This window comes from Streptomyces sp. NPDC097595 (genome assembly GCF_044761525.1).
GTDB classification, from domain to species: domain Bacteria; phylum Actinomycetota; class Actinomycetes; order Streptomycetales; family Streptomycetaceae; genus Streptomyces; species Streptomyces drozdowiczii_A.
Genome location: NZ_JBIWCN010000001.1, coordinates 455232 through 565896, shown reverse-complemented (window position 1 = coordinate 565896; position 110665 = coordinate 455232). Strand labels below are relative to the sequence as shown.

The 110665-nt window shown below is 71.6% G+C and carries 109 protein-coding genes and 1 pseudogene; 54 read left to right on the top strand and 56 right to left on the bottom strand.

The genetic code is table 11. The annotated features are described in order from the left end of the window. The first annotated feature begins 294 nt into the window (after nucleotides 1-294). From ACIQZN_RS02510 to ACIQZN_RS02490, 5 genes are all read left to right on the top strand, one after another. On the top strand, nucleotides 295-1878 hold the full coding sequence (locus tag ACIQZN_RS02510; RefSeq protein ID WP_403987277.1) for an ABC transporter substrate-binding protein: 1584 nt from the start codon (nucleotides 295-297) through the stop codon (nucleotides 1876-1878). 14 nt (nucleotides 1879-1892) lie between these two features. After that, the gene (locus tag ACIQZN_RS02505; RefSeq protein ID WP_403987274.1) at nucleotides 1893-2861 is read left to right on the top strand and encodes an ABC transporter permease; all 969 of its coding nucleotides are present in this window, start codon (nucleotides 1893-1895) and stop codon (nucleotides 2859-2861) included. A gap of 2 nt (nucleotides 2862-2863) precedes the next feature. Then, nucleotides 2864-4729 carry a dipeptide/oligopeptide/nickel ABC transporter permease/ATP-binding protein gene (locus tag ACIQZN_RS02500; RefSeq protein WP_403987271.1) on the top strand — a complete coding sequence of 622 codons (1866 nt, stop codon included), beginning with the start codon at nucleotides 2864-2866 and terminating at the stop codon, nucleotides 4727-4729. Then, complete coding sequence (locus tag ACIQZN_RS02495) at nucleotides 4726-5517, top strand: ABC transporter ATP-binding protein (RefSeq protein WP_403987268.1); 792 nt, start codon at nucleotides 4726-4728, stop codon at nucleotides 5515-5517. Before ACIQZN_RS02500 ends, ACIQZN_RS02495 begins: the two co-directional genes overlap by 4 nt. A 161-nt stretch (nucleotides 5518-5678) precedes the next feature. Further along, the gene (locus ACIQZN_RS02490) at nucleotides 5679-6731 is read left to right on the top strand and encodes a 3-oxoacyl-ACP synthase III family protein (protein WP_403987265.1); all 1053 of its coding nucleotides are present in this window, start codon (nucleotides 5679-5681) and stop codon (nucleotides 6729-6731) included. A gap of 21 nt (nucleotides 6732-6752) precedes the next feature. On the opposite strand, the gene ACIQZN_RS02485 is transcribed toward ACIQZN_RS02490, so the two are convergent. Next, nucleotides 6753-7574 (bottom strand): IclR family transcriptional regulator, encoded by an 822-nt coding sequence (locus ACIQZN_RS02485; RefSeq protein WP_403987262.1) that lies wholly within the window; start codon nucleotides 7572-7574, stop codon nucleotides 6753-6755. Nucleotides 7575-7630: 56 nt separating this feature from the next. After that, nucleotides 7631-9250: a bifunctional 3-(3-hydroxy-phenyl)propionate/3-hydroxycinnamic acid hydroxylase gene (locus ACIQZN_RS02480; RefSeq protein WP_403987259.1), complete on the bottom strand. Its 1620-nt coding sequence runs from the start codon at nucleotides 9248-9250 to the stop codon at nucleotides 7631-7633. A 103-nt stretch (nucleotides 9251-9353) separates the two neighbouring features. Here ACIQZN_RS02480 and ACIQZN_RS02475 point away from each other — a divergent pair, with 103 nt between their 5' ends. The 7 genes from ACIQZN_RS02475 to ACIQZN_RS02445 all read left to right on the top strand — a co-directional run bounded on the left by ACIQZN_RS02475 (nucleotide 9354) and on the right by ACIQZN_RS02445 (nucleotide 17758). After that, nucleotides 9354-10313 carry an amidohydrolase family protein gene (locus ACIQZN_RS02475; RefSeq protein WP_403987256.1) on the top strand — a complete coding sequence of 320 codons (960 nt, stop codon included), beginning with the start codon at nucleotides 9354-9356 and terminating at the stop codon, nucleotides 10311-10313. 43 nt (nucleotides 10314-10356) lie between these two features. Further along, on the top strand, nucleotides 10357-11817 hold the full coding sequence (locus tag ACIQZN_RS02470) for an aldehyde dehydrogenase family protein (protein WP_403987253.1): 1461 nt from the start codon (nucleotides 10357-10359) through the stop codon (nucleotides 11815-11817). 103 nt (nucleotides 11818-11920) lie between these two features. Beyond that, nucleotides 11921-12826 carry an alpha/beta fold hydrolase gene (locus tag ACIQZN_RS02465; RefSeq protein ID WP_403987251.1) on the top strand — a complete coding sequence of 302 codons (906 nt, stop codon included), beginning with the start codon at nucleotides 11921-11923 and terminating at the stop codon, nucleotides 12824-12826. 17 nt (nucleotides 12827-12843) lie between these two features. Then, nucleotides 12844-14457, top strand: a complete 1614-nt coding sequence (locus ACIQZN_RS02460; protein WP_403987248.1) for an FAD-dependent monooxygenase — start codon at nucleotides 12844-12846, stop codon at nucleotides 14455-14457. Then, complete coding sequence (locus ACIQZN_RS02455; RefSeq protein WP_403987245.1) at nucleotides 14454-15551, top strand: amidohydrolase family protein; 1098 nt, start codon at nucleotides 14454-14456, stop codon at nucleotides 15549-15551. The genes ACIQZN_RS02460 and ACIQZN_RS02455 overlap by 4 nt, the downstream gene beginning before the upstream one ends. A 75-nt stretch (nucleotides 15552-15626) precedes the next feature. Continuing rightward, nucleotides 15627-16301: a GntR family transcriptional regulator gene (locus tag ACIQZN_RS02450; RefSeq protein WP_403987242.1), complete on the top strand. Its 675-nt coding sequence runs from the start codon at nucleotides 15627-15629 to the stop codon at nucleotides 16299-16301. Between the two features lie 263 nt (nucleotides 16302-16564). Then, on the top strand, nucleotides 16565-17758 hold the full coding sequence (locus ACIQZN_RS02445; RefSeq protein ID WP_403987239.1) for an amidohydrolase family protein: 1194 nt from the start codon (nucleotides 16565-16567) through the stop codon (nucleotides 17756-17758). Between the two features lie 71 nt (nucleotides 17759-17829). Here ACIQZN_RS02445 and ACIQZN_RS02440 read toward each other — a convergent pair whose 3' ends face one another. Further along, entirely contained in the window at nucleotides 17830-20157 is a 2328-nt protein-coding gene (locus ACIQZN_RS02440; RefSeq protein WP_403987236.1) for a transketolase-like TK C-terminal-containing protein, read from the bottom strand. A 276-nt stretch (nucleotides 20158-20433) separates the two neighbouring features. On the opposite strand from ACIQZN_RS02440, the gene ACIQZN_RS02435 reads away from it, so the two are divergent. From ACIQZN_RS02435 to ACIQZN_RS02420, 4 genes are all read left to right on the top strand, one after another. Beyond that, nucleotides 20434-20925 carry an Lrp/AsnC family transcriptional regulator gene (locus tag ACIQZN_RS02435; protein WP_403987233.1) on the top strand — a complete coding sequence of 164 codons (492 nt, stop codon included), beginning with the start codon at nucleotides 20434-20436 and terminating at the stop codon, nucleotides 20923-20925. Between the two features lie 157 nt (nucleotides 20926-21082). After that, nucleotides 21083-21931, top strand: coding sequence for a fumarylacetoacetate hydrolase family protein (locus ACIQZN_RS02430; RefSeq protein ID WP_403987230.1), 849 nt, complete (start codon nucleotides 21083-21085; stop codon nucleotides 21929-21931). 69 nt (nucleotides 21932-22000) lie between these two features. Continuing rightward, nucleotides 22001-22573, top strand: a complete 573-nt coding sequence (locus tag ACIQZN_RS02425) for a VOC family protein (protein WP_403987227.1) — start codon at nucleotides 22001-22003, stop codon at nucleotides 22571-22573. Nucleotides 22574-22607: 34 nt separating this feature from the next. After that, nucleotides 22608-23075, top strand: a complete 468-nt coding sequence (locus ACIQZN_RS02420) for a hypothetical protein (protein WP_403987224.1) — start codon at nucleotides 22608-22610, stop codon at nucleotides 23073-23075. 44 nt (nucleotides 23076-23119) lie between these two features. On the opposite strand, the gene ACIQZN_RS02415 is transcribed toward ACIQZN_RS02420, so the two are convergent. Continuing rightward, the gene (locus ACIQZN_RS02415) at nucleotides 23120-24238 is read right to left on the bottom strand and encodes an FAD-dependent oxidoreductase (protein ID WP_403987221.1); all 1119 of its coding nucleotides are present in this window, start codon (nucleotides 24236-24238) and stop codon (nucleotides 23120-23122) included. Between the two features lie 54 nt (nucleotides 24239-24292). On the opposite strand from ACIQZN_RS02415, the gene ACIQZN_RS02410 reads away from it, so the two are divergent. Next, nucleotides 24293-24985, top strand: coding sequence for a TetR/AcrR family transcriptional regulator (locus tag ACIQZN_RS02410; protein ID WP_403987218.1), 693 nt, complete (start codon nucleotides 24293-24295; stop codon nucleotides 24983-24985). Between the two features lie 151 nt (nucleotides 24986-25136). On the opposite strand, the gene cobF is transcribed toward ACIQZN_RS02410, so the two are convergent. Genes cobF through ACIQZN_RS02395 form a run of 3 tightly spaced genes read right to left on the bottom strand, consistent with a single transcriptional unit; the run spans nucleotide 25137 to nucleotide 27362 of the window. Further along, on the bottom strand, nucleotides 25137-25928 hold the full coding sequence (gene cobF, locus ACIQZN_RS02405; protein ID WP_403987215.1) for a precorrin-6A synthase (deacetylating): 792 nt from the start codon (nucleotides 25926-25928) through the stop codon (nucleotides 25137-25139). A gap of 41 nt (nucleotides 25929-25969) precedes the next feature. Beyond that, a complete protein-coding gene (locus ACIQZN_RS02400; protein WP_403987211.1) occupies nucleotides 25970-26668 on the bottom strand; it encodes a (2Fe-2S)-binding protein in 699 nt (232 codons plus the stop codon). Between the two features lie 34 nt (nucleotides 26669-26702). After that, nucleotides 26703-27362, bottom strand: coding sequence for a deoxynucleoside kinase (locus ACIQZN_RS02395; protein ID WP_403987208.1), 660 nt, complete (start codon nucleotides 27360-27362; stop codon nucleotides 26703-26705). Nucleotides 27363-27992: 630 nt separating this feature from the next. Here ACIQZN_RS02395 and ACIQZN_RS02390 point away from each other — a divergent pair. The 6 genes and pseudogenes from ACIQZN_RS02390 (at nucleotide 27993) to ACIQZN_RS02365 (ending at nucleotide 31495) form a co-directional block, all read left to right on the top strand. After that, a complete protein-coding gene (locus ACIQZN_RS02390) occupies nucleotides 27993-28232 on the top strand; it encodes a hypothetical protein (RefSeq protein WP_403987205.1) in 240 nt (79 codons plus the stop codon). Nucleotides 28233-28276: 44 nt separating this feature from the next. Next, nucleotides 28277-29305, top strand: a complete 1029-nt coding sequence (locus ACIQZN_RS02385; RefSeq protein ID WP_403987202.1) for a hypothetical protein — start codon at nucleotides 28277-28279, stop codon at nucleotides 29303-29305. Further along, on the top strand, nucleotides 29209-29886 hold the full coding sequence (locus tag ACIQZN_RS02380; RefSeq protein ID WP_403987199.1) for a tyrosine-type recombinase/integrase: 678 nt from the start codon (nucleotides 29209-29211) through the stop codon (nucleotides 29884-29886). The genes ACIQZN_RS02385 and ACIQZN_RS02380 overlap by 97 nt, the downstream gene beginning before the upstream one ends. Before the next feature lie 74 nt (nucleotides 29887-29960). Then, complete coding sequence (locus ACIQZN_RS02375; protein ID WP_403987196.1) at nucleotides 29961-30425, top strand: hypothetical protein; 465 nt, start codon at nucleotides 29961-29963, stop codon at nucleotides 30423-30425. A gap of 46 nt (nucleotides 30426-30471) precedes the next feature. Next, a pseudogene (locus tag ACIQZN_RS02370) lies at nucleotides 30472-31158 on the top strand (hypothetical protein); the annotation flags it as partial. 73 nt (nucleotides 31159-31231) lie between these two features. Beyond that, complete coding sequence (locus tag ACIQZN_RS02365) at nucleotides 31232-31495, top strand: hypothetical protein (protein ID WP_403987193.1); 264 nt, start codon at nucleotides 31232-31234, stop codon at nucleotides 31493-31495. Between the two features lie 14 nt (nucleotides 31496-31509). Here ACIQZN_RS02365 and ACIQZN_RS02360 read toward each other — a convergent pair whose 3' ends face one another. From ACIQZN_RS02360 to ACIQZN_RS02340, 5 genes are all read right to left on the bottom strand, one after another. After that, nucleotides 31510-32028: an IS5 family transposase gene (locus ACIQZN_RS02360; protein ID WP_403987190.1), complete on the bottom strand. Its 519-nt coding sequence runs from the start codon at nucleotides 32026-32028 to the stop codon at nucleotides 31510-31512. A 359-nt stretch (nucleotides 32029-32387) separates the two neighbouring features. Beyond that, a complete protein-coding gene (locus ACIQZN_RS02355) occupies nucleotides 32388-32684 on the bottom strand; it encodes a DUF3817 domain-containing protein (protein ID WP_403987187.1) in 297 nt (98 codons plus the stop codon). Nucleotides 32685-32686: 2 nt separating this feature from the next. Continuing rightward, on the bottom strand, nucleotides 32687-33163 hold the full coding sequence (locus tag ACIQZN_RS02350) for a DUF2269 family protein (protein WP_403987185.1): 477 nt from the start codon (nucleotides 33161-33163) through the stop codon (nucleotides 32687-32689). After that, nucleotides 33160-33477 (bottom strand): hypothetical protein, encoded by a 318-nt coding sequence (locus ACIQZN_RS02345; protein WP_403987182.1) that lies wholly within the window; start codon nucleotides 33475-33477, stop codon nucleotides 33160-33162. Before ACIQZN_RS02345 ends, ACIQZN_RS02350 begins: the two co-directional genes overlap by 4 nt. Nucleotides 33478-33540: 63 nt before the next feature. Continuing rightward, nucleotides 33541-34230 (bottom strand): DJ-1/PfpI family protein, encoded by a 690-nt coding sequence (locus ACIQZN_RS02340; protein WP_403987179.1) that lies wholly within the window; start codon nucleotides 34228-34230, stop codon nucleotides 33541-33543. Nucleotides 34231-34429: 199 nt separating this feature from the next. Between ACIQZN_RS02340 and ACIQZN_RS02335 the strand changes: the two genes are divergently transcribed. Then, nucleotides 34430-35368, top strand: coding sequence for a GlxA family transcriptional regulator (locus ACIQZN_RS02335; protein ID WP_403987176.1), 939 nt, complete (start codon nucleotides 34430-34432; stop codon nucleotides 35366-35368). Nucleotides 35369-35529: 161 nt separating this feature from the next. Then, nucleotides 35530-35667 (top strand): hypothetical protein, encoded by a 138-nt coding sequence (locus tag ACIQZN_RS02330; protein ID WP_403987173.1) that lies wholly within the window; start codon nucleotides 35530-35532, stop codon nucleotides 35665-35667. A gap of 189 nt (nucleotides 35668-35856) precedes the next feature. Here the strand turns inward: ACIQZN_RS02330 and ACIQZN_RS02325 are convergent, their stop codons facing one another. Further along, the gene (locus tag ACIQZN_RS02325; protein WP_403987170.1) at nucleotides 35857-36948 is read right to left on the bottom strand and encodes a TIGR02391 family protein; all 1092 of its coding nucleotides are present in this window, start codon (nucleotides 36946-36948) and stop codon (nucleotides 35857-35859) included. Between the two features lie 467 nt (nucleotides 36949-37415). Further along, nucleotides 37416-38381, bottom strand: a complete 966-nt coding sequence (locus ACIQZN_RS02320; protein WP_403987167.1) for a pirin family protein — start codon at nucleotides 38379-38381, stop codon at nucleotides 37416-37418. Between the two features lie 121 nt (nucleotides 38382-38502). Here ACIQZN_RS02320 and ACIQZN_RS02315 point away from each other — a divergent pair, with 121 nt between their 5' ends. Next, nucleotides 38503-38850: a tetratricopeptide repeat protein gene (locus tag ACIQZN_RS02315; protein ID WP_403987164.1), complete on the top strand. Its 348-nt coding sequence runs from the start codon at nucleotides 38503-38505 to the stop codon at nucleotides 38848-38850. Nucleotides 38851-38903: 53 nt separating this feature from the next. Beyond that, on the top strand, nucleotides 38904-39398 hold the full coding sequence (locus ACIQZN_RS02310; RefSeq protein WP_403987161.1) for a GNAT family N-acetyltransferase: 495 nt from the start codon (nucleotides 38904-38906) through the stop codon (nucleotides 39396-39398). A 64-nt stretch (nucleotides 39399-39462) separates the two neighbouring features. On the opposite strand, the gene ACIQZN_RS02305 is transcribed toward ACIQZN_RS02310, so the two are convergent. Both ACIQZN_RS02305 and ACIQZN_RS02300 read right to left on the bottom strand, forming a co-directional pair. Next, entirely contained in the window at nucleotides 39463-40242 is a 780-nt protein-coding gene (locus ACIQZN_RS02305) for a CbtA family protein (RefSeq protein ID WP_403987158.1), read from the bottom strand. 32 nt (nucleotides 40243-40274) lie between these two features. Then, the gene (locus ACIQZN_RS02300; RefSeq protein ID WP_018099889.1) at nucleotides 40275-40490 is read right to left on the bottom strand and encodes a CbtB-domain containing protein; all 216 of its coding nucleotides are present in this window, start codon (nucleotides 40488-40490) and stop codon (nucleotides 40275-40277) included. 261 nt (nucleotides 40491-40751) lie between these two features. Here ACIQZN_RS02300 and ACIQZN_RS02295 point away from each other — a divergent pair, with 261 nt between their 5' ends. Together ACIQZN_RS02295 and ACIQZN_RS02290 are read left to right on the top strand one after the other, a co-directional pair. Then, on the top strand, nucleotides 40752-41354 hold the full coding sequence (locus tag ACIQZN_RS02295) for a histidine phosphatase family protein (RefSeq protein ID WP_403987154.1): 603 nt from the start codon (nucleotides 40752-40754) through the stop codon (nucleotides 41352-41354). Between the two features lie 172 nt (nucleotides 41355-41526). After that, a complete protein-coding gene (locus ACIQZN_RS02290; protein ID WP_403987151.1) occupies nucleotides 41527-42405 on the top strand; it encodes a family 16 glycosylhydrolase in 879 nt (292 codons plus the stop codon). Nucleotides 42406-42473: 68 nt separating this feature from the next. Here the strand turns inward: ACIQZN_RS02290 and ACIQZN_RS02285 are convergent, their stop codons facing one another. Next, nucleotides 42474-43910, bottom strand: coding sequence for a dihydrolipoyl dehydrogenase family protein (locus tag ACIQZN_RS02285; protein WP_403987148.1), 1437 nt, complete (start codon nucleotides 43908-43910; stop codon nucleotides 42474-42476). A gap of 119 nt (nucleotides 43911-44029) precedes the next feature. Here ACIQZN_RS02285 and trxA point away from each other — a divergent pair, with 119 nt between their 5' ends. Continuing rightward, nucleotides 44030-44416 carry a thioredoxin gene (gene trxA, locus ACIQZN_RS02280; protein WP_403987145.1) on the top strand — a complete coding sequence of 129 codons (387 nt, stop codon included), beginning with the start codon at nucleotides 44030-44032 and terminating at the stop codon, nucleotides 44414-44416. A 33-nt stretch (nucleotides 44417-44449) separates the two neighbouring features. Here trxA and ACIQZN_RS02275 read toward each other — a convergent pair whose 3' ends face one another. Then, nucleotides 44450-44785, bottom strand: a complete 336-nt coding sequence (locus ACIQZN_RS02275; protein WP_403987142.1) for a hypothetical protein — start codon at nucleotides 44783-44785, stop codon at nucleotides 44450-44452. Between the two features lie 44 nt (nucleotides 44786-44829). Continuing rightward, a complete protein-coding gene (locus ACIQZN_RS02270; RefSeq protein WP_403987139.1) occupies nucleotides 44830-45852 on the bottom strand; it encodes a LacI family DNA-binding transcriptional regulator in 1023 nt (340 codons plus the stop codon). 76 nt (nucleotides 45853-45928) lie between these two features. Here ACIQZN_RS02270 and ACIQZN_RS02265 point away from each other — a divergent pair, with 76 nt between their 5' ends. Further along, a complete protein-coding gene (locus ACIQZN_RS02265; protein WP_403987136.1) occupies nucleotides 45929-46393 on the top strand; it encodes a type II toxin-antitoxin system PemK/MazF family toxin in 465 nt (154 codons plus the stop codon). Between the two features lie 46 nt (nucleotides 46394-46439). On the opposite strand, the gene ACIQZN_RS02260 is transcribed toward ACIQZN_RS02265, so the two are convergent. Then, entirely contained in the window at nucleotides 46440-47267 is an 828-nt protein-coding gene (locus ACIQZN_RS02260; protein WP_403987133.1) for a TIGR02452 family protein, read from the bottom strand. 147 nt (nucleotides 47268-47414) lie between these two features. Between ACIQZN_RS02260 and egtA the strand changes: the two genes are divergently transcribed. The 4 genes from egtA to egtD are packed head-to-tail and all read left to right on the top strand — an operon-like array spanning nucleotide 47415 to nucleotide 51776. Then, complete coding sequence (gene egtA / locus ACIQZN_RS02255) at nucleotides 47415-48731, top strand: ergothioneine biosynthesis glutamate--cysteine ligase EgtA (protein WP_403987130.1); 1317 nt, start codon at nucleotides 47415-47417, stop codon at nucleotides 48729-48731. After that, nucleotides 48728-50062, top strand: coding sequence for an ergothioneine biosynthesis protein EgtB (gene egtB, locus ACIQZN_RS02250; RefSeq protein ID WP_403987128.1), 1335 nt, complete (start codon nucleotides 48728-48730; stop codon nucleotides 50060-50062). Before egtA ends, egtB begins: the two co-directional genes overlap by 4 nt. Next, the gene (egtC, locus tag ACIQZN_RS02245) at nucleotides 50062-50817 is read left to right on the top strand and encodes an ergothioneine biosynthesis protein EgtC (RefSeq protein ID WP_403987125.1); all 756 of its coding nucleotides are present in this window, start codon (nucleotides 50062-50064) and stop codon (nucleotides 50815-50817) included. Before egtB ends, egtC begins: the two co-directional genes overlap by 1 nt. Next, complete coding sequence (gene egtD / locus ACIQZN_RS02240) at nucleotides 50814-51776, top strand: L-histidine N(alpha)-methyltransferase (RefSeq protein WP_403987122.1); 963 nt, start codon at nucleotides 50814-50816, stop codon at nucleotides 51774-51776. The genes egtC and egtD overlap by 4 nt, the downstream gene beginning before the upstream one ends. Before the next feature lie 57 nt (nucleotides 51777-51833). Here the strand turns inward: egtD and ACIQZN_RS02235 are convergent, their stop codons facing one another. After that, complete coding sequence (locus tag ACIQZN_RS02235; RefSeq protein WP_403987119.1) at nucleotides 51834-53090, bottom strand: extracellular solute-binding protein; 1257 nt, start codon at nucleotides 53088-53090, stop codon at nucleotides 51834-51836. Nucleotides 53091-53291: 201 nt separating this feature from the next. On the opposite strand from ACIQZN_RS02235, the gene ACIQZN_RS02230 reads away from it, so the two are divergent. Continuing rightward, nucleotides 53292-53507 carry a dodecin gene (locus ACIQZN_RS02230; protein ID WP_403987116.1) on the top strand — a complete coding sequence of 72 codons (216 nt, stop codon included), beginning with the start codon at nucleotides 53292-53294 and terminating at the stop codon, nucleotides 53505-53507. Between the two features lie 36 nt (nucleotides 53508-53543). On the opposite strand, the gene ACIQZN_RS02225 is transcribed toward ACIQZN_RS02230, so the two are convergent. Continuing rightward, a complete protein-coding gene (locus ACIQZN_RS02225) occupies nucleotides 53544-54029 on the bottom strand; it encodes a hypothetical protein (RefSeq protein ID WP_403987113.1) in 486 nt (161 codons plus the stop codon). Between the two features lie 72 nt (nucleotides 54030-54101). Between ACIQZN_RS02225 and ACIQZN_RS02220 the strand changes: the two genes are divergently transcribed. Beyond that, the gene (locus ACIQZN_RS02220) at nucleotides 54102-56516 is read left to right on the top strand and encodes an ABC transporter (protein WP_403987110.1); all 2415 of its coding nucleotides are present in this window, start codon (nucleotides 54102-54104) and stop codon (nucleotides 56514-56516) included. Nucleotides 56517-56763: 247 nt separating this feature from the next. Then, a complete protein-coding gene (locus ACIQZN_RS02215; RefSeq protein ID WP_403987103.1) occupies nucleotides 56764-58533 on the top strand; it encodes a glycosyl hydrolase family 18 protein in 1770 nt (589 codons plus the stop codon). Nucleotides 58534-58588: 55 nt separating this feature from the next. Here the strand turns inward: ACIQZN_RS02215 and ACIQZN_RS02210 are convergent, their stop codons facing one another. Genes ACIQZN_RS02210 through ACIQZN_RS02200 form a run of 3 tightly spaced genes read right to left on the bottom strand, consistent with a single transcriptional unit; the run spans nucleotide 58589 to nucleotide 61990 of the window. Beyond that, nucleotides 58589-59335, bottom strand: coding sequence for a succinate dehydrogenase/fumarate reductase iron-sulfur subunit (locus ACIQZN_RS02210; protein WP_361021012.1), 747 nt, complete (start codon nucleotides 59333-59335; stop codon nucleotides 58589-58591). Then, on the bottom strand, nucleotides 59332-61281 hold the full coding sequence (locus tag ACIQZN_RS02205; RefSeq protein ID WP_403987099.1) for a fumarate reductase/succinate dehydrogenase flavoprotein subunit: 1950 nt from the start codon (nucleotides 61279-61281) through the stop codon (nucleotides 59332-59334). Before ACIQZN_RS02205 ends, ACIQZN_RS02210 begins: the two co-directional genes overlap by 4 nt. Before the next feature lies 1 nt (nucleotide 61282). Beyond that, nucleotides 61283-61990 (bottom strand): succinate dehydrogenase, encoded by a 708-nt coding sequence (locus tag ACIQZN_RS02200; RefSeq protein ID WP_403987096.1) that lies wholly within the window; start codon nucleotides 61988-61990, stop codon nucleotides 61283-61285. A 94-nt stretch (nucleotides 61991-62084) separates the two neighbouring features. Here ACIQZN_RS02200 and ACIQZN_RS02195 point away from each other — a divergent pair, with 94 nt between their 5' ends. Further along, entirely contained in the window at nucleotides 62085-62987 is a 903-nt protein-coding gene (locus ACIQZN_RS02195; RefSeq protein ID WP_403987093.1) for a LysR family transcriptional regulator, read from the top strand. 22 nt (nucleotides 62988-63009) lie between these two features. Here the strand turns inward: ACIQZN_RS02195 and ACIQZN_RS02190 are convergent, their stop codons facing one another. Then, nucleotides 63010-65184 carry a putative bifunctional diguanylate cyclase/phosphodiesterase gene (locus ACIQZN_RS02190; RefSeq protein ID WP_403987090.1) on the bottom strand — a complete coding sequence of 725 codons (2175 nt, stop codon included), beginning with the start codon at nucleotides 65182-65184 and terminating at the stop codon, nucleotides 63010-63012. Next, a complete protein-coding gene (locus tag ACIQZN_RS02185; protein ID WP_403987087.1) occupies nucleotides 65181-65999 on the bottom strand; it encodes an SAM-dependent methyltransferase in 819 nt (272 codons plus the stop codon). Before ACIQZN_RS02185 ends, ACIQZN_RS02190 begins: the two co-directional genes overlap by 4 nt. Before the next feature lie 1119 nt (nucleotides 66000-67118). Here ACIQZN_RS02185 and ACIQZN_RS02180 point away from each other — a divergent pair. Continuing rightward, nucleotides 67119-67886: a hypothetical protein gene (locus ACIQZN_RS02180; RefSeq protein WP_403987084.1), complete on the top strand. Its 768-nt coding sequence runs from the start codon at nucleotides 67119-67121 to the stop codon at nucleotides 67884-67886. A 164-nt stretch (nucleotides 67887-68050) separates the two neighbouring features. Beyond that, nucleotides 68051-68605, top strand: a complete 555-nt coding sequence (locus ACIQZN_RS02175) for a hypothetical protein (RefSeq protein ID WP_403987081.1) — start codon at nucleotides 68051-68053, stop codon at nucleotides 68603-68605. A gap of 94 nt (nucleotides 68606-68699) precedes the next feature. Here the strand turns inward: ACIQZN_RS02175 and ACIQZN_RS02170 are convergent, their stop codons facing one another. Continuing rightward, on the bottom strand, nucleotides 68700-69350 hold the full coding sequence (locus tag ACIQZN_RS02170; RefSeq protein WP_403987078.1) for a hypothetical protein: 651 nt from the start codon (nucleotides 69348-69350) through the stop codon (nucleotides 68700-68702). 313 nt (nucleotides 69351-69663) lie between these two features. On the opposite strand from ACIQZN_RS02170, the gene ACIQZN_RS02165 reads away from it, so the two are divergent. Beyond that, on the top strand, nucleotides 69664-70323 hold the full coding sequence (locus tag ACIQZN_RS02165; protein WP_403987075.1) for a class F sortase: 660 nt from the start codon (nucleotides 69664-69666) through the stop codon (nucleotides 70321-70323). Between the two features lie 10 nt (nucleotides 70324-70333). Here ACIQZN_RS02165 and ACIQZN_RS02160 read toward each other — a convergent pair whose 3' ends face one another. After that, on the bottom strand, nucleotides 70334-71176 hold the full coding sequence (locus ACIQZN_RS02160) for a polysaccharide deacetylase family protein (RefSeq protein ID WP_403987072.1): 843 nt from the start codon (nucleotides 71174-71176) through the stop codon (nucleotides 70334-70336). A gap of 164 nt (nucleotides 71177-71340) precedes the next feature. Between ACIQZN_RS02160 and ACIQZN_RS02155 the strand changes: the two genes are divergently transcribed. From ACIQZN_RS02155 to ACIQZN_RS02145, 3 genes are all read left to right on the top strand, one after another. Then, a complete protein-coding gene (locus ACIQZN_RS02155; protein ID WP_026171102.1) occupies nucleotides 71341-71802 on the top strand; it encodes a universal stress protein in 462 nt (153 codons plus the stop codon). A gap of 163 nt (nucleotides 71803-71965) precedes the next feature. Next, nucleotides 71966-72520: a sigma-70 family RNA polymerase sigma factor gene (locus tag ACIQZN_RS02150; RefSeq protein ID WP_403987069.1), complete on the top strand. Its 555-nt coding sequence runs from the start codon at nucleotides 71966-71968 to the stop codon at nucleotides 72518-72520. A 134-nt stretch (nucleotides 72521-72654) separates the two neighbouring features. Beyond that, nucleotides 72655-73161, top strand: a complete 507-nt coding sequence (locus ACIQZN_RS02145; protein WP_403987066.1) for a hypothetical protein — start codon at nucleotides 72655-72657, stop codon at nucleotides 73159-73161. Nucleotides 73162-73176: 15 nt separating this feature from the next. Here ACIQZN_RS02145 and ACIQZN_RS02140 read toward each other — a convergent pair. From ACIQZN_RS02140 to ACIQZN_RS02085, 12 genes are all read right to left on the bottom strand, one after another. Further along, nucleotides 73177-74021, bottom strand: a protein-coding gene (locus tag ACIQZN_RS02140; protein WP_403987063.1) for an IS5 family transposase whose coding sequence is annotated in 2 segments (ribosomal slippage) — nucleotides 73177-73688 and nucleotides 73688-74021 — 846 coding nt in all. Because the reading frame shifts where the segments join, the coding sequence is not laid out codon by codon here. A 52-nt stretch (nucleotides 74022-74073) separates the two neighbouring features. Then, nucleotides 74074-74577 carry a DUF6924 domain-containing protein gene (locus tag ACIQZN_RS02135; RefSeq protein ID WP_403987060.1) on the bottom strand — a complete coding sequence of 168 codons (504 nt, stop codon included), beginning with the start codon at nucleotides 74575-74577 and terminating at the stop codon, nucleotides 74074-74076. A gap of 79 nt (nucleotides 74578-74656) precedes the next feature. Continuing rightward, nucleotides 74657-75847 (bottom strand): sensor histidine kinase, encoded by a 1191-nt coding sequence (locus ACIQZN_RS02130; RefSeq protein WP_403987057.1) that lies wholly within the window; start codon nucleotides 75845-75847, stop codon nucleotides 74657-74659. Next, nucleotides 75844-77325, bottom strand: coding sequence for a cation acetate symporter (locus tag ACIQZN_RS02125; RefSeq protein WP_161212748.1), 1482 nt, complete (start codon nucleotides 77323-77325; stop codon nucleotides 75844-75846). The genes ACIQZN_RS02130 and ACIQZN_RS02125 overlap by 4 nt, the downstream gene beginning before the upstream one ends. After that, complete coding sequence (locus ACIQZN_RS02120) at nucleotides 77322-77684, bottom strand: hypothetical protein (protein WP_403987052.1); 363 nt, start codon at nucleotides 77682-77684, stop codon at nucleotides 77322-77324. The genes ACIQZN_RS02125 and ACIQZN_RS02120 overlap by 4 nt, the downstream gene beginning before the upstream one ends. Before the next feature lie 64 nt (nucleotides 77685-77748). After that, nucleotides 77749-78504, bottom strand: coding sequence for a LytR/AlgR family response regulator transcription factor (locus ACIQZN_RS02115; RefSeq protein ID WP_403987049.1), 756 nt, complete (start codon nucleotides 78502-78504; stop codon nucleotides 77749-77751). A gap of 38 nt (nucleotides 78505-78542) precedes the next feature. Further along, complete coding sequence (locus tag ACIQZN_RS02110) at nucleotides 78543-79403, bottom strand: Fpg/Nei family DNA glycosylase (protein ID WP_403987046.1); 861 nt, start codon at nucleotides 79401-79403, stop codon at nucleotides 78543-78545. A gap of 33 nt (nucleotides 79404-79436) precedes the next feature. Next, nucleotides 79437-80294 (bottom strand): amidohydrolase family protein, encoded by an 858-nt coding sequence (locus tag ACIQZN_RS02105; RefSeq protein WP_403987043.1) that lies wholly within the window; start codon nucleotides 80292-80294, stop codon nucleotides 79437-79439. Between the two features lies 1 nt (nucleotide 80295). After that, nucleotides 80296-80607, bottom strand: coding sequence for an L-rhamnose mutarotase (locus ACIQZN_RS02100; RefSeq protein WP_403987040.1), 312 nt, complete (start codon nucleotides 80605-80607; stop codon nucleotides 80296-80298). 1 nt (nucleotide 80608) lies between these two features. Beyond that, entirely contained in the window at nucleotides 80609-81592 is a 984-nt protein-coding gene (locus ACIQZN_RS02095) for an aldo/keto reductase (protein WP_403987392.1), read from the bottom strand. A 117-nt stretch (nucleotides 81593-81709) separates the two neighbouring features. Beyond that, nucleotides 81710-83089, bottom strand: coding sequence for a wax ester/triacylglycerol synthase family O-acyltransferase (locus ACIQZN_RS02090; protein WP_403987037.1), 1380 nt, complete (start codon nucleotides 83087-83089; stop codon nucleotides 81710-81712). Nucleotides 83090-83249: 160 nt separating this feature from the next. Next, nucleotides 83250-85316 (bottom strand): SpoIIE family protein phosphatase, encoded by a 2067-nt coding sequence (locus ACIQZN_RS02085; protein ID WP_403987035.1) that lies wholly within the window; start codon nucleotides 85314-85316, stop codon nucleotides 83250-83252. A 272-nt stretch (nucleotides 85317-85588) separates the two neighbouring features. On the opposite strand from ACIQZN_RS02085, the gene ACIQZN_RS02080 reads away from it, so the two are divergent. Beyond that, complete coding sequence (locus ACIQZN_RS02080; protein WP_403987032.1) at nucleotides 85589-86956, top strand: FAD-dependent oxidoreductase; 1368 nt, start codon at nucleotides 85589-85591, stop codon at nucleotides 86954-86956. A 71-nt stretch (nucleotides 86957-87027) separates the two neighbouring features. On the opposite strand, the gene ACIQZN_RS02075 is transcribed toward ACIQZN_RS02080, so the two are convergent. Together ACIQZN_RS02075 and ACIQZN_RS02070 are read right to left on the bottom strand one after the other, a co-directional pair. Next, complete coding sequence (locus tag ACIQZN_RS02075) at nucleotides 87028-88080, bottom strand: chitinase (protein WP_403987029.1); 1053 nt, start codon at nucleotides 88078-88080, stop codon at nucleotides 87028-87030. A 125-nt stretch (nucleotides 88081-88205) separates the two neighbouring features. After that, on the bottom strand, nucleotides 88206-88808 hold the full coding sequence (locus ACIQZN_RS02070; protein ID WP_403987026.1) for a hypothetical protein: 603 nt from the start codon (nucleotides 88806-88808) through the stop codon (nucleotides 88206-88208). Between the two features lie 178 nt (nucleotides 88809-88986). Here ACIQZN_RS02070 and ACIQZN_RS02065 point away from each other — a divergent pair, with 178 nt between their 5' ends. Next, nucleotides 88987-90420 (top strand): carotenoid oxygenase family protein, encoded by a 1434-nt coding sequence (locus ACIQZN_RS02065; protein WP_403987023.1) that lies wholly within the window; start codon nucleotides 88987-88989, stop codon nucleotides 90418-90420. 13 nt (nucleotides 90421-90433) lie between these two features. On the opposite strand, the gene ACIQZN_RS02060 is transcribed toward ACIQZN_RS02065, so the two are convergent. Beyond that, the gene (locus tag ACIQZN_RS02060) at nucleotides 90434-91570 is read right to left on the bottom strand and encodes a DUF6777 domain-containing protein (protein ID WP_403987020.1); all 1137 of its coding nucleotides are present in this window, start codon (nucleotides 91568-91570) and stop codon (nucleotides 90434-90436) included. 132 nt (nucleotides 91571-91702) lie between these two features. On the opposite strand from ACIQZN_RS02060, the gene ACIQZN_RS02055 reads away from it, so the two are divergent. After that, on the top strand, nucleotides 91703-93106 hold the full coding sequence (locus tag ACIQZN_RS02055) for a lipase maturation factor family protein (RefSeq protein WP_403987017.1): 1404 nt from the start codon (nucleotides 91703-91705) through the stop codon (nucleotides 93104-93106). A 4-nt stretch (nucleotides 93107-93110) separates the two neighbouring features. Here ACIQZN_RS02055 and ACIQZN_RS02050 read toward each other — a convergent pair whose 3' ends face one another. The 11 genes from ACIQZN_RS02050 to ACIQZN_RS02000 all read right to left on the bottom strand — a co-directional run bounded on the left by ACIQZN_RS02050 (nucleotide 93111) and on the right by ACIQZN_RS02000 (nucleotide 103467). Next, nucleotides 93111-94460 (bottom strand): ammonium transporter, encoded by a 1350-nt coding sequence (locus ACIQZN_RS02050; protein ID WP_403987014.1) that lies wholly within the window; start codon nucleotides 94458-94460, stop codon nucleotides 93111-93113. Between the two features lie 40 nt (nucleotides 94461-94500). Next, on the bottom strand, nucleotides 94501-95448 hold the full coding sequence (locus ACIQZN_RS02045; protein WP_403987011.1) for an urease accessory protein UreD: 948 nt from the start codon (nucleotides 95446-95448) through the stop codon (nucleotides 94501-94503). Nucleotide 95449: 1 nt separating this feature from the next. Next, on the bottom strand, nucleotides 95450-96070 hold the full coding sequence (gene ureG, locus ACIQZN_RS02040) for an urease accessory protein UreG (protein ID WP_403987008.1): 621 nt from the start codon (nucleotides 96068-96070) through the stop codon (nucleotides 95450-95452). Nucleotides 96071-96109: 39 nt separating this feature from the next. Beyond that, the gene (locus ACIQZN_RS02035; protein ID WP_403987005.1) at nucleotides 96110-96856 is read right to left on the bottom strand and encodes an urease accessory protein UreF; all 747 of its coding nucleotides are present in this window, start codon (nucleotides 96854-96856) and stop codon (nucleotides 96110-96112) included. Between the two features lie 5 nt (nucleotides 96857-96861). Next, on the bottom strand, nucleotides 96862-98586 hold the full coding sequence (gene ureC / locus ACIQZN_RS02030) for an urease subunit alpha (RefSeq protein ID WP_403987002.1): 1725 nt from the start codon (nucleotides 98584-98586) through the stop codon (nucleotides 96862-96864). Next, a complete protein-coding gene (locus ACIQZN_RS02025) occupies nucleotides 98586-99098 on the bottom strand; it encodes an urease subunit beta (RefSeq protein ID WP_403986999.1) in 513 nt (170 codons plus the stop codon). The genes ureC and ACIQZN_RS02025 overlap by 1 nt, the downstream gene beginning before the upstream one ends. Beyond that, complete coding sequence (locus ACIQZN_RS02020; protein ID WP_403986996.1) at nucleotides 99095-99943, bottom strand: sirohydrochlorin chelatase; 849 nt, start codon at nucleotides 99941-99943, stop codon at nucleotides 99095-99097. The genes ACIQZN_RS02025 and ACIQZN_RS02020 overlap by 4 nt, the downstream gene beginning before the upstream one ends. A 2-nt stretch (nucleotides 99944-99945) precedes the next feature. Then, nucleotides 99946-100251, bottom strand: a complete 306-nt coding sequence (locus tag ACIQZN_RS02015) for an urease subunit gamma (RefSeq protein WP_403986993.1) — start codon at nucleotides 100249-100251, stop codon at nucleotides 99946-99948. Nucleotides 100252-100299: 48 nt separating this feature from the next. After that, nucleotides 100300-101262, bottom strand: a complete 963-nt coding sequence (locus ACIQZN_RS02010; protein WP_403986990.1) for an urea transporter — start codon at nucleotides 101260-101262, stop codon at nucleotides 100300-100302. Nucleotides 101263-101459: 197 nt separating this feature from the next. Further along, nucleotides 101460-101636, bottom strand: coding sequence for a hypothetical protein (locus tag ACIQZN_RS02005; RefSeq protein WP_158071800.1), 177 nt, complete (start codon nucleotides 101634-101636; stop codon nucleotides 101460-101462). Between the two features lie 346 nt (nucleotides 101637-101982). Then, complete coding sequence (locus ACIQZN_RS02000) at nucleotides 101983-103467, bottom strand: SDR family NAD(P)-dependent oxidoreductase (protein WP_403986987.1); 1485 nt, start codon at nucleotides 103465-103467, stop codon at nucleotides 101983-101985. Nucleotides 103468-103676: 209 nt separating this feature from the next. On the opposite strand from ACIQZN_RS02000, the gene ACIQZN_RS01995 reads away from it, so the two are divergent. From ACIQZN_RS01995 to ACIQZN_RS01975, 5 genes are all read left to right on the top strand, one after another. Further along, the gene (locus ACIQZN_RS01995; protein ID WP_403986984.1) at nucleotides 103677-104579 is read left to right on the top strand and encodes an RNA polymerase sigma factor SigF; all 903 of its coding nucleotides are present in this window, start codon (nucleotides 103677-103679) and stop codon (nucleotides 104577-104579) included. Nucleotides 104580-104778: 199 nt separating this feature from the next. After that, on the top strand, nucleotides 104779-106038 hold the full coding sequence (locus ACIQZN_RS01990; RefSeq protein WP_403987389.1) for a PP2C family protein-serine/threonine phosphatase: 1260 nt from the start codon (nucleotides 104779-104781) through the stop codon (nucleotides 106036-106038). Continuing rightward, complete coding sequence (locus ACIQZN_RS01985) at nucleotides 106028-107653, top strand: CHASE3 domain-containing protein (protein WP_403986981.1); 1626 nt, start codon at nucleotides 106028-106030, stop codon at nucleotides 107651-107653. The genes ACIQZN_RS01990 and ACIQZN_RS01985 overlap by 11 nt, the downstream gene beginning before the upstream one ends. Beyond that, nucleotides 107650-108093, top strand: coding sequence for a response regulator (locus ACIQZN_RS01980; RefSeq protein ID WP_403986978.1), 444 nt, complete (start codon nucleotides 107650-107652; stop codon nucleotides 108091-108093). The genes ACIQZN_RS01985 and ACIQZN_RS01980 overlap by 4 nt, the downstream gene beginning before the upstream one ends. Before the next feature lie 99 nt (nucleotides 108094-108192). Continuing rightward, nucleotides 108193-108648 (top strand): ATP-binding protein, encoded by a 456-nt coding sequence (locus ACIQZN_RS01975; protein WP_330314730.1) that lies wholly within the window; start codon nucleotides 108193-108195, stop codon nucleotides 108646-108648. Between the two features lie 61 nt (nucleotides 108649-108709). Here the strand turns inward: ACIQZN_RS01975 and ACIQZN_RS01970 are convergent, their stop codons facing one another. Further along, nucleotides 108710-109885 (bottom strand): PP2C family protein-serine/threonine phosphatase, encoded by a 1176-nt coding sequence (locus ACIQZN_RS01970; protein ID WP_403986974.1) that lies wholly within the window; start codon nucleotides 109883-109885, stop codon nucleotides 108710-108712. Between the two features lie 80 nt (nucleotides 109886-109965). On the opposite strand from ACIQZN_RS01970, the gene ACIQZN_RS01965 reads away from it, so the two are divergent. Next, complete coding sequence (locus ACIQZN_RS01965; protein WP_403986971.1) at nucleotides 109966-110478, top strand: MarR family transcriptional regulator; 513 nt, start codon at nucleotides 109966-109968, stop codon at nucleotides 110476-110478. Nucleotides 110479-110665: the final 187 nt, after the last annotated feature.

Here is a 110665-nt window from a genome sequence, read left to right as displayed (position 1 = left end):
AAATCGAATTCCCGGACGCGGGAACACGCCGTCCGATCCCTTGATCACGGTAGTCCAACGACGCCCACCTGGGCCAAATGGATTCCTTCGGGTTCACTCGTGTGAGTGTCCGTGGCTATTTCTCGTGTCCAGAATTGAGCGCACCCCGGCACATCTTGAGAGTGATTATCCGACTATCTTTTTCGAAACATGCCGCCTGGCACATGCCTCGGCGCCGCCCCCGCCCCGACCCGTACGGGTGAATCAGGACCGGCCGCCCCCATGGCCGCGACCGCGCCCGGCCACCATGACGCCATGCTCCGACGCACCCCGCCGGCCGTCCTGACGGCCGCGCTCACCGCCTCGGCCCTCACGCTGAGCGGCTGCGGCGGCGTCGCCCGCTCCTCGACGACCACCCCCCTGGTGGACCGCGGCACCGTCCGGATCGCCGAGGCCAGCGAGACGCCGAGCTTCGACCCGTACTCCACCTTCGGCGCCTCCCAGGCCCGTTACGCCTACGACTCCCTGGTGAACCCCGACACCGACGGCGGCCTGGTCACCGGCCTGGCCACGTCCTGGCGGGCCACGGCGACCACGGCGGTGTTCACGCTCCGCGCCGGCGTCACCTGCTCCGACGGCACCCCCCTCACCGCCTCGGCCGTCGCCCGGTCGCTGACCTACGCGGCCGACCCGGACAACCAGCTCGCCGGGGCCCGTACGGTCCTGCCGAACGTCCCGTTCACGGCGCGCGCCGACGACCGCACCCGCACGGTGTCGGTGTCCGCCGGCGCCCCCTTTCCGTTCCTGATCCGCACCATCGGCCTGCTGCCGATCGTCTGCCCCGCCGGATTGGACCGGCCCGGCTCGCTCGCCCGCGCCACGCGGGGCACCGGCCCCTATGTGCTGACCCGCTACTCCCCCGGCGGGCCGTACGAGTTCACCCTCCGCGACGGCTACACCTGGGGGCCCGGCGGAGCGACGACCGCCGCGCGCGGCCTCCCCGAGCGCCTCGTGCTCTCGGTGGTGCCCCAGACCTCCACGGCGGCGAACCTCCTGCTGACCGGGGGCGTCGACATCGCGCGGGTGAGCGGGCCCGACCGCGCCCGGCTCATCGGCCACGGCCTGGCCACCGCCGAGGTCGCGACCGTCATCGGGCTGACCTTCTTCAACCAGCGCCCCGGCCGGGTCCTCGCCGACCGGGCGGTGCGCCGGGCCCTGGTCTCCGCCCTCGACCGCCGGGGGCTCGCCAACGTCGCCGTGGGCGGCACCGGCACCCCCGCCCGGGACTTCGGGGCCGAGGGGTCCGTCTGCCACGGAGACCTCGCCGACGCCAGCCTGCCCGGACGGGACGCCGCCGAGGCCCTGCGGGTCGCGGGCTGGACCCGCTCGCCCGGCGGTCCGCTCGCCAAGGACGGCCGGACGCTGCGGTTGCGCCTGATCACCAGCCCCGATCTCGGCCCGACCCTGGCGTCCGTCGCCGAGCTGATGGCCCGGCAGTGGACGGCGCTCGGCGCGAAGGTCGAACTGGTCACCGAGAGCCTGCCCGCCCTGGTCAACGCGATGTACACGACGGCCGACTTCGACGTGGTGGTCGGCAGTACGCCGGGCTTCGCCCTGCCGGCGGGCTTCATCCCCTTCTTCTCCGGCCCCGCCCCCGCCGGGGGCCTGAACTTCGCGGGGGTGGCCAATCCGGAGTACGACGCCTTGGTCGCCCGGGCACTCCGGGAGCCGGACACCACGGGATGCGCCACCTGGAACAGGGCCGCCGCCGCGCTCTTCCACTCGGCCGACGCGCTGCCGATCGCCGAGGGCCAAAGCGGCGTGTACGGCCACCGCACCACGTTCACCACCACGTTCGGCGGGCAGCTCGTCCCCACGAGCATCCGCCTCCACCAGTGATTCCGGGGCCCACCATGACCGTTCCCGCACTGCTGCGGCACCCCTGGACGGTGTTCCTGGGCCGCCGCGGCCTCCGGCTCTTCGTCTCGCTCGGCCTCGTCCTCACCGCGTCGTTCGCGATGATCCGCCTCATCCCCGGCGACCCGGTGCGGGCCGCGCTCGGAGTGGACGCCGCCCCCGACCTGGTCGCCGCCCGGCGGCACGCGCTCGGGCTCGACATGCCGTTCCTGGCCCAGTACCGGCAGTACCTCGGCGGCCTCCTGCACGGCGACCTCGGGACCTCGCTGGTCACCGGGGCGCCGGTCGCGGAGCTGGTCCGGACCCGGCTGCCGGCCACCCTGGAGATCGCCGGACTCGCCTTCCTCACCGCGCTCGCCGTCGCCCTGCCCGGCGGCCTGCTCGCCGCCGTCCGCACCCGCGACGGCCGCCGCCCGCGCACCGAGCTGGCGTTCACCACGGTCACCGCCGGGCTGACCGGCGTGCCCGACTTCGTGCTGGCCGCCGGGCTCACCGCCCTGCTCGCCGTCGGGCTCCAGCTGTTCCCGGTGGCCGGTGCGGCGGGCGTCGCCTCCCTCGTCCTCCCCGTCCTCGCGCTCTCCCTCACCCCCACCGCCGTACTCCTGCGCATCGTCAGGGTCGAGGCGCTCAAAGTGCTGGACGAGGACTATCTGCGTACCGCCCGGAGCAGACGGCTGTCCGCCGCACGCCGCTATCTGCGGCACGCGGCACCCAACATGGCGTCCGCCGCGCTCACCGTCGCCGGGAGCCTGCTGCCCGCCCTCATCGCGGGCACGGTCCTGGTCGAGAAGGTCTTCGCCTGGCCCGGCATCGGCTCCGCGATGGCCCAGTCCGTGGTCGCGCAGGACTATCCGGTGGTCCAGGCGATGGTGCTGGTGCTCGGCACCACCGTGCTGCTCGCCGGTCTCCTGGTCGATGTGCTGCTCGCCCTGATCGACCCCCGCTCGGCGATCCGGGAGATGTGATCATGAGCCTTCCCGCCGGACTCCGGCGCTCCCCCATGGCCTGGGTCACCGGGTTCATGCTGGTGTCGCTCATCGTGCTCGCCGTGGCCGGCCCGCTGTTCTGGGGTGCGGCGGCCGACCGCCCGGACCCCTCGGCCGTGCTCCAGGGGCCTTCGGCCGCGCACCCGGTCGGCACGGACGGCCTCGGCCTGGACCTGCTGGCCCGCATCCTGACGGCCGCCCGGTCCTCGCTGCTGCTCGCGCTGGCGTCGGTGCTGCTCGGCGCGGGCGCGGGCGTGCTGCTCGGGGCCTGCACGGCGGTCGTCGGGCGGCGCGCCCGCCGGCTTGTCGCCGGGCTGATCAACCTGCTGCTCGCGTTCCCGGCGCTCCTGGTCGCGATGTTCCTCGCGGTGGTGTTCGGCGCGGGCACGGCCGGCGCGGTCGTTGCCCTCGCCGCCGCGGGTGTGCCCGGGTTCGCGCGGCTGGCCCAGACCCTCGCGGCGGGCGTGGCGGGCACCGACCACCTGGCCGCCGCCCGGGTCCTCGGGCTGAGCCGGCTCCGGCTGCTGTGGCGCCATGTCCTGCCGAACATCGCCGAGCCGCTGCTCCTGAGCGTCACCACGGCGGCCGGCACCGCCCTGGTCGCGCTCTCCGGGCTGAGCTTCCTCGGGCTCGGCGTCCAGCCGCCGGGCTATGACTGGGGGCAGCTGCTCAGCCAGGGGCTCGACCGGATCTACGCCGAGCCGCTGCCCGCGCTCGCCCCGGGCCTGGCGCTGCTGTACGCGGCGCTGACGTTCCAGCTGCTGGGCGAGGTGCTGGCCGGGGGCGCCGCCCGGCGCGGCCCGGTGGTGCGCATCCCGGGTCAGCGGTCGGCGTCGAGCGGCCCGGCCGAGGAGGGGCAGGTCCTCCAGGTCGACGGCCTCACCGTCGAGCTGCCGACCCCGGCCGGCCCGGTCCGCCCGGTGCGCGGGGTGAGCCTGTCGCTGGGGCGCGGCGAGATCGTCGGGCTGGTCGGCGAGTCGGGTTCGGGCAAGTCCCTGACGGCGCTCGCCGTCGCCGACCTGCTCCCGTACGGCGCCCGGGTCTCCCGGCGTACGCTGCGCCTGCTCGGGACCGACCTCGGCGCGCTGACGCGGAAGGAGCGGGACCGGCATCTCGCGACGGGCCTGTCGGTGATCTTCCAGAACCCCGCATCGGCGCTCAACCCGTCCCTGCGGATCGGCACCCAGCTCACCGAGGCGGTCAGGGCCCATCGCGGGGCGGGCCGCGCCGAGGCCACCGCGCAGGCCGCCGAGGCGCTGCGCCGCGTCGGCCTGTCCCCGTCGTTGCTGCGCTCACGCCCGTACGAACTCTCCGGCGGCCAGCGCCAGCGGGTGATGATCGCCGCCGGGCTGATGGTGCGGCCGGGGCTGATCATCGCGGACGAGCCGACGACCGCGCTCGACGTCACGGTGCAGCGGCAGATCACGCGGCTGCTCGTGGACATCCGGCGGGACACCTCCGCCGCGATCCTGTTCATCAGCCACGATGTCGCGCTGGTCGCCGAGTTCTGCGAACGGGTGCTGGTCATGTACGCGGGCACGCTGGTCGAGGCCCTGCCCGTCGGCCGGCTCGCGGCGGGCGCCCGGCACCCCTACACCCGGGCGCTCGTCGCGTCGGTCCCGGACCTCACCGCCGACCGCGGCCGCCCGCTGCCCACGATCGAGGGCGCCCCGCCCGATCCGGTCGCGCCCTCCGCCGGCTGTGCGTTCGAGGCCCGGTGCCCGAACCGCCGGGACCGCTGCGCCGAGCAGGCTCCGCCGCTGGACGACCTGGGCTCCGGCCACCGGGTCGCCTGCTGGTACCCACTGCCGGTGGCGGTGGCCCCGGAGACGGTGGCCGCGTCATGACGGCCCTTCGGGTGGACGGCCTCACCGTCCGGCGCACCGGCCCGCGTGGCTCCTTCGCGGCCGTGGACGGGGTTTCGCTGGAGATCGCGCCGGGCACGACGCTGGGTCTCGTCGGGGAGTCGGGCTCCGGGAAGTCCACCCTGGCGGGCGCGATCGTCGGCCTGGTGCCGGTGCGGTCCGGCCGGATCCTGGTCGCCGGCGAGGAGGTCCGCACCCGTACCGTCCGCGACCGGCGCCGGCTGGGCCGCCGGGTCCAGGTGGTCCTCCAGGACCCGGACACCGCGCTCGATCCCCGTATGACCGTCCGTCAGGCGCTGGCCGAGGCCGCCACGGTGTTCCGGCGGCTCGACCGGGCGGGGCGCGCGGAGCGTGTCGCCGAACTGCTGGACCTGGTCGGCCTGGACGGCCGGCTCGCGGACCGCCTGCCCCGGCAGCTGTCCGGCGGTCAGCGTCAGCGGGTCGCCCTGGCCCGGGCGCTGGCCGTCGAGCCGGGCCTGCTGATCGCCGACGAGATCACCTCGGCGCTGGACGTCTCGGTGCAGGCGTCCGTCCTGAACACGGTCCGCCGGCTTCAGCAGGGGCTCGGTCTGTCCATGCTGTTCATCGGCCACAATCTGCCGGCGGTCTGCCATGTCTCCGACGCGGTGGCGGTCATGCGACGGGGCCGGATCGTGGAGAGCGCGCCCACCGGGACGCTTCTGCGTGCACCGGCGCACCCGTACACCCGGACGCTGCTGGAATCCGTACCGGTCCTGCGCAATCCCCCGGCCGGTGATAAGAACCGGTGACCGCCGCCGGGGACGAATTTCCGCCATTCCGACGTCAAGCCGCCGCATAATTCACGCTCAAGGATTACCGCGCACTATTCATGCGCGTTCTCCGTGAGACGATGCGGCGGCTTCGGATTGCGACGGGGCCTTTCTCGAACCGCTTTCGAAAGGTACGGAACATGGGAGTTCTCGCGCCCGGTCAGACGCTGCCCCACCAGAGGCCGTCCCATCAGACCGGTGCCGGTCTGTCCGTGCCGTTCGCCGTCGCAGGGACCGGAATGCACCTGCCGCCGGCGGTCGTCACCAATCAGGATTTGACGCGCACCCTGGACACGAGCGACGCGTGGATCACCAGCCGCACCGGTATCCGCGAACGCCGCTGCCTGGCACCGCACTTGGCGACTTCCGACATGTGCGTCGCCGCCGCGCGGCCGGCGTTGGAGGCGGCCGGGGTGGAGCCGGCCGGGCTGGACGCGGTCATCGTCGCCAGTTACACCGGAGACCAGCCGCTGGTGTCGACCGCGTTGATCGTCAAGGACGCCCTCGGCGCCCACCGCGCCCTGTCGCTGGATGTCACCCAGGCCGCCTGCGCCTCGGGCATCCAGGCCGTGCTGCTCGCCGCGCACCTCCTCCAGAACCCCTCCATCGGCACGATCCTGGTCGTCGCGGCCGACTGCGCGTCCAGGATCACCGACCCCGCCGACCGCACGACGCGCGTCTTCTTCGGGGACGCCGCGGCGGCCGTCGTCCTCACCCGCAGCGAGACGCCCGGGGCGGGGCTGCTCTCGTACGACCTGGGCTCCCGGCTCTCGTACGACGTCCAGATCCCCGCCGGGGGCTCCCGGCGGCCGGCGAGCGGCGCCACCGTCGCCGCCGGGGAGCACTACCTGCACATGGACGGGCGTGCCGTGTGGAACACCGCGACGACACGGCTCCCCGCGAGTATCCGCGGCGCCGCGCACCGGGCCGGGGTGCCGCTCGACCAGGTCCGGCACTTCTTCCTGCACCAGGCCAACCTGAACATCCTCAACGAGACCCTGAGCGCCCTCGACGTCCCCCGTGAGCGCGCCGCCGTCACCATCGACCGGCTGGGCAACACCGGTTCGGCGGGCGTGTTCACCGCCCTGCACACCACGGCGTCCGAGGGCGCCCTGCTTCCGGGGGACGTCTATGTGCTGTCCGCCATCGGCGCGGGCTTCCAGTGGGGCAGCCTCTGCCTGCGGCACGCCTGACCGGGCCGCACCCCCGGGCCCCTACGGCCGGTGCGGGTCGACGGCGTGGCCCAGGACTTCGGACATGGCTCGGGTCGAGCGCAGGAGTTCGGCCGCGAGGCGTGCGATGTCCTGCTCCGTGAGGCCCCGCGCGGGCATCACCAGGGTGACGACGAGCGGGAAGGACTCACCGGCGGTGAAAACGGGGGCCGCGACCGAGGTGATGCCGGGGATGACGCCTCCGACGGTGGAGGCCACACCCTCTCGTCGCACTCCGTCCTTGATCCGGTCGACGCGGTCCCGGGTGGCCGCGTCCAGCGCGTCCACTTCGAGTTGTCCGCAGAGCACCGGCTCCGTGAGCTGCTCCGGCAGGTGCGCGAGGAAGGCCCCTCCCATCGCCGAGGTCAGCAGGGGCATGGTGGCACCGACCCGGACGGTGATCGGGAGGGCGTGGGCACCGTACTCCCAGCGCACGACGACCGGGCCGTGGTCGCCCCACACCGACAGGTTGACCGCGTGCGAGGTGCTGTCCCGCAGTCCGGGCAGGTGCTCGCTCACCAGCGCCACCTCGTCCATCCTGCGCAGCGACTCGACGCCGAGCCGCCGCATGGCGGGGCCCATGTCGTACCGGCCGGAACTGGGCGACTGGGCCACGAGGCCGACCCGGGCGAGGCTGACCAGATAGCGGTGGGCCTTGCTGGGCTGCATGCCGCTGGCGGCGGAGATCTGCGTCAGCGTCATCGGGCCCCGCCCCTCCTCAAGGGCCTGCAGGACCGTCATCGCCAGTTCGACGGACTGGATTCCCTGCCGGGCCGGCGGCGCCTCGCCGGGCGGCGCGGAGTCGGAGGGGCGCTGTGTGTTCACCAGGCGATCATAGTGACCGGCCGCCGGCCCGGCTGTGGGCCGTCCTCCCCGCCGCCTCAGGCGTCCGCCCCCGCCTCCCGGGCGGTCACGTCGCCGTGGATCGCGTCCAGGAGCTCGACCGCCAGCCCCGCCACCGCCTCGGAGCCGCGCGCCGTCCCGTACACATAGAAGTCGGGGCGGACCGCGACGGCCGAGCAGCCCAGCTCGGCCAGCCACGCGCGGTAGGTGCCGTCCACGTCCCGGACGACGGCCGCGCCCTCGTGGCCGGCGGCGTGTTCGCCGGGGACGACGACGCGGACCCCGGCCTCGGCCAGGTCGTCGAGCAGCCGGCCGTTCTCCAGGGCGGCCAGGTGTCCTTCGCCGACGAGCAGGTGGAAGCCCGCGCCCACGACCTGGTCGAGGCGGTCGCGGTGGGTGCCGTCGTCCACGACGCCCTGCACCGACAGGTGGCCCCGGCCGGCGGCGGCGCTCCGTGCGAGCAGGCCGTCGGCCAGGTCCGGGAAGCGCATGGGTTCGGGTGCGGCGGACGCGGCGCGGCGTGCGAGCAGCGTGCGGTCGCGTTCGGCGGCGCGCTCGGGGTCGCGCAGGGTCTGGAGGTGCCCCAGCTCGATGCCCTTCTCGGTCACCGCGCGCACATGCGGCTCGCGTTCGGTCTGGTACGTGTCGAGGACGCGGTCCGGCGCGGTGCCCCGGAGTACCAGGTCCAGCTTGAACGCGAGGTTCTGCGCGTCGCGGAAGCCGGAGCACATGCCCTGGCCGAGGAACGGGGGCATCTGGTGGGCGGCGTCGCCCGCGAGCAGGACACGGCCTCGGCGCCACTCGTGGGCGATGAGGGAGCGGAAGGTGTACGTGGCGACGCGGATGAGGTCGGCGTCGTCGGGGCCGAGATGGGCGGCCACTCGCTTCCAGACGCGGCTCGGGTCGCTCTCGGTCCCGAAGTCTCCGGCCGAGTCGAGCATGAAGCTGAACCGGTGGTGCGCGGGGCCTAGCGAGATGATCGAGGTGGGGCCGAGGGGGTCGCCGAGCTGGAGGGCGCGGGGGACCTCGGTGGGGCGGCGGAAGCGGAAGTCGCACACCATCCACGGCTCGGAGAAGCCGTAGTCGTGCAGTCCCACGTCGAGCGCGGACCGCACGAAACTGTTGCCGCCGTCGCAGCCCACCACGTAACGGGCCTCGATCGCCCGGCGTCCCCCGGGGTCCTCGACGGTGACCGTGACCCGGTCCTCGTCCTGCTCCAGGCCGACGACGGAGCTGGAATGCCGCACCTCCACCTGGGGCATGGAGCGGCACACGGCGTCCAGCGCCTCTTCGAGGTCGGGCTGGTACATCATGTTCCACTCCGCCCAGCCGCTGCGGCCGGTCGCCGCGAAGGTCTGCTCGATGAGCAGGTCGCCGCTGCCGTTGCGCCACTCGTACGTGGGCTGTACGCGCACCTTGGGCAGCAAGGTCTCCGCCACGCCGAGAGTCGCCAGGGTGCGCATGGTCTCGTCGTCGAAGCTGGCCGCGCGCGGCAGGTTGTAGAGGCCGGCGTAGCGCTCCAGGACCAGGACCCGGTGGCCCGCCCGGCCGAGCAGGGCGGCGGCGGCCATGCCCACCGGGCCGTACCCCACCACGATCACGTCCACCGCGCCCCCGTCCGGGCCCGGGCTCCCCTCGGCGACATCCGTACCCGTCATCGAGCACCTCCGTTTTACTCGGCCGTTCCCAAGGGTTGACACCGACGGAACGTACGTTTCACCATCGCTGAAGTCAATGCATATAAGTGAAATGAGGCGCGCGATGCGGACCATCGGTCTCGAGGAACACTTCGTCACCCCGGAGTTGGAGGGTTACGGCGCCTCGGCGGCCGCCATCATTCAGCCGGAGAAGTGGCGCGAGGCGTCCCGGCGGCTCCTGGACATCACCGGCGAGCGGCTGGCCGAGATGGACGCGGCGGGCCTGGACATGCAGGTGCTGTCCCTCAACTCCCCGGGAATCCAGGCCGAGAAGGACGCGGGCATCGCGGTCGCCCGGGCGAAGGCGGTGAACGACCTGCTGGCCGGCGTGGTCTCCGACCACCCCGACCGCTTCGCCGGCTTCGCGGCGCTGCCGTTGCAGGACCCGAAGGCGGCCGCCGACGAACTGGAGCGCGCCGTATCCGAGTTGGGCATGCACGGCGCCCTGGTGAACGCGCACACCCAGGGCCGCTACCTCGACCACCCGGAACTGCGCGTCGTCTGGGAGCGCGCCGCGGGCCTGGACGTGCCGCTGTACCTCCACCCGGCCAACGGCGTCGACGTCCCGGATGTCATCCAGGGCCATCCGGAGCTGATCGGCCCGATGTGGAGCTGGGGCTCGGAGACCGCGACGCACTTCCTGCGGTGCGTGTTCGGCGGCGTCTTCGACGACTTCCCGGACGCCAGGATGCTGCTGGGCCACATGGGCGAGGGCCTGCCGTACACGCTGTGGCGGCTGGACTCCCGCTGGGAGTACCACAACCACCACGGTGTCGAGTTGGCCCGGAAGAACCCCTCGGAGTACGTCCGACACAACCTGTACATCACGACGAGCGGCGTGTGTTCGGCCGCGCCGCTGCTGTGCGCGCTGCTGGCCCTGGGCGCGGACCACATCCTCTTCGGCACCGACTACCCCTTCGAGGAGATGAGGGCGGCCACCGAGTTCCTGCGTACCGCCCCGATCAGCGAGGCCGACCGCGCGAAGATCGCCCACGGCAACGCCGAACGGCTCCTCGGCCTCTGAGGCCCCCCTTTTTTTTCTCCCTCCCGAGCAAGGAGTCCCCGACATGGCACAAGAGAACTCCGCACGGCACTGGATCGACGGCGAGTGGGTTGGTTCCGCCCGGACATCCGACAGCGTCAACCCGGCGACGGGCGAGGTGATCGGCACGTACGCGGACGGCGACGCGGAGACGGGGCAGCGGGCCATCGACGCGGCCGGCCGCGCCTTCAAGGAGGGCGACTGGCGGCTCGACCCGATGGTGCGCGCCACCGCTCTCAGCCATCTCGCCGACGCGTACGCCGCACGTATGGACGAGGTCGTCGACACGCTGTGCCTGGAGAACGGCAAGCTCCGCCACGAGGCGGGCTTCGAATCGCACTTCATCCTGCGCGCGCTGCGCTTCGCGGCGGGTCTCGCGCTCCAGCCGCACGGCCGGGTCACCGACACCCAGCCGGGCCGCCAGGCCATGTCCATCCGGCAGCCGGTCGGCGTCGCGGGCATCGTCGTGCCCTGGAACTCCCCCGCCTACCTGTGCATCCGCGCGCTGGCCCCGGCCCTCGCCGCGGGCTGCACCGCCGTGGTGAAGATGCCGGGACAGGCTGCCCGTACCGCCGCCCTGATGAGCGACATCCTCGGCTCCGTAACGGAGTTGCCGAAGGGCGTGGTGAACGTCGTCGTCGAGTCGGGCTCGGAGGTCGCCCGCCTGCTGGTGGACTCCCCGAAGGTGCCCGTCATCAGCTTCACCGGCAGCAGCGCCACCGGACGGCTCATCGCCCAGGGCGCGGCGGCCCGCTTCAAGCGGGTCGGCCTCGAACTCGGCGGCAAGACACCGCACTTGGTCTTCGCCGACGCGGACATCGAGGCCGCGCTCGCCACGGCCGTCGCCTCGTGCACCGTCTTCGCCGGGCAGTTCTGCATGACCGGCAGCCGGGTTCTGGTCCAGCGGGAGATCGCGGACGGGTTCACGGCCGCGCTGGCCGCCCGCCTGGAAGGTGTGCGGCCCGGTCCCGCCGCCGACGCCGGGAGCCAGATCGGCCCCCTGATCGACAAGGCGTCGGTCGCCCGTGTCGACGCCGCCGTGGAGGCGGCCATCGCCGCCGGTGCCAAGCCGGTCGTGCGGGGCGGCCCGAGCACCCGCCCCGAGCTGGCCGGGGGCGCCTTCTACCACCCGACGCTGCTCGCGGTCACCGACTCCTCGCTGCCGATCGTCCAGGAGGAGACCTTCGGGCCCGTGCAGACCGTCCAGGTCTTCGACACCGAGGAGGAGGCGATCGCCCTCGCCAACGACACCGAGTACGGGCTGAGCGCCTGCGTCTGGAGCCGCGACGCCGACCGTCCGATGCGGGTCGCACGGCAGCTCGACGCCGGCCTCGTCTCCATCAACAGCTGGGCGAACCTGACCGTCGAATTCGAGGAAGGCGGCTTCAAGTCCAGTGGCGTGGGGCGGCTCGGCGGCCTGGCGTCCGTGGAGGACTTCCTGGAGTACAAGCAGATCACCCAGGACTACGTGCCGCAGCACCACTGACGGGCTCGGACGGCACCCCTTCCTCTCGCGCACCGTTGCTGTTATTACATATAACGCCTACGCTCCCCGCACGCCGGAACCCACCCCTGGCAGGAGGCCATACATGGCCAAGCAGCGCGACCTTCTGACCTTCGAGGTCGACGGACACACGATCACGGCGCTTCTCGCGGCACCCGCCGAGCCCACCGGCAAGCCCCTGATCGCCGCCCTTCACGGCGGCACGTACACAGCGCGGTACTGGGACGTGGCGGGCTCCCCCGCCGGGTCCTTCCTGGACGTCGCCGTCGCGCACGGCCATACGGTGGTGGCCTTCGACCGCCCCGGCTACGGCGGCAGCACCGCGCTGCCCCCGGATGCCAACACCTTCGTCCGCCATGTGGAGTTGCTCAACGGCGCCCTGACGCAGGCCGTCGAACGGCTCGCGGCCGACAGCGTGTTCCTGGTCGGCCATTCGATCGGCGGGATGATCGCGCTGATGGTCGCCGCCGGCCGGCCGGAGATTCCGCTGATCGGTGTCTCGGCGACCGGCATGGGCGCCGTCATCCCGAGCGGCGGCGCGGCCGAGGCGCTGGGCTCCCTGCCGGCGGACTCGACGGTGGATCTGCCGTACGAGCAGCGGGACCAGGTGATGTTCGGCCCCGAGCACACCTACCGGGCGGAGGGGATACGCCAGGCGCACGAGTCGTACGCGCCTACGCCGGTACGGGAGTTGATCCAGGCACCGAAGTGGCCGAAGGAGCACCTTCCCTCGCTGGCCCCCGAGGTCCGCGTGCCGGTGCACAACGCGCTCGCCGAGTTCGACGCGCTGTGGAGCAGCGGCCCGGAGAACGTCGCGAGGTTCGCGGCGCTCTTCACGGCGGCGCCCTTCGTGGACGCGAGCGTCGCCCGCGGGACGGGCCACTGCATCGACCACCACATCCTCGGCCTCTCGACGCAGCTGCGGCAGCTCGCGTTCGCCGAGGAGTGTGCGCAGTGGGCGGCGCGGCAGAAGAGCGAGAGCGCGAACTGATGCCTTCCGTCTCCCACATGCGAGTGCGGGTCCTCATCGCCGGTGGCGGGCCGGTCGGTCTGGCCGCCGCCGTCGAGTTGGGCCGGCGCGGCATCGACGTCCTGGTGGTCGAGCCGCGCGCCGCCGTGTCCCACGCGCGCCCGCGCTGCAAGACCCTCAATGTGCGCACGATGGAGCACCTGCGCCGCTGGGGCCTGGCCGAGCGGTTGCGCGAGCGTGCCCCACTGCCTCCTTCCTGGTCCCAGGACGTGGTGTTCTGCACCTCGCTGTCCGGCAGGGAGCTGTCGCGGTTCACCGGTGTGCTCGGCCTCGTGCCGGAGGGCGACCGCTTCCCGGAGACCGGCCAGCAGGCCCCGCAGTACGTCCTGGAGGAGGTGCTGCGCGAGGCGGTCGACGAGATCGCCCCGGGGCGGCTCGTCCTGGGCTCGAAGGTCGTCGGCCTGCGCCAGGACGACGAGCTGGTGACCGTGACCGTCGAAGACAGCACCGGCCGGCGCTCCGTCGTCACCGCCGATTACGTGATCGGCTGCGACGGCCCGCGCAGCGTGGTGCGGGACGGGATCGGGGCCCGTTACGTGGGCGGGGAGGCCCTGCGCCCGAACTTCGGCATGGTCTTCGAGAGCCCCGGCCTGTGGGAGCACGTGGCGCACGGCCCCGCGGTGCAGTACTGGGTGATCAACGCGGCGGCCCCGGCGCTGGTCGGGCCGCTGGACCGGACGGACACCTGGTGGGCGATCGGCTTCGGCGTCGACCGGGAGACCGGGGAGCGCGAGGCCCACCGGATCATCGACGGCGTGGCGGGCCGGCCAGTGCGGGCGAAGGTGCTGTCCACCGACCCGTGGACGGCCCGGATGATGACCGTCGACCGGATGCGCCACGGCCGGGTCTTCCTCGCCGGCGACGCCGCGCACCTCAACCCGCCGTTCGGCGGGCACGGGCTCAACACGGGCATCGGGGACGCGGTGGACCTGGGCTGGAAGCTCGCCGCCGTGCTGGACGGCTGGGGCGGGCCCGGCATGCTCGACAGCTACGAGAGCGAACGCCGCCCGGTGCAGGAGCGCGTCATCCGCGAGGCGACCGCCAACATGCGGGTGCTGTCCACCGAGTTGTACGCGGACGACCTCGACGCGGACGACGAGGCGGGCGCGCGGGCCCGGCGGGCGGCGGGCGTCCGGATCCAGGAGTCCAAGAAGGCGGAGTTCCACTCCCTCGACCTGGTGCTCGGTCTCCGTATCGCGGACTCCCCGATCGTCCCCGTAGCGCCGGACGGGCGCTCCGAGTGGACGGGGGCCCGGCTGCCCCATCTGTTCCTGGCGGACGGCCGGTCCCTGTACGACCTGCTCGGTGCCGGCCCGACCCTCCTGGCCCTCGGGGAGGACGTGTCGGTGGCGGCTGTCGAGGAGGCCGCGCGCCTGCGGGGCGTACCGCTCGCCGTGGCCCGGCTGCCGGAGCCGGTGGCCGCCGGATACGCCGCGAAGCTGGGCGCCCGCCTCGTCCTGGTCCGCCCGGACCAGGTGGTGGCCTGGCTGGGCGACGAGGCTCCCGAGGATGCCGTCGCCCTGATCGACACGGTCGGCGGCGGTGCGCCCCGGCCGGTGCACACCTTCCCGGAAAGGAAACATCACGTATGAGCGCTGCCCAGTGGACGAGGCGCAAGGTCCTCAACACCGCGGCGGGTACGGCGGCACTCGCCGGCGCGTCCGCGCTGACGGCCCCCGGCGTCGCCGAGGCACACGGCGGCAGGCCCGGCCCGCACGACAGGCTGCGGATCATCGCCATCGAGGAGGCCATCATCCTCCCGGGCCTCATCACCCAGGGCACGGCCCTGAACGGTGCGATCCCCTTCAAGCCCGAGGTCACCGCCGAGTGGTTCAAGCGGCTGCCGGACGTCACCGAGTACCGGCTCGCCGACATGGATGCCAACGGGGTCACCATGCAGGTGCTGTCCCTCACCCCGCCCGGTGTCCAGATGCAGCCCGACGCGGCCATCGCCGTACGGGACGCGCAGGTCGCCAACGACGCGCTGGCCGCCGTCATCGCCGCACACCCGACCCGGTTCGGCGGGCTGGCCGCGCTGCCCCTCCAGGATCCCCGGGCAGCGGTGCGCGAGGCCCGGCGCGCGATCCGGGACCTGGGAATGGCCGGGTTCCTGGTCAACGGCCACACCAACGGGCACTACTTGGACGAGCCGCAGTTCCGGCCCGTATGGGCGGCGTTGGAGGAACTGGGGGCCGCCCTCTACCTGCACCCGACACCGGCGCCCACCGGCGACTGGGGTCTGCTGAAGGACCGTCCCGAGCTGGTCGGCCCGTTGTACAGCTGGGCGGCGGAGACCGGCGGGCACGCCCTGCGCGTCGTACTCGGCGGGGTCTTCGACGACTTCCCGGGCGCCCGGCTCATCGTGGGCCACATGGGCGAGTTCCTGCCGTACATGATCCCCCGGCTCGATGTGCAGATCCGGAACATCAACACCAAGGTGCCGCTGAAGAGGAAGCCCTCCGACTACCTGACGAGGAACATCGCCGTCACCACGTCGGGTGTGATGGACGACAACATGCTCCAGGCCGCCATCCGGTCGGTGGGCATCGACAACGTGCTCTTCGCCATCGACTACCCCTTCGAAAGGAGTGAGCAGGCCGTCGGCTTCCTGCGCGACGCGAGCCTCTCGCCCGGTCACCGACGGAAGATCGCCTCCGGCAACGCCGAGCGCATCCTGAAGCTCTGATCCCCCGGCCGGTCCGCCCCGGAGCGTAGATATAGTTGATATCAACCGCCGGACGGCCGAAACGAGGGACAGAGCGTGGCGACATCCCGAGGGGCTCTCCAGCCCATCACGTCGCGGTCCGTGGTGGAGCAGGCCACCGAGGAACTGCGCCGCGCGATCCTGGCCGGACAGCTGGCTCCCGGAGGCGAGTACTCGCTGCGCGAGCTGGCGGGGATGCTCGACATCAGTTTCATCCCCATCCGGGAGGCGCTGCGCAGCCTGGAGAGCGAGGGCCTGGTCATCATGCGGCCCGGCCGCAGCGCTGTCGTGGCCCCGCTCGACCTGGACGACCTGCGCGGCATCTACCGGCTGCGGCGTGCTCTGGAACCGGACATCGCGCGGCGTTCGTGCACCCTGCTGAGCGACGAGGACCTGGACCGGCTGGAGTTCCAGGCCACCGATTTCGGCGCCCGCGACCACGGCATGGCCGACATCTACGACGACCATCACGCCTTCCACCTGGCCCTGTTGGCGCCGGCCGCCACTGCCTGGGACATCCGTGTCCTGACCACCCTGTGGCGGGCCGGCGAGCGCTACATCCGTATCGGCTTCGGCAGGCTCGACCCCGACCCGGCCGAGCACGAGCGGCGCGGCCGGGCCCATGCGGACCTCGTCGCCGCCTTCCGTACCCGTGACCCGGGCGCGGTCGGCGACGCGGTCGAGCAGCACCTCGCGCGCAACGAGAAGATCGCTTTCTCCGCCCTGTCCTGAGCCCGGCCGCCGGAAGCGCGCCGGGGCCTCGGCCGGGGGCACCGCGAGGGTTGCTGTTATCACATATAGCGGCTACGGTCGAACCGCTCTCCCGTGAGCGGCCTCACCGGCCGCCACCGTTCAGGCCGCCCGCACATGCCCGTAGGGCCCGGGCCGCCGCCTTTTCGGACCCGTCGCGTCGACTGCCGGCCACGGCCGGCACTCCGCGTCATCCGGGTCACGCACGACGTTCCTTCCGACCCGCCCGGCAGAAAGGCACAACGATGTGTGTCAGCGACACGAACCGACGTGACTTCTTCAAGACGGCAGCGGCGGCCGGCATCGCCGTCGCGGGAGTGCCGGCCCTGGCCGGCCCCGCCTCCGCCCACGCACCGGAACGCACCGGCTTCCTCGGCGAACGGATCGCCCTGACGAATGTCCGGGTCTTCGACGGCGACCAGGTGACCTCGCCCCGCACCGTGGTCATCGACAACGGACGCATCGGCATCACCGCGCTCGGCGCACGCCGGATCGACTGCGGGGGCGCGGTGCTGCTCCCCGGACTGACCGACGCGCACATCCATCTGCGGGATGTCGACACGCTGCGCGCGCTGGCCGGTGCCGGGGTGACCACCGGCCTGGACATGGCCTCCTTCCCGCCGTCGCTGGTCGACTCGCTGCGCGGCCTGCCCGGCCTGACCGACATACGCAGCGCGGGCACGCCCGCGGTCGCGCCCGGGAGCCCGCAGAGCCAGATCCCCACCTTCCCGGCGGACGCGGTCCTGACCGGCCCCGAGCAGGCCGCCCCCTTCGTGCGCAGCCGGATCGCCGAGGGTTCGGACTACATCAAGATCATCATCGACGAGCCGGGGCTCTCGCCGGAGACCATCAAGGCCGTGACCTCGGCCGCACACTCCGCCGGCCGGCTCGTCATGGCGCACGCGACCTCAACGGCCACGGTGGTACGCGCACTTGACGCGAAGGTCGACATGATCCATCACGTGCCCATGGACAGCGCGCTGTCGGCCGCGGTCGCGGCCCGGTACGTCTCGACGGGCACCGTCGCGGTGCCCACCCTGACGATGATGGAGGGCTTCGGGAATCTCGGCATACCCGGCATGGACTACGCGGCCGCCGAGGGCAGCGTCGCCGCGCTGCGCCGGGCGGGGGCGCGGATCCTCGCGGGCACGGACGCGAACCTCACGCCGGGCATTCCGGTGCACCCGCCGTACGGCGCCGCCCTGCACCACGAGTTGGAGCTGCTGGTCCACGCGGGTCTCACCAACCGCGAGGCGCTGCGGGCGGCGACGAAGCTCCCCGCGCAGGCGTTCGGCCTGTGGGACCGCGGCACCATCCGGGTCGGGAACCGCGCCGACCTCGTCCTGGTCGACGGGGACCCGCTGACCGACATCACCGCGACGCGCGCCGTGCGGCGCGTATGGATCGGCGGTGTCGAGTACGCCCCCACCGCCACGTGATCCCCGGCTTCGGCCGGCCGGGCCGAGGGGGGCGGCAACGCGTCGCCCCCGCACGGCCGTTCACCGGTGGGTCACTCCGTCAGGTCCAGGGCCGCGGCGACGATGCCGTCGGCGTCGATGCCGTGGTGGCGGTAGACCTCCTCCAGGGAGCCGGACTGCCCGAAGCGGGTGACGCCCAGCCTGCGCGCGGGCACACCGTGGAGGGCGGACAGGAACGCCAGCGTGTGCGGGTGGCCGTCCAGCACGGTGACCAGGGGCGTGGCCCGCTCGGCGGGGAAGACCTGGTCCAGGATCCAGTCGGGCGCCTCACCGTTGCCCGCGCGGGCGTCCATGGCCCGGTAGAGCAGGCCCGGGCTGACCACGCACACCACGTCGGCCGGGACGCCGAGGCCCCGCAACCGGTCGGCGGCGGCCAGGGCCTCGGGCACCATGGCCCCCATGGCCGCGATGGTCACCGTCGCCCCGCTGTGCCTGCGCAGCGGATACGCGCCGGCCACGACCTGGCGGCGGCGGCGTTCCCGGGCCGCCGGGTCGGCCGGGACCCGGGCGAGGGTCTGGTCGACCGGCCGGGTGGACAGCCGCAGATAGGCGGAGCTCCCGTCGGGCCGGCCGAGGCGGGACAGCGCCGCCAGCAGCGTCCACTCGGTGTCGAGGGCGAAGGCGGGCTCCCAGGTCGTGCAGCCGGGCTGTTCGATGCCGAGGGAGGGCGTGGTGATGGACTGATGGGCCCCGCCCTCGGGCGCCAGGGTGACACCGGAAGGGGTTCCGACCAGGATCGACTGGCCGCCCGCGTAGATGCCGTAGGACCAAGGCTCCAGGGCGCGGTTGACGAAGGGGTCGTACATCACCCCGATGGGCAGCAGCGGTTCGCCCCAGCGGCTCCAGGTGGCGCCCAGCTCACCGAGGAGTCCGACCAGGTTGGTCTCGGCGATGCCCAGTTCGATGTGCTGGCCGGTCGGCCGTTCCCGCCAGTGCAGGATGGTCTCCGCGTCGTCGGCGAACCAGTCGACGCGCTCGGTGGGCGACCAGACGCCGACCTTGTTGACCCAGCCGCCCAGATTGGTCGAGGAGCTGACGTCGGGGCTGACGGTGACCACGCGGCGGGCCGCCTCGGGGGCGGTGCGGGTCAGGTCGAGCAGCGTACGGCCGAGGGCCGCCTGGGTGGTCGCGACGCCCGTCGGGGTCCGGCCCGTGTCGGTGGGCATCGCCGGGGGCGCCGTCTCCCGGATGGGGTCCCGGCGCAGCCGCGCCCCGGTCTCGGCGCACAGGCGGGCGGCCGCCGAGTCCGCGGGGAAGCCCTGCCACGGGTGGTCGGGGTCGGCGCCCACTTCGGCGGCGAGCCGGCGCATCTGGTCCTCCGTCAGCAGGGAGGAGTGGTTCTGCGGGTGCCCCTGGGTGGGCAGGCCGTGGCCTTTCACGGTGTACGCGAAGATGACCGTGGGCCGGTGGTCGTCCACCTCGGCCAGCGCGGCGTCCAGGGCGGACAGGTCGTGGCCGCCGAGGTTGCGGACCGCCTCCATGAGGGTGGCGTCGTCGGTCTCCGCGAGCAGGGCGGCGATCGCCGGGGCCTCGGCGCCGGTGCCGGGCAGCCGCTCGCGCAGTTGCCCGGCCGAGCAGCGCAGCAGCCGCTGGTACTCGGGGTTGGCCATCCCGTCGATGCGGGCCCGGAGCACGGTGCCGCCCGGGCGCTCGAACAGCCGCTCAAGCAGGTTGCCGTACTTGAGGGTGAGGACCTGCCAGCCGGCCGCGGCGAACATGCCGTGCAGTCGGCCGGCCGCCATGTTCGGCACCACGCGGTCGAGGGACTGCCGGTTGAGGTCGACGATCCAGACCAGCTCGCCGAGGTCGGTGACCTGCGGGTCGAGCACCGCCTCCCACACCGCGCCCTCGTCCAGCTCGGCGTCGCCGACCAGCGCGTACTGGCGGCCCTTGAAGCCCTCGCCGGTGCTCCGGTCCGCGTAACGGCGGGCCAGGGCTCCCCAGATCGTCGCCGTGGCGCCGATGCCCACCGAGCCGGTGGAGTAGTCGACGGTGTCGGGGTCCTTGGAGCGGCTCGGGTAGCTCTGGAGGCCGCCGAAGGCGCGCAGCGTGGGCAGGTAGGACGCGTCCAGGTCGCCGAGCAGGTGGTTGATGGCGTGCAGCACCGGCGAGGCGTGCGGTTTGACGGAGACGCGGTCCTCGGGGCGCAGATGGCGGAACCAGAGGGTCGTCATGATCGACACCATCGAGGCGCAGGACGCCTGGTGCCCGCCCACCTTGAGTCCGGACGGGTTGGGGCGCACCCGGTTGGCGTGGTGCACGATCGCGCTGGACAGCCACAGCACGCGGCCCTCGATCCTGTGCAGCACGTCGGGGGTCGCGTCCGAGGTCCGCCGGGGGGCGGTTGGTGCGGTGGTCATGGCGGAAACGGTCTCCTCGCGCTGGGCACGGCCGGAGTGCGCGCGGACGTGCGGTGGCCGTGACGTGGGACGTACCACGGGCGCCTGCGGAGCGCACCGGGTGTGCCCCGGCGCACATCGGCCGGCTCCCGACCGGGTCACGGTCGGCGGCGTGCTGCCAGGGGCGGGATCGTTGCGAGGAGCAGACCACCGGGCCGGGACGACGCACAAGAACCGCCGGGAAAATCACGCAGAATGCCCAATCGCCCGTCCCCCGAACCCAAGAAGGTGTGCATCGTGCCCAGTTCCGAGCGGATCGACCCCACCGACGCCCGCCTGCTGCTGGCCCTCGCCGCTCATCCCCGGGCCACCGCGGTGGCGCTCGCCGAGGCGAGCGGGCTGAGCCGCAACACCGTCCAGGCGCGCCTGGCCGCCCTGGACCGCGACGGCGCCGTGGCGTCCTTCGAGCGGCGCATCGAGCCGGCGGCCCTCGGCTATCCGCTCACCGCGTTCGTCACCACCCAGGTCGCCCAGCGCAGGCTGGACGAGGTCGCGCACGCGCTCGCGGCGATCCCCGAAGTCCTCCAGGTGCACGGGCTCACCGGTGACACCGACCTGCTGGTCCATGTGGCGGCGACGGACGCCGAGGACCTGTACCGGGTGGCCGGCCAGATCCTCGGCATACCGGGGGTGGAACGCACCACCACGTCGCTCGTGATGCGCCAACTGGTCCCCTACCGGCTCGCCCCGCTGCTGCGCCGGACCGTCGCCCGCCGAGTCGCTCCGTGAAGAAGAATGCGGCCTCACACCCTTGCTGTTATCACATATAGCGACCTACTGTGTGACCAGCGCCTCAGCCGCCGATGCCGGCCCGCCGGAGGGCCGGGCGTCGCCCCCACCCCCCGGAAAACCCCCGGAACACCCCCAGGAACACAGGAGCAACTCCGTGCGCATCGCCAACCTTTCCGGCCGTCTGGTCCTCGTCGTGGACGGTCTCGCCGTCGACGTCGAGGAGGCGAGTGGCGGCCGCTTCGCCGCGGACCCCCAGGCCGTCTACGAGCAGTGGGAGGAGTTCCGCCGGTGGGCGGCGCAGGCCGACTTGCCCGAGGGAAGCCCCTTCGAGCCCTCTCTCCTGGGCGCGCCCGTGCCGGCACCGCGGCAGATCGTCGCCGCCGGCCTCAACTACCGTGATCACGCGGCCGAGTCGGGCTTCGCCCTCCCCGAGACCATGCCGCCGGTCTTCACCAAGTTCGCCAGCAGCATCACCGGCCCCGTCACCGAGGTCACCCTTCCGCCGGGCGGCCACACCGACTGGGAGATCGAACTCGTCGTCGTCATCGGCGCCCGCGCCCACCGCGTCTCCGCGGAGTCGGCCTGGGACCACGTGGCCGGGCTGACCGTGGGCCAGGACATCTCGGAGCGCATCACACAACTCGATGGCCCGGCACCGCAGTTCAGCCTGGGCAAGTCCTTCCCGGGCTTCGCCCCCATCGGGCCGTACGTGGTCACGCCCGACGCGCTCGACAACCCGGACGACCTGGGTCTGCGCTGCACCGTGAACGGCGAGGAGGTCCAGAAGAGCCGCACCAGCGACCTGATCTTCTCCGTACCGGAGCTGGTCTCCCGGCTGTCCTCGGTGATCCCCCTGCTGCCCGGCGACATCGTCTTCACCGGCACCCCGGCCGGCGTCGGCCTGGGCCGTGAACCGCAGCGCTGGCTCGCTCCGGGAGACGAGCTGGTCAGCACCATCGAGGGCATCGGCGAGCTCCGCCAGCGCTTCGTCGCGCAGAGCTGAGGCCCCCGGCGACCACGTTCCCGCGAGACCGCACGTGCACACCCCGCAAGTTCGATCGAGGAGGCTCGGATGACCGCCACACCGAAATTCGCCCACGTCGTGTTCCAGACCAGCAACCCCAGCGGGATGCGGGACTGGTACTGCGCCGTTCTCGACGGACACGTGGTGTTCCAGAACGACAGTCTGTGCTTCATCACCTACGACGAGGAGCACCACCGCGTCGCGCTGCTGACTCCCCCGGTTCCGCTGGAGCGCAAGAAGCCCACGACGGCCTCGGCGCACCATGTCGCTTACACCTTCGACCACCTCGACTCCCTGCTCGCCCGCTATGAACTGCTGCGCGACAAGGGGGTGGTGCCGGCGGTGTGCATCGCCCACGGGGTCACCACCTCCATGTATTACCAGGACCCCGACGGCGGTTTCGTCGAGATGCAGATCGACGTCTTCGCCGACCCGGACGAGGCCACCGGTTACATGGAGGGACCGGAGTACGGCGCCGACGCCGTCGGCCCCGCCTTCGACCCGGAGGCCATGCTGGCGGCGCGCCGTTCCGGAGCGGCGGTGGACGAACTGATCCACCGGTCCTGGGCCCTCCGGAGCCCCATGCCCGACCCGATGCTGGTCCTCACGGGGACCGCCTGAGCACGATGCCCGTATCCACGGTCGAGGGGAACCATTGAACCCGTCCAGCCTCCACGCCGACTGCTTCATGTGCGGCCTGGAACAGAGCGAGGAAACCGCCGTCGTCTTCCAGGACCCCCTGTGGTCCGGGGAGTTGGTGCCCGGCTACGACGTGCCCGGCTGGTTCGTCCTGCGGACCCGGCGGCACGCCGAGCGCATCACCGGGCTCGACGACGCCGAGCTGGCGTCGTTCGGCCGCCGTGCGCGCGACCTCGTCGCGGCGGTCACCGAGGCGACCGGTGCGCCCGCGACGTACGTGATGGTCTTCGGCGAGAACCATCCGCACTTCCACGCGCTGATCACCGCCCGCGACGAACAGGTCCCCGCGGACCGCCGCAGCGGCGACATCCTGCGCCTGCGGACGGAGCGCGCCGACCCCGAGGCCGCCGCCCGCCTGGTGCCGGCGGTGCGCAGCGCCTACGAACGCCTCGCGGCCGGCGCCGCGCACCCGCTCCCGGCCTGATCCGGCGCCCGACGGCGTGGCGGCCGGTACCGGCGGCCACGCCGTCAGGCCGGCTGGACCTCGTCGAAGACCGCGAGGGCTTCGGCGGGGTCCGGACTCACGAGCCGCTCCAGACCGTCCGCCGTGATCTTCGCCCACTTGCCGGCCCGCGCCCACATCTGTTCCTCGAAGGCGCGGACGGCCTCGTCCAGGTCGTCGGGGCCCGCAGCGATGGATTCGGCGAGTTCGGCGCCTTCCAGCATCGCGAGGTTCGCACCCGCCCCCAAGGGCGGCATCAGGTGGGCGGCGTCGCCCAGCAGCGTCACCCCCGGGACGTGGGTCCAGGTGTGGGACACGGGCAGGACGTGAAGGGGGCGGTGGACGAAGGCGGTGCCGTGGCGGAGGAGTTCGAGGACGGGGGCGGCCCAGCCGTCGAAGAGCGCCAGCAGGCTCGCCCGCACGGCCTCGACGTCGTCCAGGTCCACTTCCGCGTGCCAGTCCAGCGGCGCGCGGAACTGGGCGTGCACCTTGACGTGGCCGCCGCTGTTGCGCTGGGCGACCAGCGCCCGGTTCACGCCGTACACAGCCATGGAGCCGTCACCGATCAACCGGGCGAGGCCGGGGTGGCGGGTGTCGATGTCGTCGAGGGCGGTCTCGACCGCAGTGACGCCGGTGTAGCGCGGCGTCGCCGGCGAGACCGCCGGACGGGTCCGGGACCAGGCGCCGTCCGCGCCGATCACGAGATCGAATGCCTCCTGCCGCCCGTCCGCGAAATGGACCACCGCACCGTCCGGGGTGCCCGGCTCCACGCGCGTCACGGCGCGCCCCCACTCCACGCCGAGCGGGCCGAGGAGCAGGTCACGGAGTTGCCTGCGGTCGATCTCGGGATGGGCCTGTTCGTCCGGACCGGGCTGCCAGTCGCGCAGAACGGTCCCGTCCGTGTCCAGGATGCGCATGGCCTGCCCCTCGGGGCGGGACAGCGTCCGGAATTCGGCCAGCAGCCCGGCCTTGTCCAGCGCACGCTGGCCCAGCCCTTCGTGCAGATCCAGCGTGCCGCCCGGGGGGCGGGCGTCGGGGGCGGAATCGCGTTCGAGCACGGTGGCGTGGCAGCCGTGGCGATGCAGGACACGGGCGAAGGTGAGTCCGGCCGGGCCGCTCCCGACCACAGCGATACGATGTCTCATGGCGATACAGTGTATTGCCTCCCTACGATGCATCGCAGCAGAACGGTGAGAACCATGAGCGTGTGGGACCGGCCGGAGCCGCCGAATCGCCCCGTGCCACTCGACCGGGAGAGGATCGTGGCCGCCGCCGTCGCGCTCGCCGACGAGGGCGGGCTGGACGGGGTGTCGTTGCGCAAGGTCGCCGCCAGGCTGAACGCGGGCCCGATGCGCCTGTACGGATACATCTCCACCAAGCAGGAGCTGTTCGACCTCATGGTGGACGAGGTGTACGCCGAGATCCTCCCCCCGGAACCGCCCGGCGACTGGCGGGAAGCGCTGCGCACCGTCGCCCGGCGCACCAGGGACGCGGCTCTCCGGCACGAGTGGCTGGCCGACCTGCTCGGCGGCCGCCCGGCCCTGGGCCCGAACGCCCTCGCGGTGGGCGAGGCCACGCTGGCCGCCCTGGCCGGTCTCACCGACATCGACACCGCCCTGCGCGCGGTGGAGACGGTCAACGCCTACACCACCGGGGCGATCAGGCGCGAGACCGCCAACCTACGGGCCGAGCGCGCCACGGGCCTGTCGAAGCACGACTGGCAGCGCGCCTCGGGCCCCCATCTGACGAGAATGCTGGCCACCGGCCGCTACCCCGCGCTGGCCAAGGCCGTGTACGACGGCGCGGACGTGGACACCGGGACATCCTTCGAGACCGGCCTGGACTGGATCCTCGACTCGGTGGCCACCAAGGTCGCACCGCCACCGGCATAGGAAGGCGGAACGAGAGAGCCGACCGCGCCGACGCTACGCCGGTTCCGTCAGCGAGATCCCTCAGCGGGCCGGGCGTCGTCCCGGACCGGGTAAGGCACGAAGGTGCTGCTGTTCCGGTCGATGAGCAGGGGCCGCCGGCCGGCGCCCTGATTCACCGGTCGTCCGTCGGCGTGGTGAAGCGCAGCAGATACGTGTCCATGATCCAGCCATGCCGCTCGCGGGCCTCGGCGCGCAGCTGCCGGATGCGGTCGGAGACCTCGTGGACCGGCCCGGCGACCAGGAGTTCGTCCGGCGTGCCGAGGTAGGCGCCCCAGTAGATCCACACGTCGTCGCCCGCGATCCGGGTGAACGACTCGTGAGCGTCGAGCATGACGACGATGTCGCCGTCGTCGTTCTGGCCGACGTCGGTGAGGCGGCGGGCCGGCGTGATGTGCACCGGGCGGCCCACCTGGTTGAGCGGGATGCGGTGCCGCGCGGTCAGGGTGGCGACGCTCGTGATGCCGGGGATCACCTCGACGCTCACGGAGAGCGCACCGCGGTCCTCGATGTCGCCGAGGATGCCCAGCGTGCTGTCGTACAGGGAAGGGTCGCCCCAGACGAGGAAGGCGCCGGTCTCACCGGCCGCCATCTCCTCGCGCATCGCCTTCTCGAAGACGTCGCCGCGCCGCTCGCGCCAGTCCTGGACGGCCGCCGTGTAATCGGAGCGCCCCATCGGGCGCCGGTCGCGGCTGGGGTCCTCGACCTCGACCACCCGGTACGGGCCCTGCGCGTGGTCCTCGATCATCCGGTGGCGCAGGTCGGTGAGGGACGCCTTGTGGGGGCCCTTGCCGACGATGAAGAAGACATCGGCGCGCCGGATCGCCTTCACGGCCTGGAGGGTCAGCTGGTCGGGGTCGCCCGCCCCGATGCCGATGACGAGGATCGCGCGCTGTTCCGTGCTCATGCGGTCAGTCTTGCAGGGCCCGCTCTCCGGGAACGGACCGGTCACCGGATCAGGCAGCAGTCCCCGCACGTCGAGCCGCCCGGCAACCGGTAGTACAGGCAGCAGCTGCGGCGGCGGAAGGTCAGCCGGGGGCCGGTGATCCGGCCGGTCCCGCGCAGCCGTCCCGTCTCCAGGAGTCCCCGCGTCAGCGCGGTGAGCGGCCCCCGCAGTCCGGGCCGGGACCTCAGCAGCTGCGCCGCCGAGCCGACCAGCGCGGAGGCGGAGTTCCCCGCGAGCAGCCGCGGCGCCACCTTGGCGGGCAGGTGGCTCTCCACGCGCTGGAGGATGGCGTCGGCCTGCGCGGCCACCGCGTCCGCCAGCGACGGGCCGGGGAGCGGTGCGCGGCGCCCACGCGGCCCGGCCAGCCGAAGGGCCGAGCCGTCGCCGGCCCATTCCACGGTGGTCATCGCCGGCACGACCCCGTGGAGGAGGGCGCAGGCGAGGACCGGCGACCACAGGCGTGCCGCGAGTCCGAGGTGGGCGACGGAGACGCCGATGCGGGCTTCGGCGGTGCCGTGGCGTTCGTTGACGGTCGCGGCCAACGCCGCGAACCTTTCCGGTGCGAGACGCCCTTCTCCGGACGCGGGCCCCCGGACCGTGTCAAGGGCGAAGAAGCCACCCAGCCGCGCGACGTCGCGCAGCGCCGCTTCGATCTCGTCCCTCGGTACGTCGTCCGCGGCGCCCTGACCGCCGGCCACCATGCCACCCGCCTTTCGCCGCAGGACCCGACCCGGATCAGAGACGCCGGACCCTCGCGAGGGACAGGGCGTCCACCACCTCCCGCACGACGCGCTCGGCGTCCTCGGGATTGTTCACGACGTCGGTCCGGTTCATGTCGATCACCAGGACGTCGCTCGCGGAGTAGTGCTCGCGTACCCAGTCGTCGTATCCGGACCACAGCGTCCGGTAGTACTCCACGAGACCCTCGTCCTGCTCGAAATCGCGTCCCGGCAGTCCGATGCGGTGCAGCACGGTCCCGAAGTCCGCTCGGAGGTACACCATGAGGTCCGGCGCCTTGCGGTACGGCAGGCCGTCGATCTCACGCATCATCTCGGTGAGCAGCCCCTCGTACACCCGCATCTCCAGGGAACTGATCCTGCCGAGGTCGTGGTTGACCTTGGCGAAGTACCAGTCCTCGTAGATCGACCGGTCGAGGACGTTGTCGTCCTGCAGGTACGCCTCCTTGATCGCGGCGAACCGTGTCTGCAGAAAGTAGAGCTGGAGGAGGAAGGGGTAGCGCTTCGCCGCTATCTCCTCGGGGCCGGCGGTGTAGAAGAGCGGCAGGATCGGATTGTCCTCCACGCTCTCGTAGAAGACCTTGCTTCCCAGCTCCTTGGCGATCAGTTCGGCCACACTCGTCTTGCCGATCCCGATCATGCCGCCGACGCAGATCACTGCCCTACCTCGCTTCTTTCCCGGGCAACGTCAGAAGGCGCGATGCCCGAGACGCGGCACTCACACCACATTGACCTGCCACCGCGGAGTCTCGGAGATGTCGTGACAGGCATCGGTGGAGATCCTGGCGCTCTGCTCGCGGGACGGTCGGAGGGATCATATCGGCGGCCACCGACAACCGGATGCGGGCACCCCCGCCGGTTCCGTCCCAGTTGTGGAGGATCAAGAGCGCGGGCTCCCCGGGCCGCCAGTCCGGCGTCACGGCGGCGAGGGCCGCTCCGTGCAGGAAGGCAGGGCGATGACCACCGACGGGTCGCGCGGTGGCGCCGTCCCAGACGACCGGGATCAGGCGGGTACGGCCGGGGGCGGGGCGGACGTCGCCGACGAGCGGGATACGGGGCAGGGCGGGCAGCGGACGGCCGACGAGCCCGGACAGCAGCGGCGCCAGCATGGACCGTGCCGAACCGGTCGCCGCCCATCCAGTCCTCGCGGGCCCGGGCGATCTCGCCCTGGGTCCTGCCCACGAAGTTCCACCACATATCACGTCTTCAGCGTTTCATCCCAGCTCAGAGGCGTGCCGCACCATCCGTGGTCAGCAAATTGTCAGCAAGCGACCCCGGAGACGGAACGATGGCGAGCAAAACCCTGGCCCGCGGGATGGGCACCTTCTTCAAGGACTGCGAGCACAGCAGCAGCAGGTGGTCGAAGTGCCCCCACGAGTACAAGATCAGGTACCGCAACACGGCCGGCAAACAGGCCGAGGAATCTGGCTTTGCCACCCAGGACCAGGCCATCGAGCGGCTGACCGCCATCTACACCGCGAAGAAGGCTGCTCCGCAGACCTGGGACAGCGGACGCCGGAGGAGCTGATCGACCGCTACGGACTGACCTGCCGTCCCGTCCGTGACCTGCTGGTGGACTATCTGCGGGAACGCCAGCCCGCGCTGGACTACAACAGCTTGAGGTCCCTCTCCTACCACCTCGGCAAGCGCTTCTGGCAGAACATCGAGCAGCATCATCCCGATGCCGACAGCCTCCGCCTCGCCCCGGACGTCATCGGGCAGTGGAAGCAGAGGATTGCCACCAAGGACAAGACCGTCATCGGTCCCGACGGCCGGCGCACGAGCGCGAAGGTCGAGCGGCTCAATCACCGGGACACGCTCACCCAGGTGCGGGCCTTCTACCTCGATATCGCTCAGTGGGCCCTTGAAGAGCCCGGCCGCTGGGGCCCGTGGGTAGCACCGAGCCCGAGCCCGGTGAGGGCTGACGAGTTGGAGCACCGCAAACTACAACGACGACGCAAGGCGAGGATGGACGCCCGCACCCGCGAGCGCCTGCCGGTGCTGCCGATTCTTGTCCGCTCGGTCGGCCAGCGCCGCAGGGACGCTGCCGCGGTGCTGCAAGCCGCCCAGCCCACCAGCCCCGGCGAGGTGTTCGCCGCTGCCGGTCAGCGACTCGTACGCTCCGTGGTTCCACACGGAACGGCCGGCCGGATCTGGGCAGAGAACCCTGACACCGGCAAACGCCGCGACCTGGGGCTTGAGGACGAGCGGGCCTTCTGGACCTGGGCCGCGGTCGAGGTCCTGCGGGCCACCGGCATCCGCATCGAGGAACTACGCGAACTCAGCCACCACAGCCTGGTCCAATACCGGCTGCCCACCACTGGTGAACTCGTCCCCCTCCTTCAGATCGTCCCATCGAAGACGGACACCGAGCGGATGCTGCTGGTCAGTCCCGAGCTCGCCGACGTCCTGAGCGCGATCATCTGCCGAGCCCGAGAAAGCTCCGGGATCCCCTGGTCCGTTCCTACGACCGCCGCGAATGCGAGTGGCAGGAGCCAGCCCCGTTGCTGTTTCAACGACGCATCTCCGGAGAGGACCGCGCATTCACCGACGAGACCGTCCGCACCATGCTGGACCGAGCCCTCATCGCCACGGGCCTGACCGATAGCATCGGCGACCCACTGCGCTACACACCGCACGATTTCCGCCGCCTGTTCATCACCGACGCCATCCTCAACGGACTGCCACCGCACATCGCCCAGATCATTGCAGGCCACCAGGACATCAACGTCACCCTCGGTTACAAGGCCGTCTACCCGGCAGAAGCGATCCAGGCGCATATGGCCTTCCTCGCCCGTCGCCGATCCCTCCGCCCGAGCGAGGAGTACCGCGTCCCCACCGATGATGAATGGCAGGAGTTCCTCGGCCACTTCGAGCGGCGCAAAGTCTCCATCGGCGCGTGCGGCCGCGCCTTCGGCTCCCCCTGCATCCACGAGCATGCCTGCGTCCGCTGCCCGATGCTCTGGCCCGACCCCACCCAGCGCCACCGACTCGCCGAGATCCGCGACAACCTCCTCGCCCGCATCGCCGAGGCCGAGCGCGAGGGCCGACTCGGCGAGGTCGAAGGACTCAAGGTCAGCCTCGCCGGCGCCGAGGATAAGCTCGCCCAGATCGACCGGCGTTCCCAGCAACGAGCCGTCGTCGGTCTCGGCATCCCCACGACCAGGAGCGACAGCCAGTGAGCACCGGTTCAGATCAGAGGGAACCAGAGCGTGATCTGAGCACTTGGCCAATCGAACGTCTCCAGGCGCTCACTGTGGACGCTCACGACTGCTCGCAGCTCGAATCGGTCCGCGTTGTTGCCCAGCAACACGCCTACGACTCAAGCCAGCCCCGCGAAATGCGTCGGCACTGGGCTGAGTTGTCGCTGCTGGCGAACCGACGAATGCTCGGCGAAGGCGCAGAGGGCTCAGCGCGCGAACTCCAGCAGGACTTCATGCTGCGGACGTGGGTGATCGAACACTTGGGTCCCGAGGACGAGAACTCCGACTGGAGTCCAGAGGCATTGGGCGTCGACACGCTCGCCGCCCTGGCGATGTCGCTATCAGAAGCGGCGACCCTCGCCACCAAGTGGCGCGAGCTTCCTATCGAACAGATCCGCGAGCTGCGGCGGCACAAGAACCTGACAGCTCACCTGGAGTGGCTCATCGGCCACCTGCAACCCGGGCCGACGCGCCATCTGCTTCTTCCCTGGATCGAGACACGCCAACTGCTGCCATGACCACGATCTGGCTGAACTTCAATACGCAGAAGTGAAGTTCAGAGAAGGGGTGATGTCCCAGGCGGTCTCCTACCTGTCCTGGCTGGAGTCGGCGCACCACGAGTTCGAGGCGCTCGCGCGGAAGGTGCTGGGTACGGAGGCCGCCAAGTCCGTCGACTGGCGTCGTCCGCGGATGATCTGCATCGCGGCGGGCCTCTCGCACCACGACCGGGTGGTGGTGCAGAGGTTGCCCGAGCGGATCGACCTGGTTCGCTACCGGATCTTCGACGGTGGCCTGCTGGGGCTGCTGCTCGTGGACTCCGGCTCCCCGGGCGCTGCCTCATCTCGCCGGGGCCGGGAGCGGGCACCCGTGCCGGACAGGGTGCCGACGGCTTCGGCGGTCTCTCCGCCTGCGGGTGGGGGAACGGTGCCGGAGTGCCTGCGGCATCTGTACGCGGAGCTGGACGACACGCTCACGGCGTGGGGCGAGGTGGAGGGGGTGGCGCCGCTGCGGCACTACATCGCCTACCGGCGGTTGGTGAACGTCGCCTCGGTGATCTTCCGTCCGAAGCGCGAGGCGATCCTGGTGTACCTCAGACTCGACCCGGACGCGGTCGAGCTGAAGGAGGGCTTCACCCGGGACATGCGCGGCATCGGACACCTCGGGACCGGCGACCTGGAAGTCCGCATCGTCTCGGCAGCCGACTTGGAGAAGGCGGCTCCGCTGATCCGGCGGGCGTTCGAGGCGGCCTGACGCGACAGGAGGGGCGGCTGGTGCATCGGTTAGGACTTGTCCGGCCGATCATGTTGCTGGTTAGGGTGCGAGCGTGGCCAAGACGAGTGTGAGCAACGAGACCAGCAGCATGGTCTGCCTGTGGGTTGAGCCGTGGGGAACTGATCACTGGATGGGGCCGGGCGAAGCGTTCACCGTCGTGACCGAGACTGACCCGGAGCACTCGCCGTTCAACGTGGTTATGCATGATCAGGGCATCACGGTGTGGGTGAATTCGGGCAGCGACGCCGAAGTCTTCGACAAGAACGGCGACCTGGTCCCATGTGGGCATCAGCGGCCGGCGGAGGGCGACCACTGAGGTGTGTTTTGCCGTCAGGTTCGGAGCCAGACGACGATGGCTGCCACGGTTGCGGTGCCGAGGTAGACGTAGCGGCGTTTGTCGTAGCGAGTGGCCACCGTCCGGTGCTGTTTCAGTCGGTTGATCGCACGTTCGACGGTGTTGCGCTTCTTGCAGCGGTCTTCGTCGAATTCGGGTGGCCGCCCGCCGCGAGATCCCTTGCGCAGCCGGGCGGCCTGGCTGTCGGTCTTCTCCGGGATCGTGTGCCGGATGTTGCGGTGCCGCAGGTAGTCGCGGCACGGCCCATTGCTGTAAGCCGTGTCCGCAGCGACGCTGTCGGGCTTCTTGCGGGGCCTACCCGGCCCGGGTCTTGGGACGCGGATCTTTTCCAGGATCGGCTCGAACTGCGTGCAGTCCGCCCGCTGACCTGGTGTGACGGTCAGGGACAGTGGGCGGCAGCGCCCGTCCGCGCTCAGGTGGAGCTTTGTGGTGAACCCACCGCGCGAGCGCCGCAACCGTTCCCACTCAGCATCACTCAGATCGCCCCGCCCCATGCCCACACCAACGACGTGGTCCGGGAGTGGTCACATGATCGGCAGGACAAGTCCTAGCCCTCACCGCAAGGCGGCCCGGCTACCCCCACGCTATGTGCGGGGGAAGCCGGGCCTTCTACGTCTGGCATCTTTCGAGCCGTGCGAGCCTACTGTTTCGCACGCGACAACACGAACGACTTCGTCAGGTCCGCATCCTGGCGCTCACCGACTCGATCGCGTTGGTCGTGCAGACGATGCGGCAGATCTCGGTGCCGAACCGACGGAAGGGGTGAACTCCCCCAGGCGTTCTCCCAGAGCCTGGCAATCGTGGGCCGAGTGGCGGCGGGTCCAGACCTGCCAGTCATCGGTGGCACACCGGTTCATGAGGGGATGACTTTTTCCGGCTGAACGCCGACCGTATCGACGCGGTCCAGCTGCCGCAGCGCGAGCAGCCCGCCGATGCCCGGAACGATGGCCAGGACCTTGGTGGCGGCCGGGGCCTGGTTGAGGCGCCAGGTCGCGATCACCACGAACAGGTAGGCGCAGCCGTGCGCGGGGCCCGTCAACGAGGAGACGGGCTTGAGATGGACGGTGAACAAGTTGGCGAGCAGCACGATCAAGGAGACCAGTTCGGCGCGTGCCGCGACGCTCAGGTGGCGCGGAGACCGGACGGGCATGGTCAGACCCCCGTGGTGGAGCCGGGACGGATGATCATCAGTACGGTGACTGTGGCCCAGAGCAGGTTGAAGATGCCCGTGGCCATCGCGAGTCGGCCCGGTGTCCAGGGTGTCGCTGCTGGTGGCGACGACGCGGTGCTCGTTGTCTCGGTCAGCGCGCGGTCCTGCCCGGGCAGGATCAGCAGGGCCAGGACGCCGGCGGCGGCGGCAGTCAGCGGGATGGAGGTGATCAGCCAGGTGTCGCCCAGGACGTCGAGACTGCTGGCGGTGGCGAAGCCGAAGAGGGGAACGGCGATGCCGATTCCCGTGTAGACGCGGCAGATACGGTGCAGCATCCGCAGGGTCGCGCGGGCGTCGGCATCGCCGGAGTCCCCGAGGGCGCGGCGCAGCGTGGCGGGGAACATGCTTGCGGCGACGGTGACCGGCCCGACGGCGACGATGGCCGCCAGCACGTGCAGGGACAGCAGGAGCTTGGTCATGCTTGCTGCTCCATGAGGGCCTGGCGCTCGCCGGTGACCTTCGAAGCCGGGAGGCGGCCGGCCTTGGATGTGCCCCGGATGGTGTCGCCGTCGACCGTCATGTCAAACGCCAGGTTTAGCCGCATGGGTTTGGTGACGGCCTGCTTCCAGGTAAGCCGGTCGCCGTCGAGGTTGACGTCGCCGAGCGGCACGTCCTCGCCGACGCCTCGGGCGACGCCGGTCAGGGTGCCGTCCTGCTCACGGAGTTCGACCACGGCCTTGATCTTGCCTATGGGGGTGGAGATGGACAGGTTCCAGGTGCCTTCGACGGACATGCTGAGGTTCTTCCTGACTTTGCATGGGAATGGTGAGCGGTCGGCCCGCGACCAGCCGGCTGCCTAGAAGGAGGTGGGCGTAGGGCCCTGGGCGCGCCAGACGGTGCCGCGCCGCTCGTGGGAGAAGAGTTCTTCGATGGCGTGGGCGACGCGGGGGCCGACCTCGCGCTCCAAGAGGTACAGGCCCAGGTCGAGCCCGGAGGTGACGCCGGCGCCGGTGATCAGGTCGCCGTCATCCACGATCCGGGCGCGGACCGCGTGGGCGCCCGTGGCGTCCAGCATGTCCAGGCCCATGTGGTGGGTGGTGGCGTGCCGTCCCTCCAGTAGGCCGGCCATGGCCAGGACCAGCGAGCCACCGCAGACCGTTGCGACCGTGATGTCCGGGTCCTGCATGGCCAGCTTGAGGAGCGCGGGGAGCCCGGTTGTCAGTGTGCGACCCAGCAGTACCGGGATGAGTTCGTCCTGCTTCCATGCACCGGCGCCCACTTCCTGTTCCGGGACCTCGCCGGGTTCGCCCACGCGACCGGAGGCGCCGGGGATCAGGAGCATGTCCGCACGCTCCAGGTCGAGAGGCCCCGCAGCGCGCAGCGTCAGCCCCCCGGTGCCGCTGACCACCTCCCGGGGGCCCTCCATGGAGACCAGCTCAACGGTCACTGCGCCGCCCGACGCCGTGCCGCCGGCGTACAACACCTCGTAGGGGGCGACGACATCGAGCGGGTCGAAACCATCGAACAGGACGACCTGGACGTGCATGGGTGTTCCTTCGGAAGCGTGTTCTCTCAGTGCGGACGCATCAAAGCCAACCTCCTGCAGAGCCGGGCGCATAGTGGCATTAATGACAGCTTTCAACGGGAAAGTGCCACTGGCTTCGAGAGCCTGGGATTTGCTATGACATGGGAGTATGCAGAAAACAGGCCGATTCCATTGAGCGGTGAGGAGGTGGGTTCCGGCCATGCACACCGTCGCTGTTCTCGCGCTCGACCATGTGATCTCCTTCGATCTGTCCACGCCGATCGAGGTCTTCTCGCGGACTCGCCTGCCCGACGGGCGCCCCGGTTACCAGATCCGTGTGTGCGCCGAGCGCGAGGAGGTCGACGCCGGCGCCTTCGCAGTGCGCGCCCCCTGGGACCTGGAGGGCCTCCAGGACGCCGACACGATCATCGTGCCGGGTGTCACCGACCCCACGGCCCCGCTGTCCCCCGCCGTCCATGAAGCCTTGCGGGCCGCCGCCGACAACGGGACCCGGATCGCCTCCATCTGTACGGGCGCCTTCCCCCTGGCCTCCACAGGCCTCCTCGACGGACTGGGCGGCACGACCCACTGGAGCGCAGCGGGGCTTCTGGCCGCCCTGTACCCGGATGTCGATGTCGACCCGAACGTCCTCTACATCGACAACGGTCAGTTCCTCACCTCGGCCGGCGCGGCTGCGGGCATGGACCTGTGCCTGCACATGATCCGCCGTGACTACGGCTCAGCGGTCGCCGCCGACGCCGCCCGCCTGTCGGTGATGCCGCTCGAACGCGAGGGTGGCCAGGCGCAGTTCATCGTCCACGACCACACGCCCGCACCACAGGGCTCCGAACTGGAGGCACTGCTTACCTGGCTGAGAGAAAACCTGGCCCGCGACCTCACACTGGCCGACATCGCCGCGCAGTCCGGTACCAGCACGCGGACCCTGATCCGGCGCTTCCGCGACCAGACCGGCACCACCCCCCTGCAATGGCTCCATCGGGCCCGCATCCGCCAAGCCCAGCACCTGCTGGAAACCACAGAACACTCCGTGGAACGCATCGGCGACCAGGTCGGCTTCGGGTCGCCCACCACGTTCCGCGACCGCTTCAAACGCACCACCGGCGTCAGTCCGCAGACCTACCGGCGCACCTTCAGCTGAATCAGTGACGCAAATCCGTTGCCTACCCGAAAGGCACAGAACTCGCAAAAGGATCCTGCGAGGTGGCGCAGGCCACATTTTCGTGGCAGCAACTGTCCCTGGAACTGGCTTCAACTCCGGGCAGACCTGCTGGCGCAGGCTTGAACGCTGGCAGGAGGAGGGTGTCGTCGAACCGCTTCATCGGATACTGCTCCCAGACCCTCGCCCTGATCGACGCCGTCCCGTCCGCCGCCGGCCGCATCGGCCACCCCGCAAACGCCCCGAGGCCCTACTCGGAGAGCCTGAACAGCCTGCCCTGATCTCGGGGCCAGCTCTGCCACTCTGCCGGAACAGCGGGTCCGTACGTCCATGCTCTGCGCCCAGAACCGTACGGACCCAGTCCCGGCCGCAACCGATGCCGCTCGCCGGTCAAGCCGGTGTGGTGATGCCTGAACAGCTCGCTTCCCGGCTCGTTGCCACCGCAGCCACAAGCTCGTTCGAAGGCTGCTTCATGAGTCGCTCCCTGCCGACTTCTGTTCAGCCTGGTCGAGGCGTCGCATCAAGAAACTGGCGAAGGCGAGCATCTCGACTGCTTCTGCGGGGTCCTCGTCGAAGTGCTCGCCATGGGCATGTACATTCCGCAAGGCAGCCACCGCGCCAGTGAACAGCTCGCGGAATCCTTCCCGCTCGCTACGGAGAGAGCCAGCACTGGTCGAACGCGTCACCTGAAGTGCGGGCGAGTCACCTCCGAATGCCTGTCCCATGAGTTTTTTGCCGGACTCGGCAGTCCCAGTGAGACTCTGCACTCGATGCTCAACCGTTCGAAATGCCTGCATGACGGCCTGACCGAGATGGCCGTCCCGGTACAGCTTTGCGCTGGCCGTGGCGACGGCTGGGTGAAGCTCACAGTTCAGAGAGAACGTGCTGAGCGCCGCCCTGTCAGTCGGCGCAGGCGGTGAGTCCGGCGCGGTATCGATGACCAGCGCGTCAGGAGGAGCCAGAAGTGCGGAGCGAATACGCCAGTAAGCGCCAATGTCCGGGACTGCGCGGAACGGACGGATGCGGCGATCGGCATGCAGCGTCCACGCCGAGGGGTCCTCCGGCGGAAAACTCGACCCGGTAACACCCGGCTCGAATCGCGCGATCAGGAAGGCCAAGCGCAGTTCCTGTGCCGCCATGCTGGGGGGCAGGCCGAAGTCGGACGCGACCTCGGCGGAAGTCAGGGCGGGGCGTTCCCTGCCCGGTCCAGCCGGCCAGAGCTTCTCCGTTTCGGCGAGTCGGCGGATAAGCGATATGAAGAGCTGGACGAGGTCGGCAGAGCCAGGAGAGCGAGCAGCGCCCGCTATGGTCAAGGGCAGCATCGCGTCGTCGCTGGGCTCTCGCCGAAACACATCAGGGAAACCCTGCATCAGTCCCGCCGGCATGTTCTGCAGAGCGGCGACAGCATCCATGCCACTCTGATCAAGTCGCCGGTCGACGTACGCGAACGGCGGCCACTCAAAGGTCAAGCTGAAGTGTTCCCAGACCACTGAGAGCAGTTCCTGCTGGGCTTCATCGGCCGGTGCGGGCAGGTTCTGTACACCTGCGACATGTATTTTCACCACGTCTCATTGTCACGTTCTGAAATCTGGCGCGTCAGTCCTTTTGGCAGGGCGACCAATGCGACTCGACGTGGGAATCGCACCAGTCTGCAGTGATGCCCTCGTCGCGAGCAGCCCTCACCACCAACACCAGATCGCACACAACCACTCGGCGTGGACGTCGCGGACAGCGGTGGGAAGTACGTAGACGTGCCGGGCCAGGAAGAGCGCCGTGGGACCCGTGCCGTGGTTCAAGCGTCATCCCAGAGGCCCCAGACCAACGAGCGCAGCCACCTGATGCCTAATCAGGAAAGTCAGCATTGAGTCAGCATCCGTCCTGGCACACAAGGAAACGTACTGACAGAAATGAGAACGTCGCGCCTGGACGGATGCCCTCTCCAGGGCTGTCGCGGTCGACTTGCGCGCCCTGCTCCCCAGAGGCCGCCGCGAAATGACCTCGACAACCGTCAGAAGCGAAAAGCCGCAGCTCAACGTACCCGCCCCCGCGGCTTCAGCGCCACGTCCGGCAGCGCGGGCGCCGGGATCGGCGGGCCGTCGTAACCATGGACCGTGCCGAACCGGTCGCCGGACATCCAGTCCTCGCGGGCGCGAGCGATCTCGTCCTGGGTCCTGCCCACGAAGTTCCACCACATGATCAGCTCCTCCTCGAACGGCTCGCCGCCCAGGAGCATGAGGCCCGCGTCGGACTCCGCGCGGAGTGGGAGGTCCGTGCGGCCGCAGCCGAGGTAGAGCATGGAGCCGGGGAGGACCGGGACGCCGTCGACCTCGGCCTCGCCGGACATCGAGAGCACGGCGTACTCGAAGTCGGGGTCCAGGGGGAGGCGGGCCCGCGCGCCCCGGGTCAGGGAGAGGTCGGCGCCGACGATCGGGGTGTACGCGGTGCCGGGCGAGGTGGCGCCGTCGAGGTCGCCCAGGATCACCGTGGCCGTGAGGCCGGGCGCGGTGACCGTGGGCAGGTCGCTGTGGTGCTGGAAGTGGGGCTCGGTGAAGCGGTGCGCGTCCGGGAGCGCCACCCAGAGCTGGGCGCCGTGGAGCAGGGCGGCGTGCTGCTTGGGGCTCTCCTCGGAGTGGCTGATCGCCCGGCCGGAGGTCATCAGGCCCAGTTCGCGCGGGCGGACCGTCTGGAGGCTGCCGAGGCTGTCGCGGTGCAGGACTTCGCCCTCGTGCAGCCAGCTGACGGTCTGGAGGCCCATGTGCGGGTGCGGCGGCACCTGCATCCCGGGTTCGTCGGCGATGTCGTCGGGGCCGTAGTGGTCCACGAAGGCCCAGGCGCCGACCATCCGGCGGCCCAGGTTGGGCAGCAGCCTGCGGACCTCGGTGGACTCGCCGAGCCGCACCTTGCGCGGCGCGAGCAGTTCACGTACGGGCTCCGCGACGACGAAACCCCGGCCCCCGCAGACAGAGGGGACGGCCTGGCGATCGAGATTGCTCATGGCGCTCAACCTATTCCGCTGCGGGTGGGGGCGGGTGGTGCCCACGCCGGATAATTAGTGGAATGTTAAACGACCTGTCGGTGTTGTGCGGACCGGACGACCACCGGAGCGAGGAGACGACATGAGCGACAGCTACTTCGAGTTCGGCACCGCCGCCGAGCGCTGGGAGCGCGCGGGGTTCTTCTTCGACGCGAAGGAGTACACGACCGCGGCCCGCATCCTGAACGGCCTCGTCGCGGAGGTCCCCGAGCAGGTCGCGCCCCGGCTGCTGCTGGCGCGCGCCTACTACCACTCGGCGAGCCTCGGGCGGGCCGAGACGGAGCTCCGGGCGGTTCTGGAGCGCGACCCGGTGGAGCACTACGCCCGCCTGATGCTCGGCCGGACCCTGGAGCGCCAGGGGCGGCAGGCCGAGGCGGACACGCAGCTGCGCCTCGCCGCCGCGCTGTCCGGCGACCTCGGGGCCGCGTAGACGTGCGTATTTCAGGTGCCCGAACCTACGGCCGCGTGATACTCCACAGGACCATGACCGACCTTGAAACGCCGCGTTTGGTCCTGCACCCGATGACCCCCGCCGAAGCCGAGCGCGTCGCCGCCGGTTCGCCGCCGGCCGGGGCGCGCTGGGCTCCCGGCTACCCCTCCCCCGGCGAGCGGGGGGCCGCCGCGCGCTACCTCGCGACCTGCCTGGGCACCGGTGATCCCAGCCCGTTCTGCTCGTACGAGATACGGCTCCGCGCCGACGGCCTGGTCGTCGGCGGCATCGGCTTCCACGGCGCGCCGGACGACCGGGGCGGTGTCACGGTCGGATACGGGCTGGTGGAGTCGGTGCGCGGACAGGGTTACGCCTCCGAGGCGCTTCGGGCGCTGCTCCGGTTCGCCCGGGAACAGGGCGTCGCCCGGGTACGCGGGGACGCCGACGCCGACAACATCCCCTCGCAGCGCGTCATGACGGCGGCCGGGATGCGCCTCGTGGGTGAGGACGCGTCACTGAAGTACTACCTGGCCGAGTGGACGGCGTAGAAACGGGCGGAGCCCGCCGGTGAGGACCCGGCGGGCTCCGCCCGTTGCGCGCGTACGGCGGCCGTCAGCCCACGGCGGCGGCGGTCCGGTCCGCCCGGCCGTCCGCGACCGCGTCGGCGCTCGGCACCAGCAGGCGTTCGGTGAGGTGGCCGAAGAGCAGACCGAACGTGGTCCACAGCGTGGCCTGCACCGCGAGCGTCGCCAGCCGGAACTGCCACAGCAGCGTGGCCGGGAAGTCCGCTCCGACCTCGTTGATCGACGGCAGGAACACGTAGGCGAGGCCGATCAGCAGCAGATAGCCGGCCCCGGCCGCGACCGTCGCGTTCCAGTTGCCCAGGCGGGGGGCAAGCCGCTTGCCGACAATGACGGCGGCGACCGCGAGCAGCACGCTGAGGGCGACCATCAGGAAGAACAGCGCGGTGCGTTTGCCGATGGTGTCGGGGTTGCCGACGGCCGGCGGGTTGGCCGGGTACTTCAGGAACGGCACGATGTACACGCTCACCAGCGCGGCGCCCGCGATCAGCGCGGCCGTGGCCCTCGGCCCGAACCGGCCCATCCGGCCCAGCGCGTAACAGAAGACGAGCGCGGCGATGCCGCCGACCGCGACGCCGAAGACGAGTACACCGGTGGCCAGGCCCGCGGTGGACTGCATGCTGCGGCTGACGAGTTCCTCGCCGGCGCCGTGGTCGTGGCCGTGGGCGCTGTGGGCAGCTTCTTCGAGCGCGATGGCCGCGTCCACGCGGGATTCGCCGAGGAAGTAGGCGACGACCAGTGCGAGCGCGCCCGCGACCAGGCCGGCCAGCATGCCGCGGACCAACAGGGCTCTGACGGATATGGAGTTCATGTGGGATTCCCCTGGATCAGCCGGTAGGACGTTCAGTGGCAGGGGAAACCGAGGAGGTGGCGCCCGTCGTGGACCCACTCGTGGACGCCTTCGCCCGAGATGACGGCCGTGGCGCCCTGCTCGGCGCCGACGAAGTAGAGCAGGACCAGCATGAGGATGCCGAAGAAGACCGCCCAGGGGGCGATGGCCTTCAAGGAGATGGGGGTGATGGCGGATGCGCCGGTGGCAGGGGCAGCAGTCTGCGCCATGGCAGAACCTCCTGTGGGAACACGCGTCCCGATCGTGGTGCCTGAGACGAAGGTGCTGGGTCTGACTTCCCGCGTGCGCGGGTACACAGTGGCGCGACCGTGCCGGATTCTCACCGGACTTCCGTCACACCCTCGTCATGTCGCCGCGACCATACCCCCTGGGCACCGGGCACCGCCATGCCCCTTACAAGCCGTCCACGGGGCCCGGATGCCATGGTGTGCTTGGCCGTGGGGGCGATGTTCCGGGAGTTGAGGGTGGTCATGACGGTACGGGTGATGTTGATCTCACCAGCGATGAACGCGGCGCTGCGCGAGGCCCGGTTCGCCGGTGACGCCGCGCTCGACGCGTCGGGCGTGCGGGCCGCCCGGTTGGCCGCTCCGCACGTCCCGGGCGCGGACCGGGCGCTGCACGGGTCCTCCGAGCGGTGCGCCGGGACCGCGGAGGCGCTGGGTCTGCGTTCGACGGAGGAACCCGCCTTGCGGGACTGGGAGTTGGGGCGCTGGTCGGGCTTCCGACTGGACGAGGTGGGCGCGCGGGAACCGGAGGGGGTCGCGGCCTGGCTGGCCGACCCGTCCGCCGCCCCGCACGGCGGCGAGTCGCTGCTCGGCCTGTGCGCCAGAGCCGGGGCCTGGCTCGACTCGCTGACCGGTGACGGCCGGGTGCTGGCCGTCACCGAACCGTCCCTGGTACGCGCGTCCGTGGTCCACGCGCTGGCGCTGCCGCCGCAGGCGTTCTGGCGCCTCGACGTCGCCCCGCTCACGCTGACGGAGCTGAGCGGGCGCTCGGGGCGCTGGAACCTCCGCGTCGGGCGCCCGCTCACCGGCGGGCCCGGCGCACGGGAGGTGGACCGGGGCGCGCCATGAGCCGCATGTGCAAGAACTGTTGTCCGTACCGGAGCCTTGACACCCCGTTGGTTCACTTCTTAAATCACGTAGTGAACTAAAGCACCATCATCCCCCCACGTGATGGCCATGCCCCCACTTGTCATATGCATGACGCATCACATGTCCCCGTCCCGCACGGGAAGGAACGTTCATGAACTCCCCCCACCTGACCAGGCGTCTCCTGGTCCCCGCTCTCTCCGTACTCGCCCTGGTCGCCACGACGTCCGGCCTCGCGTCGGGCGCCCCCAGGCAGCCGGAAGGGGTCTCCGCCGCCGCGACGACGTTCTCCGACGAGTTCGACGGTGCGGCCGGTTCGGCCGTGGACGGCAGTAAGTGGCAGATCGAGACCGGCGACAACGTCGACAACCACGAGCGGCAGTACTACACCTCCGGCAACAACAACGCCGCCCTAGACGGCCAGGGCCACCTGGTCATCACCGCCCGCAAGGAGAACCCCTCCAACTACCAGTGCTGGTACGGCACCTGCGAGTACACCTCCGCGCGTCTGAACACCTCCGGCAAGTTCACCCAAACCTACGGGCATGTCGAGGCGCGCATGAAGATCCCGCGCGGACAGGGCATGTGGCCCGCCTTCTGGATGCTCGGCGACGACATCGGGCAGGTCGGCTGGCCCAACTCGGGTGAGATCGACATCATGGAGAACGTCGGCTTCGAACCCGACACCGTGCACGGCACCCTGCACGGCCCGGGCTACTCCGGCTCCGGCGGCATCGGCGCCGGCTACACCCTGCCGAACGGCCAGGCGTTCGCCGACGACTTCCACACCTTCGCCATCGACTGGGCCCCCGACTCCATCACCTGGTCGGTCGACGGAAACGTGTACCAGCACCGCACCCCGGCCGACACCAACGGCAACGCCTGGGTGTTCAACAAGCCGTTCTTCCTCATCCTCAACCTGGCGGTCGGCGGCTACTGGCCCGGCGACCCCGACGGCAACACCGCCTTCCCCAGCGAACTCGTCGTCGACCACGTCCGCGTCACCACCAGCGACAGCGCACCGCCGGCCTGATCACCGGCCTGATCACGGAGGTCCCGCCGGGCGCACGCCCGGCGGGACCTCCGCCGCTCTCAGCGCGCCTACCCCCGGTACGTCTCCAGCAGCCTCAGCCACACCTCGCTGATCGTCGGGTACGACGGGACCACGTGCCACAAGCGGTCGATGGGGATCTCGCCCGCGACCGCCATCGTCGCCGAGTGGAGCAGTTCGCCGATGCCGGGGCCGACGAAGGTGACGCCCAGCAGGACTTCGCGGTCGAGGTCCACGATCATGCGGGCGCGGCCCCGGTAGCCGTCCGCGTACAGCCCGGACCCGGCCACGGAGGCGAGGTCGTAGTCGACGGCGCGGACCCGGTGGCCGGCTTGTTCCGCCTCGGCCAGGGAGAGGCCCACCGACGCGGCCTCCGGGTCGGTGAAGACGACCTGCGGGACGGCCGCGTGGTCGGCGGTCGCCGCGTGGGCGCCCCAGCGGGCGGTGTCCAGCGGCTTGTCCTGTGCGCGGGCCCCGATCGCGTCGCCGGTGATGCGGGCCTGGTACTTGCCCTGGTGGGTCAGGAGCGCGCGGTGGTTGACGTCGCCGGCGGCGTAGAGCCAGTCCGTGCCCTCGACCCGGCAGGTGTCGTCGACGGTGAGCCAGGAGCCGGATTCCAGGCCGACCGTCTCCAGGCCCAGGTCGTCGGTGCGCGGGGCGCGGCCGGTGGCGAAGAGGACCTCGTCGGCCTCCACGCTCCCGCCGTCGTCGAGCTCCACGGTGACCGGGCCGTCGCCGCCCGCGCGGCGTACGGCGGTGGCCGAGACACCGGTACGGATCTCCGCTCCGGCCTCGGTCAGCGCCTCGGCGACCAGCTCCCCGGCGAACGGCTCCATCCGGGGCAGCAGCCCCTCGCCGCGTACGAGCATGGTGACCTTCGCACCGAGCGCGTTCCACACGGTGGCCATCTCCACACCGACGACTCCCCCGCCGACCACGACGAGTCGGCCGGGGACCTCCTTGGCGCTCGTCGCCTCGCGGCTGGTCCAGGGGCGGGCGTCCTCGATACCGGGGAGGCCGGGCACCACGGCCCTGCTGCCCGTGCAGACGGCGACGGCGTGCCGGGCGGTGAGCCGGTGTTCCGTGCCGTCCGGCGCGGTGACGGTGACCTGCTTGGGGCCGGTCAGCCGGCCGTGGCCGCGGAAGATGTCGGCCCCGATCCCGTCGAGCCAGGCGGCCTGGCCGTCGTCCTTCCAGTGCGAGGTGTACTCGTCGCGGTGGGCGAGGACGGCGGCGGCGTCCAGCGGTCCCTGGACGGCACCGCTCAGCCCCGGCACGCGGCGGGCGTCGGCGCGGGCGACGACGGGGCGCAGGAGCGCCTTGCTCGGCATGCACGCCCAGTAGGAGCACTCACCGCCGATCAGTTCCGACTCGACCACGGCGGTGGTCAGCCCGGCGGCCCGGGCCCGGTCCGCCACGTTCTCACCCACCGGACCCGCTCCGATGACCACGACGTCGTACGCGACAGGCTCCGCTCCATGTGTCATGCGGCCCATTCTGTCCGGGGGTGTGGGCGTCGGCCACATGGGCAGGCACGGAATAGCACGAGATCGGGCACCGTTGACCCGGACACGTCTCATACGGGCACAGGAAGAGGTAGCAACGCATGAGCACCGTAGAGCTCACCAAGGAAAACTTCGACCAGGTCGTCAGCGACAACGAGTTCGTCCTGATCGACTTCTGGGCTTCCTGGTGCGGCCCGTGCCGGCAGTTCGCCCCGGTGTACGACGCGGCGTCCGAGCGCCACGCTGACCTGGTCTTCGCCAAGGTCGACACGGAGGCGCAGCAGGAGCTGGCGGCCGCCTTCGACATCCGGTCGATCCCCACGCTGATGATCGTCCGGGACAACGTGGCGGTCTTCGCGCAGCCCGGCGCGCTGCCGGAGGCGGCCCTGGAGGACGTCATCGGCCAGGCCAGGAAGCTGGACATGGACGAGGTCCGCAAGGCCGTCGAGGCCGAGCAGCAGAAGGGCAAGGCGGAGGGGCAGCAGTAGGGCCGCCGCCCCTCCCTTCCCCGGCGGGCGGCCTCAGGTGCCCGTGCCGCGCTCCGTGACACGGGCCGAGAGCCCGTACGCGAGTTCCGAGCCGTCGACGAGCAGGCCCTCGACGGTCTTGGTGCCGGGGTCGATGTCCGCCACCATGCCGTCGCCCGCGTACCGGGGGTAGCCGGTCTCGCCCGTCTCACCCGTGGCGGTGACCAGGGCCGACCGGATGGCGGCGCCCGGTCCCCCGCCGTCGGAGCCCCTGGCCGCCGCACCCCTGACGCTGGCCCCCGTCGCGCCTTCTCCGGCCGCGGGGGCCTTGTCGTCGGTGAACTCGGGGACGATGAGGATTTCGTAGCTGTGTGGATCGCTCATGGTCATGACGCTAGGCACGGGTGGTGCGCAGCGCACGTCGTCGGGCCGGTTCAGCTGGATTCCCGACGTACGGCGCGGGCGCGCAGCAGGTCGTGCCGTTCCGGCGGGGTCCTGGGGTGCCGGACGAGCCGGTCCACCAGGTCGGCCAGCGGCTGGGCGGTCGCCAGCTCCATCCGTACGCTGCTGAGCCTCGGCCGCAGCAGCCGCCCGAGCATCGAGTCGTCGGCGCCCACCACGGCGGCCTCGGCGGGTATCGCGATCCCGGCGTCCTGGAGCGCCCGCATCAGGAGCATCGCGAAGGTGTCGTCGTACGCGAAGACGGCGTCCAGGCCGAGCGCGGGCCAGCGGGCGGCCAGGGACGCGGCCGACTCCTCCTCGTAGCGCAGCGGCAGCACCTCGATGCGGGCGCCGCCCTTCAGCGCGGCCTCCCGGGCGCCGGCCAGGCGCGGGGCGGCGAAGAGCGCGGTGGCGGGGTCCTCGGGCATCACCACGCCGATGCGGCGCCGGCCGCGTTCCAGCAGATGGCGCACCGCGCAGCCGCCGACCTCCCGCTGATCCATGATCAGGGCGTGGGCGCCCTCCACCGGGTGCGGGCCCAGGGTGATGACGGCCTTGGCTCCGGAGCGCCGGAGTACGGCCGTGCCGCGCGGGGCGAGGGGAACGGAGCCGGGCACGATGACGGCGGCGGGGCGCAGTTCCGCCCAGGCGCGGGCGGCGTCGTCGGCGCCGAGGCCGAGCGAGCCGTACTGGACCACCGTGTAGTCGAGGCGCCGTAGCCCCGCCTCCAGGTCGCGCAGGAAGCGCAGGTGCAGCGGGCCGGTCGGCAGGTTGCCGGTGGGCAGCAGCACCATCCGGGAGTGACCGGCGCGCAGGGTGCGGGCGGCGGCGTGGGGTACGTAGCCGAGTTCGTCGGCGGCCTCCCGTACCCGGCGGCGGGTCTGATCGCTGATCCGCACCTGCGCGTTGTTGTTGAGGACGTAGGACACGGTGGCCCGGGAGACGCCGGCGAGCCGCGCCACATCGGCGCTGGTCGGGACGGGGCCTTCGGCGGGCTGATCGGGTAACTGGCTCATGGCTCCGGGCAGTCTTCCAGACCGCCGCGACACACCGGCGCGCAGGCCGGGCGGGGGCAGCGCCTAGGGTGTGGCGATGACGATCCAGCACCGCGACAGTTACGACGAGCCGGCCGCCTTCCCGGGCCGGACCGGTTCCACAGCCACCGCCCAGGCCGATCCGCGCGAGGTGGGGCAGGTCCGCACCTCGTACGCCCCCGACCGGGACGGCGCCCCCGACCCCGGGGAGATCGTCTGGACCTGGGTGCCGTTCGAGGAGAACGACGGGCGCGGCAAGGACCGGCCGGTCCTGGTCGTGGCGCGGGAGGCGAAGGGCACGCTGCTGGCCGTGCAGCTGTCCAGCAAGCAGCACGACCTGGAGCGGGAGTGGGTGGCGCTGGGCGCGGGCCCCTGGGACAGCTCGGGGCGTCCGTCCTGGGTGGACCTGGACCGGGTCCTGCGGGTCCACGAGGACGGGATGCGGCGCGAGGCGTGCGCCCTGGACCGGGCCAGGTTCGACCTGGTCGTCGAGCGGCTGAGGGAGCGTTACGGCTGGGCGTGAGGGCTCCCGGCGGGACCGGCCCTCACCCTCGACTTCAGGGTGAGGGTCAGCCCCGGGCGGCGAACACCCGGTTGAACGCCACTCGGGTGGGCGAATCGTCGTCGCGGCCGAGGATGCCGAAGACGACCTCCTCGAAGTGGCCCGCGAACCGGCCCTCCCCGGTGAGCAGCGCACGGAAGGCCCCGGCCACCACCGCCGGGTCGTTCTGGAACACGCCGCAGCCCCAGGCGCCCAGGACCAGCCGGCGGTAGCCGTTCACCGCAGCGACCTCCAGCACCCGTTCGGCCCGGGACGCCAGCGCGGCCGGGATGCGGTGCGCCTCCTGCGGGGTCCGGGCGCGGATGACGCCGGCGTTGGGGGCCGGTGAGGTGAGGAAACCGGCCGTGTACGGGGCGTCGAGCAGCCGGCCGCGGTCGTCGCGGAAGACCGGCACGCCGGGCGAGTGGATGACCCGGTCGGTGTAGAACGCGTCGCGTTCGGCGCGGTGATGGGCGTAGAAGCCGGGCGCCCGCAGCAGCGAGGCGTACAGCGCGGAGCCCCGGCACAGGGCCTCTTCCTGCGCCTGGGCGCCGTTGAGGTAGCCGCCGCCGGGGTTGCGGGCGGAGGCGTAGTTCAGGACGGCGACCTCGCCGGGGCGTTCGCGGGTCAGCCGGGCGGCCGCCTGGAGGCTGCTCTCACCGGTGACCTCGATGACCGGGGTCCGGTCCCGGTCCGCGGCCACCGGAACCGGCTCGGGGCCGTACAGCCGCGTACCCGCCAGGGCGGCCGCCACACCCTTCTCGATGCTGATGTCGCGGCCGTTTCCGGCGCGGTAGGAACCCGCCCGGACGATGGCTTCCGTTTCGCGCGCGATTCCGCGCAGCCGGGCGCTCATGAGCCCTCCCCCTTATGGTGCATACGGGGCATGGTCGGCGTTCTTCTCCCGGACACGCAATCGAATTTCCGGCGAAGAAGGCACTCTTGTGCGATGCCTCAGCAGCGGTTTGGGTAGGACGGACGCACCGGAACAAGGAGGCCCGGCATGTCATCCGAGACACCCGGCGGCCATGGTCCGCCACCCGGTCAGACCCCGCCCCTCGGTGAGGGCGAGGCGGAGGATTTACTGCGCGGCATCTGTTTCAAGACGGGGCCGCCGCGCGCGGTGGGCGTCGAGCTGGAATGGCTCCTGCACGACCGTGACCAACCGCACCGCACCGTCCCGCCCCACCTGCTGGAGGCGGCCGCAACGGCCGTCCGGGCGCTGCCCCTGAGCGCGGCGCTCACCTTCGAACCCGGCGGACAGTTGGAACTCAGCTCGCGCCCCGCCGCTTCCCTGATGGCGTGTGTCGAGGACACCGCCGCCGACCTCACCGCCGTACGTACCGCCCTCGACGGGCTGGGCCTCGCTCCGGCCGGCCTGGGCGTCGATCCCTGGCAGACCCCGCGCCGGCTCCTGCGCGAGCCCCGGTACGAGGCCATGGAGCAGGCCCTCGACCGGTGGGGCCCGGCGGGCCGCGCCATGATGTGCACCACCGCCTCCGTCCAGGTCTGCCTGGACGCCGGGGAGGAGGAGCCCGGCCCGCTCGGGTACGCGCGGCGCTGGCAGCTGGTCCATCTGCTGGGCGCCGTCCTGGTGGCGGCCTTCGCCAACTCGCCGTACCGGGCGGGCGCGCCGACCCCCTGGCGGTCCACCCGTCAGGCACTGTGGGCCGACCTGGACCCGAAGCGGACGCTGGCCCCCGACGGGCTGCTGCCGCCCCGGGACGCCTGGGCCGCGCACGTCCTGGACACCCCCGTGCTGTGCGTACGGGGCGAGGGGCCGTGGCAGGTGCCGGACGGGCTCACGTTCCGCGACTGGATCCGGTCCGGAGAGCCCGGACGGCCGGACCGGAGCGACCTCGATTACCACATCACCACGCTGTTCCCGCCGGCCCGGCCGCGCGGGCACCTGGAGCTGCGCATGATCGACGCGCAGTCCGGTGCGGACGGCTGGATCGTGCCCCTTGCCGTCACGACCGCCCTGTTCGACGACCCGGAGGCCGCGGAGACGGTGTACCGGACCGTGAAGCCGCTCGCCGAGACGGCCGGGGCGGGCGCCGCTCCGCGCAATCCGCTGTGGACCGCGGCCGCCCGCGACGGCCTGGCCGACCCGGAGCTGCGCCAGGCGGCGGACGTCTGCTTCCGGCTCGCACTGGAGGCGCTGCCCCGGCTGGGCGCGAGCGTCGCGGTACGGGACGCGGTCGCCGGCTTCCACGACCGCTATGTCGCCCGGGGCAGATGCCCGGCCGACGACCTGCGGGACCTGCTCACCACGGGCGGGGCGCGCCGCCCGGCCCATCCGAAGGGGACCTTGTCATGACCGAATCCCCCGCGCCCCCGCACGCCGGGGACGCCGAGGCGCTGCGCGAGCACGCGCTCGCCGCGCTGCTCACCGCGCGCAGGCGCACCGCGCTCCTCACCGACAGCGTGGACGACCACGAGCTGACGGCCCAGCACTCGCCGCTGATGTCGCCGCTGGTCTGGGACCTGGCGCACATCGGCAACCAGGAGGAGCTGTGGCTGCTGCGCGGTGTGGCGGGACGGGAGGCGATGCGCCCGGAGATCGACGGGCTGTACGACGCCTTCGAGCACCCGCGCGCCGCCCGTCCCTCGTTGCCGCTGCTGGCGCCCGAGGAGGCCCGCTCGTACGCCTCCGAGGTGCGCGGCAGGGCGCTGGACGTGCTGGAGTCGGCGCCGCTGGGTGACGGGCCCGCACTGGTCAGGTCCGGGTTCGCCTTCGGAATGATCGCGCAGCACGAACAGCAGCACGACGAGACGATGCTGATCACGCATCAGCTGCGGTCGGGTCCTGCCGCGCTGACGGCCCCGGAGCCGCCGCGCGCGCCGGACGACGTCGCGGCGCTGCCCGCCGAGGTCCTGGTGCCCGGCGGCCCGTTCACCATGGGCACGTCGGCCGAGCCGTGGGCCCTGGACAACGAACGCCCCGCGCACCGGCGGGACGTTCCCGGGTTCGTCATCGACACGGCCCCGGTGACGTGCGGCGCGTACCGGGCGTTCGTCGAGGACGGCGGCTACGGCGAGCAGCGCTGGTGGGCGCCCGACGGCTGGGCGATGGTCCGGGAGCACGGGCTGCGCGCCCCGCTGTTCTGGCACCGGGACGCCGGGCAGTGGCTGCGGCGGCGCTTCGGGGTGACCGAGCCGGTGCCGGACGACGAGCCGGTGGTGCACGTCAGCTGGTACGAGGCCGACGCGTTCGCGCGCTGGGCGGGCCGCAGGCTGCCGACCGAGGCGGAGTGGGAGAAGGCGGCACGCCACGATCCGGTCTCCGGGCGCTCGCGCCGCTATCCGTGGGGCGACGAGGACCCGACGCCGGAGCGGGCCAATCTGGGGCAGCGCCATCTGCGGCCCGCGCCCGCCGGTGCGTACCCGGCCGGGCGGGCGCCGTGCGGGGCGGGTCAGCTGATCGGTGACGTGTGGGAGTGGACGGCGAGCGACTTCCTGCCGTACCCGGGGTTCGCGCCGTTCCCGTACCGCGAGTACTCGGAGGTGTTCTTCGGCCCGGAGCACAAGGTGCTGCGGGGCGGCTCGTTCGCGGTGGACGCGGTGGCCTGCCGGGGCACCTTCCGCAACTGGGACCTGCCGGTCCGGCGGCAGATCTTCGCGGGGTTCCGGACCGCGAGGGACCTCTGATGTGCCGGCACCTCGCCTACCTGGGGCCGCCGGTCGCCCTGGGCGAGCTGCTGTCGCGCCCGGCACACTCCCTGGTGCGGCAGTCCTGGGAGCCCCGCCGGCAGCGCTACGGCACGGTCAACGCGGACGGCTTCGGGGTCGGCTGGTACGCGGAGGGCGACCCGGTCCCGGGCCGCTACCGCCGCCAGGGCCCCGTCTGGGGCGACCAGACCTTCGCCGACCTGGTCCGGGTGGTCCGCAGCCACGCCCTGCTCGCCGCGGTCCGGGACGCGACCGGCGCGGATCCGGACGGCGAGGCGGCCGCGGCGCCGTTCGCCGCGGACCGGGTGCTGTTCAGCCACAACGGCGCGGTGAAGGGCTGGCCCGGTTCGATGGCCTCCGTGGCGGCGACCCTGCCGCCGGCCGAACTGCTGCGGCTCGCGGCGCGCAGCGACTCCGCCCTGGTGTGGGCGCTGGTGCGGCACCGGCTGGCGGAGGGCGACGCGCTCGCGCAGGCCGTGGCGGACACCGTGCCGGAGGTGGCGGAGGCGGCGCCGGGCTCCCGGCTCAACCTGCTGCTCACCGACGGCCGCACCATCGTGGCGACCGCCTGGGGCGACACCCTGTGGCATCTCACCGAGCCCGGCCGGCACACGGTCGTCGCCTCGGAGCCGTACGACGACGATCCCCGCTGGTCCGAGGTGCCCGACCGCACCCTGCTGACCGCGACCGCCGGAGACGTCCTGCTGACCCCGCTGAAGGAGCCCCGCACGTGAAGCCCTTCCTGCTGACCCGCACCCTGCCCGAGGACGCGACGGACGCGGCGCTGCGCGCCGATGTGCTGCACGGTCTGTCCCGGCGCCCGAAGACGCTGCCGCCCAAGTGGTTCTACGACGCCCGGGGCAGCGAACTGTTCGAGGAGATCACCCGGCTCCCCGAGTACTACCCGACCCGTGCGGAGCGGGAGATCCTGATCGACCGGGCGGGCGAGATCGCCGCCGCTTCCGGCGCCCGCACCCTGGTCGAGCTGGGTTCCGGCTCGTCGGAGAAGACCCGTCATCTGCTGGACGCGCTGGCGGACCTGCACAGTTATGTGCCGGTCGACGTCAGCGAGAGCGCGTTGCGCGGGGCGGCGGAGGCTCTGATGGCGGAGCGGCCTGGGCTGTCCGTACACGCGCTGATCGCCGACTTCACGGCCGGACTCACGCTGCCGGAGACGCCCGGGCCCCGGCTGGTGGCGTTCCTCGGCGGCACCCTCGGCAATCTGCTGCCGGGTGAGCGGTCGGTGTTCCTGAAGTCGGTACGCGATCTGCTGGTGCCCGGGGACACGCTGCTGCTCGGCACGGACCTGGTGAAGGACGAGGCGGTGCTGGTCGCGGCGTACGACGACGCGGCGGGGGTGACGGCTGCGTTCAACCGTAACGTGCTGTCGGTCGTCGACCGGGAGCTGGGCGCGGACTTCGTACCGGAGGATTTCGCGCATGTGGCGCGGTGGAATCCGCGCGAGGAGTGGATCGAGATGCGGCTGCGGGCCCGCCGGTCCCTGACGGTGAAGATCCCGGAACTGGATCTGGTGGTGCCGTTCGAGGCGGGTGAGGAGCTGCGTACCGAGGTGTCCGCGAAGTTCCGCGAGGACGGGGTGCGTGGCGAACTGGCCGCGGCGGGGCTCCGGCTGGCCCACTGGTGGACGGACTCCGAGGACAGGTTCGCGCTGTCCCTGTCCACGGTGGACTGACCGTCCGCGGTACGGGTACGGGGCCGGCGGTGTCCGGTCCCGTACCCGCGCCGGGGGTCAGCTGCCGGCAAGCACCCCGGTGATCTTGTCGGAGGCGGTCTTCGCCTCGGTCGCCGGGTCACCGCCCTGGAGGACCGCCGTCATGTACGTCTTGATCGGGTTGTCGGCCTCGACCGCGGCCCACTGCGGGGAGTTGGGGGTCGCGTGGCCGCGCGTGGCGCCCTCGGCCATCGCGGCGGTGCTCTCCTCGCCCTCGATGACATGGGCCAGGGCGGGCTTGTTGGGGACGTAGCTCATCGTCTTGGCCAGGTCCTCCTGCCACTTGGCCCCGGCCAGCGCCTTGATGACCTCGTAGGCGGCGGTGCGCTGGCCGGACTTCCGGGGCACGATCAGGTCGGAACCGCCGGTGAACACCGAGCCGGGCGCCTTGGCGGTCTTGCCGGGTATCGGGAAGTAGCCGAGCTTGCCCTTGAGTTCGGGGTTCGCCTTCTCGATCAGAGTCGCCGTGCTGGGCGTGGAGATGATCTGGGCGACATTCCCCTCGGCGAACACATTGGCCTGCGGGGGCTTTTCCTCGTCGGCGTCCTTGGGCCCGTTGCCCAGTGCCTGGAGCTCGGAATAGAACTGCATGCCCTTGAGCGCGGCGGGCGTGTCGAGAGCGCCTGCCCAGTCGCCGTCCTCGTCGCCGGCGAGTTGCCCGCCCTCGTCCCAGATGAACCCGGCGAGAACGTACCAGTTCTGGCCGGGCAGATACATGCCCTGGATTCCGTCGCTGTTTAGTTTCCCGGTGTCGGCGATCCACTGCGCGCGGGTCTTCGGCGGGTTCTTGATGCCCGCGTCCTCGAAGATGTCCTTGTTGTAGATCACTACGCGGTTGGCCGCGTACCACGGGATGCCGTACTGGACGCCGCCGATGCTCCCCGGCTCGGCGAGACCGGGCAGCCAGTCCTCTCTGCCCAGGTCACGCATGGATTCGAGGGTGAGGTCGCGCAGGTTGCCGCTCTCGGCGTACTGGGCGACCTGGGTGTTGCCGACCTCGATGACGTCGGGGGTGTCCTTGCCGGCGAGCGCATCCAGGACCTTGGGGCCGATGCCGCCCCATTCCTGGATCTTGAACTCCAGTTCGACCGAGGAGTGCTCGTCCTCGTACGACTTCTTGAAACGGTCCAGGAAGTCGGCGGTAACGCTGTCCTTCATCAGCCAGATCGTCACCTTCTTGCCGCTGGAGCCGCCGGTGCCGGGGATCACGCCGCAGCCACCCAGCGCAACAGTGGAAACAAGGGCGACAGCTCCGACGAGCATGCGGTTTTTCACGATTCACCTTCTGCGGAACGGCAGGACGAAATTTGCGGACCCGGTGTGGGGGACTGCGGGCTGCGCTCGCACGGGCGTGGCTGGATTTTGGTATGGACCAATACTTTGGTCAAGCTCCGTCACGGACATGCGCGATGTCCGCGATCCCTCGCGAACCGGGCCGAGGTAGGGCACCTTGGTAGGAACGAGAGGAGTCAAACCGTGTCAAATCACACGTATCGCGTCACCGAAATCGTAGGAACCTCCCAGGAGGGCGTGGACGAGGCGATTCGCAACGGTGTCGCAAGAGCCTCGGAAACGTTGCACAATCTCGACTGGTTCGAGATCACACAGGTGCGCGGCCAGATCGAGAATGGCCGGATCGCGCACTATCAGGTCGGCCTGAAAGTGGGCTTCCGGCTCGACGAACCGAAGTGACGCGACGGCCCGTCACCCCGCGCGGGCGAGGCCGGTTCAGGTGCGCCCCTCACGCTCCTGCGCGTCCTTCAGCGCGGGCGAGGCCGAGGTCCAGCGGGCCCGCACCACGGTGAATCCGGCCAGCTCGGCGGCGTCGCAGACCAGCTCGTCGTCGTCCACGAGCATGCGCACGGTACGGTCGCGGCCGAGCCGCTCCAGGATCTCCAGCTTGGTCCTGCGCGCCGGCCGGCGGTCGTCGTCGCGCCGCATGTGCAGCCGTCCCTCGGGCAGCCCCGCACGGGCCAGCCAGGCCACGGTGTCCTTGCGGCACCGCTCCGGCCGCCCGGTGAGGTAGACGATCTCGCACTCCTCGGCAGTGCTCAGCGCCAGCCGTACGCCCTCGTCCAGCGGCGGGTCGTCCACGGCGGCGGCGAAGAAGGCGGCCCAGTTCCGGCGGCCCTCCAGGAAGTGCTGGCGGTGCGTGGTGTCGGCGAGCGTACCGTCAAGATCGAACACGGCCACCGGCCGGCTGTCGTTTCTCATGCGGCCAGCAAACCAAGCGGCGGCCCGGCCCGCCCAACCGGCACGACCACCGAGCACGGAGACCTCTCCCCCATGACCTCGCCCCACGATCCGTACGTCCGGGTCCGAGGCGCCCGCGAGCACAATCTGCGGAACGCCGACGTCGACATCCCCCGCGACACCCTCACCGTCTTCACCGGCGTCTCCGGCTCGGGCAAGTCCTCGCTGGCCTTCGGCACGATTTACGCGGAGGCCCAGCGCCGCTACTTCGAGTCCGTCGCCCCGTACGCGCGGCGGCTGATCCACCAGGTCGGCGCGCCCGCCGTCGGCGAGGTCACCGGGCTGCCGCCGGCCGTCTCGCTGGAGCAGCGCAGATCGGCGCCGGGTGCCCGGTCGTCCGTGGGCACGGTGACGACGCTGTCCAACTCGCTGCGGATGCTGTTCTCGCGGGCCGGGGACTATCCGGAGGGGGCCGAACGGCTGGACTCGGACGCCTTCTCGCCGAACACCGCCGTCGGCGCGTGCCCCCGCTGCCACGGCCTCGGCCGGGTCCACCGCACCAGCGAGGAACTGCTGGTCCCGGACCCGGACCTGTCGATCAGGGACGGTGCGATCGCCGCCTGGCCGGGGGCCTGGCAGGGCAAGAACCTGCGCGATGTGCTGGACGCGCTCGGCTACGACGTGGCCCGCCCGTGGCGGGAACTGGACCCGGCCGACCGGGAGTGGATCCTGTTCACCGACGAGCAGCCGGTGGTGACCGTCCATCCGGTGCGCGAGGCGGGACGCATCCAACGGCCCTACCAGGGCACGTACATGAGCGCGCGGCGCTATGTGATGCACACGTTCGCCGACTCGAAGAGCGCCACCCTGCGGGCGAAGGCCGAGCGCTTCCTGAGCAGCGAGCCCTGCCCGGTGTGCGGGGGCAGCAGGCTGCGGCCGGAGGCCATGGCTGTGACCTTCGCGGGGCGCACCATCGCGGAGCTCGCGGGCCTGGCGCTCACCGAACTCGCCGGTGTGCTCGCGGCGGCGGGCGGCGACGGGACCGCCCGGGTGCTGACGGCGGACCTCCTCGCCCGCATCGGGACCGTCACCGAACTGGGCCTCGGCTACCTGAGCCTGGACCGCACGGCGCCCACGCTCTCCTCCGGTGAGCTCCAGCGGCTGCGGCTGGCGACCCAGCTGCGCGCGGGGCTCTTCGGCGTGGTGTACGTCCTGGACGAGCCGTCCGCCGGCCTGCACCCGGCGGACACCGAGGCGCTGCTCGCGGTGCTGGGGCGGCTGAAGGAGGCCGGGAACACCGTCTTCGTGGTCGAGCACCAGATGGACGTGGTGCGGCGGGCGGACTGGCTCGTGGACGTCGGGCCGCTGGCCGGTGAGCACGGCGGCCGGGTGCTGCACAGCGGGCCGCCCGCCGGGCTCGCCGGGGTCGCGGAGTCGGCCACCCGGCGCTTCCTGTTCCCGGACGCGCCGCCCGCGCCGCGCGAGGTCCGCGCGCCCTCGGGGTGGCTGCGGCTGTTCGGGGTGGAGCGGCACAATGTGCGCGGGGTGGACGCGGCGTTCCCGCTGGGGGTGTTCACGGCGGTGACCGGGGTCTCCGGTTCCGGCAAGTCGACGCTGGTGGGGCAGGTGCTGGCGGGGGCGCTGGCGGACCTGCGGGGCGCCTCGGAGGACCAGGAACGGCCCGTGACCGGATACGCCCGCGCCGAGGGGCTGGACGCGGTGGACCGGCTCGTCCAGGTCGACCAGCGCCCCATCGGCCGTACGCCCCGCTCCAACCTGGCCACGTACACCGGTCTCTTCGACGTGGTGCGCAAGCTCTTCGCGGCCACGCCCCTGGCCCGGGAGCGGGGGTACCGGGCGGGTCGGTTCTCGTTCAACGTGACCGGCGGGCGGTGCGAGACGTGCCAGGGCGAGGGGTTCGTCTCGGTGGAGCTGCTGTTCCTGCCGAGCACCTACGCGCCCTGTCCGGACTGTCACGGCGCGCGGTACAACCCGGAGACGCTGGAGGTCACGCTGCGCGGGCTGAACATCGCCCAGGTGCTGGACCTGACCGTGGAGTCGGCGGCCGGGTTCTTCGCACAGACACCGGCGGCCGCGCGCAGCCTGGGGACGCTGCTGGACGTGGGGCTCGGCTATCTGCGGCTCGGGCAGCCCGCGACGGAGCTGTCCGGCGGCGAGGCGCAGCGGATCAAGCTGGCGGCGGAGCTCCAGCGGACGCGCCGGGGTCGCACGCTGTACCTCCTGGACGAGCCGACGACGGGGCTTCATCCGGCCGATGTCGAGGTGCTGATGCGGCAGTTGCACGGGCTGGTGGAGGCGGGTTCCACGGTGGTGGTCGTGGAGCACGACATGGCCGTGGTCGCGGGCGCGGACTGGGTGATCGACCTCGGTCCGGGCGGCGGTGACCGGGGCGGCCGGATCGTGGCCGAGGGGCCTCCGGTGGAGGTGGCGCGGGCGCCGGAGAGCCGCACGGCGGGGTATCTGCGGGCGACTCTGGGGCTTGCCTGAGCGGTCGATCCACCTCAACTCCGGCGCGCGTCCTACTGGTTGGCGGGCAGTGCGGGGAAGAGAAATGAAACAGTAAAGAATGTTGACAGTTATCTGGTCCATACCAATCATGGGCATGCCACACGGTCGTACGTCGCCGTGCGGCATGTGACCCCCGGCCGGGAATCACAGGAACGGGCCGCGCCCCTCACCGGGCGCGGCCGAGCCGTGCATCCGCCCGTTGTCCCACCCCGCTGGGAGCTGCCCCATGAGACGTCCAAGAACAGTCGGCGCCGTCCTGAGCGCCTTGGCCACCGCCGTCGCGTCCGCAGGTCTGGTCCTCGGATCAGGCGCCGGAGCACAGGCCGCCACCACCGCCGCCACCCCCATGCCCGCCCATGTCTTCGCCCCGTACTTCGAGGCGTGGAACGGCGACAGCCCGGCCGCGCTCGCCCAGGCGTCCGGTGCCAAGTACCTGACCATGGCCTTCATCCAGACGGAGGCGCGCGGCTCCTGCACTCCGTACTGGAACGGCGATTCGGGCATGCCGATCGCCCAGTCCGAGTTCGGCGCCGACTTCACCACGATGCGGTCGCGCGGCGGTGACGTCATCCCGTCGTTCGGCGGCTTCACCGCGGACAACACCGGCACCGAGATCGCCGACAGTTGCACGAATGTCGACTCGATCGCCGCCGCGTACGAGAAGGTCATCACGACCTACGACGTGACCCGACTCGACATGGACATCGAGGACAACTCGCTGACGAACAGCGCCGGCATCGACCGCCGCAACAAGGCGCTCAAGAAGGTCCAGGACTGGGCCGCCGCCAGTGGGCGCCCGCTCCAGATCTCGTACACCCTGCCCACCACGACCAGTGGTCTGGCGAGCAGCGGTCTCGCGGTGCTCAAGAACGCGGTGTCCAACGGCACCCAGGTCGATGTCGTCAACCTCATGACGTTCGACTACTACGACGGCGCCGCGCACGACATGGCCAAGGACACCCAGACCTCGATCACCGGTCTGAAGGGCCAACTGGCCAAGCTCTACCCGTCGAAGACCGAGGCCCAGCTCTGGGGCATGACCGGCATCATCGAGATGCCCGGCATCGACGACTACGGACCCGCCGAGACGTTCACCACGGCCAACGCGCCCGTGGTGTACGACTGGGCCGTCTCCAAGGGCGTCGGCACCCTGTCGTTCTGGGCGCTCCAGCGCGACAACGGCGGCTGCCCCGGCACCGGCGGCAGCGACACCTGCTCCGGCATCGCGCAGGACACCTGGTACTTCACGCACACCTTCGCCCCGTTCACCGGCGGCGGCAGCGGCCCGGTGACCGACGACTATTCGGTGGCCGTGACCCCCTCGTCGGCGACCGCCGAGCCGGGCAAGTCGACGACCGCCACCGTGAAGACCGCGGTGACCTCGGGCGCCGCCAAGACGGTCGCGCTGACGGCCACCGGCGCCCCGGCCGGGGTCACCGCCGCGCTCAGCCCGACCTCGGTGACGGCGGGCGGCTCCGCCACGCTGACGCTCAACGCCTCGGCGTCGGCCGCCCCCGGCACGTACACCGTCACCGTGACCGGCACCTCCGGCACCCTCAGCCACTCGGCCTCGTTCACCCTGACGGTGCCCGGTGCCGGCGGCGGCACGGGGTCCCTGGTCAACGGTGACTTCGAGACCGGTGCGCTGGGCCCGTGGACCTGCGAGTCGGGTGGCGCGGTCGTCTCCTCGCCGGTGCACGGCGGCACGCACGCGCTGTCCGTCGCGGCCACCTCGTCGCAGACCGGCGAGTGCGCCCAGACGCTCACCCTCTCCCCCAACACCAAGTACACGTTGCAGGGTTACGTCCAGGGGAACTACGCCTACCTCGGTGTCCGGGGCGGCGCGACGGCGAGCACCTGGGGCCTGTTCAGCGGCTACACCAAGCAGTCGGTGACCTTCACGACCGGTTCCAGCGGCGCGGTCACGGTCTACCTGCACGGCTGGTACGGCCAGGGCACGGTGTACGGGGACGACCTCTCCGTAACGAAGTCCTGACGCACTGAGGGCCCCGGAGGCGGGCGGCCTCCGGGGCCCTCGGCCGTGTGGCGGCTCAGCGACGGGCCTTACGGGTCGCCCGCAGCCACTCCTTGTTCATGGCCGAGATCGACGGCAGCGGGATGCCCTTGGGGCAGGCGGTGGCGCACTCACCGGTGAGCGTGCAGCCGCCGAAGCCCTCGCTGTCCATCTGCTCCACCATGTCGAGCACCCGGGTCTCCCGCTCGGGGGCGCCCTGCGGGAGCACGTTGAGGTGGTTGACCTTCGCCGAGGTGAAGAGCATCGCCGAACCGTTGGGGCAGGCCGCGACGCAGGCGCCGCAGCCGATGCACTCGGCGTGCTCGAAGGCGAAGTCGGCGTCCGGCTTCGGTACCGGCGTGGCATGCGCGTCGGGGGCCGTACCGGTGGGGGCGGAGATGTAGCCGCCGGCCTGGATGATCCGGTCGAAGGCCGAGCGGTCCACGACCAGGTCCTTGACCACCGGGAAGGCCGAGGCGCGCCAGGGCTCGATGTCAATGGTGTCGCCGTCGTCGAAGGACCGCATGTGGAGCTGGCAGGTGGTCGTTCGCTCCGGGCCGTGCGCGTCGCCGTTGATGACGAGGCTGCACGCGCCGCAGATGCCCTCGCGACAGTCGTGGTCGAAGGCGACGGGGTCGTCACCCGCGAGGATCAGCTCCTCGTTGAGGGTGTCGAGCATTTCCAGGAACGACATGTCCTGCGAGATGCCGTCCACCTCGTACGTGGACATGGCGCCGGGGGCGTCGGCGTTCTTCTGGCGCCAGACGCGCAGGGTGAGCTTCATGCGTAGCTCCGCTGAGTGGGGTGTACGTACTCGAAGACGAGGTCTTCCTTGTGCAGGACGGGGGCCTCACCGGTATCGGTGAACTCCCAGGCGGCGCCGTAGGAGAACTCCTCGTCGCGCCGGGCGGCCTCGCCGTCCGGGGTCTGGGACTCCTCGCGGAAGTGGCCGCCGCAGGACTCGGCGCGGTGCAGGGCGTCGAGGCACATGAGCTCGGCGAGCTCCAGGTAGTCCACGACGCGATTGGCCTTCTCCAGCGACTGGTTGAACTCCTCGCCGGTGCCGGGGACCTTGATGCGGCGCCAGAACTCCTCGCGGATCAGGGGGATCCGGGCGAGCGCGGTGCGCAGCCCCTCCTCGTTGCGGGCCATCCCGCAGTACTCCCACATGAGTTCGCCGATCTCGCGGTGGAAGGAGTCGGGGGTGCGGTCGCCGTCGACGGCAAGCAGCAGATGGAGCCGGTCCTCGGTCTCGGCGACGGCCTCCGCGACCTCGGGGTGCGAGGCGTCGACCTCGTCGTGGTGCGGGTTGCGGGCGAGGTAGTCGTTGATGGTGGACGGCAGGACGAAGTAGCCGTCGGCGAGTCCCTGCATCAGCGCGGAGGCGCCGAGGCGGTTGGCGCCGTGGTCGGAGAAGTTGGCCTCGCCGATCGCGAAGAGGCCCGGGATCGTGGTCTGGAGGTCGTAGTCGACCCAGAGCCCGCCCATCGTGTAGTGCACGGCCGGGTAGATCCGCATCGGGGTCGCGTACGGGTCCTCGGCGGTGATCCGGGCGTACATGTCGAAGAGGTTGCCGTACTTCTCCTCGACCTTGGCCCGGCCCATCCGCCCGATGGCCTCGGCGAAGTCCAGGTAGACGCCCTGGCCGCCGGGTCCGACACCGCGCCCCTCGTCGCAGACGTTCTTCGCGGCGCGCGAGGCGATGTCGCGGGGCACCAGGTTGCCGAAGGAGGGGTACTGGCGCTCCAGGTAGTAGTCGCGCTCGTCCTCGGGGATCTCGTTCGCCGGCCGGGTGTCGCCCTTGGCCTTGGGCACCCAGATGCGGCCGTCGTTGCGCAGCGACTCGCTCATCAGCGTCAGCTTGGACTGGTGGTCGCCGGTGCGCGGGATGCACGTGGGGTGGATCTGGGTGAAGCAGGGGTTCGCGAAGTAGGCGCCGCGCCGGTGGGCCCGCCAGATGGCGGTGGCGTTGGAGTTCATCGCGTTGGTCGACAGGTAGAAGACGTTCCCGTAACCGCCGCTGGCGAGGACCACCGCGTCGGCGAAGTAGGTGTCGATCCGCCCGGTGATCAGGTCCCGGGCGACGATGCCGCGCGCCCGCCCGTCCACGACGATCAGGTCGAGCATTTCGGTACGGGGGTGCATCTCGACGTTGCCCGCGGCGATCTGCCGGGACAGCGCCTGGTAGGCGCCGAGGAGCAGTTGCTGTCCGGTCTGGCCGCGGGCGTAGAAGGTGCGGGAGACCTGGACACCGCCGAAGGAGCGGTTGTCGAGGAGCCCGCCGTACTCACGGGCGAAGGGGACGCCCTGCGCGACGCACTGGTCGATGATCTCGACGGAGATCTGGGCGAGCCGGTGCACGTTGGACTCGCGGGCGCGGAAGTCGCCGCCCTTGACGGTGTCGTAGAAGAGGCGGTGCACCGAGTCGCCGTCGTTGCGGTAGTTCTTCGCGGCGTTGATGCCGCCCTGCGCGGCGACCGAGTGGGCGCGGCGGGGCGAGTCCTGGAAGCAGAACTGGACGACGTGGTAGCCCTGTTCGGCCAGGGTCGCGCCGGCCGAGCCGCCGGCCAGGCCGGTGCCGACGACGATGACGGTGTGCTTGCGCCGGTTGGCGGGGTTGACCAGCTTGGCCTCGAAGCGGCGGGTGTCCCAGCGCTCGGCGACGGGGCCGGTGGGGGCCTTGGTGTCGGCGACGGGTTCGCCGGTCGTGTAGTGCGTGTAGTCGTTCATGTCAGCTCACGACTCCGGTCATGACGGCGACGGGTACGGAGATGAAGCCCACCGTCAGCACCAGCGCAAGGACGTTGGCGAGGGTCTTCAGGACGCGGTCGCGGCTCGCGCGGCCGGCGCCGAGGGTCTGCGCGGCGCTCCAGAAACCGTGCTGGATGTGCAGTCCAAGGGCGAGCATCGCGACGATGTAGATGACATTGCCGTACCAGGTGGAGAAGGTGTCGATGACGTTCTGGTACGGGTGGCCGGACTGGAAGCCGCCGGAGTGAACGGTGCCGGTCGTCAGGTCCAGGATGTGCCAGACGATGAACAGCCCGAGGACGACCCCGCCGTAGCGCATGGTGCGGGTGGCGTAGCTCGCGCGCGGCCGCTTGTGCACGTACGTGACGGGCCTCGCCCGCAGGTCGCGCCTGCTGAGCTGGTACGCGGAGACCGCGTGCAGCACCACGGCGGCGACGAGCACCACGCGCACGATCCACAGCGCCCACTCATAGTGCAGGACCGGCTCGCCCATCACCCGCAGCCAGTGCGCGTAGCCGTTGAACTCGTCGGTCCCGAAGAAGATCTTCAGGTTTCCGATCATGTGGGCGACGAGGTAGAGGAGCATGACCAGACCGCTCACGGCCATGATCGCCTTCTTGCCGACGGTCGAGTCCCAGAGCGTACGCGTCATGGACGGCCGTCGGTCCGTCCGGGTTGCCAATGCCATGAACGCGACGCTAGGCCCGGAAAGGGAATCAGTCCAACACATCGAGCAGCTGATCTCCATAGCCATCGCCTATCGAGCGGGGTAGCGTGGGGTGATGCAGTTCCAGCAGCTCATGTATTTCGTGGCCGTCGCGGAGGCCCGGCACTTCACCCGCGCCGCCGAGGAGGTGCACGTCTCGCAGCCCTCGCTCTCCCAGCAGATCCGGGCCCTGGAGAACGAACTGGGCGCCGAGCTGTTCAGCCGGGCGCGCGGGAACATCACCCTGACGGACGCGGGCGAGGCGCTGCTCCCGCTGGCCCGGCGCATCCTGGCCGACGCCGACACGGCGCGCCACGAGGTGCAGGAGCTGGCGCAGCTGCGCCGGGGCCGGGTGAGGCTGGGGGCGACGCCCAGCGTGTGCACGGGCCTGCTGCCGGAGGTGCTGCGCGCCTTCCACGACCTGCATCCAGGCATCCAGCTGCTGCTGGAGGAGGGCGGTTCGCACGATCTCGTACGGGAGCTGGCGCGCGGGGCGCTCGACCTGGCCCTGGTGGTGCTGCCGTTGCCGGCCGCGTCACCGGCGCTGACCACGGTCGAGCTGCTTCAGGAGGACCTGGTGGTCGTCTCGTCGGCGCAGCGTCCCCGGCCGGGCCGGGGCGGGCGGGTCCGGATCGCGGACCTGGAGGGCCAGCCGATGGTGATGTTCCGGCACGGCTACGACCTGCGGGAGCTGACGGTGGCCGCCTGCCGGGCGGAGGGCTTCGAGCCGTCGTTCACGGTGGAGGGCGGCGAGATGGACGCGGTGCTCGGCTTCGTCCGCGCGGGCCTGGGCATCGCGGTCGTCCCGAACATGGTCGCGGCCCGGTCCGGGGCCGACCTGCGGGCGACCCCGCTGGCCCGGCCCGGGCTGCGCCGCACCATCGCGCTGGCGCACCGCAGCGACGTGGCCCCGCCGCGCGCGGCCCGCGAGCTCCAGCGGGTCCTGCTGGCGGGGCGGGCGGACACCGGGACCCCGTGAGGGGGCGCGGCGTCCGCCCGGCTCACACCGCGTCGGCCAGCAGCAGCGAGTGGATGCGGTCCGGGGCGCCGGGGCGGGCGTAGTACCAGCCCTGGGCCGTGTCGCAGCCCAGCTGCCTCAGCTGCTCGGCCTGGGCGCCCGTCTCCACGCCCTCCACGGTGACCGCCAGGTCGAGGCTGTGCGCGAGCGAGACGATCCCCTCCACGATCTTCAGGTCGACCGGGTCCGCCGGATGGTGCTGCATTCCCTGGGTGAAGGACCGGTCCAGCTTCAGGACGCTCACCGGAAGCCTGCGCAGGTTCGCGAGGTTGGAGTATCCGGTGCCGAAGTCGTCCAGGGCGATGTCGACGCCCATCTCGGCGAGCTGGCGCAGCGGCTTCAGCACGTCCTCGTCGGCCCCGATGAGCGCCGACTCGGTGACCTCCAGGCAGAGCGCGCCCGCTTCGAGCCCGGAGCGCTCCAGGACCTCGACGGTCTCCGCGACCAGCTGCGGGTGGTGCAGCTGGGCCGGTGAGAGGTTGACGTTGATCCGCAGCGGGCCGCCGTCGGTGTGCCGCTCCTGCCAGAAGTTGGCCTGCCGGACCGATTCCTCCAGGACCCAGCGGCCGAGCGGCACGATGAGCCCGGTGTGCTCGGCCAGCGCGATGAACCGGTCGGGCCCCAGCACCCCGTGCTGCGGGTGGCACCAGCGCACCAGGGCCTCGGCGCCGTGCACCGTACCGTCGCCGAGGTGCACGAGCGGCTGGTACTCGATGAAGAACTCGCCGCGTTCCAGGGCGGCCGGCAGTGCCGTGGTGAGACCGTGCCGGGTGATGGCCCGGGCGTCCGCCTCCGCGTCGGCGAGCTCGAAGCGGTTGCCGCCCGCGGACTTGGCCCGGTACATGGTGATGTCGGCGCTGCGCAGCACCTCGGCGGCGCTGCGCTCCCCGGCGGGGCCCTCCACGACCCCGATCGAGCCGCGGACCGTCAGCTCGCGCCCGTCCAGCCGGATGGGCGTGCCGAGGACACTGAGGATGCGGCAGGCGAGTTCGTCCACCTCGGCGGGGCTGTCGAAGCTCGTCGTGAGCGCCACGAACTCGTCGCCGCCGAGCCGGGCGACCATCTCGCCGGAGGCGGTCGCACAGCTCTGGAGGCGGTCCGCGACCTCCACGAGCAACCGGTCGCCCGCGGCGTGGCCGAGGCTGTCGTTGATCGCCTTGAAGCCGTCCAGGTCCAGGTAGCAGAGACCGAAACGGCTGCCGTCGCCCGCTGAGAGCGCTTTCTCCAGGCGCTCGAAGAAGAGCGTCCGGTTGGGCAGGCCGGTGAGCGCGTCGTGGGTCGCCTCGTAGCGCAGGCGGAGGTTGAGCAGACGACGCTCGGTGGTGTCCTCCAGCAGCGCCAGCTGGTACTCGGGCCGGCCCTCGGAGTCGCGGAGCAGCGACACCGTCAGGTTGGTCCACAGGACGGTGCCGTCGTTGCGGTAGTACGGCTTCTCGACCCGGTAGTGCTCGCGTTCGCCGCGTACCAGCTCGTTGTAGTACTTCCAGACCTGCGGGGAGTCCTCGGGGTGGACCCACTCGTTGACCCGGTGGCTCAGGACGTGGTTCTCCAGGCCGCCGAACATCCGGGTGAGGGTGTCGTTGACCTCCAGCACATTGCCGTCGAGGTCGGCGATCCCGATGCCGATGGCCGCGTCCTTGAAGACGGCGCGGAAGCGGGCCTCGGTGGCGTGCAGGGCCTGTTCGGCGTGCGAGCGGGCGGCGAGCGCCGAGCGGGCGATGGCCTCCTGCTCGGCCAGCGTCCGTTCACGCAGGGCCTGGGTGAAGCCGGCGGCCACCGCGTGCTGGATGCGGGCGCAGCGGGACCGGCTGTCCTCGGTGGTGAGGGCCACCGGTCCGTTGCTGCCGCAGTAGAGCACCAGGTACGAGTCGACGACGCCGAGCGTGGAGCTGAGCGCGTCGGGGTCGGTGCAGTGGGCGACGACGAGCGCGCCGCCGACCCCGGACGCCGTGGCCGGGTCGAACGGGCGGGCGTGCAGGGCGTCGCTGAGCGTGCGGGCCAGCGGCAGCAGGTGCTGCTCGAACTCGGGCCGGGTCAGGGAGGTGGCCGTCGACGGGAAGATGGCCCGGCTCCAGATGGTGGCGAACCTCCGGAGCCGGTCCTCGGGGCCGTCGGGCGCCGCGTCCGGGGCTCCGGACGGCTGGGCGGGAATGCTCACGCCTTGCGTCCCACTCCCGCGATGCCCGAGAAGGCGTACGGGTCCTCGTTCTCGGGGGCCGCGGTGCTCTCGGGGCGCCATTCCGGCATCGCGACGAGGCCGGGCTCGACCAGCTCGAAGCCGTCGAAGAAGCCGGCGACCTCCTCGCGGGTGCGCATGACCAGCGGGTTGCGGATGTTCCGGTACACGCCGACCGTGCCGCCCGCCTCCTCGCGGGGCAGTGGAATTCCCTCGTACGCGGCATGGGTGACGACCAGGAGGCTGCCGGGCGCCAGCATGTCGCGGAGTGCCGCGACGGCGGCGCGCGGGTCGTCGGCGTCCTCGATGAAGTGCAGGACGGCCACGAGCAGCAAGGCCACGGGGCGGTCGAAGTCCAGGAGTTTGGCGACTTCGGGGCTGTCCCGGATCTCCTGGGGGCGGCGCAGGTCGGCCGAGGAGATCGTGGCGCCGGCGTTGCCTTCGAGGACGGCCTGGCTGTGCGCGACGGCGACCGGGTCGTGGTCGACGTAGGCGACCTTGGCGGCCGGATCGATCGCCTGGGCGACCTCGTGGACATTGCCGAAGGTGGGTATCCCGGAACCGATGTCGAGGAACTGGGTGACGCCCTCGCCCAGCGCGTAGCGCACGGCCCTCCGCATAAACGCCCGGTTCGCCTGCATCGCCTTGGGAAGTCCCGGCATGAACTCCATGGCCTTCCGGGCCGCTTCCCGGTCCACCTCGAAATTGTGCGAGCCGCCCAGATAGAAGTCATACATTCGGGACACGCTCGGCACCGAAATGTCTATGCCTTGCGGTGCCCAGGCGGGACGCTCCATCGATGTCTCCAACAAGTCGCCACGGCGATCCGGCCATGTCCATGGTCAGTGTGGACCAGAGGCTACTGATCGACCGCCAAGAGAGCGAGCGGAAACGGAAATTAGCCGTCCGTTATTGGTCACACTCCCATGGCATGTGCAACCGCCTCGTCGCTGCCCGTCACATTCGCCGAACGAGAGGGATCAAATAGTTCACTCCCGGACTACTTTGGCACGTCAGTGAAGTCGGAGTCGCCGAAGGCCGGGCACCATGTCCCGGGAGGCGCTTGGACGTTGGCCTTCAGGGGCCGGAAGCCCTCGGGGCCGGACGAGGGCGTCCGGGCTCCGGCGGACCGACTCGCGTCCCCCCGTCACCGGCCCAAGGCCGGGAATGCGCGGGACCGGTGACACATCCTTTGGCGTCATTCCCGCGGAGAGGGTCGACAATCGGCCATTTCCGGAGACCGGAGACCGGCACGCCCCTGTTCCATTTCATCCCCGCCAAACCCCGCGCACCCCAGGTCCCCTCCATCAGGCGAATCCGCAGGGGGTCCGGCGTGCCGCCGCACGGCCCGGAACATGCTCCCGGTCGTGTACGGATCACTCTTCTGGCGGCTGGCCACGGCGCTCGCGCTCACCTGGCTGCTGACCGCCCCCACCCCCGCGACCGCCGACAGCTGCGCGTACGCGTCCATCGGGGAGGGCGACGGCGGTACGGCCGTGGCCGTCAGCGGTGACGGCAGCTGCTTCGCCGGCCCGGTGCCGGAGCCCGCTCCGACGCCCACGCCGAAACCGAAGCCGCCCCCGCCACCACCGCCTCCGCCGCCCCCGAAACCGGCACCACCACCGCCGCCTCCGCCGCCCCCTCCACCGCCACCCCCCGCACCCGCGCCGCCGCCTCCTCCGCCACCGCCCCCTCCCCCGCCGCCGGCCCCGAAGCCCAAGCCCAAGCCGAGCCCTTCGCCGTCGGTACGGCCCTCGCCTTCCGTCCACGTCGCACTCCCCGCCTACCGCAAACCGGCGCGGAAGCCGCCGCAGCGTCACACCTCCCTGGTCACGCTCACCTTGATGATCACGGCCCCCGGGGTGTTCGCCGTCGCGGTGCTGCGCCCCCGTTCCCGATGAATCCCGGAGACGCCCATGTCGGAATGGCTCGTACTCACGCTCGCCATGGTCGCGGCCACTGCCGTCGTCCTGACCATCGCCGTCCTCAGTAACCGCAGACTCCCGGAGGACGACGACCCGTCCGAAACCCCCGACGTCATCGAGTACATGACGATGATGATCGGAGTGATCTACGCGATCGTGCTGGGCCTCGCCATCGCGGGCGTATGGGAGGGCCGGGGCGCGGCGCAGGAGTACGTACGCCAGGAGGCCCAGGCCCTCCACGAGGTGAGCGCGCGCTCCGCCGTCTATCCGCAGGAGGTGCGCACCCGCATCCGGGCCGACGTCGACGCGTACGTGAGCTATGTGGTGCACGACGAGTGGCGGACCATGACGAAGCACGGGACGCTCGGCGACCGCGGGGCCGAGCTGCTGGACCGGGTGCGCGACGACGTCACGGACTACCGGCCGAAGACGGACCACGAGGGACAGGCGTATCAGCCGCTGGTCGACCAGGTGGCCGCCGCGGACGACGCCCGGAGTGCGCGGGGGCAGAGCGCCGGCGCGACCATGCCCGGGGTGGTGTGGTTCGGGCTGGTCATCGGCGCCCTGGTGACCGTGGGGCTGATCTTCACGCTCCAGATCCGCCGCACCTTCCGGGAACTCCTGCTCGCGGGGCTCTTCAGCGTGCTGATCGCCTTCCTGCTCTTCCTGATCTGGGACTTCGACTCACCCTTCGGACGGGGCTTCTCGGCCACCACCGCCCCCTTCCTCGACCTCTTCCCGGGGGCGGCGGACGGCTAGCCGAGGGCCGGTGCGCCGCCCGGGGGACAGCGGTGCCCCATTCGCCGGACCCCGATCGCGGGCGAAATGCACCACTTCTAGCGTGGGCGGCATTCGAGGTGCATTTCTGACGCTTTGTGGAAATCCGTTCCGCAGCTGCTCCTCGGGGACCCGGAGGATTCACCATGCGCGCAATACGTGTCGCCCCCGTCGCTCTGCTCGGCGCCGCCGCACTCGCCCTGACCGGCCCGGCCGCGACCGCGTACGCGGCGACCGCGGGCGGTCCGTCGGGCGGCGGGAACGGGTACACCGTGACGCCGTCGGTGGTCGCGCCCGGGGGCAAGGTCACCCTGGCGGCCCGGGGTTGCTCCACGACGGCCACGGCCTCCTCGGGGGTGTTCGACACCGTCACCATCCCGGTGAACGGCAGCGCCCAGGCCACCGTCGACTGGGACGCCAAGCCGGGCGCCGCCTATGAGGTGACGTTCATCTGCAACACCTCGCCCAGCTCCACGGCCAAGGTGAATCTCACCGTCAGCGCGGCCACGGGCACGCCCACCACCAGCTCGACCAGCACGGCGGCGGCCACGGCCTCGCCGGCCGGCGTGCAGGGCGGTCTGGGCGGCAGCATCGACAGCGTGAACTCCGGTGAGATCGTGGCGGGCACCGCGCTCGCCGTGGCCGCCGGGGCCGGTGTCGTGTTCTTCGTCCGCCGCCGCAGGGAGAGCCGCTCGCACTGACCGATACGAGCGGATGGGCAACGAGAGTCGCCCCGGGTCCTGTCACAGGACTCGGGGCGACTTCGTTATCGGTCCGGCAGAGGCGTCCTGACGGTCAGGCCGCCCCATGGCCCGTCCTCCGGCGGCGCATGATGTACACGCCTCCGCCGAGGGCCGCCGAGGCGACGAGACCGGCGCCGACGCCCATCTCCGCCGGGGTCGCCGCCATCGAGCCGCCGAGCCCGCCCTGGGCGCCCCGGCTGTCGAGCACGGTGAAGCGGTGGCCCGCCGTCCGGTCGGTGCCGTCGCACCGGACCGTCAGGTTGTACGTGCCGGGCGTCGCGTCGTTGAAGATGCGGACCCGGGCCTGGCCGACCCGGCCGGCCGAGAGGCGGGTGGTGCGGAAGGCGTTGGACGAGACGCTGCCGCCCCGGCCGCAGCCCTCGGCGCTGACCTGCATGGACGCGCCCTGGTGCACGCGCTCGGGGTCGACGGTCACGTTGTTCGGGCCGTTGTTGCGCCCGTTGCCGTTCCCGTTGTTGTTCCCGTTGTTGTTCCCGTTGCCATTGTTGTTGCCGTTGTTGTTGCCGTTGTTCCAGCCGCCCGGGTCGTTCCAGTCGTTCTGGTTGTTGCCGTTGTTCTGATTGTTGTTCTGGTTGTTGTTCTGGTTGTTCCCGACGTCTCCGCCGGCGGTCGCCATCGGGGCGCCAGCCCCGAGGGCGGCGACGGCGGCCGCCGCGACCACCAGAGCGCGTGTAGCACGCATCGTTCCAACCTCCACCGGGAAGCGCCCCGGGGCTCTGTGCACCGGGATGGATCGACGAGAACGCCTCCCATGACGAACCCTCACCAGAACCTTGATCGCCCGCATTTCGGCGCTGCTCCGGACCGGTGATCCGACACGCCGTGCGGAGACACCGGAAGCTGACGGATGCCCAGGTCACGGGCTGTCAGAACTTTTATCCGCGCGCTACTCCGATAAGCATCCGGGTGGTGCGCCGCCACCCGTTCGCCCTTCTCTGATCGCCGCCCGGTGGCACCGCGCCTAGCGTTCTGCTCGTCGCGACGAAGGGAGAACCATGGGCCGGGACAACTGGCGACCGGAACGGATCCGACACTCGCCGTGGGGCGCGCTCGCCCTGGCGGCGCTCTCCGGTCTGGCACTCATGCGCAACGGGGCCGACCTCTCCCCCGGCCCCCCGCAGCCGGTCGCCGCCGCATCGGTGGGCCACCAGAACAACGCCCCCGCCGCCCCCGCCGCGGGCCCGGCCGTCAAGCCGCTCCCGTACGCCCCCGTCGCCCGCGTGGCGATCCCCGACATCCAGGTCGACGCACCGGTCATCGATGTGAATCTCGACCCGGACGGCTGGATCGAGACCCCGCCGCCGGAGGACCCCAACCTGGCCGGCTGGTACCAGAACGGCATCGCCCCCGGACAGACCGGCACCTCCGTCATCGTCGGCCACGTCGACAACAAGGCGGGGCCCGCCGTCTTCTACGGGCTCGGCTCGCTGAAGAAGGGGGACCACATCGAGATCGACCGCAGCGACGACCGGGTGGCGGTCTTCGAGGTGTACGGGGTCGAGGTCTTCGCCAAGAACGACTTCCCCGGCGCCCGGGTGTACGGGGACACCGGGCAGCCGGAGCTGCGGGTCATCACCTGCGGCGGCGGCTACACCAAGGCCAACGGCTACGACGGCAACGTCGTGGTCTTCGCCCGCCTGGTGGAGACCCGCTGACCCTCCCCCGTCAGAGGCGCCGCGGCACCGTGAGCCGGTATCCGTCGTCCAGCAGCTCCGGCAGATACCGGCGCAGCGCGGCCACGCTCTGCGCGCGGTTGCCGCCCGCGTCGTGCGAGAGCACCACGACCCCGGGGCCCGCGCCCTGCCTGACCCGGCGGACGATGGTCTCGGTGCCGGGCACGGTCCAGTCGAGGGTGTCCACAGTCCAGGCCATCGGTTCCATGCCCATGGCGGCGCCGATCTCGAAGGAGCTGCGGTTCCAGGCACCGTAGGGCGCCCGGTACCAGAGCGGCCCGGCGCCGGTGATCCTCTCGATGACCTCGCTGGTACGGCCCAGCTCGTCGGTGATCCCGGCCCGGGAGAGCTTGGTGACCAGGGGGTGCGTCCACGAGTGGTTGCCCACGGTGTGCCCCTCGTCGGAGATCCGGCGGACGAGGTCGCGGTTGTCGTTCGCCATCTCCCCGCAGAGGAAGAACATCGCCCGTACGTCGTGCTCGCGCAGCGTGTCCAGGATGGGCGGGGTGTAGAGCGGGTCGGGGCCGTCGTCGAAGGACAGCACCATGGCCTGCCCGATGTCGGGCAGCTGCTCGAACGGCCGGGTGCGGACCGGCGGGGTCGCGGGTCGGTAGCGGGGCGGCGCCTGTCCCGTCATGGGCCGCAGCCGGTAGGCGAGCGGCCGGCTGCGGAAGGCGGCGGCCGGAGGTCCCGCCGCACCCCCGGCGAGGGGCGCCCGACGGGCCGGGGACGTCACGGGGTCGGCGGCGACGAGCCCCACGGCGGTGGCGGCTCCCAGCCCTGCGGCCAGCCGTAGGACCGTTCTCCGCGGGGGCAGCCTGTGCTCACTCTTCATCCCCCACTGCTCGCACGGCCGTCCCGCCGTCCGCCTCAGCGACACCGGCCGCCGGGGTTTTTGCACCCGGATGGCGGGGAAAGCCCGGCACCCCCGGTGAGCGGGACGCGGCCCCCCGGGAGGCCGGGCCGGAAGCCGTGGGGCGAGCCGATAGCCTCACTGCCGTGACAGATCAGCACTCCCACCAGTTCGAACGTGGCACAGACGGACCCAAGGTGATCGTCGCGGGCCTCGACGGTTCCGAGTCGTCCATGCGCGCGGCGGCCTACGCGGCCGGACTCGCGCGCCGGCAGCGGGCCATGCTGGCGCTGGTGTACGTCCAGCCGGTGCTGGCGGCGGGCGCGGCGCTCGGGGCTCCGGTCGGCGACGCGACCGCCGAGGTGGCCGAGGGCCTGGTGGAGGAGATCCGGCAGTCGACGGCCCGAATGAAGGACATATGGGACGTCCGCTGGGAGTTCCACACCTTCCGGGGCGACCCGTACAACGGTCTGGTGACCGCCGCCGACGAACTCAAGGCGGACGCCGTGGTGGTGGGCGCGTCGGAGTCGGCGGGGCACCGCTTCATCGGCTCGGTGGCCGTCCGCCTGGTGAAGGCCGGCCGCTGGCCGGTCACCGTGGTGCCGTAGCGCCCCCGTCCGGGGTGTCGCCCGACCGTTCACCGCACCATTCGCCGCTCTGAGCGACCGCTCGTCGCACGGGGCGGCGTTTGTCCTGTTCCTCGTGGCCTGAATGCGCTCGTATACGCCAGGTCGGCAGCGAGGCGGGACCTTGGCGGGAAGGGCGTTCACCATGACCACGACGAAGACCGATGAGCGGGCGCTCGCGGAGCTCCAGCGTGAACACGGCCCCGCCCTGTTCCACTTCCTGCTCGGTCTGACCTTCGGCGACCGGCAGCGGGCCGAGGACCTGCTCCAGGAGACGCTGGTGCGGGCCTGGCAGCACCCGGAGGCGTTCGACGGCCCGTACGAGTCGATGCGTCCCTGGCTGTTCACCGTGGCCCGCCGGCTGGCGATCGACGCCCGGCGCTCCCGGCTGGCCCGCCCGGCCGAGGTCAGCGACGTCGGCCTGGAGTGCGCACCGGCGGGGGCCGACACCGCGGAGTCCGCGGTCGCCGCGCTCGATGTGCGCGAGGCGGTGCGCGCCCTGAGCCCGGAGCACCGGTCGGTGCTGGTGCAGATCTACTTCCGGGGGCTGAGCGTGGGCGAGACGGCCGAGGTGCTGGGGATACCGGCGGGCACGGTCAAGTCGCGTTCGCACTACGCGCTGCGGCTGCTTTCCCGTAATCTGCCCGGCTACACGCGCCGCCCGTCACAGGGGCGGACGGTCGTCAGCTCGTGCCTGTGACGTACCCGGTGCGGCGGATCCTGCATTTCCGGCCACGCGGGGCGCGCTCCCCCGGTTCAATGCTGCGTGGGCGATCCGGCCGGGCGGCCCGTCGGCCGTACGGGCCCGAGACCGAGGGAATGGGGCGATACGGGATGCCTCCGGAACGTCATGAGGGGTCCGGCGCGGGCGAGCTGCCGGTCCCGATGGCCTGGATGTACGCGGAGTACCTGGCCGACGAACTGCTGCGCACCGGCGACCTGATGGAGCCGGCGACGCTGGAGTTCCGGGCGGGGCGGGACGCGCTGGCGCTGACCATCTTCCTGCTGGACGGTGCGGTGTCCGGGGCGCTGCCGGCCGCCCGGGTGGACGAGCTGCGGCTGCTCACCGCGTCCGGGACTCCGTGGCGTCACTGGGTGCGCACCCGGCTGGCCGCCCCGGTGGCGGGCGGCACCGAAGCGGATCTGGCGCTGGCCCGGTCGGCCTGGCGGTGGCTGGAGGAGACCGAGCTGCTGGCCGCCGACCTGGAGGCGATCGGGCAACTGCCGCCGTGGGAGCCGGACGAGGGCGCCGAGGAGGGGCCCGAGGAGGAGGCGCAGGTGTGGACGCCTGCCTGGCAGCTGGGCCTGCCGCTGGGGCACCTCGCCGTGCACCTGTACTAGGCCGTTTCCTCCGGATCACCTCGCTGACCAGACGAAGATTCCTGCCAGGTGGAGAGCCGCGAGGTAGATGGTGGCGGTCTTGTCATAGCGGGTGGCCAGGCCCCGCCATTGTTTGATCTTGTTGATGCACCGCTCGACCGTGTTCCGCTGTTTGTACGCTTCGCGTGCGAACGTCGGAGGGCGCCCATCACGGCTGCCAAGCCGCTTGCGATTCGCTGCTTGGTCGACGGGCTGAGGGATCACCGCCCGGATCCCGCGATGTCGCAGGTAGGTGCGGATCGCGCGAGACGAATACGCTTTGTCCGCGAGGACCGCGGTGGGCGTTGTTCGGGGTCTGCCGACCGGCCGAGGGACCCGGATCCCCATCATCACGTCCGGGAATGCAGGGGCGTCACCAGCCTGGCCGGGGGTAATTACGAAGGCCAGCGGGCGACATCGGCTGTCGGCCGCCAGGTGGATCTTCGTTGTCAGCCCACCAAGAGACCGCCCCAGTGCATGATGGTCGGGTTCCTCGACCGAGGCCCCTTTTTACGCGCCCCGGCCGCGTGCTGGTGAGCACGAACGACCGTGGAGTCCACCGCGACGACCCAGTCCAGATCGCCCTCGGCATCAGCCTGGGAGAGGAGGTTCGTGAAGACCCTTTTCCAGGTGCCGTCAGATGCCCATTTCCGCAGCCTGTTGTGGACGCCCTTCCACGAACCGAAGTGCTCAGGCAGGTCCATCCAGGGAATCCCGGTGCGGTACTTGAACGCGATCGCGTCGATCACCTGCCGGTGGTCCCGCCACCGCCCGCCCCGCCTCGGCGTCCGATCCGGCAGCAACGGCTCGATCCGGGCCCACTGCGCGTCACTCAACGACATGCCCCAACGAACGACTTGCCTCCGCAGAAGCAACGGCCGCCCGCCGTAACGGTCAGCCGGGCCGCAGTACCTGATCAGGCTCTGCGGAAGCAGCCGCAGCGTGTTCTGCGAAGTCCTCGTTGCCGAGCGCCAGGCCCACTTGGACGCCGTGTACCGCGGCGGGTACGACTCGAAACTGCCGAGGCTCGGGCGACTCGATGAGTTCCTGGTAGTAGACGGGGTCAAGGCCACTCACGTCCTCCCAGACGGTCGACAGAGCCAGCAACGCCCGCACCGGCGACTGCATCGTGTCGCGGTCAGCGAGGAAAACGACACTCAGCTCCTCATCCACCACGGCGGCAAGAACCTCGTCGGCCGTTGCTCCTGACCAAGCAGGCGCATCGACCAGCTGCACTGCTGCGGCAAACTCACCGCCTGGTCCCCACGGCCGGTGCAACTCCCCCACCACCGCGTTCCACGCCTCGTCATCGCTGAAGTCGGTCCTGATGACGAGAACGTCGAACAAGTCGCGTCCGATCTCAGGCAGCACTCGCTCAAGGTTCTCCGGCAACGTCATGCCCAGGACTATCCCACCCCGCACTGACAACCAGCTCCTGCGGGAGTGATCCAGAAGAAACGGCCTAGGCGCGCACCGCTCAGGACCCGTGCACCCCCGCGCGGTACTTCGGCAGCCGCACGGTGATCCGCATCCCGGCCCCGATGCCCGTCTCGATGACGAGCCCGTACTCGTCCCCGTACACCTGGCGGAGCCGTTCGTCCACGTTGAGCAGGCCGATGCCGGTCGAGCGGCCGCCCTCGCCGCGCAGGATGTGGCGCAGCCGCTGGGGGTCCATGCCGGTGCCGTCGTCCTCGATGACGACCTCCGCCTCGGAGCCGGCGTCCAGGGCGCTGATGGTGATGCGGCTGGAGGTGACGGCGCCTTCGAGGCCGTGTTTGACGGCGTTCTCGACGAGCGGCTGGAGGCAGAGGAAGGGCAGGGCGACGGGCAGCACCTCGGGGGCGACTTGGAGGGTGACGGAGAGCCGTTCACCGAAGCGGGCCCGGACCAGGGCGAGGTACTGGTCGATGGAGTGCAGTTCGTCCGCGAGGGTGGTGAAGTCGCCGTGGCTGCGGAACGAGTAGCGGGTGAAGTCCGCGAACTCCAGGAGCAGTTCGCGGGCCTGCTCCGGGTCGGTGCGGACGAAGGACGCGATGGCGGCCAGTGAGTTGAAGATGAAGTGCGGGGAGATCTGGGCGCGCAGGGCCCTGATCTCGGCCTCGATGAGCTGGGTGCGGGAGCGGTCGAGTTCGGCCAGTTCCAGCTGGACGCAGACCCAGCGGGCGACCTCGCCCGCGGCCCGGGCCAGGACGGCAGATTCGCGCGGAGCGTAGGCGACGAGGGTGCCGAGAACGCGGTGGTCGACGGTCAGCGGCACGGCGACGGCCCACTTCAGCGGGCAGTCCAGGTCCTCGCAGCCGCTGTGGAAGGCGGTGTCGCGGCCGGTCTCCAGGACCCCCGCGACCTGCTCCATGACGTCCCGGCCGTGGTGGTCGCCCTCGCCGTCCCAGACGAGGACCCCGTCCCGGTCGGTGAGGCACAGCGCGTCGGTGCCGAGGAGTGAGCGCAGCCGGCGCGCCGAGCGGCGGGCGCTGTCCTCGGTGAGCCCGGCGCGGAGCGGGGGCGCGGCCAGGGACGCGGTGTGCAGGGTCTCGAAGGTGGCGTGCTCGACGGGCGTGCCGACGTCGCTGGTGCGCACGGGCCGGGCCGTGCGGCGGCCGAGCAGGAGGCCCCCGCCGAACAGCAGGAGCGCGAGCACGACGACGGCGGCGTAGCCGGCCCCGGTCACCGGTGCCTCCCGGTGGTGAGCGCTTCGGGCAGGTGGAAGCGGGTCATGGCGGCGTTGGTGCCGGGCGGTATCCGGCTCGGCGTGGCCAGCGAGACCAGGATCATGGCGAGGAAGCCGACCGGCACGGACCAGACGGCGGGCCAGGCGAGCAGGGCGTGCGGCCAGCCGGGCGGGCGCACCGCGCCGCTGACCGTGATGGCGACGGAGAGCAGCGCGGAGCCGCCGCCGAGAAGCAGCCCGGCCACCGCCCCGGGCGGGGTGAGCCGGCGCCACCAGATGCCGAGGACGAGCAGCGGGCAGAAGGAGGACGCGGAGACGGCGAAGGCCATGCCCACGGAGTCGGCGACGGGGACCCGGCTGACCATCAGTGAGCCGGCCAGGGGCACGGAGATGGCGAGGACGGTGGCCAGCCGGAAGTGCCGGACCCCGCGCGAGGGCAGCACGTCCTGGGTGATGACCCCGGCGACGGCCATGGTGAGCCCGGACGCGGTGGAGAGGAACGCGGCGAACGCGCCGCCCGCGACGAGCGCCCCGAGCAGATCGCCGCCGAGTCCGCCGATGACCCGGCCGGGCAGCAGGAGCACGGCGGCGTCCGCGTCTCCGCCGTGGATCAGCTCGGGGGCGTACAGCCGGCCCAGCGCGCCGTAGACGGGCGGCAGGAGGTAGAAGACGCCGATGAGGGCGAGGACGGCGACGGTGGTGCGGCGGGCGTCGCGGCCGTTGGGGCTGGTGTAGAAGCGGACGACGACGTGCGGCAGGCCCATGGTGCCGAGGAAGGTGGCGACGATGAGGCCGTAGGTCGCGTACAGCGGGTGGTCGGCACGGAACGCGGAGAGGTGTTCGTCGAAGGTGATGCGGGGCTGTCCGTCGCCCTGCCAGGCCAGCACCAGGAAGATCGCGGGGACGAGGAGCGCGGTCAGCTTCAGCCAGTACTGGAAGACCTGGACGAAGGTGATCGAGCGCATCCCGCCGGCCGCGACGGCCAGCACGACGACGGAGGCGACGAGCACGTCGCCGAGCCAGCCGGGCGCCCCGGTGAGGATCTTGAGGGTGAGTCCGGCGCCCTGGAGCTGGGGCACCAGGTAGAGCCAGCCGGCGCCGACGACGAGGACGCTGACGAGTCTGCGTACCTGCCGGGATTCCAGGCGGCCTTCGGCGAAGTCGGGCAGGGTGTACGCCCCCGAGCGGCGCAGCGGGGCGGCGACGAAGACCAGCAGGACGAGATAGCCGGCGGTGTAGCCGACCGGGTACCAGAGCATGTCGGGCCCGTGCACGAGGACCAGGCCCGCGATGCCGAGGAAGGAGGCGGCGGAGAGGTATTCGCCGCTGATGGCGGCCGCGTTGAGCCGGGGGCGCACGGTGCGCGAGGCCACGTAGAAGTCGGAGGTGGTGCGGGAGATCCGCAGTCCGAAGCCGCCGACGAGGACGGTGGCCAGGACGACGACAGCGACGGCCGCCACCGCGTACGTACGGCTCACGGGGCGGAGCGGCCTTCCACGAGCCGGGCGAAGTCCCTCTCGTTGCGCTCGGCGCGGCGCACGTACCACCAGGCGAGCACGGTGAGCGGTGGGTAGGCGGCGAAGCCGAGGACCGCCCAGACGACGGCGGAGCTGTGCAGCGCCTCGAAGACGAGGGGCAGGGTGCCCACGACGGCGGCGAGGACCGCGAAGGCGGTGAGCCCGGCCCGCAACTGCCCCCGCATCAGCGAGCGGACGTAGGCGCCGCCGAGCGCGGTCTGCTCTTCGATCTCCGACTGGGTGCGGTAGCGGGGCAGCGGGCGCACCCGCCGGGGCTCCCCCGTCACCACTTCGCGCCGGGGTGTGGGCTCTGCGGACATGGGGCCGGAGTGTAGGCGGCACCCGGCCCCGCTGGGAAGGGGTTCGCAGGGCGGTAGCCGCTGGTCAGCGGCCGGTCCGCCGCATCAGCAGATCGCGCAGCGCGCGGGTGTGGCGGCGGCTGACGGCGAGCTCCGCGGTGCCGATGCGGACGCTCATGCTGCCGGCGTCCAGGCGCAGTTCGTCGATGCGGCCGAGGGCCACGAGGTGGCGGCGGTGGATACGGACGAAGCCGCGGGTGCGCCAGCGCTCCTCCAGGGTGGTCAGGGGGACGCGGACGAGGTGGCTGCCGGTGGCGGTGTGCAGCCGGGCGTAGTCGCCCTGGGCCTCGGCGTACGCGATGTCGTCGACCGGGATGAAGCGGATGACGCCGCCCAGTTCGACGGCTATCTGGTCCTGCGCGGTGTCGTGGACGACGGGCGCCGAACGGTCCTGGACCTGCTCGGCGACGCGTCGTACGGCCTCGGCAAGGCGTTCGCGGCGGACCGGTTTCAGGACGTAGTCGACGGCCTTGAGGTCGAAGGCGTGCACGGCGAAGCCCTCGTGGGCGGTGACGAAGACGATGAGCGGCGGCGCGGCGAACCCGGCGAGGAGCTGCGCGACGTCGAGCCCGGTGAGCCCGGCCATGTGGATGTCGAGGAAGACCACGTCGATGGCGGACGGATCGTCGGGCCCCGCGTCGACGGCGCTCCCGATGCGGCGCAGCGCCTCGGTGGCCCCGGTGGCCCCCTCCGCGCTGTGGATGCGGGGGTCGGCGCGCAGGAGGTAGAGCAGTTCCTCCAGGGCGGGTTCTTCGTCGTCGACGGCGAGTACGCGGAGCATGAGGCCGGAGTGTAAGGCGTGCCCCGCGCATCGCGCCCCTACTTGAGCAGCCTGGACAGGCGGCGGTCCGCGAGCGGTTTGCCTCCGGTCTGGCAGGTCGGGCAGTACTGGAGCGATGAGTCGCTGAAGGAGACCTCGCGGATGGTGTCCCCGCAGACCGGGCACGCCTGGCCGGTGCGCCCGTGGACGCGCATCGCGCTCTTCTTCTCGGCCTTGAGGCGTCCTGCCTCGACGCCGCCGGACCGGGCGACTGCGTCCTCCAGGGTGGTGCGCATGGCCTCGTGGAGGCGGGTGATCTCGTCTTCGGTGAGGTTCGCGGTGAGCTTGAACGGCGACATCTTGGCGACGTGCAGGATCTCGTCGCTGTACGCGTTGCCGATGCCGGCGATGAGCGACTGGTCGCGCAGGGCGCCCTTGATCTGGCGGCGTTCCCCGTCGAGCAGGGCGGCGAACGCGTCCCGGTCGAATTCCGGGCCGAGCGGGTCGGGTCCGAGGCGGGCGATTCCGGGGACCTCGGCCGGGTCGTGCACGAGGTGGACGGCGAGGCGTTTGGTGGTGCCGGCCTCGGTCAGGTCGAAGCCGTCGCCGCCGGTGAGGACGGTACGCAGCGCCAGCGGGCCCTTGCCGGGGCGCGGCGGGGTGTCCGGGAAGGCGTCGTTCCAGCGGAGCCAGCCGGCCCGGGCGAGGTGGGTGATCAGGTGGAGCGGGCCGACGCCGATGTCGAGGAACTTGCCGTGCCGCCGTACGTCGGTGACCGTGCCGCCGTGCAGGGCGGTGAGCGGCGGGTCGTACGTCTTGAGGACGCTGATGGCGACGGGCAGGACGCGGTCGATCTCCTTGCCGACGAGGTGGTCGTCGAGGAAGAGCCGCAGGGCTTCGACTTCCGGCAGTTCGGGCATGGTCCAAGACTGCCGCAGCCGGGCCCTGGACGCCTACCGAAGGCCGTACACGCGTTCGGCGGTGGTGGCGAGCACGGCGGCCCGCTCGTCGTCGCTGAGGTCCTGGATCAGGGTGCGGGCGGTGTCCAGGACCTCGGTGTACGTGGCGGCGAGGCGGCACACCGGCCAGTCGGAGCCGAACATGAGCCGCCCGGGCCCGAAGGCGTCGATGACGGTCTCCGCGTACGGGCGCAGGTCGTCCGGCGTCCAGCTGCCCCAGTCCGCTTCGGTGACGAGTCCGGAGAGCTTGCAGACGGTGTTGGGGAGGGCGGCGAGGGCCCGCAGTTCGTCGGCCCAGGGCCGGGTGCGCCCGGTGGCGACGGGCGGCTTCCCGGCGTGGTCGAGCACGAGGACGAGCCCCGGGAGCGCGGCGGCGGCCCGGGTCGCGGCGGGCAGTTGGTGCGGGAGGATCACCAGGTCGTAGACGAGCCCGGCGTCGGCCACGGCGGCCAGACCGCGCAGCACATCGGGCCGCAGCAGCCACTCGGGGTCCGGTTCGCCCTGGACCTGGTGGCGGAGCCCGACAAGCCGGTCGCCGCCGGGGAGTTCGCGCAGGGCGGCCAGGGTGTCGGCGATGTCCGGTGCGGTGAGGTCGGTCCAGCCGACGACCCCGGCGACCAGTCCGCCGCGGCCGGCGAGCGCCAGGAACTCCGGCGTCTCCTCGGCCACGGTGACGGTCTGCACGAGCACGGTGGCGGCGACCCCGGCCGCGCGGGCCTCGGGCTCCAGGTCGGCGAGGGTGAAGTCGCGGCGCAGGGGGGCCAGCGCCTCACCGGTGATCCAGCCCTGGTCGCGTACCGCGAGGTCCCACACATGGTGGTGGGCGTCCACGACGCGGGGTAGGGCGGTCATCTCACAGCTCCCAGACGACGGGCAGCCCGGCTTCGGCGCCCTCGGCGGAGTAGTCGTGGGCCACGTCGAGGAGGCCGTCCATCCGGGCCTGCCAGGCGACGTTGACGGGCAGCTGCTCCAGTTCGGCGAGGAGGCGTGCGTAGTCGTCGCACTCGATGAGGTGGAAGAGGTCGGTGCCGCTGCGCCAGATCGTCCAGGAGCCGGCACCTGCCGCGCGGATCGCCCGGGTCAGCTCCGGCGGGACCTCGCGGTGGGCGGTCTCATACGCGGCGATGCGGTCGGCGCGGACCTTGGTGTGCAGGGCGATGCGCATGTCAGTGTCCGTTCCCGGGCAGCAGGCCCTGGTCGCGCAGGTCGTCCCAGAGGGCCTCGGGGATCTCCCGGTTCAGCTGTACGGCGGCGTCACGCACCTCGTCCGGGGAGCGGGTGCCGACGAGTACCCCGGCGACGGCCGGGTGGGTCAGCGGGTACCGCAGGGCGGCGGCGCGCAGCGGGACTCCATGGGCCTCGGTGACGCCCCTCAGCCGGAGGGCGCGGTCGAGGAGGTTGATCGGGGCGGCGGCGTAGTCGTAGGTGGCGCCGGGGCGCGGGTCGGCGAGGAGGCCGGAGTTGAAGACCCCGCCGACGACGACGCTCCGGCCGCGCGCGGCGGCGGCCGGCAGCAGGTCGGTGAGGGCCGACTGGTCGAGCAGGGTGAACCGGCCGGCGCACAGGACGACGTCGACGTCGGTGTCGCGGACGAAGCGGGTGAGCATCGCGGTCTGGTTCATCCCGGCGCCGATCGCCCCGACGACCCCTTCGGCGCGCAGCTTCTCCAGTTCCGGATACGCCTCGCGGAAGGCGGGTTCGGCGTGGTCGTCGGGGTCGTGGAGGTAGGTGATGTCGATGCGGTCGAGGCCCAGGCGGTCGAGGCTGTCCTCGATGCTGCGGCGGACGCCGGCCGCGCTGAAGTCCCAGCGGCGGCGGTGCGTGGCGCGTACGGCGAAGCCCTCGGAGAGCCCTTCGGACGCGGCGGTCTCCTCGGGGGGCAGTGGGTCGAGGACGCGGCCGACCTTGGTGGAGAGCGTGTACGCGTCGCGGGGGCGGGCGCGCAGGGCCTCCCCGAGGCGGCGTTCGGAGAGGCCGAGCCCGTAGTGCGGGGCGGTGTCGAAGTAGCGGATGCCCGCGTCCCAGGCGGCGTCGACGGTGGCCGCCGCCCGTCCCGGTTCCACTTCGCTGAAGAGGTTGCCGATGGCGGCCGCGCCGAAGGAGAGTTCGGTGATCTCGACCGCACTGCCGCCCAGCCTGCCGCGCCGCATCCTGTCGTCGCCCTCCCCGATGATCGCTGCCACACAGCGAATATTCATCGGATCACTTGGGCGCGTCAACACTCCTGCGACCACCAATTGCAGCGATCAGGGGCCGACCTGTCCGATCTATGCCTTGATCACCTCTGCGAGGAGCGCTTCCAGCTCCTCGTCGGCGCAGCGCGCGAGGCCGTCCAGGCCCGGCAGCGCCTTGCCGTCGCCCACGATGCCGATGTGCACGCGCGAGCCGTACGTCGTCAGCGCGACGGCCATCGACTGCCCCCGGGCCAGCGGCGCCATCGGGTACAGGGCGCTCAGCGGGCAGCCGGCCAGCGAGAGGCGCGAGCGCGGCAGGGGCACGCTGGTGACCAGGACGTCGAACAGCATCCGGGCCGCGTTCCCGGCGAGCGGGGCGCCGAAACGGTGGGCCAGCGACGGCAGCTGATCGGCCAGCACGGCGACCGCCCCGGCACCCCGCAGCGGGCCCGCGGCCTTGTTGCGGTCCATCGCCTCGCGTACCGCGCGCAGCCGCTCCCGGGGGTCCGGCTCCGACACGGGGAGGTCCAGGAGGTAGGCGGAGAGCCGGTTGCCGGTGGCCACGGCCGCGCCGCCCGGCCGCCGCCGGGAGACCGGGACCAGGGCACGCGGGTCGTCGCGCGGCGGGGTCTCGCCGCGCTCCAGCATCCAGCGCCGCAGCGCACCCGCCACGACGGCGAGCAGCACATCGTTCCCGGTGCCCCCGGTCACGCGGCGGACGCGTCGCACCGCGTCCAGGTCGAGGTCGGCCGTGGCGAGCCGCCGGGTCCCGCTGGAGCCGGCCCGGAGCACCGGTGCGCCGCGCGGGTCGAGACGGCCGGCCCGGACCAGCGAGGCGCCGACCCCGAAGGCGCGGCCCAGGTCCTCGATCCGGCCGAGGGCCAGCCCGGCGACCTGGCGCGGGCCCGGCATCCAGGACCTGGGTGGGACCGGGCGCGGCCGGGCGGAGGGGCGGGGGCGGGTGGTCGCGGAGGCGATCTCGTCGAAGATCCCGGCCCCGATGGTGACCGCCCGCATGCCGTCGGCGAGCGCGTGGTGGAGCTTGACGAGCACGGCGAACGGGCCGCCGTCCGGTGCGTCGATGAGGTACATCTCCCAGGGCGGCAGGCCCCGGCGGAGCGGCCGCTCCATCAGTTCGCCGGCGAGCCGGGTGGCGGCCTCCATGAAGCCCGCGCCGCCGGGCGCCGTGGCCTCGGCGGGCAGCCGTACGCGCCGGACGTGGCGGTGCACGTCGAACTCCGGGTCGGTGGACCAGGCCGCGCCGCCGACCGGCAGCAGCACGTCGCGTACCCGCATGCGCAGCCGGGGGATCGCGGCGGCGCGGGCGCCGAGGAGGTCGAGGAGCGCTTCGGGGCCGGGGTCCGCGCCGGGGGGCGGTGCGAAGACGGCGAGCGCGCCGAGGTGCATGGGGTGGGCAGCGGACTCGAGGTGCCAGAAGGCGAGATCGAGGGGTGCCAGTAGCTCAGTGCCCAACGGGTCCTCATGTCGTCGAAGACGGGAGACCGACCAGATCGCAGTCAATCTCCGGTGGTCCATCACGGTCAAGTACAGACACGTTACGTTCAGTTACATTCTCATTGCGCGCAACTTTTCGGCCGGACGGACGAGGGGCGGGCGAGAACCAGTCGGTAAGTCATTCGCGTGGCGGGACGACGAATTCGCTCCAGACGCACTTGCCGGTGCCCCGGGACTCGACGCCCCAGGCGTCCGCGAGCTGGTCGACCAGCAGCAGGCCGCGTCCGGAGACCCCTGCCTCGCCGGCCTCCCGGCGGCGCGGCAGGGCGCTCGACCGGTCCTCGACGTCGACCCGGAGCCGCCGCTCGGGACCGGTGAGGACCCGGATCGTGACGATGGCGCCGCCGTCGGTGTGCATCAGGGCGTTGGTGACCAGCTCGTCGGCGGCCAGCTCGACCTCGTCGGCCCGGTCCTTGGCGCCCCAGGCCCGGACCGCCGCGCGGATCATGTGGCGGGCCGAGCTGAGCGCCTCGGGGTCGTTCTGGGCGACGTGCTGCTGGAGCCGGCCGCCCGGCTGCGGGGCCTGGGCGGCCTTGCGGCGCAGGAGCAGGAGGGCCACGTCGTCCTCGCCGCCGCGCTCGTCCACGGAGGCGCAGAGGCGGTCGGCGAGCTGGTCGAGGTCCTGCGGGCCGTTGGTGACGAGGGCGGTGAGCCGCTGGGTGCCCTCGTCCAGGTCGGCGCCAGGGAGTTCCACCAGTCCGTCGGTGAAGAGCACCATGGTCTGGCCGGGGTCCAGCTCGACGGTGCTGACCGGGTATTCGAGCCGGCCGAATTCGGCGGAGAGCCCGAGCGGCAGCCCGCCCTCGGACGGCACCCTGCGGCAGCCGCCGTCGGCGTCGCGGACGAGCGGGTCGACATGTCCGGCGCGGACCAGCTGGACCACGCCGGTGGTCAGGTCCGCCTCGGCATAGGTGCAGGTCGCGAACCGGTCGGTGTCGAGTTCGTGCAGGAAGACGGAGGCCCGTGCCATGACCGTGGCGGGGCTGTGCCCCTCGGCGGCGTACGCGCGCAGCACGATGCGGAGCTGGCCCATCACGGCGGCCGCGTGGGTGTCGTGGCCCTGGACGTCCCCGATGACGGCGCCGACCCGGCCGCCGGGCAGCGGGATGACGTCGTACCAGTCGCCGCCGATGTCCCGGCCGAGCCGGGCCGAGCGGTATCGCACGGCGATCTGGGCGCCGGGCACGTCGGGGATCCGGCGCGGCAGCATGGCCTGCTGGAGTCCTTCGGCGAGGTCGTGCTCCTGTTCGTAGAGCATGGCGCGCTGGAGGCTCTGGGCGATGGAGCTGCCGAGGGCGAGGAGCAGGTTCCGCTCATCGGCGGTGAAGCCGTCCTTGCCGCTGTAGAGGAGGCCGAGCGCGCCGATGGGACGGGCCTGGGCGATCAGCGGGAGGTAGGCGGCGGAGGTGATCCCGAGGTGGCTGATGTGCGGCCACAGGACGGGGTAGGAGGCGGCGAAGTCCTCGGCCGACTCGATGAAGCGGGGGCCGAGCGTCCGGACGACCTCGCTCATCGGGTACTGCTCGTCCGTCCGGGTGTACCGGGTGCCGGGCACGAACGACCCCTCGGGCCCGTCGGCCACCAGATGGATGCGCCCCGCCTCGATGAGCCCCATGACCAGGCTGGTCGCGCCGAGCAGGGCCAGGCCCTCGGAGTTCTTCAGGACCTCGATGACGTCCTTGACGGTACGGGCGTGGGCCAGGGCGGCCGTGGTGGCGTCGACCAGGCTGGTGCGGCGGCGCAGCTCCTCGTCCAGCTCGCGGCGGGCGGCGGACTCGGCGAGCTCCGGGCCGGCGTCCCTGACGATGCCGATGATCCGGCGGGGGCGGCCGCTTTCGTCACGGTGTACGAAGCCCTGGGTGTGCCCCCAGCGCAGGGTGCCGTCGCGCGACTGGAGGCGGAAGTACGCCCCGTAGTTGCTGCGGCCGCTCTTCAGCGCCTCCGAGACCATGGCGTCCAGCCGGACGCCCTCGTCGGGCGGCACGCGCAGCCCGAGCGTCTCGGGCCGGTTGTCGTATTCCTCGGCCCTCATGTCGAACACGTCGAGGGCGGGCCGGTCCAAGTGCAAGAGGCCGCTGTCGAGGTCCCAGTCGAAGCTGCCCATTCGGTTCAGGGCGAGGCTGAGATCCGGGTGGGCGGGCCAGTCGTCCGGGAGTGACAGGGCACCCGCTACCCGATCATCCATGTGCGTCACTCTGCCACCATTTGTCCGATTCTTCGACTGAACCGTCCATTTGGTGAACGTGCGATAGGACACATCTACGGAGCGTGCCGGAGGGCGGCATCACAAGGATTCCCGGCACACCGGCACGGGAGGAAGGCCCGAATACCGCCCAGTAACGCCGCCCCGCCCCGAAAGCGGGCCCGAGCAGGGGCTAACGTGTGCGAGGGGTCGACTAAGCCTTGCCTTACCAACCGGCCCCGCTTCTGCTCGCCCGTTCGAAGGAACAGCTCGCCATGACACGCCCCGTCCGCGTCGCCATCGTCGGAGCCGGTCCCGCCGGCATCTACGCGGCGGACGCGCTGCTCAAATCCGACGCGGCCGCCGATCCGGGCGTCTCCATCGACCTCTTCGAGCGGATGCCCGCCCCCTTCGGCCTGATCCGCTACGGCGTGGCGCCCGACCACCCGCGTATCAAGGGCATCGTGCAGGCGCTGCACCAGGTCCTGGACAAGCCGCAGCTGCGCCTGTTCGGCAACGTCGACTACCCGAACGACCTGGACCTCGACGAGCTGCGCACCTTCTACGACGCGGTGATCTTCTCCACCGGCGCCGACGCGGACCGCGCGCTCGACATCCCGGGCCACGACCTGGACGGCTCCTACGGGGCCGCCGACTTCGTCTCCTGGTACGACGGCCACCCGGACGTCCCGCGCACCTGGCCGCTGGAGGCCGAGAAGGTCGCCGTGCTGGGCGTCGGGAACGTCGCCCTGGACGTGGCCCGCATCCTCGCGAAGACCGCCGACGAGCTGCTGCCGACGGAGATCCCCGCCAACGTCCACGAGGGCCTGAAGGCGAACAAGGCGCTGGAGGTGCACGTCTTCGGACGGCGCGGCCCGGCCCAGGCGAAGTTCAGCCCGATGGAGCTGCGCGAGCTGGACCACTCGCCCAACATCGAGGTCATCGTCAACCCCGAGGACATCGACTACGACGAGGGCTCGATCGAGACCCGGCGCGGGAACAAGCAGGCCAACATGGTCGCCTCCACGCTGGAGAACTGGGCGATCCGCGACGTCGGCGACCGGCCGCACAAGCTCTTCCTGCACTTCTTCGAGTCCCCCGTCGAGATCACCGGCGAGGACGGCCGGGTCACCGGCCTGCGCACCGAGCGCACGGAGCTGGACGGCACCGGCAACGTGCGCGGCACCGGCGCCTTCAACGAGTGGGACGTCCAGAGCGTCTACCGGGCGGTCGGCTACTACTCGCGCGAGCTGCCGAAGCTGCCGTTCGACATCGCGTCCGGCACGGTCCCGCACGCCGCGGGCCGGGTCCTCGAAGGCGACGAGCCGATGGAGTCGGTGTACGTCACCGGCTGGATCAAGCGGGGCCCGGTCGGCCTGATCGGCCACACCAAGGGCGACGCCAACGAGACGGTCGCCTGCCTGCTGGAGGACCACGCCGCCGGGCGGCTGCCCGCCCCGGCGCGGCCCGAGCCGGAGGCCGTCACCGCATTCCTGGAGGAGCGCGGCATCCGCTACACCACCCGTGAGGGCTGGTACCGCCTCGACGCGCACGAGCGCGCCCTCGGGGCCGAGCAGGACCGCGAGCGCGTCAAGGTCGTGGAGCGCGAGGCGATGCTGGACGCCTCGGAGACCGGCCGCTGACACCACGGCGACGGCCCCGCACCTCCCGGAAGGGGTGTGCGGGGCCGTCGCCCTGAGGGGGGTCTGCGGGGTCAGCGACCCTGGAGCGCCTTCACGTTGTCGCCGAAGGTCCAGTTCTTCGATCCGTCCCAGTTCAGCGACCAGGTCATGAGGCCCTTGAGGCTGTTGCCGTAGTGGTTCCACGCCTGGGAGACGAGGCCGGTCGACATGTGGCCGCCGCCCGCGCCGGGCTGGGCCGGCAGACCGGGCACCTGCTTGTCGTAGGGCACCCGGATCGTGGTGCCCTGGATGGTCAGGCCCTTGTCGAGGCAGTCGGTCTGCGCGGTGAAGCCCTCCACGGTGCCGGCGGAGTACGAGTCGCCGGAGCAGCCGTACATGCTGCCGTTGTAGTACTGCATGTTCAGCCACCAGAGCCGGCCATTGTCCGCGTACTTCTTGACGATCGGGAGGTACGCGCCCCAGATCGAGCCGTACACGACGCTACCGCCGGTGACGTAGGCCGTCTCGGGTGCCATCGTCAGGCCGAAGTTGGACGGCATCTTCGCGAGTACGCCGTCGATGATGCGGATCAGGTTGGACTGCGAGGCGGACAGCTGGCCGATGTTGCCGGTGCCCGTCAGGCCGGTCTCGATGTCGATGTCGATTCCGTCGAAGTTGTACTTCTTCAGGATCGGCACGACCGTGTCCACGAAGCGGTCGGCGACGGCGGTGGAGCTGAGGTCGATGCCGGCGGTGGCGCCGCCGATCGACAGGAGGGTGGTGAGCCCGGACGCCTTCGCCTGGCACATCTCGGCCGGGGTCGGCACCTTGACGGTCGAGTCCATCCCGTCCTCCCAAAGGACCGTGCCGTCCGAGAGGATGACCGGGAAGGCCGCGTTGATCACGTTGTAGCCGTGCTGCGGAATGCGGCTGTCGGTGACGGGGATCCAGCCCAGCGGCGGGTGCACCCCGTTGGACGCGCCGTCCCAGTTCTCCCAGTAGCCCTGGAGCACCTTGCCCGCGGGCTTCGACTTGACCGCACAGGTGTCCTCCTGCGCGGAGCTCGGCGTCGCGCCGACGAGCATCTGCACGATGCACGCCGCCGCCAGGCCGACCCCCAGCAGACGTGATGTGCGACCGAACATGGCGGGACCTCTTCCTGAAGTGGCATGCCCCTGACAACACGCAAGCGGAATCGTGAACGCCGCCCAACGTAAAGTGGTCCAGACCTTCCGTCAATAGGTCTGGACCAAAGTGGGACCGGTGTGCTTCATGGGGAGGCGTGCGCGTTACGGGACCGCTCGCGCACCCGGTCCGGATATTTCTCGGTGAACCGGACGGCCAGCACCAGCAGGACCACCGGGATGATCCAGTTGTACCAGTCGCGCCCCGACGAGGTGTGCAGCGCGAGGAGGCCCAGCAGGGCGGTGGCCGCGAAGACCGCGCCCCACAGCAGCGTCAGCACCCGGTTGACGTGGCGGAACACCGGCGAACCCCACACCTCCCGGGGCGTCGACTCACGTGCGTACTGCTCGGTGAACGGGACGAACGCCAGCGAACCGAGCGCCACCACGGCGATCACGCCGCTGGACAGCACCTGGGCGTACCTCTCGACCCAGTCCAGGTCCTGACGGTCCAGGAACAGTGCCAGGACGCTCAGCAACGCGAAGAAGACGATGCCGGTGACCTCCAGGATCTTGAAGGAACCCCGGCGCATGTCCGGCAGGTTGAGCACCACGGCGGCCACCAGGCCGGCCAGGGCGGCGTACTCCCAGGTACTGGGAGAGGCGACGACGACGAAGATGATCCAGGGCGCGAACGCGAAGAACAGGTTCCCCGTCCGCCGCCCGGAGCGGGTTTCGGTTTCGGACACCGGACACCTCCGAAGGTGTGGCCCGGCGCGGCGATCTGCCGCGTCTTCCATGGTGGGCCCGGGGACGGCCCCTCGCACTCCGCGACCGCGTTGCGGCGGTCCTGGGCCGGGGATTCAATGAGGAGTCAGCCCGGCCCGCATCCGGGTGCGCCCCCACGTCCCGGCAAGGGAGGCCGCCATGGCCGCACATGCCGCACACGCCTTCGACCCGAGCCGGGTCGTCCACCTCTCGGGGCGCTTCGCCCCCGTGACCGAGGAGGTCGACGAGGCGGACCTGGAGGTAACGGGCTCACTGCCCGGCGAGCTGGACGGGGTGTTCCTGCGCAACGGCCCCAATCCGCGCTTCACGCCGATCGGTTCGTACCTCTACCCGATCGACGGCGACGGCATGCTGCACGGCGTATGGATGTCCGGCGGCCGGGCCCGCTACCGCAACCGGTTCGTCCGGACACCCGCCGTGGTCGCCGAGGAGCGGGCGGGGCGGGCGCTGTGGGGCGGCATCGAGTCGATGATCCTGCCGCAGGAGCCGGACGTCGGTCCCGAGCTGGCCGGCACCTTCCGCGACATGCCGGACATCAACGTGGTGCGCCACGCGGGACGGCTCCTGGCGCTCGCCGAGTCGGACTGCCCGTTCCTCATGACGCCCGACCTGGCGACCGTCGGCAAGGAGACGTTCGGCGGGGCGCTGCCGGCCGGCATCACCGCGCACCCGAAGACGGACCCGGTCACGGGCGAGATGCTTGTCTTCTGCTACGGCCTGGAGCCGCCCTACCTCACCTGGTCCGCGATCGGTCCCCTGGGCGACGTGCTCCGGGGCCCCACCCCCGTGGAGGGGGTCGACGAGCCGATGATGATCCACGACATGGCGATCACCCCGCGCTTCCTGGTGATCGTGCTGGCACCGGTGTTCTTCGACATCGCGGCGGCCATGAACGGCGGCTCGATGATCGACTGGCGCCCCGAACGCGGCACCCGGCTCGCCCTGATCCCGCGCGACGGCGGCCCGGTGCGCTGGGCGTCGGACGACGCTTTCTGGCTGTGGCACACCGTCAACGCCTTCGACACCGAGCCCGGCGGCGGCGATGTGGTGCTGGACTACGTGCAGTGGACCCGGCTGTCCATGGGCGCGCCCGCCGAGGGCGCGGGGCCCAACCACGCGGGCCTGGTGCGCGCGGTCATCGATCCCGTCGCGGGCACGATGCGCCGGACCGTCCTGGACGACGTCCGGATGGAGCTCCCCCGCACCGACGACCGGCTGATCGGCAGGCGCCACCGCCAGCTGGCCGTGGCCTCGGACTCCGGCAGCCTGGATCTGCTGCCGGGCGAGTACGACACCCTGCGCTGGTACGACGGCAACGACCCCTCCGGCCCTCATGTGGCCTGGCGGGCCGGGGACCTGTCGGTGGGCGAGCCGGTCTTCGCGCCCGTCCCCGGCACCGGGCCGGGTGAGGGCGGTTACTGGATGACGTACGCCACCGACCGCACCGATGAGACCAGTTGGTTGCTCATCATCCCGTCCGAGGACCCGGCGTCGGGCCCGGTGGCCCGGGTGCGCATCCCGGTCCGCGTCCCCCTGGGCCTCCACGGCAACTGGCTGCCGACCGAGGAATGAGGCCCGCCGCCCGTCACCACCGCACGGCCGGTCTGTCGTCGGCGCCCTGGGGCAGCCGAATGGATGTCGGCGGCTCGTCGGAGCCGGGTGTCCGGTCCGGCACCGATGGCTCCCCGGAGGGCTCGTCCGTGGGCTCCCCGGTCGGCGTCGGGCAGCGCGTTTCCCCCGGCGCCCGGGCGGGTACGTCGCGGGCCGCCGCCGGCTCACCGGGCGGTGTGGGCGTCTCCGGTGTGGGTACGCCGAGCGTCGCGCAGTCCTCCGGGGACCGGGACGGCGTGGGCTCCGACGACTTCTCCGGCCGCTTCGTGGCGGGTGGCGGTACGTCGGGGAGCGGGCCGGTGATGTCGGTGTCGGGGGTGTACGGCGGCGGCTCCTCGGGAACGCGGTCGCCGGTGCCCTCGTCCCCGGCCGGCCGGGCGATCCAGCTGTGGTGCGCCAGGTCGGCGATCACCAGCTCCGCCACGGGCCGCGCGGCGGGCTCGACCACGACGGTCCGCGCCGGGTCGAACCCCTCCCAGCGCTTCCCCGTCCCGGCCGACGCGTCCCCCGGGCCGGTCGGCGCGTCCAGCGGGTTGCCGCAGGCGCAGCGGACCCGGGGCAGCCCCCGTGCGTCGACCATGACCGCGGTGCCGGCCTGCAACACGGCCTGGTAGGTGGTGACGGAGCCGTCCCGGAAGCCGTGCCCGGTGACCAGGGTGTCGGCACGCAACAGGACGGGAGTCAGGCCGCGCAGGAAGCCGGCGACCCTGTCGCGCGCGACGGACACGGTCTGCGCGAACGCCTCTTCCCGCGCCGGGTCCACGGCGAGCATCCGGATCTCCGCCTCCACGTCGCAGGAGGGGACGGCGCGTGTTCCGGCGTACAGGCCTGGCGTCGATCCGGTGCGCTTGAGCGCCTGGCCGGGTGCCGACGGGGAGCGGGGTGTCCCGGTCGGTACGGCGTGAGGGGGCAGGGCCGGTCCGCCCGCGGTGGAGGCAGTGAAGGGGGCGTTCCCGGGGTCGGCCGCGGGCTGGAGGACGAGGCCGGCGGCGTCGGCCGTTCGCGTGGCGGGGCCGCTGCCGGAGGTGTCCCGGGCGCAGCCCGCGCTGAGGAGGAGGCCGGCGCAGAGCAGGGCGGGGACGGTGCGGCGCGGTCGTATGCGTGAGGGCACGGGCGGTCTCCTGCCTGGTCACCGGTCTCCCGGTCGCTCCCCTCATGTCTGCCGCACATCCCGGTCCGCCGCAAACGGACGGCGACCGGCGAGATCCGGCGCGCGGCGGACGCACGGCCGATACTGGTACCGATGGAGTGGTTCACCGCTGACGGGTACTGGCTCGGCCGGCTGGTCTTCCAGAAGGCCCTCGCCGTCGTCTACCTGACCGCCTTCCTCACCGCCGCGCTCCAGTTCCGGGCGCTGATCGGGGAGCGCGGCATGCTGCCCGCGACCGGGGAGCTGCGGCGTACGTCCTGGCGCACCGCTCCGGGCCTCTTCCGGTTGCATTGCTCCGACCGCTTCTTCGCCGCGGTGGCCTGGACCGGGTGTGCCGTCTCCGTCGCGCTGATCGCAGGGGCGGACAACCGTGTGCCGCTGGGGGCCGCGATGGCGCTCTGGGCGGTGCCGTGGCTGCTGTATCTGTCGATCGTGCAGGTGGGCGGGGTCTGGTACGGGTTCGGCTGGGAATCGCTGCTGCTGGAGACGGGTTTCCTGGCCGTCTTCCTGGGGAACGCGGGCACGGCGTCACCGGTGCTGGTGCTCTGGCTGCTGCGGTGGGTGCTGTTCCGGGTGGAGTTCGGCGCCGGGCTCATCAAGTGGCGCGGCGACGCCTGCTGGCGGAACCTCACGTGTCTGGAATTCCACCACGAGACGCAGCCGATGCCGGGCCCGCTGAGCTGGTTCTTCCACCGTCTCCCCCGGCCCGTGCACCGGGCCGAGGTGGCGGCCAACCACGTGACCCAGCTGCTCGTCCCGGTCCTGCTGTTCACCCCCCAGCCGGTGGCGAGCGCGGCGGCCGGGCTGATGATCGTCACGCAGTTGTGGCTGGTGCTCTCCGGGAACTTCGCCTGGCTGAACTGGCTGACCATCACGCTCGCCCTGCCGGCCGTCGACTGGTCGCCGGTGGTCCAGCCGCCCGCCCAGCGGGGCGCGCCCGTCTGGTACGCGGTGGTGGTCATCGCGGTCACCGCGCTGGTCCTGGTTCTCAGCTACCGTCCGGCCCGCAATCTGGTCTCCCGCCGCCAGGTGATGAACCGGTCCTTCGACCCGCTGCACCTGGTCAACACGTACGGCGCCTTCGGCAGCATCAGCCGGGTCCGCCTGGAGGTGGTGGTGGAGGGGACGGACGACGCGGTGGTGCACCCGGGCACGGTGTGGAAGGAGTACGGCTTCCGGGGCAAGCCGGGCGATCCGCGCCGGATGCCGCGTCAGTTCGCCCCGTACCATCTGCGGCTCGACTGGATGATGTGGTTCGCGGCGCTCTCCCCCGCGTACGCCAGGTCCTGGTTCGGGCCGTTCGTGGAGCGGCTGCTGGAGAACGACCGGGACACGCTGCGGCTGCTGCGGCACAACCCGTTCCCGGACGCCCCGCCCGCCCAGGTGCGGGCCAGGGTCTTCCGCTACCGGTTCACGACGTGGCCCGAACTGCGGGCGACCGGCTGCTGGTGGCACCGTACGTTCGTCCGCGATTTCCTGCGTCCGACCAGGGCGTGAGCGGCTACTTCCCGCTCTCGCGGGCCCGCAGCAGGCGGCTGATCTGCTCGACCAGTTCGTCGTCGCTCGCCACCCGGCGCCCCGAGACCAGCGCGCCCAGCCGCTCGGCGGTCTGGAAGTCGTACGCGCGCTCGACCTCCTCCCCCGGCACTGTGGCGTACTCCTCCTTCGCCCGGAAGCCGACGGTCAGGTCGACGGCCTTGGCGATGAGCCAGGTGAGGATGAACGAGAACGCGATCACGGACACGATCGCGACGAGCTGTTTGCCGAGGAGGCCCCAGCCGCCGCCGTAGAACAGGCCCTCCTTGCCGCTGATGCGCGCCGTGGCGAAGAGGCCGACCATGACCAGGCCGATGAACCCGCCGACCCCGTGCACCCCGACCACGTCGAGCGTGTCGTCCACGTTGAAGCGGAACTTGAGGGTGACCGCGTACGCGCTCACCGCCCCGACGACCAGGCCCGTGATCACCGCGCCCAGTGTGTTGATCTCGCCGCACGCCGGGGTGATGGCGACCATGCCCGCGACGGCCGACGACACCACGCCCATGGTGGTCACCCGGCCCGTGCGCCACTTCTCGACCAGCGGCCAGGTCACCATGGCGCCCGCCGCGCCGAGCTGGGTGTTGATGAAGGCGGCCGCGGCCGTGCCCCGGTCGGTGAGCGCGGAGCCGGAGTTGAAGCCGAACCAGCCGAACCACAGCAGCCCCACGCCGACGACCACGAGCGGGATGTTGTTCGGGCGTTCCTCGCGGCGGGCGAAGTCGCGGGGCGCGCGCAGCACGAGGGCGACGGCGAGCCCGGCGACCCCGGAGTTGAGCTCCACCGGCAGTCCTCCGGCGAAGTCGAGGGCGCCGAGGTGCTTCACGATCCAGCCCTCCTTGTCGAACACCCAGTGCGCGAGGGGGATGTAGACGATGAGCAGCCAGAGCACGACGAAGACGAGCCAGCCCCGCATCGTGGCGCGGTCGGCGATGGAGCCGCTGATCAGGGCCACGGTGATGACGGCGAAGCCCATCTGGAAGGTGCTGTAGATGTACGTGGGGATGGCCCCGGTCAGTGTGTTGAGCTCGATGCCCTTCATGAAGACGTGGTCGAGGTTGCCGATGAGCCCGGCGCCGCCGACGTCCGGCCCGAACGCCAGGGTGTACCCCAGGACCCACCAGACGAGGGTGCCGAAGGCCAGCGCCGCGAAGCTCATCTTGATCATCATGAGCACGTGCCGGGTGCGCACCATGCCGCCGTAGAAGAACGCGAGTCCGGGCGTCATCAGCAGGACCATGGCGGTGGCGGCGAGCAGCCAGGCGGTGTCCCCGGAGTCGTACGCGGCCGGCATGGGCGCGGGAGCGGTGATCATCGGCGATACCTCGTGTAGGGGGTGTGCGGGGCGGGAGGCGCTACGGCTTGCGCAGGTCGGGCGGCGGGTGGCCGGTGAGCAGCCGGCGTACGGCGTGCCAGGCGGCCCGGTGCGCCTCGGCGACCCGGACCGGGCTGTCGTCGAGCAGCCGCACCCACGCCCCGCAGTCCCGGGGCAGCACGCTCACGCCGTACAGGACGCCGAGCCCGGCCAGCGCCTCGTGCAGGGTGTCGGCGAGCCCGGCGGCGGGAACGCGGTCGGTCACCACGAACAGCGAGGCGACGTGGTCGTGGCCGGCGAACACCCCGGGCCCGAGGACTCCGGCCCCCGGCGCCAGGCGCAGGGTGTCGATGGCGAGGAGGGTGCCGTCGGGCCGGCTGACGCGGAGGTCGGTGGCGAGCATCCGGTACGCGTGGCGCTCGCCCCGGGCGAGCCGGCCGGCGGTGAGGGTGTCACCGACGAGCACGGTGGCCCCGGGCGCGACGGTGACCTCGGTGCGCTGGTAGAACCGCGCGTCGCGGAACGGGATGAGCGGGTCGGGGAGGTATTCGACGTAGCTGTCGGCCTCCGCCGTCAGGTGCACGCGCTGGCTCGCGTAGTCGTGCTCCATCCGGAAGACCTTGGTCGCGGCCTGGGTCGTCAGATGGACCTGGGTGTCGGGGCCGCAGTGGAAGTCCATCCGATAGCGGTCGGCCTGGGCGATGCCGCCGCCGGTCGCCATCAGATACACGTAACTCATGCCGGGCTGCGCGGGGTCGATCCACAGCGGTCGCATGATCTGGAGCGGGGTCTTCTGGTAGCGCCCGACGAGTTCGGTGCGCCCGCCCCGCACGGCGAAGGCGAGGTCGAGGATGCCCACCTTGGCCGGGGAGCCGGGCGCCAGGGTGTCCGGGACGGAGGCCAGGGCCGCCACGTCCGGGGGGACGCGGACGGGGGTGTAGTACTCCTCGGTGAGCCGGTCCTTCGGCCGTCGCGGGGCGAGCGGCATGTCAGATCAGCACCTTGCGGCGCGATTCGAGGTAGCCGGCGATCTCCTCCACGCCCACGCCGGTCAGGCAGTCGGTGAGGACCACGGGGCGGTCTCCCCGCACCCGGTGGGCGTCGGACTCCATGACGTCGATGTCCGTACGCACGTACTGCGCGATGTCGATCTTGTTGATGACCAGCAGGTCGGAGTCGGTGATGCCGGGTCCGCGCTTGCGGGGCATCTTCTCGCCCTCCGCCGTGTCGAGCACGAAGAGGAAGAGGTCGACCAGGGCCGGGCTGAACGTCAGGGTGAGGTTGTCGCCGCCGGACTCGTACAGGAGCGTGTCGGTGTCCGGGAAGCGCTCCAGCATCTCCGCGCCGGCCGCGAGGTTCATCGTCGGGTCGTCGCGCACGGCGGTGTGCGGGCAGGCGCCCGTCTCGACGCCGACGACGCGCTCGGGTTCGAGGACACCGGCCAGGGTGCGGCGGACGTGCTGGGCGTCCTCCTGGGTGTAGATGTCATTGGTGATGACGGCGGGGCGGTGACCGCGTGCGATCAGGACCGGGACCAGCGCCTCGATGAGCGCGGTCTTGCCGGAACCGACGGGTCCGCCGATGCCGACCCTGAGTACGTTGTCGTCCATGGTGCTCCTAGGGGTGTCGTGGTGGGTGCTGGTGGGTGCTCAGCTGGCGAAGAGGCGTGCCTCGGCGCGTTCATGACGGCCCGACATGACGTCGGAGGCGAAGACGGTGGCGCCGATGTCGTCCAGCTCCCTGCGCAGCGCCGCGTCGACGGTGGTCTCGATGACGGGCGCGGCGCCTCGGAGCAGGGTCTGCGCCGTACGGTGATCGGTCAGCCTCAGCCGCAGGGCGGCGCCCGCGAAGCTGACGCAGAACGCGAACAGGTCTGCGGCGACCGCCTGGCGGACCGGGACGCCGGTCGCCGCGTAGACGATCCCGGCGGCCACCGCCTGGGTGCCGGGGGCCTCGCGGCGCACGACCCGCTCGTAGTAGTCGCCGATCTCCGGGCGGCCGAAGACCTCATGGCCCAGGTCCAGGAGCTGGCGCCCGGTCCGGGTGGCGGCCTGGCGCATCTCACGGCCCAGCTTCGTGGCGAACAGGTGCTCGTCGATCCGGACCACGGTCTCCGGGTCGCCCGCCGCGGTCGCCCGGTGGGCGAGGGCGAGCGCGGTGGCGTCGGCGGGCCCGACGCCGTGCAGCAGCAGGTCCGCCAGCAGCAGCGGCAGGCTCTCCGCGTCCACGGCGCCCGCCTGGGCATAGCCCTCCAGGCTGTGCGAGAGGGTGTAGAAGCCGCTCGGGAACGCCGAGTCGGTCAGCTGGAGGCTGACCAGCAGCGGTCCGAGGCCGGTGGCCGCCGTGGTCCCCGCCGGGACGGGGTCGCCCGCGATGTCGCCCTCCTTGCGGTACATCGGCCCTAGACCAGGAAGTAGAGGTGGTTCAGGGGCAGCGTCTCGGCCGGGTCGATGGTGGCGACCTTGCCGTTGAGCGTGACCTTGAACGTCTCCGGGTCGACCTGGACGTCGGGCAGGGCGTCGTTGCGGATCATGTTGTGCTTGCCGATCGTGCGGGTACGGCGCACCGGGAGGACCTGCCGTTCCAGGCCGAGTTCGGCCGGCACTCCGGCGGCGATGCCCGCCTGCGACATGAACGTGGCGTGGGTGGCCGGGAGCGCCTTGCCGTACTGCCCGAACATGGGCCGGTAGATCACCGGTTGCGGGGTGGGCAGGGAGGCGTTGGGGTCGCCCATCTGCGCCCAGGAGACGATGCCGCCCTTGATGATCATCTTCGGTTTGGCGGCGAAGGAGTGGATGGGCCACAGCACGATGTCGGCGAGCTTGCCCTTCTCGATCGAGCCCACGTAGTCGGAGATCCCGGAGGCGATGGCGGGGTTGATGGTGACCTTGGCGAGGTAGCGCAGCACCCGCTGGTTGTCGTTGCGCTCCGAGTCGCCCTCCAGGATTCCGAGCTTGTCCTTGCAGTGGTGCGCGGTCTGGAAGGCCCGGGTGACGGACTCGCCGATGCGGCCCATGGCCTGGGAGTCGGAGGAGAACATGCTGATCACGCCGAGGTCGTGCAGCACGGACTCGGCGGCGATGGTCTCGGCCCGCACCCGGCTGTCGGCGAAGGACACGTCCTCGGGGATGTCGCGGCTCAGGTGGTGGCAGACCATGACCATGTCGAGGAGTTCGTCCACCGAGTTCCTGGTGTACGGCAGCGTCGGGTTGGTGGAGGACGGCAGGACGTTCGGTTCGCCGGTGACGCGGAGGATGTCGGGGGCGTGGCCGCCGCCCGCGCCCTCGCTGTGGAAGGTGTGGATGGCCCGGCCGTCGATGGCGGAGCGGGTGTCCTCGAAGAAACCGCTCTCGTTGAGGCTGTCGGTGTGGATGGACACCTGGACGTCGTGGGCGTCGGCGACGGTCAGCGCGTTGTCGATGACGGCCGGGGTCGCGCCCCAGTCCTCGTGCACCTTGAGACCGCAGGCGCCCGCGGCGACCTGCTCGTCGAGGGCCTCGGGCAGGCTGCCGTTGCCCTTCGCCATGATGCCGAGGTTGACGGGGAACGCCTCGGCGGCCTGGAGCAGCTTGCCGATGTTGTACGGGCCCGGGGTGCAGGTCGTCCCGTTGGAGCCGTCCGTCGGGCCGGTGCCGCCGCCGATGAGCGTGGTGATGCCGTTGGTCAGGGCCTGTTCGGCCTGCTGCGGGGCGATGAGGTGCACATGGGTGTCGATGGCGCCCGCGGTGGCGATCAGGTGCTCGCCCGCGATGGCCTCCGTGCCGGGGCCGACGACCAGGTCCGGGTCGACGTTGTTCTGCGTCTGCGGGTTGCCGGACTTGCCGATGCCGACGATGAAGCCGTCCTTGATGCCGATGTCGCATTTGACGACGCCGACCATGGGGTCGATGACCACCACGTTGGTGATGACCGTGTCCAGGGCGCCCTGGGCGGCGGTGGCCTGCGGGTCGGATGCCATACCGTCGCGCATGGTCTTGCCGCCGCCGTAGACGACCTCGTCGCCGTACAGGCCCTCGCTGTAGTCCTTCTCCACCTCGACGAGGAGGTTGGTGTCGGCGAGGTGGAAGCGGTCACCGACCGTCGGGCCGAACATGTCGGTGTACTGCTTGCGGGGCAGGATGGGCATCAGCGCGAACCCTTCTTCTTGTCCTTGCCGGACTTCGCGGGCTTGGCGGACTTCGCGGGCTTGGCGGACTTCGCGGGCTTGGCGGACTGGTCTGCCTTGGCGGGCTCGGCGGCCTTGGAGCGCTGGGCGGGCCGGGCGGCCTCGGCCCCTTGGAAGCCGCGTTCGATGGCCCTGCGGACGGCTTCGACGCGGGCGGGGTGGGAGGAGAGGCTGCCGTTGAGCAGCCCGCTGAAGCCGGTGAGCCGGCCGGTTCCGGCGTACGCGCACAGCTCGACCTCGCGCGTCCCGCCGGGCTCGAACCGTACGGAGGTGCCGGCGGCGATGTTGAGGTGCATGCCGAGGGTCGCCTCGCGGTCGAAGGAGAGCGCCGAGTTGACCTCGAAGAAGTGGTAGTGCGAGCCGATCTGGACGGCCCGGTCGCCGGTGTTGCTCACGGTGACCTTGAGCGTGCGGCGGCCCGCGTTGAGCTCGATCGGGCCGTCTCCGTACAGGTACTGCTGACGGAACGTCATGCGATGCTCCTGATGCCTCGGTCCGCTTCGGCGGCGGACGGGTGGTGGTGATGCCGGTGCGCGCCCCCCGGGCCGTGCTCGTGGGCATGTCCGTGCGCGTGGCCGTGGCCCTCGCCCGGCGGGTGGGTGTGCGCGTGGCCGTGGTGGTCGGCGGCGGCGAGCCCGGCGGTGATGCCGTCGTCGCCCTGCTCGCGCAGGCGCCGGTGTGCGTCGCTCACGCGCTCGTCCAGCACCCGCCGCAGCGCGGGGACCGGCACGAGGGGGCCGACGTCCGTCACCGGCACCGGATGCGCACCGACCGGGCCGCCCGCCGTGAACGAAGCGGGCAGCAGCGCCACGCGCTCCGCGCCCAGCAGCCCGCAGCGCCGGACGCCCTCGGCCGGGTCCGGGTCGCCGCCGTCGAAGGCGACCTCGACCAGGGTGTGGCGGCCGTAGCGGCGGACGAGCGCGGCGACGCGGTACAGCTCGGCGTCCTCGAACGGGTCGCCGGAGGGGGCGGTGACGAGGAGCGCGGCGTCCGCGGGTGCCCGGCCGGCCGCCGCGCGCAGCCAGGCGACGAGGTGCTGGGCGGTGCCGAAGGGCTCGGCGAGCAGCACGGCTCCGGGGCCGGCGGCGGGGACGGCGCGCAGGGTGCGCGCGGTGTCCGCGACGAGTCCGGGGTCGCGGCCCAGCGTCATCGGGACGACCACGGCGGGCTCGCCCCGGCGCCGGTGCGCGGCGACCGCGCGGAACAGCGCGCGGCCGTTGGGGACGACGTCCACGTCCGGGCCGAGCAGGCCCTCCAGCGCACCGCCGTACGCGGCTTCGTGGCCGCAGACCGCGATGACGGCCCCGTTCCCCGCCACGGTCAGCCGCCGATGGGGTCGTGTACGGAGACAAGCTTGGTGCCGTCCACGAAGGACGCCTCGACCTGGAGGAGGCCGAGCATCTCCCGTACACCGGGCATGGTGTCGTCCTCGCCCACCACATGGCGGCCCAGCTCCATGCAGTCCGCGACGCTCCTGCCGTCGCGGGCCGCCTCCAGGATCGCCTCGGTGATCAGCGCGACCGACTCGCTGTAGTTGAGCTTGAGGCCGCGGCCCTGGCGCTTGCGGGCCAGGTCGGCCACGACATAGACGAGCAGTTTGTCGATCTCGCGGGGGGCGAGGTTCATCGCGGGTGCCTTCCTCGGGATGTACGGGTGCGGGGGTGCGGGGCCTCGTCAGCCGCTGCGGCGCAGCCGCGGCAGCAGGGGAACGGCGGCCAGCAGCGTCCAGGTGGTGAGGATGAACGGCCAGGTGAAGGTGTGGCCGCCGAAGGGTTTGAAGAACGAGGTCAGGGAAGCGGTCAGGCCGGTGCTCACCACCGCGCCGAACAGTGCGTAGATCCCGTTCCAGACCGTGGAAGCCAGGAAGACGGCTCCGAGGCCGATGGCGACGAGCACCGCGTTGTATCCGTAGATGCCGTTGGCGATCAGCGCCGTCGGCGCGCCCAGCAGCCAGGCGGCGACGATCCCGGCCACGCTGCCGGCGGCGGCCCAGAGCACGACGCGCGGGCCGGCCAGGGCGAGTCCGACGAGCATGATCAGTCCGACGTACCAGCTCTCGACCAGGAAGACCTGCGAGACGTTGTTGAAGAACGCGTGCCACAGGTCGTTCCAGGTGATCCCGGTGTCGCCGCTCGTCGTGCTGGAGACGGCGGCCGGGGGTCCGTGCCAGACGCGGTCGAAGGAGGGGGCGCCGACCACCATCACGCCGGAGACGAGGCAGAAGGGAGCGGTCATGGGGCTGAGGCGGTACGGCGTGAGGAGGGTGGCGAGTGCCGCCATGAGGACGACGCACAGGACGGCGCCCACGACGGTCAGCACATAGGTGGCCGGGTGGTTGCCGAGCGTCGAGACCAGGGCGATACCGGTCAGACAGCCCGCGAACCCCTGCATGCCGAGCGCGATACTCCCCCGGTCGACGGCCAGCGCATAGGCGGCGGCGGTGGCGATCAGCGTCCCCAGCGTGGCGAAGAGGCCGGTCTCCCAGCCCGCCGCCCACAGCCCCGCGAGGAACGCGGCACCGGTGAACAGGCCCGCCTGGAAGTCGACCTGCCCGACGCCGCGCAGCGATGCCAGCAGGTACGCGGACGGCTGACGGCTCTCCAGCCGCCGGACGAGATCCGGCTCGGCGAGGGACACGGCGTGCTCCAGCGGCTCTGCGGCGGGTGCGCTTCGGGCAGGACGGACACGCGGAGATGTCCGTCATATGCCATGGAGTCACACAAAGGCGCGCTTCTCGCGCCGGGGGCGTTCCCGGTAGCCCACTCGGGTACACCGCGGAACGCACTGTGGCCCGCCCCCGGGCAGGGGGCGGGCCACAGTGGGTGTCCGAGGGGTCAGTCGATGCCGGGCAGGATGTGCGGCTCGGCGAGGTCCTCCTCGTAGCCGGCCAGGCGGATCGGCGCGGACCTGGCCCAGACCTCGATGTTCTGGAGCTTGTCGCTGCCGCGCCCCGGCTTTGCGTGCCGTTCGGCCGGACGCTTCTCTTGCTTCGTCAATTCCGGTGTCGTCACCGCGCACTCCTTCGTGTCGCGTAGCCCCGGGCGTCGCCGACGCTCCGGTTCTCATTGCCGGGAATCAGCCGCCCATGCGGGGCAGGGGCAGGAACAGTTCGGTCGCGGTGGCGCCGGGTACGGGGCGGGACGGCGACTTGGTTGACAAGCCTGTCCCAGGACGGTCGAGGAAGGTTCGTGGACTCCTCGATGACGTCCGTTCACATCAGAGTAACCAAATGAGCGCGTCCGCGCTCGATGGAACGTGTGCCATGAGTCACTTTCAGCCACCGCGTACGGAAAAGACCCGGCCAGGAAATCATCCCCGCCGGGCCTCCGCACTCCGGGGCGACCGCCCCCGCTCCCCTTACCAGTTGGCGGGGGCGTAGTCCTTCAGGAAGCAGCCGTACAGCGCCTCGCCGGCCTCGCCGCGGACGATGGGGTCGTAGACCCGGGCGGCGCCGTCGACCAGGTCGAGCGGGGCGTGGAAGCCCTCTTCGGCCAGCCGCATCTTGTCCGGGTGCGGGCGCTCGTCGGTGATCCAGCCGGTGTCGACGGCGGTCATCAGGATGCCGTCCTTCTCGAACATCTCCTGGGCGCTGGTGCGGGTCAGCATGTTCAGCGCGGCCTTGGCCATGTTGGTGTGCGGGTGGCCCGCGCCCTTGTAGCCGCGCCCGAACACACCCTCCATCGCGGAGACGTTGACCACGTAGGAGTGCTTGGCCTCGGTCGCCGCCATGGCCGGGCGGAGCCGGCTGATCAGGATGAACGGCGCGGTGGAGTTGCAGAGCTGCACTTCCAGCAGCTCGATCGGCTCGACCTCGTCGACTGTCTGGATCCAGCTGTTGGTGTCGTGCAGGTCCGGGACGAGGCCGCCCGCGTCGATCGCGGTGCCGGCGGCGATCCGGGCCGGCGACGCCGAACCGCTCACCAGGGCCAGGTCCGTGACCTCCTGCGCGCTCAGCGCCTCCTTGCGGGCGGCGGGGAGCGCGGCGACCCGGTCGACGCTGCCGCTGCCGAAGGTGCCGATGACCTCGGCGGCGGGCAGCTCACCGGTGGGCAGCGGGGCGGACTCGGCGGCGAGCAGCTCGCTGTACGCCTGCGGGGAGCGGCGGACCGTCTGCGCCGCATTGTTGATCAGGATGTCGAGCGGGCCCTCGGCCGCCACCGAGTCGGCGAGCGCGACGACCTGGGCCGGGTCGCGCAGGTCGATGCCGACGACCTTCAGGCGGTGGATCCACTCGTCGCTGTCCTCCATCGCCTTGAAGCGGCGGATCGCGTCGTTGGGGAAGCGCGTGGTGATCGTGGTGTGCGCCCCGTCACGGAGCAGCCGCAGCGCGATGTACATGCCGATCTTCGCGCGGCCGCCGGTGAGCAGCGCCCGGCGGCCCGTCAGGTCGGCGCGCGCGTCGCGGCGGGCGCGGTTCTCCCGGGCGCAGTCCTGGCAGAGCTGGTGGTAGAACGCGTCGACCTCGACGTACCGCGTCTTGCACACGTAGCAGGACCGGGGCCGCTGGAGGATGCCGGCGATCTCGCTCCTGGCGGACGAGGACGGCAGGACCCCCTGGGTCTCGTCGTCGATGCGCTCGGCCGAGCCGGTGGCGGTGGCCTCGGTCACCGCCTTGTCGTGCGCGGTCTTGGCGGCCCGGCGCTCCTGGCGCCGGCGCTGCTTCACGGTCCGGTAGACCCCGGCGGTGGCCCGGCGTACCGCGATGGCGTCCGGGTGGTCGACCTCGATGGTGTCGAGTTCGTCCAGCACGCTCAGGCAGACGGCCAGCCGCTCGGGGTCGATACCCGGGCCGAATGCCTCGGTCCCGGCCACGATCTCGGGGCCGTCCTCTGTCACCGTCATCGCCGTTCCTCTGTGCTCGTGCCGCCGGCCTCACCGGGGGCGTGGGGCTCGGTCAAGTTTGACATGATCCGTGAGCTGCTCCGATCGGGTGAGTACGGGCCCGGCGGAAGGAGCGCGAAAAAAGTTTCGCACCGGTTGTGCATGGCCTCGGAAATCCGGGGCAGGCGGTGTGCGAAGCACTTGGCGACCAGCAGGAGGGGCCACACATCATGGCGACCACGACGGAGCAGACCGACGGAGTTCTCGGCGACGTGTGCACGCTCACGCGGCAGGACGGCGCACCCCTCGGTGCGGGGACTGCGGAGCTGCCGTGGATCGAGGACACCGGAAAGGTCGCTCCCAAGGACGCCCGGGCCCTCTCGAAGATGTTCCTGGACCAGCTGCAGACGCTGGAGGAGGGCACGCACGAGTACCAGTACGCGCGCAACACCCTCATCGAGATGAATCTCTCGCTGGTGCGGTACGCCGCCTCGCGGTTCCGCAACCGCGGCGGTGACGACACTGAGGACATCATCCAGGTCGGCACCATCGGCCTGATCAAGGCGATCGACCGCTTCGACCTCTCGCGCGAGGTGGAGTTCGCCACATTCGCCGTCCCCTACATCGTCGGCGAGATCAAGCGCTTCTTCCGGGACACCACCTGGGCGGTGCACGTGCCGCGGCGGCTCCAGGAGCTGCGGGTCGATCTCGCGAAGGCGAAGGAGTCCCTGTCGGCGCGGCTGGACCGCGATCCGACGGTCGCCGAGCTGGCCGCCCACCTCGATCTCTCCGAGGAGGAGATCATCGAGGGCCTGGTCGCGGCCAACGGGTACTCGGCCGGTTCGATCGACACCCCCACCGCGGAGACGGACTCCGGCAACGAGCAGCGGTCGCTCGCCGATGTGATCGGTGAGGCCGACCCCGGCATGGAGACCGTCGAGAACCTGCACACCCTGGCGCCCCTGCTGGAGCAGCTGGACGAGCGCGAGCGCCGGATCGTCCAGATGCGGTTCGGCGAGGAGATGACCCAGGCCCAGATCGGCGCGGAGCTCGGGGTCTCGCAGATGCACGTGTCCCGGCTGCTCGCCCGTATCGTCAAGCGGCTGCGGGCGGGGATGTCCGTGGAAGCCTGATTCCCCACCGGGCCGGGACGCGCGAGCGTCGCCGGACCGGGGCCGACCACCCTCTCGAATCCGGTCACACACCGACGGAGTGTGGCCGAAGCCGATGTGAACGACGCCCGGCGGCAATTCGCCGGGCGTCGTTCACATATGCTGCGCAACACCGGCGGGCGGCCCGCACGGTGCAAGGAGAGAGTGAAACGTGGCTGAGATGCGCGTGGGCGCCCCGGCCCGACCTCCCGTCCCAGGGGCCTTCCCGGTCCAGGCGGCATCCGAGGCGGACGACCGCGACTCCGTGTGGGACGTCACCGGCACCATCCTGCTGGTCGAGGACGACGCCGGCGACGCCCTGCTCGTCGAGGAGATGCTCGCCGACGGCGAGCTGGACCCGACACTGACCTGGTGCAAGACCCTGTCCGAGGCGCTGACCTTCCTGCGGTCGCACCAGGCTCCCGTCTGCGTCCTGCTCGACCTGCATCTGCCCGACGTGCACGGGCTGCCGGCCGTCACCCAGATCGTCGACACGTCCCCCGACGCGGCGATCGTGGTGCTCACCGGCCTTGCCGAGGCCGACGCGGGGCTCGCCGCCGTGGCGACGGGCGCTCAGGACTACCTGATGAAGGGGCTGCTCGACCCGCAGGCCCTCGCGCGCGCGATCCGTTACGCACTCCAGCGCAAGCAGGTCGAGCGGACGGCGTCCGCGCTGCGCGCCAACCAGCTGATGGCGCAGGAGAACGCCCGCCTGGAACGCGGCCTGCTGCCCGTCCCCCTGCTGAACGACGACAGCTTCCAGGCCGTCGCCCGCTACGAACCGGGCCGGGCCCACGGGCTGCTCAGCGGTGACTTCTACGACGTGGTCCAGACGCCGGACGGCACGGTGTGGGCGGTCATCGGTGACGTGTCGGGGCACGGCGCGGCGGAGGCGGCGCTCGGGGTGTGCCTGCGGGTCGCCTGGCGCACCGCCGTCCTGTGCGGCACCGACCCGCTGGAACAGCTCGGCCTCCTGGAAGCGATCCTGGTCGCCGAGCGCACCGACCCCCATGTCTTCGCGACCGTCACCTCGCTGGCCTTTCCGCCCGGCGGCGACCGCGTCCGCGTCATGCGGGCCGGCCACCCCGGGCTGCTGCTCCGGCACGGCTCGGAGGTCGACTGGGTGGAGCCCGAGGGCGGGATGGCGCTCGGCCTGCTGCCGGGGCACGGTCAGTGGTCGGTCACCGATCTCGAACTCGCGCCCGGCGCCGGGCTCGTCCTGTTCACCGACGGCCTCTTCGAAGGACGCACCGGGCCGCACAGCCGGCTGGGCGAGGAGGGGCTGCTCGACATGGCCCGGGAGATGGCCCCGCTCGCCGCCCGCCCGTTCATCGACGCACTGGTCGCGGGTGCCACGGAGGCCGCGGCCCCGCACGGGGGCCTCGCCGACGACGTCGCCGTCCTGCACCTCGGCTGGAGAAACACCGCTCATGAGCACTGAAATACCGGAAGCCCCGGCACAGTCGGCCGGCCGCTTGGCCCGCCTGTCCGTGCAGAACTGGGTCCACCTCATCCTGGCCGCCTTCGTCGTCGTGGTCTGCGGCTGCGTGGTGGCGGGCGGTCTCGTCCTGGCCCGGATCTCGGATCAGACGACCGAGCTGGTGGACCACATCCAGCCGGCCCGCTCCGCCTCCTTCCAGCTCCAGAACGCGCTGCTGAACCAGGAGACGGGGGTCCGGGGCTACGCGCTGACCGGTGACGACTCGTTCCTGGAGCCGTTCGCCGCCGGCAAGAAGGAGGAGGCGGACCGGCTGGCCCGGGTGCGCTCCGCGATGGGCGGCGGGCAGCCGTACAGCCGCGACCTGGACCGGATCGCCGCCGCCGCCGCGGACTGGCGCCGGGTCCACGCCGACCCGCTGATCGCCGATGTCCGGCGCGACGGCCCCGGGACGCGCTCGTCCGCCAGGACCGCCGAGAGCAAGGCCGCCTTCGACAAGCTGCGGCAGCTGTACGGCACCCAGCAGGCTCATCTCGACGCCGCCCGGGACCGGGTGCGCGCCCAGCTGGAGGACACCCGCCACACACGGGACCGGGTGCTCGCCGCCCTGCTGATCGTCTTCGCGCTCTGCGTCATCGCCCTCAGCGTGCTGCTCCAGCGCACCGTGGGGCGGCCGCTGAACGCGCTCGCCGAGGCGTCCCGGCGGGTCCGCTCCAGCAGCTTCCGCCGGCAGCGGATCGAGGTGCGCGGGCCCTCCGACGTACGGGCGGTGGCCGCCGCGGTCGAGGAGATGCGGGGCAGGCTGGTGGCCGAGCTCGACGCCGTGCAGGAGCGGGAGGACGTGCTGGCGCAGCAGACCGTGGAGCTGCGCCGGTCCAATTCGGAGCTGGAGCAGTTCGCGTACGTCGCCTCGCACGACCTCCAGGAGCCGCTGCGGAAGGTCGCCTCGTTCTGCCAGCTGCTGGAGAAGCGGTACGGGAACGAGCTGGACGGCCGCGGCAAGCAGTACATCGACTTCGCGGTCGACGGCGCCAAGCGCATGCAGGTCCTCATCAACGACCTGCTGACGTTCTCCCGGGTTGGGCGCGTCCACGACAGCTGGACCCCCGTGGAGCTCGACAAGTCGCTCGACCGGGCGCTGGCGAACCTGGCGATGGTGATCGAGGAGTCGGGGACCACGGTCGTCCGCGAGAACCCCCTCCCCTCGGTCACCGGTGACCCCACGACGCTCGCGATGATCTGGCAGAACCTGATCGGGAACGCCGTGAAGTTCCGCCGCGCCGACGAGCCGTGCGTGATCACGGTCGGGTGCGAGCGGGAGGGCGACGACTGGCACTTCACGGTGGCCGACAACGGGATCGGCATCGCGCCCGAGTTCGCGGAGAAGGTCTTCGTCATCTTCCAGCGCCTGCACGCCCGTGACGAGTACGACGGGACGGGCATCGGCCTCGCCCTGTGCCGCAAGATCATCGAGTTCCACGGGGGCAGGATCTGGCTCGATCCCGATTCCCGACAGGGGGCGCGGGTCCACTTCTCGCTCCCCGCCGACCCCGAGCCCGAACCCGCGGAAACCAACGACGCCGCAGCCCCTGCGGAGATCTCCGGAGCGACCACGTGAACACCCCTGTAGAGCCCATCGAGGTCCTGCTCGTCGAGGACGACCCGGGCGACGAGCTGATGACGCGTGAGGCGTTCGAGGACAACAAGATCCGCAACACGCTCCACGTGGTCCGCGACGGCGAGGAGGCGCTCGACTTCCTGTACCGCCGGGGAGCCCACACCGAGGCGCCCCGCCCCGATCTGATCCTGCTCGACCTGAACCTGCCGAAGTACGACGGCCGCCAGGTGCTGGAGCAGATCAAGCAGGACCCGGAGCTCGCGCTGATCCCCGTCGTCGTGCTCACGACCTCCTCCGCCGAGGAGGACATCCTGCGCAGCTACAAGCTGCACGCCAACGCCTATGTGACCAAGCCGGTCGACCTGGACCAGTTCATCGCGGCCGTCCGGCAGATCGACGACTTCTTCGTCACCGTGGTGCGGCTTCCCGGCCGCGCGTAATATTCGCTGACGACGCATGGGAATGGGATCTCCCGACGCGGGTACACGATCACAAGAAAGAGGTCTGCGACCTCCCCCGCTGCGCCTTGGCTGGAGCACATGAACGAACAGGCGATCTCCCGGCCGGACGACTCCCCCCGGAGCTGTCCGCCCACGGAGGCATTGCACAGCGCCGAAGTGTTCGACGGCGAGCCGGGCTGCATTTCCCAGGCGCGGGCACTGGCAGACCGCTTTCTCGGCAGGCTGGTGTCCGAGTGGATGGCCGTGCTCGGCACGCACACCCGCAACGACCTGATGCTGGCCGTGAGCGAGCTCGTCACCAACGCGGAGCGCTACAGCCACGGCCCGTATCTGCTGGAGCTGGAAGGCACGGCGGAGCGGATCAGCATCACGGTGTACGACAGCAGCAGCGCGCTGCCCGTTTTCTACGCCCCCGACCCGAGCCGCCTGGGCGGCCACGGCATGGAGATCGTGGTGGCCCTGTGCGACCGCGTCACGGCCGAGCGGGTGCCGGTCGGCAAGCGCATCAGAGCCGAGTTCACGCTGAGCAGCTGAGCCGGCCGGGAGCGCCGGGCGGGCGATGTCCCCGGCCCGGGCTCAGGCGATGGTGCCGGGCTCAGCCCCTGGCCTCGGGCCGGCCGAACCAGTCGATGCACATGACCAGGGCGTCGTCCAGCGTGTCGGACGCCCGGTGTTCCGCCAGTTCCCGCAGGACCGCGCCGGGCACGGCGGCCGCCGACAGCAGCCGGGTGGCGAGGACGGCCCTGGGCAGACCGCGTTCCGCGAATGTCTCACCGGCCGGTGTGATGGCGTCGTAGACCCCGTCGCTGACGAGCAGCAGCCGGTCGCCGGGGCGGGCCTGGAGGTGCTGGATGGCGTACTGCGACTCCTCGAACATCCCCAGCGGGAGCTGGGCGTCCAGCGCGACCCGGGTGACCGTGCGGCCGCGCAGGCGCCACAGCTGCGGGGAGCCCGCGTCCACCGCCTCGACCGAGCCCGTGGCCAGGTCGAAACGGAGCAGCAGGGTGGAGACGTGGGCGGCGCCGCGGTGCTGCTCGTAGATGGCCTGGTCGGCCAGGGCCGCCTGGTCCGCGATGCCGATCCCGGCCCGCCTGGCGTTGCGCAGCGCGTTGACGGCGAGGTTGGTGAGGAGGGAGGCGCGGATGCCCTCCCCCAGGCCGTTGGTCACGGCGACGCTCAGCTGGTCGCCCTCTGCCGCCCAGTCGAAGTTGTCGCCGTGGATGGCGTAGGCGGGTTCGAGCTGGGCTCCTATGGCGTATTCGGCGGTGGTGAACGACCTGGCGGGGAGCAGCTGCCACTGCATCTCGGCGGCGAGGGTGAGGCGCGTGGTGCGCCGGGCGCGCTGGTAGTGGTCGGTGTCCCGTTCGGCGACGACGATCTCGTGGCCGAGGAGGTCCGCCACATGGGTGAGGTCGTCCGTGATCTGCGGGGTGGCGCACGCGGAGGGCAGCCGGACGGTGAGGATGCCGAGGCGCTCGCCCCGGACGGTGACCGGGAAGTGGTGGTCGGCCGCGTCGTCGGGGCCGGTGCGGCCCTGGTGCGGGCGCTGGCTGCCGAAGGCGCGGCCCTGCGGGCTGTTGTGCACGGAGAGCGGCTGTCCGGGGCCGTCGCCTGCATCGACCGGGTTGAGCACGGTCATTCCGTAATCCGCCAGGAGGAGCTGCACCGAGAGGGCCCCGTACGACTTCGCGAGGATCTCGCGCACCGTCTTCACCAGGGCATACGGCGGCGCCGCGCGGAGCGCTCGTTCGATATCCGTGGGGGCATTCACGCTGTTTCGCCCATTCTTCGGTGGGTGGCGGGAGCGGAGCCAGGCTGACAGGAGCACGCTACGGGTGACAGAGTGGAAGAATGCCCCACCGCACCGGACTCCCTCATCGCCCTGAACAGGTGTCCGAGGACGTCTGTGCCGCGTCCGAGCTTCTGGAGGTGTTGTGGGGACGTGGCCAGGAGGCCGCCGCCCGGGGAGTTGTCTCCCCCTCCCAGCTTCGCGCGCTCCTCGTCATCGAGCAGCAGGAGGGCAGCAACCTGCGCTCCCTCGGGGAGGCGCTCGGTTCGCGGGCGCCGTCGGTGAGTCGGCTGTGCGACCGGATGGAGGCCATGGGGCTGGTCCAGCGCGACCCGAGCCCGACGAGCCGCCGGGAGGTCGAGCTGCGGCTGACCCTTCAGGGGCGGGAGCTGCTGGAGGAGTACCGGGCGATCCGCACGCGGGAGCTGACCGCCGTGCTGGAGCGGATGCAGTCTTCCGATGTGGCGGCTCTGGCCGTGGGGCTCGCCGCCTTCCGCTCGGCGGCATCGCAGCGGCTCACCGGTGAGCGGAGTACCGCCGCCCGGCTTCGCGACGATGTCGCGGACAGCGCCTAGCTTCATGCACGCCCCTGCTTCCGCGTTCCGAAGGCGCCGCTCGGACGGGCGCTCACGTTGATCGTTCGGTACAGATTGTTGCCCCACGAAGAATGTTGTCAAATGGCAACTGTTACTTTTATCGTTGAGCATTCCCGCCGCGAGCAGGGACGGAGCAGAATCGAACTGCCCGTCCGATCGCGGCGTT

Excerpts from the sequence above, each read along its gene's own strand:
- ACIQZN_RS02510 (WP_403987277.1), top strand. The coding sequence starts at position 295 with ATGCTCCGACGCACCCCGCCGGCCGTCCTGACGGCCGCGCTCACCGCC.
- ACIQZN_RS02505 (WP_403987274.1), top strand. The coding sequence starts at position 1,893 with ATGACCGTTCCCGCACTGCTGCGGCACCCCTGGACGGTGTTCCTGGGC.
- ACIQZN_RS02500 (WP_403987271.1), top strand. The coding sequence starts at position 2,864 with ATGAGCCTTCCCGCCGGACTCCGGCGCTCCCCCATGGCCTGGGTCACC.
- ACIQZN_RS02495 (WP_403987268.1), top strand. The coding sequence starts at position 4,726 with ATGACGGCCCTTCGGGTGGACGGCCTCACCGTCCGGCGCACCGGCCCG.
- ACIQZN_RS02490 (WP_403987265.1), top strand. The coding sequence starts at position 5,679 with ATGGGAGTTCTCGCGCCCGGTCAGACGCTGCCCCACCAGAGGCCGTCC.
- ACIQZN_RS02480 (WP_403987259.1), bottom strand. The coding sequence starts at position 9,250 with ATGACGGGTACGGATGTCGCCGAGGGGAGCCCGGGCCCGGACGGGGGC.
- ACIQZN_RS02475 (WP_403987256.1), top strand. The coding sequence starts at position 9,354 with ATGCGGACCATCGGTCTCGAGGAACACTTCGTCACCCCGGAGTTGGAG.
- ACIQZN_RS02470 (WP_403987253.1), top strand. The coding sequence starts at position 10,357 with ATGGCACAAGAGAACTCCGCACGGCACTGGATCGACGGCGAGTGGGTT.
- ACIQZN_RS02465 (WP_403987251.1), top strand. The coding sequence starts at position 11,921 with ATGGCCAAGCAGCGCGACCTTCTGACCTTCGAGGTCGACGGACACACG.
- ACIQZN_RS02460 (WP_403987248.1), top strand. The coding sequence starts at position 12,844 with ATGCGAGTGCGGGTCCTCATCGCCGGTGGCGGGCCGGTCGGTCTGGCC.
- ACIQZN_RS02455 (WP_403987245.1), top strand. The coding sequence starts at position 14,454 with ATGAGCGCTGCCCAGTGGACGAGGCGCAAGGTCCTCAACACCGCGGCG.
- ACIQZN_RS02445 (WP_403987239.1), top strand. The coding sequence starts at position 16,565 with ATGTGTGTCAGCGACACGAACCGACGTGACTTCTTCAAGACGGCAGCG.
- ACIQZN_RS02440 (WP_403987236.1), bottom strand. The coding sequence starts at position 20,157 with ATGACCACCGCACCAACCGCCCCCCGGCGGACCTCGGACGCGACCCCC.
- ACIQZN_RS02425 (WP_403987227.1), top strand. The coding sequence starts at position 22,001 with ATGACCGCCACACCGAAATTCGCCCACGTCGTGTTCCAGACCAGCAAC.
- ACIQZN_RS02415 (WP_403987221.1), bottom strand. The coding sequence starts at position 24,238 with ATGAGACATCGTATCGCTGTGGTCGGGAGCGGCCCGGCCGGACTCACC.
- ACIQZN_RS02410 (WP_403987218.1), top strand. The coding sequence starts at position 24,293 with ATGAGCGTGTGGGACCGGCCGGAGCCGCCGAATCGCCCCGTGCCACTC.
- cobF (WP_403987215.1), bottom strand. The coding sequence starts at position 25,928 with ATGAGCACGGAACAGCGCGCGATCCTCGTCATCGGCATCGGGGCGGGC.
- ACIQZN_RS02400 (WP_403987211.1), bottom strand. The coding sequence starts at position 26,668 with ATGGTGGCCGGCGGTCAGGGCGCCGCGGACGACGTACCGAGGGACGAG.
- ACIQZN_RS02390 (WP_403987205.1), top strand. The coding sequence starts at position 27,993 with ATGGCGAGCAAAACCCTGGCCCGCGGGATGGGCACCTTCTTCAAGGAC.
- ACIQZN_RS02360 (WP_403987190.1), bottom strand. The coding sequence starts at position 32,028 with ATGGGGCGGGGCGATCTGAGTGATGCTGAGTGGGAACGGTTGCGGCGC.
- ACIQZN_RS02355 (WP_403987187.1), bottom strand. The coding sequence starts at position 32,684 with ATGCCCGTCCGGTCTCCGCGCCACCTGAGCGTCGCGGCACGCGCCGAA.
- ACIQZN_RS02350 (WP_403987185.1), bottom strand. The coding sequence starts at position 33,163 with ATGACCAAGCTCCTGCTGTCCCTGCACGTGCTGGCGGCCATCGTCGCC.
- ACIQZN_RS02345 (WP_403987182.1), bottom strand. The coding sequence starts at position 33,477 with ATGTCCGTCGAAGGCACCTGGAACCTGTCCATCTCCACCCCCATAGGC.
- ACIQZN_RS02340 (WP_403987179.1), bottom strand. The coding sequence starts at position 34,230 with ATGCACGTCCAGGTCGTCCTGTTCGATGGTTTCGACCCGCTCGATGTC.
- ACIQZN_RS02335 (WP_403987176.1), top strand. The coding sequence starts at position 34,430 with ATGCACACCGTCGCTGTTCTCGCGCTCGACCATGTGATCTCCTTCGAT.
- ACIQZN_RS02320 (WP_403987167.1), bottom strand. The coding sequence starts at position 38,381 with ATGAGCAATCTCGATCGCCAGGCCGTCCCCTCTGTCTGCGGGGGCCGG.
- ACIQZN_RS02315 (WP_403987164.1), top strand. The coding sequence starts at position 38,503 with ATGAGCGACAGCTACTTCGAGTTCGGCACCGCCGCCGAGCGCTGGGAG.
- ACIQZN_RS02310 (WP_403987161.1), top strand. The coding sequence starts at position 38,904 with ATGACCGACCTTGAAACGCCGCGTTTGGTCCTGCACCCGATGACCCCC.
- ACIQZN_RS02305 (WP_403987158.1), bottom strand. The coding sequence starts at position 40,242 with ATGAACTCCATATCCGTCAGAGCCCTGTTGGTCCGCGGCATGCTGGCC.
- ACIQZN_RS02300 (WP_018099889.1), bottom strand. The coding sequence starts at position 40,490 with ATGGCGCAGACTGCTGCCCCTGCCACCGGCGCATCCGCCATCACCCCC.
- ACIQZN_RS02295 (WP_403987154.1), top strand. The coding sequence starts at position 40,752 with ATGACGGTACGGGTGATGTTGATCTCACCAGCGATGAACGCGGCGCTG.
- ACIQZN_RS02290 (WP_403987151.1), top strand. The coding sequence starts at position 41,527 with ATGAACTCCCCCCACCTGACCAGGCGTCTCCTGGTCCCCGCTCTCTCC.
- ACIQZN_RS02285 (WP_403987148.1), bottom strand. The coding sequence starts at position 43,910 with ATGACACATGGAGCGGAGCCTGTCGCGTACGACGTCGTGGTCATCGGA.
- trxA (WP_403987145.1), top strand. The coding sequence starts at position 44,030 with ATGAGCACCGTAGAGCTCACCAAGGAAAACTTCGACCAGGTCGTCAGC.
- ACIQZN_RS02275 (WP_403987142.1), bottom strand. The coding sequence starts at position 44,785 with ATGACCATGAGCGATCCACACAGCTACGAAATCCTCATCGTCCCCGAG.
- ACIQZN_RS02270 (WP_403987139.1), bottom strand. The coding sequence starts at position 45,852 with ATGAGCCAGTTACCCGATCAGCCCGCCGAAGGCCCCGTCCCGACCAGC.
- ACIQZN_RS02265 (WP_403987136.1), top strand. The coding sequence starts at position 45,929 with ATGACGATCCAGCACCGCGACAGTTACGACGAGCCGGCCGCCTTCCCG.
- ACIQZN_RS02260 (WP_403987133.1), bottom strand. The coding sequence starts at position 47,267 with ATGAGCGCCCGGCTGCGCGGAATCGCGCGCGAAACGGAAGCCATCGTC.
- egtA (WP_403987130.1), top strand. The coding sequence starts at position 47,415 with ATGTCATCCGAGACACCCGGCGGCCATGGTCCGCCACCCGGTCAGACC.
- egtB (WP_403987128.1), top strand. The coding sequence starts at position 48,728 with ATGACCGAATCCCCCGCGCCCCCGCACGCCGGGGACGCCGAGGCGCTG.
- egtC (WP_403987125.1), top strand. The coding sequence starts at position 50,062 with ATGTGCCGGCACCTCGCCTACCTGGGGCCGCCGGTCGCCCTGGGCGAG.
- ACIQZN_RS02225 (WP_403987113.1), bottom strand. The coding sequence starts at position 54,029 with ATGAGAAACGACAGCCGGCCGGTGGCCGTGTTCGATCTTGACGGTACG.
- ACIQZN_RS02220 (WP_403987110.1), top strand. The coding sequence starts at position 54,102 with ATGACCTCGCCCCACGATCCGTACGTCCGGGTCCGAGGCGCCCGCGAG.
- ACIQZN_RS02215 (WP_403987103.1), top strand. The coding sequence starts at position 56,764 with ATGAGACGTCCAAGAACAGTCGGCGCCGTCCTGAGCGCCTTGGCCACC.
- ACIQZN_RS02210 (WP_361021012.1), bottom strand. The coding sequence starts at position 59,335 with ATGAAGCTCACCCTGCGCGTCTGGCGCCAGAAGAACGCCGACGCCCCC.
- ACIQZN_RS02205 (WP_403987099.1), bottom strand. The coding sequence starts at position 61,281 with ATGAACGACTACACGCACTACACGACCGGCGAACCCGTCGCCGACACC.
- ACIQZN_RS02200 (WP_403987096.1), bottom strand. The coding sequence starts at position 61,990 with ATGGCATTGGCAACCCGGACGGACCGACGGCCGTCCATGACGCGTACG.
- ACIQZN_RS02195 (WP_403987093.1), top strand. The coding sequence starts at position 62,085 with ATGCAGTTCCAGCAGCTCATGTATTTCGTGGCCGTCGCGGAGGCCCGG.
- ACIQZN_RS02185 (WP_403987087.1), bottom strand. The coding sequence starts at position 65,999 with ATGGAGCGTCCCGCCTGGGCACCGCAAGGCATAGACATTTCGGTGCCG.
- ACIQZN_RS02180 (WP_403987084.1), top strand. The coding sequence starts at position 67,119 with ATGTCGGAATGGCTCGTACTCACGCTCGCCATGGTCGCGGCCACTGCC.
- ACIQZN_RS02175 (WP_403987081.1), top strand. The coding sequence starts at position 68,051 with ATGCGCGCAATACGTGTCGCCCCCGTCGCTCTGCTCGGCGCCGCCGCA.
- ACIQZN_RS02170 (WP_403987078.1), bottom strand. The coding sequence starts at position 69,350 with ATGCGTGCTACACGCGCTCTGGTGGTCGCGGCGGCCGCCGTCGCCGCC.
- ACIQZN_RS02165 (WP_403987075.1), top strand. The coding sequence starts at position 69,664 with ATGGGCCGGGACAACTGGCGACCGGAACGGATCCGACACTCGCCGTGG.
- ACIQZN_RS02160 (WP_403987072.1), bottom strand. The coding sequence starts at position 71,176 with ATGAAGAGTGAGCACAGGCTGCCCCCGCGGAGAACGGTCCTACGGCTG.
- ACIQZN_RS02150 (WP_403987069.1), top strand. The coding sequence starts at position 71,966 with ATGACCACGACGAAGACCGATGAGCGGGCGCTCGCGGAGCTCCAGCGT.
- ACIQZN_RS02145 (WP_403987066.1), top strand. The coding sequence starts at position 72,655 with ATGCCTCCGGAACGTCATGAGGGGTCCGGCGCGGGCGAGCTGCCGGTC.
- ACIQZN_RS02135 (WP_403987060.1), bottom strand. The coding sequence starts at position 74,577 with ATGACGTTGCCGGAGAACCTTGAGCGAGTGCTGCCTGAGATCGGACGC.
- ACIQZN_RS02120 (WP_403987052.1), bottom strand. The coding sequence starts at position 77,684 with ATGTCCGCAGAGCCCACACCCCGGCGCGAAGTGGTGACGGGGGAGCCC.
- ACIQZN_RS02115 (WP_403987049.1), bottom strand. The coding sequence starts at position 78,504 with ATGCTCCGCGTACTCGCCGTCGACGACGAAGAACCCGCCCTGGAGGAA.
- ACIQZN_RS02110 (WP_403987046.1), bottom strand. The coding sequence starts at position 79,403 with ATGCCCGAACTGCCGGAAGTCGAAGCCCTGCGGCTCTTCCTCGACGAC.
- ACIQZN_RS02105 (WP_403987043.1), bottom strand. The coding sequence starts at position 80,294 with ATGACCGCCCTACCCCGCGTCGTGGACGCCCACCACCATGTGTGGGAC.
- ACIQZN_RS02100 (WP_403987040.1), bottom strand. The coding sequence starts at position 80,607 with ATGCGCATCGCCCTGCACACCAAGGTCCGCGCCGACCGCATCGCCGCG.
- ACIQZN_RS02095 (WP_403987392.1), bottom strand. The coding sequence starts at position 81,592 with ATGCGGCGCGGCAGGCTGGGCGGCAGTGCGGTCGAGATCACCGAACTC.
- ACIQZN_RS02085 (WP_403987035.1), bottom strand. The coding sequence starts at position 85,316 with ATGGATGATCGGGTAGCGGGTGCCCTGTCACTCCCGGACGACTGGCCC.
- ACIQZN_RS02080 (WP_403987032.1), top strand. The coding sequence starts at position 85,589 with ATGACACGCCCCGTCCGCGTCGCCATCGTCGGAGCCGGTCCCGCCGGC.
- ACIQZN_RS02075 (WP_403987029.1), bottom strand. The coding sequence starts at position 88,080 with ATGTTCGGTCGCACATCACGTCTGCTGGGGGTCGGCCTGGCGGCGGCG.
- ACIQZN_RS02065 (WP_403987023.1), top strand. The coding sequence starts at position 88,987 with ATGGCCGCACATGCCGCACACGCCTTCGACCCGAGCCGGGTCGTCCAC.
- ACIQZN_RS02055 (WP_403987017.1), top strand. The coding sequence starts at position 91,703 with ATGGAGTGGTTCACCGCTGACGGGTACTGGCTCGGCCGGCTGGTCTTC.
- ACIQZN_RS02050 (WP_403987014.1), bottom strand. The coding sequence starts at position 94,460 with ATGATCACCGCTCCCGCGCCCATGCCGGCCGCGTACGACTCCGGGGAC.
- ACIQZN_RS02045 (WP_403987011.1), bottom strand. The coding sequence starts at position 95,448 with ATGCCGCTCGCCCCGCGACGGCCGAAGGACCGGCTCACCGAGGAGTAC.
- ureG (WP_403987008.1), bottom strand. The coding sequence starts at position 96,070 with ATGGACGACAACGTACTCAGGGTCGGCATCGGCGGACCCGTCGGTTCC.
- ACIQZN_RS02035 (WP_403987005.1), bottom strand. The coding sequence starts at position 96,856 with ATGTACCGCAAGGAGGGCGACATCGCGGGCGACCCCGTCCCGGCGGGG.
- ureC (WP_403987002.1), bottom strand. The coding sequence starts at position 98,586 with ATGCCCATCCTGCCCCGCAAGCAGTACACCGACATGTTCGGCCCGACG.
- ACIQZN_RS02025 (WP_403986999.1), bottom strand. The coding sequence starts at position 99,098 with ATGACGTTCCGTCAGCAGTACCTGTACGGAGACGGCCCGATCGAGCTC.
- ACIQZN_RS02015 (WP_403986993.1), bottom strand. The coding sequence starts at position 100,251 with ATGAACCTCGCCCCCCGCGAGATCGACAAACTGCTCGTCTATGTCGTG.
- ACIQZN_RS02000 (WP_403986987.1), bottom strand. The coding sequence starts at position 103,467 with ATGACGGTGACAGAGGACGGCCCCGAGATCGTGGCCGGGACCGAGGCA.
- ACIQZN_RS01995 (WP_403986984.1), top strand. The coding sequence starts at position 103,677 with ATGGCGACCACGACGGAGCAGACCGACGGAGTTCTCGGCGACGTGTGC.
- ACIQZN_RS01990 (WP_403987389.1), top strand. The coding sequence starts at position 104,779 with ATGCGCGTGGGCGCCCCGGCCCGACCTCCCGTCCCAGGGGCCTTCCCG.
- ACIQZN_RS01985 (WP_403986981.1), top strand. The coding sequence starts at position 106,028 with ATGAGCACTGAAATACCGGAAGCCCCGGCACAGTCGGCCGGCCGCTTG.
- ACIQZN_RS01975 (WP_330314730.1), top strand. The coding sequence starts at position 108,193 with ATGAACGAACAGGCGATCTCCCGGCCGGACGACTCCCCCCGGAGCTGT.
- ACIQZN_RS01965 (WP_403986971.1), top strand. The coding sequence starts at position 109,966 with ATGCCCCACCGCACCGGACTCCCTCATCGCCCTGAACAGGTGTCCGAG.